Source organism: Lachnotalea sp. AF33-28 (assembly GCF_003477885.1).
Lineage (GTDB): Bacteria > Bacillota > Clostridia > Lachnospirales > Lachnospiraceae > AF33-28.
The window spans coordinates 173,015-288,357 of the sequence record NZ_QUEE01000003.1 but is presented as its reverse complement, the minus strand read 5'-3'; the positions used below and the strand labels follow the sequence as shown (position 1 = coordinate 288,357).

Annotated in this window: 101 protein-coding genes and 2 pseudogenes (2 of these 103 running past the window's edge); 97 read left to right on the top strand and 6 right to left on the bottom strand. The window is 44.8% G+C overall.

From position 1 onward, the window contains the following. From DWZ56_RS05905 to greA, 18 genes are all read left to right on the top strand, one after another. A protein-coding gene (locus DWZ56_RS05905; RefSeq protein WP_118555463.1) for a DUF1015 domain-containing protein crosses the window boundary here: on the top strand, window positions 1–570 show its final stretch. 666 nt of this gene lie to the left of the window's left edge; 570 of the gene's 1,236 nt are visible here — the last part of the coding sequence; its start codon lies off the left edge, out of view; it ends in the stop codon at window positions 568–570. 525 nt (window positions 571–1,095) lie between these two features. Next, window positions 1,096–2,838 (top strand): single-stranded-DNA-specific exonuclease RecJ, encoded by a 1,743-nt coding sequence (recJ, locus tag DWZ56_RS05895; protein WP_118555461.1) that lies wholly within the window; start codon window positions 1,096–1,098, stop codon window positions 2,836–2,838. Window positions 2,839–2,915: 77 nt separating this feature from the next. Continuing rightward, window positions 2,916–4,478 (top strand): glycoside hydrolase family 28 protein, encoded by a 1,563-nt coding sequence (locus tag DWZ56_RS05890; RefSeq protein WP_118555460.1) that lies wholly within the window; start codon window positions 2,916–2,918, stop codon window positions 4,476–4,478. 70 nt (window positions 4,479–4,548) lie between these two features. After that, a complete protein-coding gene (locus tag DWZ56_RS05885; protein WP_118555459.1) occupies window positions 4,549–5,385 on the top strand; it encodes a sugar phosphate isomerase/epimerase family protein in 837 nt (278 codons plus the stop codon). A 106-nt stretch (window positions 5,386–5,491) separates the two neighbouring features. After that, window positions 5,492–6,016, top strand: coding sequence for an adenine phosphoribosyltransferase (locus DWZ56_RS05880; RefSeq protein ID WP_118555458.1), 525 nt, complete (start codon window positions 5,492–5,494; stop codon window positions 6,014–6,016). A 1-nt stretch (window position 6,017) separates the two neighbouring features. Continuing rightward, entirely contained in the window at window positions 6,018–7,406 is a 1,389-nt protein-coding gene (locus tag DWZ56_RS05875) for a TrkH family potassium uptake protein (RefSeq protein WP_118555457.1), read from the top strand. Between the two features lie 41 nt (window positions 7,407–7,447). Then, the gene (locus DWZ56_RS05870) at window positions 7,448–8,092 is read left to right on the top strand and encodes a potassium channel family protein (protein WP_118555456.1); all 645 of its coding nucleotides are present in this window, start codon (window positions 7,448–7,450) and stop codon (window positions 8,090–8,092) included. 19 nt (window positions 8,093–8,111) lie between these two features. Continuing rightward, on the top strand, window positions 8,112–8,885 hold the full coding sequence (locus tag DWZ56_RS05865) for a TrmH family RNA methyltransferase (RefSeq protein ID WP_118555455.1): 774 nt from the start codon (window positions 8,112–8,114) through the stop codon (window positions 8,883–8,885). Window positions 8,886–9,047: 162 nt separating this feature from the next. Continuing rightward, a complete protein-coding gene (locus DWZ56_RS05860) occupies window positions 9,048–10,388 on the top strand; it encodes a cell wall hydrolase (RefSeq protein WP_118555454.1) in 1,341 nt (446 codons plus the stop codon). A 169-nt stretch (window positions 10,389–10,557) separates the two neighbouring features. Continuing rightward, window positions 10,558–11,001, top strand: coding sequence for an NfeD family protein (locus DWZ56_RS05855; RefSeq protein ID WP_118555453.1), 444 nt, complete (start codon window positions 10,558–10,560; stop codon window positions 10,999–11,001). Beyond that, entirely contained in the window at window positions 10,998–11,957 is a 960-nt protein-coding gene (locus tag DWZ56_RS05850) for an SPFH domain-containing protein (RefSeq protein WP_176926901.1), read from the top strand. Before DWZ56_RS05855 ends, DWZ56_RS05850 begins: the two co-directional genes overlap by 4 nt. A 125-nt stretch (window positions 11,958–12,082) precedes the next feature. After that, on the top strand, window positions 12,083–13,021 hold the full coding sequence (gene argF / locus DWZ56_RS05845) for an ornithine carbamoyltransferase (RefSeq protein ID WP_118555452.1): 939 nt from the start codon (window positions 12,083–12,085) through the stop codon (window positions 13,019–13,021). A gap of 17 nt (window positions 13,022–13,038) precedes the next feature. After that, window positions 13,039–13,341: a DUF6637 family protein gene (locus DWZ56_RS05840; protein WP_147369389.1), complete on the top strand. Its 303-nt coding sequence runs from the start codon at window positions 13,039–13,041 to the stop codon at window positions 13,339–13,341. 4 nt (window positions 13,342–13,345) lie between these two features. Continuing rightward, the gene (locus tag DWZ56_RS05835) at window positions 13,346–14,326 is read left to right on the top strand and encodes a biotin--[acetyl-CoA-carboxylase] ligase (RefSeq protein WP_118555450.1); all 981 of its coding nucleotides are present in this window, start codon (window positions 13,346–13,348) and stop codon (window positions 14,324–14,326) included. Window positions 14,327–14,346: 20 nt separating this feature from the next. Continuing rightward, window positions 14,347–14,679: a DUF6145 family protein gene (locus DWZ56_RS05830; RefSeq protein ID WP_118555449.1), complete on the top strand. Its 333-nt coding sequence runs from the start codon at window positions 14,347–14,349 to the stop codon at window positions 14,677–14,679. Further along, window positions 14,669–15,664 (top strand): tRNA dihydrouridine synthase DusB, encoded by a 996-nt coding sequence (dusB, locus tag DWZ56_RS05825; protein WP_118555448.1) that lies wholly within the window; start codon window positions 14,669–14,671, stop codon window positions 15,662–15,664. Before DWZ56_RS05830 ends, dusB begins: the two co-directional genes overlap by 11 nt. Window positions 15,665–15,667: 3 nt before the next feature. Continuing rightward, window positions 15,668–15,829: a DUF6783 domain-containing protein gene (locus DWZ56_RS23735; RefSeq protein ID WP_442911437.1), complete on the top strand. Its 162-nt coding sequence runs from the start codon at window positions 15,668–15,670 to the stop codon at window positions 15,827–15,829. A gap of 152 nt (window positions 15,830–15,981) precedes the next feature. Beyond that, the gene (greA, locus tag DWZ56_RS05820; RefSeq protein WP_118555447.1) at window positions 15,982–16,467 is read left to right on the top strand and encodes a transcription elongation factor GreA; all 486 of its coding nucleotides are present in this window, start codon (window positions 15,982–15,984) and stop codon (window positions 16,465–16,467) included. Window positions 16,468–16,647: 180 nt separating this feature from the next. Here greA and DWZ56_RS05815 read toward each other — a convergent pair whose 3' ends face one another. Then, window positions 16,648–17,007 carry a molecular chaperone Hsp90 gene (locus DWZ56_RS05815; RefSeq protein WP_118555446.1) on the bottom strand — a complete coding sequence of 120 codons (360 nt, stop codon included), beginning with the start codon at window positions 17,005–17,007 and terminating at the stop codon, window positions 16,648–16,650. Between the two features lie 589 nt (window positions 17,008–17,596). Between DWZ56_RS05815 and DWZ56_RS05810 the strand changes: the two genes are divergently transcribed. The 69 genes and pseudogenes from DWZ56_RS05810 to DWZ56_RS05470 form a co-directional block, all read left to right on the top strand. After that, window positions 17,597–18,220 carry a CatA-like O-acetyltransferase gene (locus DWZ56_RS05810; protein WP_118555445.1) on the top strand — a complete coding sequence of 208 codons (624 nt, stop codon included), beginning with the start codon at window positions 17,597–17,599 and terminating at the stop codon, window positions 18,218–18,220. 82 nt (window positions 18,221–18,302) lie between these two features. Next, window positions 18,303–19,142: an MBL fold metallo-hydrolase gene (locus DWZ56_RS05805; RefSeq protein ID WP_158584465.1), complete on the top strand. Its 840-nt coding sequence runs from the start codon at window positions 18,303–18,305 to the stop codon at window positions 19,140–19,142. A gap of 424 nt (window positions 19,143–19,566) precedes the next feature. Further along, a complete protein-coding gene (locus DWZ56_RS05800) occupies window positions 19,567–19,974 on the top strand; it encodes a hypothetical protein (protein WP_118555443.1) in 408 nt (135 codons plus the stop codon). After that, window positions 19,971–20,930: an ABC transporter permease gene (locus DWZ56_RS05795; protein WP_118555442.1), complete on the top strand. Its 960-nt coding sequence runs from the start codon at window positions 19,971–19,973 to the stop codon at window positions 20,928–20,930. The genes DWZ56_RS05800 and DWZ56_RS05795 overlap by 4 nt, the downstream gene beginning before the upstream one ends. Before the next feature lie 52 nt (window positions 20,931–20,982). Then, a complete protein-coding gene (cdaA, locus tag DWZ56_RS05790; RefSeq protein ID WP_118555441.1) occupies window positions 20,983–21,867 on the top strand; it encodes a diadenylate cyclase CdaA in 885 nt (294 codons plus the stop codon). After that, a complete protein-coding gene (locus tag DWZ56_RS05785) occupies window positions 21,845–23,266 on the top strand; it encodes a CdaR family protein (RefSeq protein ID WP_118555440.1) in 1,422 nt (473 codons plus the stop codon). The genes cdaA and DWZ56_RS05785 overlap by 23 nt, the downstream gene beginning before the upstream one ends. Window positions 23,267–23,351: 85 nt before the next feature. Continuing rightward, window positions 23,352–23,615: an HPr family phosphocarrier protein gene (locus DWZ56_RS05780; RefSeq protein ID WP_118555439.1), complete on the top strand. Its 264-nt coding sequence runs from the start codon at window positions 23,352–23,354 to the stop codon at window positions 23,613–23,615. A gap of 18 nt (window positions 23,616–23,633) precedes the next feature. Beyond that, window positions 23,634–25,352: a phosphoenolpyruvate--protein phosphotransferase gene (gene ptsP, locus DWZ56_RS05775; RefSeq protein ID WP_118555438.1), complete on the top strand. Its 1,719-nt coding sequence runs from the start codon at window positions 23,634–23,636 to the stop codon at window positions 25,350–25,352. A 52-nt stretch (window positions 25,353–25,404) separates the two neighbouring features. Continuing rightward, window positions 25,405–26,703, top strand: coding sequence for an O-antigen polymerase (locus DWZ56_RS05770; RefSeq protein WP_118555437.1), 1,299 nt, complete (start codon window positions 25,405–25,407; stop codon window positions 26,701–26,703). A gap of 342 nt (window positions 26,704–27,045) precedes the next feature. After that, window positions 27,046–28,107 carry a ribosome small subunit-dependent GTPase A gene (gene rsgA, locus DWZ56_RS05765; protein ID WP_243095091.1) on the top strand — a complete coding sequence of 354 codons (1,062 nt, stop codon included), beginning with the start codon at window positions 27,046–27,048 and terminating at the stop codon, window positions 28,105–28,107. 328 nt (window positions 28,108–28,435) lie between these two features. Next, entirely contained in the window at window positions 28,436–29,536 is a 1,101-nt protein-coding gene (gene glf, locus DWZ56_RS05760; protein WP_118555436.1) for a UDP-galactopyranose mutase, read from the top strand. Between the two features lie 102 nt (window positions 29,537–29,638). After that, on the top strand, window positions 29,639–31,486 hold the full coding sequence (locus DWZ56_RS05755; protein ID WP_118555435.1) for an aminotransferase class I/II-fold pyridoxal phosphate-dependent enzyme: 1,848 nt from the start codon (window positions 29,639–29,641) through the stop codon (window positions 31,484–31,486). Window positions 31,487–31,488: 2 nt separating this feature from the next. Beyond that, complete coding sequence (locus DWZ56_RS05750; protein WP_118555434.1) at window positions 31,489–32,349, top strand: LicD family protein; 861 nt, start codon at window positions 31,489–31,491, stop codon at window positions 32,347–32,349. Then, window positions 32,333–33,607, top strand: a complete 1,275-nt coding sequence (locus DWZ56_RS05745) for a lipopolysaccharide biosynthesis protein (RefSeq protein ID WP_118555433.1) — start codon at window positions 32,333–32,335, stop codon at window positions 33,605–33,607. The genes DWZ56_RS05750 and DWZ56_RS05745 overlap by 17 nt, the downstream gene beginning before the upstream one ends. A gap of 42 nt (window positions 33,608–33,649) precedes the next feature. Next, window positions 33,650–34,624, top strand: a complete 975-nt coding sequence (locus DWZ56_RS05740) for a glycosyltransferase family 2 protein (protein WP_118555432.1) — start codon at window positions 33,650–33,652, stop codon at window positions 34,622–34,624. Further along, window positions 34,584–35,414 (top strand): glycosyltransferase family 2 protein, encoded by an 831-nt coding sequence (locus DWZ56_RS05735; protein ID WP_118555431.1) that lies wholly within the window; start codon window positions 34,584–34,586, stop codon window positions 35,412–35,414. The genes DWZ56_RS05740 and DWZ56_RS05735 overlap by 41 nt, the downstream gene beginning before the upstream one ends. Before the next feature lie 18 nt (window positions 35,415–35,432). Then, the gene (locus tag DWZ56_RS05730; protein WP_118555430.1) at window positions 35,433–36,131 is read left to right on the top strand and encodes a glycosyltransferase family 2 protein; all 699 of its coding nucleotides are present in this window, start codon (window positions 35,433–35,435) and stop codon (window positions 36,129–36,131) included. 100 nt (window positions 36,132–36,231) lie between these two features. Beyond that, the gene (locus DWZ56_RS05725) at window positions 36,232–36,633 is read left to right on the top strand and encodes a DUF2304 domain-containing protein (RefSeq protein ID WP_118555589.1); all 402 of its coding nucleotides are present in this window, start codon (window positions 36,232–36,234) and stop codon (window positions 36,631–36,633) included. Beyond that, complete coding sequence (locus DWZ56_RS05720) at window positions 36,630–38,567, top strand: DUF7657 domain-containing protein (protein WP_118555429.1); 1,938 nt, start codon at window positions 36,630–36,632, stop codon at window positions 38,565–38,567. Before DWZ56_RS05725 ends, DWZ56_RS05720 begins: the two co-directional genes overlap by 4 nt. Before the next feature lie 28 nt (window positions 38,568–38,595). Next, the gene (locus DWZ56_RS05715) at window positions 38,596–40,068 is read left to right on the top strand and encodes a glycosyltransferase family 39 protein (RefSeq protein WP_158584464.1); all 1,473 of its coding nucleotides are present in this window, start codon (window positions 38,596–38,598) and stop codon (window positions 40,066–40,068) included. 95 nt (window positions 40,069–40,163) lie between these two features. Next, entirely contained in the window at window positions 40,164–40,529 is a 366-nt protein-coding gene (locus tag DWZ56_RS05710; RefSeq protein ID WP_118555427.1) for an MGMT family protein, read from the top strand. A 199-nt stretch (window positions 40,530–40,728) separates the two neighbouring features. Then, window positions 40,729–43,038 carry a discoidin domain-containing protein gene (locus DWZ56_RS05705; protein ID WP_118555426.1) on the top strand — a complete coding sequence of 770 codons (2,310 nt, stop codon included), beginning with the start codon at window positions 40,729–40,731 and terminating at the stop codon, window positions 43,036–43,038. 122 nt (window positions 43,039–43,160) lie between these two features. Next, on the top strand, window positions 43,161–43,721 hold the full coding sequence (rfbC, locus tag DWZ56_RS05700) for a dTDP-4-dehydrorhamnose 3,5-epimerase (protein ID WP_118555425.1): 561 nt from the start codon (window positions 43,161–43,163) through the stop codon (window positions 43,719–43,721). A 25-nt stretch (window positions 43,722–43,746) separates the two neighbouring features. Further along, the gene (locus DWZ56_RS05695; RefSeq protein WP_118555424.1) at window positions 43,747–44,550 is read left to right on the top strand and encodes an ABC transporter permease; all 804 of its coding nucleotides are present in this window, start codon (window positions 43,747–43,749) and stop codon (window positions 44,548–44,550) included. 13 nt (window positions 44,551–44,563) lie between these two features. Continuing rightward, window positions 44,564–45,835, top strand: a complete 1,272-nt coding sequence (locus DWZ56_RS05690; RefSeq protein ID WP_118555423.1) for an ABC transporter ATP-binding protein — start codon at window positions 44,564–44,566, stop codon at window positions 45,833–45,835. Between the two features lie 15 nt (window positions 45,836–45,850). After that, window positions 45,851–46,750, top strand: a complete 900-nt coding sequence (locus tag DWZ56_RS05685; protein ID WP_118555422.1) for a class I SAM-dependent methyltransferase — start codon at window positions 45,851–45,853, stop codon at window positions 46,748–46,750. Window positions 46,751–46,810: 60 nt separating this feature from the next. Beyond that, a complete protein-coding gene (locus DWZ56_RS05680) occupies window positions 46,811–49,864 on the top strand; it encodes a glycosyltransferase (RefSeq protein ID WP_118555421.1) in 3,054 nt (1,017 codons plus the stop codon). Between the two features lie 18 nt (window positions 49,865–49,882). After that, complete coding sequence (locus DWZ56_RS05675; protein ID WP_118555420.1) at window positions 49,883–50,938, top strand: DUF6077 domain-containing protein; 1,056 nt, start codon at window positions 49,883–49,885, stop codon at window positions 50,936–50,938. A gap of 11 nt (window positions 50,939–50,949) precedes the next feature. After that, window positions 50,950–51,867 (top strand): hypothetical protein, encoded by a 918-nt coding sequence (locus DWZ56_RS05670; protein WP_118555419.1) that lies wholly within the window; start codon window positions 50,950–50,952, stop codon window positions 51,865–51,867. Between the two features lie 49 nt (window positions 51,868–51,916). Next, entirely contained in the window at window positions 51,917–53,008 is a 1,092-nt protein-coding gene (locus DWZ56_RS05665; RefSeq protein ID WP_118555418.1) for a hypothetical protein, read from the top strand. Window positions 53,009–53,021: 13 nt separating this feature from the next. Then, on the top strand, window positions 53,022–54,410 hold the full coding sequence (locus tag DWZ56_RS05660; protein WP_118555417.1) for an exopolysaccharide biosynthesis polyprenyl glycosylphosphotransferase: 1,389 nt from the start codon (window positions 53,022–53,024) through the stop codon (window positions 54,408–54,410). Between the two features lie 6 nt (window positions 54,411–54,416). Continuing rightward, window positions 54,417–55,163: a glycosyltransferase family 2 protein gene (locus DWZ56_RS05655; RefSeq protein WP_118555416.1), complete on the top strand. Its 747-nt coding sequence runs from the start codon at window positions 54,417–54,419 to the stop codon at window positions 55,161–55,163. A gap of 18 nt (window positions 55,164–55,181) precedes the next feature. Beyond that, window positions 55,182–55,772 carry an acyltransferase gene (locus DWZ56_RS05650; protein WP_243095088.1) on the top strand — a complete coding sequence of 197 codons (591 nt, stop codon included), beginning with the start codon at window positions 55,182–55,184 and terminating at the stop codon, window positions 55,770–55,772. Next, window positions 55,769–56,650, top strand: a complete 882-nt coding sequence (locus DWZ56_RS05645; RefSeq protein WP_118555415.1) for a glycosyltransferase family 2 protein — start codon at window positions 55,769–55,771, stop codon at window positions 56,648–56,650. The genes DWZ56_RS05650 and DWZ56_RS05645 overlap by 4 nt, the downstream gene beginning before the upstream one ends. A 13-nt stretch (window positions 56,651–56,663) precedes the next feature. After that, window positions 56,664–57,317 (top strand): CatB-related O-acetyltransferase, encoded by a 654-nt coding sequence (locus DWZ56_RS05640; RefSeq protein ID WP_118555414.1) that lies wholly within the window; start codon window positions 56,664–56,666, stop codon window positions 57,315–57,317. After that, a complete protein-coding gene (locus DWZ56_RS05635) occupies window positions 57,314–58,411 on the top strand; it encodes a glycosyltransferase family 4 protein (protein ID WP_118555413.1) in 1,098 nt (365 codons plus the stop codon). Before DWZ56_RS05640 ends, DWZ56_RS05635 begins: the two co-directional genes overlap by 4 nt. Next, window positions 58,408–59,235: a glycosyltransferase family 2 protein gene (locus DWZ56_RS05630; protein ID WP_118555412.1), complete on the top strand. Its 828-nt coding sequence runs from the start codon at window positions 58,408–58,410 to the stop codon at window positions 59,233–59,235. Before DWZ56_RS05635 ends, DWZ56_RS05630 begins: the two co-directional genes overlap by 4 nt. Before the next feature lie 12 nt (window positions 59,236–59,247). Next, a complete protein-coding gene (locus tag DWZ56_RS05625; protein ID WP_118555411.1) occupies window positions 59,248–60,375 on the top strand; it encodes an EpsG family protein in 1,128 nt (375 codons plus the stop codon). 70 nt (window positions 60,376–60,445) lie between these two features. After that, complete coding sequence (locus tag DWZ56_RS05620) at window positions 60,446–61,372, top strand: alpha-1,2-fucosyltransferase (protein ID WP_118555410.1); 927 nt, start codon at window positions 60,446–60,448, stop codon at window positions 61,370–61,372. A gap of 21 nt (window positions 61,373–61,393) precedes the next feature. Continuing rightward, entirely contained in the window at window positions 61,394–62,002 is a 609-nt protein-coding gene (locus DWZ56_RS05615) for an acyltransferase (protein WP_118555409.1), read from the top strand. After that, window positions 61,999–63,264 (top strand): glycosyltransferase family 4 protein, encoded by a 1,266-nt coding sequence (locus tag DWZ56_RS05610; protein ID WP_118555408.1) that lies wholly within the window; start codon window positions 61,999–62,001, stop codon window positions 63,262–63,264. The genes DWZ56_RS05615 and DWZ56_RS05610 overlap by 4 nt, the downstream gene beginning before the upstream one ends. A 20-nt stretch (window positions 63,265–63,284) precedes the next feature. Next, window positions 63,285–64,307, top strand: coding sequence for a hemolysin activation protein (locus DWZ56_RS05605; protein WP_147369388.1), 1,023 nt, complete (start codon window positions 63,285–63,287; stop codon window positions 64,305–64,307). A 24-nt stretch (window positions 64,308–64,331) separates the two neighbouring features. Continuing rightward, the gene (locus DWZ56_RS05600; protein WP_118555406.1) at window positions 64,332–65,267 is read left to right on the top strand and encodes a hypothetical protein; all 936 of its coding nucleotides are present in this window, start codon (window positions 64,332–64,334) and stop codon (window positions 65,265–65,267) included. 20 nt (window positions 65,268–65,287) lie between these two features. Next, complete coding sequence (locus tag DWZ56_RS05595; RefSeq protein ID WP_118555405.1) at window positions 65,288–66,592, top strand: flippase; 1,305 nt, start codon at window positions 65,288–65,290, stop codon at window positions 66,590–66,592. After that, window positions 66,582–67,535 (top strand): SGNH/GDSL hydrolase family protein, encoded by a 954-nt coding sequence (locus DWZ56_RS05590; protein ID WP_118555404.1) that lies wholly within the window; start codon window positions 66,582–66,584, stop codon window positions 67,533–67,535. The genes DWZ56_RS05595 and DWZ56_RS05590 overlap by 11 nt, the downstream gene beginning before the upstream one ends. 4 nt (window positions 67,536–67,539) lie before the next feature. Further along, window positions 67,540–69,930: a discoidin domain-containing protein gene (locus DWZ56_RS05585; protein WP_118555403.1), complete on the top strand. Its 2,391-nt coding sequence runs from the start codon at window positions 67,540–67,542 to the stop codon at window positions 69,928–69,930. Window positions 69,931–69,964: 34 nt separating this feature from the next. After that, window positions 69,965–72,325 (top strand): discoidin domain-containing protein, encoded by a 2,361-nt coding sequence (locus DWZ56_RS05580; RefSeq protein ID WP_118555402.1) that lies wholly within the window; start codon window positions 69,965–69,967, stop codon window positions 72,323–72,325. 22 nt (window positions 72,326–72,347) lie between these two features. Next, window positions 72,348–73,277: a glycosyltransferase family 2 protein gene (locus tag DWZ56_RS05575; RefSeq protein WP_118555587.1), complete on the top strand. Its 930-nt coding sequence runs from the start codon at window positions 72,348–72,350 to the stop codon at window positions 73,275–73,277. A 6-nt stretch (window positions 73,278–73,283) separates the two neighbouring features. Continuing rightward, entirely contained in the window at window positions 73,284–74,297 is a 1,014-nt protein-coding gene (locus tag DWZ56_RS05570; protein WP_118555401.1) for a glycosyltransferase, read from the top strand. Further along, entirely contained in the window at window positions 74,284–74,772 is a 489-nt protein-coding gene (locus DWZ56_RS05565; protein WP_118555400.1) for a hypothetical protein, read from the top strand. Before DWZ56_RS05570 ends, DWZ56_RS05565 begins: the two co-directional genes overlap by 14 nt. Beyond that, entirely contained in the window at window positions 74,772–76,145 is a 1,374-nt protein-coding gene (locus tag DWZ56_RS05560; protein WP_118555399.1) for a DUF6056 family protein, read from the top strand. The genes DWZ56_RS05565 and DWZ56_RS05560 overlap by 1 nt, the downstream gene beginning before the upstream one ends. A gap of 13 nt (window positions 76,146–76,158) precedes the next feature. After that, window positions 76,159–76,980: a glycosyltransferase family 2 protein gene (locus DWZ56_RS05555; RefSeq protein WP_118555398.1), complete on the top strand. Its 822-nt coding sequence runs from the start codon at window positions 76,159–76,161 to the stop codon at window positions 76,978–76,980. Window positions 76,981–77,000: 20 nt separating this feature from the next. Continuing rightward, window positions 77,001–79,028: a glycosyltransferase gene (locus tag DWZ56_RS05550; protein WP_118555397.1), complete on the top strand. Its 2,028-nt coding sequence runs from the start codon at window positions 77,001–77,003 to the stop codon at window positions 79,026–79,028. Further along, on the top strand, window positions 79,025–79,930 hold the full coding sequence (locus DWZ56_RS05545; RefSeq protein WP_118555396.1) for a glycosyltransferase: 906 nt from the start codon (window positions 79,025–79,027) through the stop codon (window positions 79,928–79,930). The genes DWZ56_RS05550 and DWZ56_RS05545 overlap by 4 nt, the downstream gene beginning before the upstream one ends. Before the next feature lie 14 nt (window positions 79,931–79,944). After that, window positions 79,945–81,066: a hypothetical protein gene (locus DWZ56_RS05540; protein ID WP_118555395.1), complete on the top strand. Its 1,122-nt coding sequence runs from the start codon at window positions 79,945–79,947 to the stop codon at window positions 81,064–81,066. A 259-nt stretch (window positions 81,067–81,325) separates the two neighbouring features. After that, window positions 81,326–82,753, top strand: coding sequence for an oligosaccharide flippase family protein (locus DWZ56_RS05535; protein WP_118555394.1), 1,428 nt, complete (start codon window positions 81,326–81,328; stop codon window positions 82,751–82,753). 212 nt (window positions 82,754–82,965) lie between these two features. After that, window positions 82,966–84,387, top strand: coding sequence for a sugar transferase (locus tag DWZ56_RS05530; protein WP_158584463.1), 1,422 nt, complete (start codon window positions 82,966–82,968; stop codon window positions 84,385–84,387). A 221-nt stretch (window positions 84,388–84,608) separates the two neighbouring features. Continuing rightward, complete coding sequence (locus DWZ56_RS05525) at window positions 84,609–85,376, top strand: WecB/TagA/CpsF family glycosyltransferase (RefSeq protein ID WP_118555392.1); 768 nt, start codon at window positions 84,609–84,611, stop codon at window positions 85,374–85,376. Then, complete coding sequence (locus DWZ56_RS23295; protein ID WP_118555391.1) at window positions 85,366–86,568, top strand: glycosyltransferase family 4 protein; 1,203 nt, start codon at window positions 85,366–85,368, stop codon at window positions 86,566–86,568. The genes DWZ56_RS05525 and DWZ56_RS23295 overlap by 11 nt, the downstream gene beginning before the upstream one ends. Window positions 86,569–87,063: 495 nt before the next feature. Continuing rightward, window positions 87,064–87,852, top strand: a complete 789-nt coding sequence (locus DWZ56_RS22605; RefSeq protein ID WP_147369387.1) for an O-antigen ligase family protein — start codon at window positions 87,064–87,066, stop codon at window positions 87,850–87,852. Window positions 87,853–87,861: 9 nt separating this feature from the next. After that, window positions 87,862–89,001 (top strand): glycosyltransferase family 4 protein, encoded by a 1,140-nt coding sequence (locus DWZ56_RS05510; protein WP_118555389.1) that lies wholly within the window; start codon window positions 87,862–87,864, stop codon window positions 88,999–89,001. Continuing rightward, window positions 88,994–89,983: a glycosyltransferase family 2 protein gene (locus tag DWZ56_RS05505; protein ID WP_118555388.1), complete on the top strand. Its 990-nt coding sequence runs from the start codon at window positions 88,994–88,996 to the stop codon at window positions 89,981–89,983. Before DWZ56_RS05510 ends, DWZ56_RS05505 begins: the two co-directional genes overlap by 8 nt. A gap of 33 nt (window positions 89,984–90,016) precedes the next feature. Beyond that, window positions 90,017–90,826 (top strand): 6-hydroxymethylpterin diphosphokinase MptE-like protein, encoded by an 810-nt coding sequence (locus tag DWZ56_RS05500; protein ID WP_118555387.1) that lies wholly within the window; start codon window positions 90,017–90,019, stop codon window positions 90,824–90,826. An 84-nt stretch (window positions 90,827–90,910) separates the two neighbouring features. Continuing rightward, the gene (locus DWZ56_RS05495; RefSeq protein ID WP_118555386.1) at window positions 90,911–91,588 is read left to right on the top strand and encodes an acylneuraminate cytidylyltransferase family protein; all 678 of its coding nucleotides are present in this window, start codon (window positions 90,911–90,913) and stop codon (window positions 91,586–91,588) included. Between the two features lie 13 nt (window positions 91,589–91,601). After that, window positions 91,602–93,224, top strand: coding sequence for an aldolase catalytic domain-containing protein (locus tag DWZ56_RS05490; protein WP_118555385.1), 1,623 nt, complete (start codon window positions 91,602–91,604; stop codon window positions 93,222–93,224). Between the two features lie 144 nt (window positions 93,225–93,368). After that, complete coding sequence (locus tag DWZ56_RS05485; RefSeq protein WP_118555384.1) at window positions 93,369–93,884, top strand: KdsC family phosphatase; 516 nt, start codon at window positions 93,369–93,371, stop codon at window positions 93,882–93,884. Between the two features lie 39 nt (window positions 93,885–93,923). Next, entirely contained in the window at window positions 93,924–95,450 is a 1,527-nt protein-coding gene (locus tag DWZ56_RS05480; protein ID WP_118555383.1) for a lipopolysaccharide biosynthesis protein, read from the top strand. A 54-nt stretch (window positions 95,451–95,504) separates the two neighbouring features. Then, on the top strand, window positions 95,505–96,524 hold the full coding sequence (locus DWZ56_RS05475; protein WP_147369386.1) for a WcbI family polysaccharide biosynthesis putative acetyltransferase: 1,020 nt from the start codon (window positions 95,505–95,507) through the stop codon (window positions 96,522–96,524). Between the two features lie 282 nt (window positions 96,525–96,806). Then, a pseudogene (locus tag DWZ56_RS05470) lies at window positions 96,807–97,220 on the top strand (IS66 family transposase); the annotation flags it as partial. On the opposite strand, the gene DWZ56_RS22685 reads toward DWZ56_RS05470, so the two are convergent. The 5 genes and pseudogenes from DWZ56_RS22685 to DWZ56_RS05450 form a co-directional block, all read right to left on the bottom strand. Then, complete coding sequence (locus tag DWZ56_RS22685) at window positions 97,203–97,373, bottom strand: hypothetical protein (RefSeq protein WP_158584461.1); 171 nt, start codon at window positions 97,371–97,373, stop codon at window positions 97,203–97,205. The pseudogene DWZ56_RS05470 and the gene DWZ56_RS22685 overlap by 18 nt on opposite strands. 289 nt (window positions 97,374–97,662) lie before the next feature. After that, window positions 97,663–97,845, bottom strand: a complete 183-nt coding sequence (gene tnpB / locus DWZ56_RS23730; RefSeq protein ID WP_118555381.1) for an IS66 family insertion sequence element accessory protein TnpB — start codon at window positions 97,843–97,845, stop codon at window positions 97,663–97,665. A 27-nt stretch (window positions 97,846–97,872) separates the two neighbouring features. Beyond that, window positions 97,873–98,238, bottom strand: a complete 366-nt coding sequence (gene tnpA / locus DWZ56_RS05460; protein ID WP_243095084.1) for an IS66 family insertion sequence element accessory protein TnpA — start codon at window positions 98,236–98,238, stop codon at window positions 97,873–97,875. Between the two features lie 352 nt (window positions 98,239–98,590). Beyond that, window positions 98,591–98,713, bottom strand: a pseudogene (locus tag DWZ56_RS23585) (IS30 family transposase); the annotation flags it as partial. Between the two features lie 151 nt (window positions 98,714–98,864). Next, entirely contained in the window at window positions 98,865–99,779 is a 915-nt protein-coding gene (locus tag DWZ56_RS05450) for a beta-1,6-N-acetylglucosaminyltransferase (RefSeq protein ID WP_118555380.1), read from the bottom strand. Between the two features lie 226 nt (window positions 99,780–100,005). On the opposite strand from DWZ56_RS05450, the gene DWZ56_RS05445 reads away from it, so the two are divergent. From DWZ56_RS05445 to DWZ56_RS05400, 10 genes are all read left to right on the top strand, one after another. Then, window positions 100,006–102,057, top strand: a complete 2,052-nt coding sequence (locus tag DWZ56_RS05445; RefSeq protein ID WP_118555379.1) for a hypothetical protein — start codon at window positions 100,006–100,008, stop codon at window positions 102,055–102,057. Window positions 102,058–102,068: 11 nt separating this feature from the next. Continuing rightward, window positions 102,069–104,417: a discoidin domain-containing protein gene (locus DWZ56_RS05440; RefSeq protein ID WP_118555378.1), complete on the top strand. Its 2,349-nt coding sequence runs from the start codon at window positions 102,069–102,071 to the stop codon at window positions 104,415–104,417. Beyond that, entirely contained in the window at window positions 104,389–106,770 is a 2,382-nt protein-coding gene (locus DWZ56_RS05435; protein WP_118555377.1) for a discoidin domain-containing protein, read from the top strand. Before DWZ56_RS05440 ends, DWZ56_RS05435 begins: the two co-directional genes overlap by 29 nt. Window positions 106,771–106,772: 2 nt before the next feature. Next, complete coding sequence (locus DWZ56_RS05430; protein WP_158584460.1) at window positions 106,773–107,480, top strand: glycosyltransferase; 708 nt, start codon at window positions 106,773–106,775, stop codon at window positions 107,478–107,480. A 15-nt stretch (window positions 107,481–107,495) separates the two neighbouring features. Next, entirely contained in the window at window positions 107,496–108,614 is a 1,119-nt protein-coding gene (locus DWZ56_RS05425; RefSeq protein ID WP_118555375.1) for an FAD-dependent oxidoreductase, read from the top strand. A gap of 13 nt (window positions 108,615–108,627) precedes the next feature. After that, window positions 108,628–109,539 (top strand): glycosyltransferase, encoded by a 912-nt coding sequence (locus DWZ56_RS05420; protein WP_118555374.1) that lies wholly within the window; start codon window positions 108,628–108,630, stop codon window positions 109,537–109,539. A gap of 13 nt (window positions 109,540–109,552) precedes the next feature. Beyond that, complete coding sequence (locus DWZ56_RS05415) at window positions 109,553–110,659, top strand: DegT/DnrJ/EryC1/StrS family aminotransferase (protein WP_118555373.1); 1,107 nt, start codon at window positions 109,553–109,555, stop codon at window positions 110,657–110,659. Between the two features lie 32 nt (window positions 110,660–110,691). Continuing rightward, window positions 110,692–111,705, top strand: a complete 1,014-nt coding sequence (locus DWZ56_RS05410; RefSeq protein WP_118555372.1) for a glycosyltransferase family 2 protein — start codon at window positions 110,692–110,694, stop codon at window positions 111,703–111,705. A gap of 121 nt (window positions 111,706–111,826) precedes the next feature. After that, entirely contained in the window at window positions 111,827–114,178 is a 2,352-nt protein-coding gene (locus DWZ56_RS05405; RefSeq protein WP_118555371.1) for a discoidin domain-containing protein, read from the top strand. A 16-nt stretch (window positions 114,179–114,194) separates the two neighbouring features. Further along, window positions 114,195–115,343: the 5' portion of a hypothetical protein gene (locus DWZ56_RS05400; RefSeq protein ID WP_118555370.1), read on the top strand. It continues 51 nt past the right edge of the window; the window shows 1,149 of its 1,200 coding nt (coding positions 1–1,149); its start codon is at window positions 114,195–114,197; its stop codon lies off the right edge, out of view.

Here is a 115,343-nt window from a genome sequence, read left to right as displayed (position 1 = left end):
ATGAGGCGTGAGCAGCATCCCGGATATGACGGCAGTGAACCGTTTAATTATTTTCTGTCTGTGCTGTTTCCGGATGACCAGCTGATGATCATGCCCTATAACCGCGTGGTAAAAGATTTGAACGGATTGACAGAAGAAGAGTTTTTAGCTGCGGTCGGAGAGAAATTTACGGTGGAAAAGCTGGGAGCGGTTCCGTACCAGCCCGCAAATAAGGCGGAGTTCGGGCTTTATCTGTCCAATAACTGGTACCGCCTGACCGCCGGAGACGGGATATTAAGCCGTGACCCGGTGGAGGGGCTGGACGTTTCCATCCTGCAGAACCATCTGCTGGGCCCGATTCTGGGCATAGAGGATCCGAGGGTAGATAAGCGCATCGACTTTATAGGCGGCATACGCGGCCTCGGTGAGCTGGAGCGCAGGGTAGGAGAGGATATGAAAGCGGCGTTCTCCATGTACCCCACTTCCATCGCGGAGCTCTTTTCCGTGGCGGATGCGGGCCTGCTGATGCCGCCTAAATCCACTTGGTTTGAACCCAAGCTTCGAAGCGGGCTGTTTATACATACATTGTAACAGACAGTTCTGACGGCGCATCTTTTTGACCGCAAAGCCGGCCAAGAAGCATCGGATGCCGGTTCGATGCGAAAAATGCTGCAAAAACAGGCTTATAGACAAGCTGAACGCCTGTCTTTGCGGCAGCTATCCCGCCGCCTGAATGGTTACCGTGCATATAGCAGCTGAAAAAAATGGTTTCGACAGACTCCATACAGTGGTATACTATACCGCGGGGAGTCTGTTTTTTATTACATAGGAAAGTTCTCTGAACTCTCCTATGTAATAAAAAAGCCCTCCGGGCAGGAACGCACTGCGGCGGAATGGAATGATGTCACAGAAGCGACCCGCCGCAGGCGGAGAATCCCGCGAGCGGGATTCTTATTTATTTCACTAGGAAAGTACATCCTATGAAATATAAAACGTTCCGCTTAGGATCGCACTGTGGCGGGAAGGTATTATGCCGCTGAAGCGGCCCACTGCCAGCGGGACTTTCTATCATTCAATAGTGTTAGGATAAACATAAAGTACAGAATGGAGAAATATATGGATCAATGGATGATCTATGCAAAAAAAGCGGATTTTAACGGGATCGCTGCGAAATATCACATCAGCCCCATCACCGCGCGCATCATACGCAACCGGGATGTGACGGGCGATGAGGAGATCCGGCAGTATTTGTACGGAAGCAAAGAGGATCTTAATCCTCCGCTTTTGATGAAGGATATGGAGAAGGCGAGGGATCTGATCCTTTCCAAGATAGAACAGAACAGGAAGATACGGGTGGTGGGCGATTATGATGCCGACGGAGTGAACTCCACCTACATACTGGTCATGGGTCTGTCCGCGCTGGGAGCATCGGTGGACTTCGCGATTCCGGACCGGATCAGGGACGGATACGGCATCAATATCGATATCATCAGCCGCGCCCTGGAGGATGGAACGGACACGATCATCACCTGCGACAACGGCATATCCGCCGCCGAGCAGGTCGCGTTTGCCAGAGCAAACGGTATGGCCGTCATCATCACGGATCACCATGATATCCCCCCGGCAGGGCCGCCGGAGGCGGACGCGGTGGTGAATCCCAAGCAGGCGGACTGCGGCTATCCTTTTAAAGGCCTCTGCGGCGCGGCGGTGGCCTATAAACTGATCCAGGCCATCTATGAAAAAGCGGGAAAGCCCCGGGAACAATATGAGAAATTTCTGGAATTTGCCGCTCTTGCCACGGTGGCGGATGTGATGGAGCTGAAAGGTGAGAACCGCATCATTGTCAGGGAAGGGCTAAAGCTGTTAAGAAACACCGCCAATCCGGGTCTGAACCATCTCATGGAAGAGACGCAGATACATAAGGAAAATCTGAAATCCTACCATCTGGGGTTCATCATAGGCCCCTGTCTGAACGCGGGAGGACGGCTGGATACGGCCAGGCTGGCGCTAAGCCTGCTGATGAGCGGCAGTGAGGAAGAAGCGGCTTCCATAGCCGCCGAGCTGAAAGCCCTCAATGATACCAGAAAGGACATGACGCTTTCCGGTGTGAAGCAGGCCTGCGCCATGATAGAAGAGACAGAGCTTAAGGACGATAAGGTGCTGGTGGTCTATCTGCCGGACTGCCATGAGAGCATTGCGGGGATCATCGCCGGCAGGATCAAGGAAATCTACCATAAACCGTCCATCGTGCTGACGAGGGCATTGGAAGGAGCGAAAGGATCGGCTCGGTCCATCGAGGCCTACCACATGTATGAGGGGCTGGTTGGCTGCTCGGATTTACTCTCCAAATTCGGAGGCCATCCCATGGCCGCCGGCCTCTCTCTGCCCATTCAGAACATCGGCGCTTTCCGCACCAGAATCAATGAACAGGCAGAGCTTACGGAAAAGGATTTTATCAAAAAGGTATGGATCGATACGGAGCTGCCCTTTGCCTATGTCAACGAGAAGCTGATTGGGGAACTGGCGGAACTGGAACCTTTTGGGAACGGAAATGAAAAACCGCTGTTCGCGGCCCGCGGCCTGCATGTCCGCCGTTTGAGCGTGTTGGGAAAGAACCGGAATGTGGTGAAGATGACGCTGTCTGACACATCCCAGACAAGCATGAGCGCGGTGTGGTTCGGAGACGGGGATGAATTTGTGGAGAACATTAAGAATAAATATGGGGAGAGCGCGGCGGATATGGCGCTGCACGGTCTTGAAAATCCCATTGTCATGTCCGCCACTTATTATCCGGGCATCAATGACTATATGGGAAACCGTACGGTTCAGATCACGATCCAGGACTGCCGGTTTCATTAGATTAGAAAATAGGAAGCACACTGAAGTGTGCGTAGGTCATCAGCCTTCGGCTGGTGACAGGAAAGGGGGGCAGCGGCATGAATTTAAAAATACTCACATGCACTTCACGGTCCGTCACCTTTGAGATAGAGGACGGAAATATATATGAGTCTCAGGAGCATTATGAGGTTAGCCTGAACGGCGTATCTGAGGATTGCGGCACGCGCACCGTGCAGTCTCTCTACGGGCTTATGCCCGATTCCGACTATACCGTCAGCGTATCCGGCGGCGGTGTCAGTGCGTCTGTCGGATTTCATACGGAAAAAGAGACGGCTACGGTGAACGTGCTGGATTTCGGGGCGTCCGGCAGCGGCACTTCCGAGGATACGGCATTTCTGCAGGCGGCCATCCTGTGCTGTCCGGAGTACGGACGTGTGCTGGTTCCCGCGGGGACCTATCTGACAGGGCCTCTGTTTTTAAAGAGCGGGATACGGCTGGAGCTGGCCCGTGGAGCCGTGCTGGCCGCGTTGACCGGCCGTGAGCAATTTCCGGTCCTTAAGGGGAGCATTCCCTGCACGGATTCAAAAGAGGAATACAATCTGGGGACCTGGGAAGGGGATCCGAAGGACATGTATGCGGCAATCATCACTGGCGTTGGGATAGAAAATGTTGTAATATATGGGGAGGGGACCATAGACGGCAGGGCGGATCATGGGAACTGGTGGAAGAACCCCAAAGCCAAACAGGGGGCTGCAAGGCCCAGAACCGTATTTTTAAACCGCTGCAGCAATGTCATAATGGAAGGAATTACGGTGAAAAACAGCCCCAGCTGGACGATACACCCGTATTTTTCGGAAAACCTGAAATTCCTGAACCTGAAGATCAAGAATCCGAAGGTATCCCCCAACACGGACGGATTGGACCCTGAGTCCTGCAGGAATGTGGAGATCGCTGGCGTTTATTTCAGCGTGGGAGATGACTGTATCGCCGTCAAATCCGGCAAGCTCTATATGGGAACGCGTTACAAAACACCTTCTGAAAATATAGAAATCCGGCAGTGCTGCATGAGGGACGGGCACGGAAGCGTCACCCTGGGCAGCGAGATGGCCGGCGGCATTTGCGGACTGCATGTACACCGCTGCCTGTTTACCGACACGGACCGGGGGCTGCGTATCAAGACCCGCCGGGGCCGCGGAAAAGATGCCATGATCCGGGAAATCCTGTTTGAGAACATCCGCATGGAAGGCGTTGTGACCCCGCTGGTGCTGAACGCTTTTTATTACTGCGATCCGGATGGGCATACGCCCTACGTGAGCACAAAGGAGTGCCTGCCCGTGGATGAACGCACGCCTTATGTGGGAGAACTCTGCTTCAGAAATATCCGATGTGAGGGCTGCCACGCGGCGGCCGGCTTTTTCTACGGCCTGCCGGAGCAGAAGATTGAGAGCATCCGCATGGAACATGTGCGGATTTCCTTTGCGGACAACGCGGTTCCCGCTCTTCCCGCCATGATGGACGGCATAGAAGAGTGCAGCAGAAAGGGCCTGTTTATCCGCAACGCGAAGCGGGCGGTGCTAAAGGATGTGCGGATCAGCGGACAGGAAGGCAAAGCCTTTGATATTGAAGATGTGGAAGACATAGTGCTCACGGACGGAGACTGACGTTTGCGCACATAGTAACAAATTATTCAGATCGGGCAGAACGATGCCTGGCGGAAAGAGAGGACAGTATATGAAAGCAGGAATCAGATTTCACGACATGGAGGCAAGATCACTGGAAGAGAGGCTGGCACTGGCGGAGAGAAAGGGATACCGCTGTATCCATCTGGCCAATTTTGTGCTGTACCGCGAGTACGGCATCACGGCGGCAGGACTAACGCCGGGACTGGCCATGTATCTAAAGGAGCTGCTTGCAAAATATCATCTGGATGTGGCGGTGTTCGGCTGCTACTTAAATCTGGCCAATCCGGACCCCGTTCAGCTTCAGGCGATCCAGCAGGAATATTTGGACTGCATCCGCTTTGCAGCATGGCTTGGCGCAGGTGTGGTGGGAACCGAGACAGGAGCCCCCAATACCGAGTACCGCTATGAAGAAGCCTGCCACAGCGAGGAGGCCCTGCAGACCTTTATCACGAATTTCAGACCGGTGGCGGAGTACGCCGAGAAGATGGGAGTGGTCATCGCCATAGAGCCGGTGTGGAGACATATCGTGTACGACGAGAACCGTGCGAGGACCGTGCTGGACGCGTTAAAATCCCCCAACGTCCAGATCATCTTCGACCCTGTAAACATGCTGGCTCCCGAAAATGAGCAGCGTCAGAACGAGCTGATTTCCCATACCTTCGAAACCATCGGCAAGGAGATCATGGTGGTCCACGCCAAGGATTTTTGCATGGAAAACGGGCAGCTTCTTTCCGGCCCCGCCGGCACAGGCTGCCTCAACTACAGCCTGATCATGAAGTACCTGAAGGCCAATAAGCCTTACATTCACGTTACCATGGAGGACACTACCCCCGATACCGCAGGCGCTGCTTTCGAATACCTGCATAAAATGTGGATGGAAGCGTAAGGCGTTAAAAACCCGCTAAAAACAGGAAACCCGCTTGCATACGGTCTCAAAGCGGTATATAATTAGAATCTATTGTGGGAATACCACTTACTAATGGAGGTTTGTTATGAAGAGGTTAGAAGAATATGTGAGAAGTATACCGGATTTTCCGGAGCCTGGAATTATCTTCAGAGATGTCACCAGCGTGCTGCAGGATGCGGACGGCCTTAGGCTGGCTGTGGACGGCATCCAGGAGCTGCTTCATGGAGTGGAGTTTGACGTGGTGGTTGGCCCGGAATCCCGCGGCTTCATTTTCGGTGTTCCGATCGCATATAATCTGCATAAAGCGTTCATTCCCGTCAGGAAAAAGGGAAAGCTGCCCTGTGAAACCGTGGAGATGGAATATGACCTGGAATATGGCAGCGCAGTGATTGAGATGCATAAAGATTCTATAAAACCGGGGCAGAAGGTTGTGATCATCGATGATCTGATCGCTACCGGCGGCACGATCGAGGCGATTACCAAGCTGGTGGAGAGCCTTGGCGGCGAGGTGGTTAAGATCTGTTTCCTGATGGAACTGGCCGGTCTTAGGGGCCGTGACAAACTTCAAAAATATGATGTTGGGAGCGTAATTGTATACGAAGGTAAGTGACATGAAAAAGCTGCTGGCATTGCTTGAAAAACTAAAATTCACCAAAACCCAGATGATCGCTCTGGGTTTTTTGTGCCCGATCCTCGTGGGGGCGCTGCTGCTGATGCTGCCGATTTCATCGGCGGACGGTACGGTGACGCCGTTCATTGATTCGCTGTTTATGTCGGCCACCAGCGTGTGTGTGACCGGCCTCGTGACGGTGCCGGTATATCTGCACTGGAGCCTGTTCGGAAAGGTTGTGATCCTGATCCTGATCCAGCTGGGGGGACTCGGCGTGGTAGCGATCATGACCATGCTGCTGATCGCCATCGGCAAAAGAATCACGCTGAAAGAGCGGATGCTCATTCAGGAGGCATATAACCTGGATACCCTGGCGGGCATGGTAAAGATGATCATAAGGATCGTGAAGGGCACTTTTATTGTGGAAACGGCAGGGGCCGTCTGCTTCGCTTTTGTTTTTGTGCCTCAATACGGCTTTTTGAGAGGGGTATTCTATTCCGTATTCCATTCGGTTTCCGCCTTCTGCAACGCGGGCATCGATCTGATCGGAACGGACAGCTTCGTGCCGTATGTGAGCAACCCCATCGTGAACCTGACCACGATGTTTCTGATCGTATCGGGCGGCATCGGATTCACAGTATGGTGGGATCTGATCCGCGTGGGAAAGGATGCTAAAACAGGGGAGATTGCGCCCCGGCAGATGTGGAGCAGGCTGATGCTTCACTCCAAACTGGCCGTTTCGGTAACACTGCTGCTGATCTTTGTGCCGGCAGTGCTGTATTTTATTTTTGAATATCACAATCCGGAGACGCTGGGGGAGCTGGGGACAGGGAGCAAACTTATGGCTTCCCTGTTTCAGTCGGTCACCACCAGGACGGCAGGATTCTGTACGATACCGCAGGGTGAGCTGAAAGATTCTTCCACCCTGCTGACCCTGGTCCTGATGTTTGTCGGAGGCTCCCCGGCAGGCACCGCGGGCGGCGTGAAGACCACGACGGTCGCAATGATCCTGATGTCGGTGATGTGCTTTGTCAAGGGAAAACGGGATACGGAAATGTTTGGCCGGCGTGTGCCCGCGGACAATGTGCGGACCGGACTGGCGGTGCTTACCATCAGCCTTTTGGTAGTGTTTACCAATATCATGCTGCTGCTTTTGACTGACGGTGCCGAATTCAGGGATACTATTTTTGAAGTTGTAACGGCTATAGGCACGGTGGGGCTTTCCCGCGGCCTGACTCCGGATTTGACCTTCTGGGGTAAGCTGATCATTATCGTGACGATGTATATAGGCAGAATCGGACCGATCACAATGGTGCTCGCGTTTGGAGTGCGCCGGCAGACAAAGGGAGACAACCGTGAACTGCCGGAGAAGAGGATACTGGTCGGGTAGCAGCGTTGTGTTACAGAATATTTTTGGAGGACAGACAAAAAATGGCGAGAAAAGAATTTGCAGTGTTTGGTTTGGGGGAATTTGGGCGCAGTGTGGCGCTCACTCTGGCGAAGAACGGCTGTGAGGTGATGGCGATTGACAGCAGCTCTGAAAAGGTGCAGGAAATTGCGGACAGCGTGACCCACGCAGTGAAAGCGGATGCCACCGATATGGATGTGGTGCGCTCGCTCGGTCTGAACAATCTGGACGCAGTGGTGATCGCCATAGGCAACAATCTGGAGGCGAGCATTATGGCGACGATTATCTCCAAGGAATGCGGCGTTCCCTATGTGCTTGCCAAGGCCAGCAATGACATCCATGCGGCGGTGCTGCGCAAGGTGGGCGCGGATGAGATCATCTATCCGGAGAAAGCCATGGGCGTGCGCACGGCGAGAAACCTGATGTCCGGCAATTTCCTGGATTTTATTGAACTTTCCAAAAGCTTCAGCATGGTGGAAATCACCCCTCCGCCCAGCTGGGTGGGCAAGAGCTTACGGGAGCTGGATCTGCGTAAAAAGGGACTCAATGTGATTGCCTGCAAGCAGGGGGACAACGTGATTACCCAGCTGGATCCGGATACCGTGCTGCGGGAAGGTGACGATTTCATCATCGTGGGCCAGAACGAGGCTTTAAACAGAATAAAATAGTACGATCAGAGGTAAGACTATGATTACAAGCACATCTAATCCCCAGGTAAAAGAAATCATGCAGCTGCAGAAGAAGTCCAAACTGCGCAGGGAGCTCGGCGTCTTTGTGGCAGAGGGGATGAAGATGGTGAGCGAAGCGCCTGCCGGCAGGATAGAGCGGTGCTGGATATCCGAGACCTTTTCCAGGAAACATCCGGATTTCCCGTTCCCTGCGGGAGTGCCCGTCCAGGAAGCCGCGGACCATGTGTTTGCCGCCATGTCGGACACACAGACGCCCCAGGGCATCCTGGCGGTGATCCGCTGCGGCGAAACATCCCTTGAGGATCTGCTTAAGGCGCCCGCACCGCTTCTTATGGTGCTGGAAAATATACAGGATCCCGGCAATCTGGGAACCGTCATGCGCACCGGGGAAGGGGCCGGGGTCACCGGTCTCATCATGAGCTCGGACTGCGCGGATATCTATAATCCGAAGGTGATCCGTTCCACTATGGGTTCCATCTACCGCGTCCCTTTCTGCCACACTGCGGACTTATGCGGTGCCCTGGATCTCATAAAGAAAGCGGGCATCACAGTCTATGCGGCCCATCTGAAAGGCAGTCAGTACTATACAGAAGCCGATTATACAAAACCTTCCGCGTTCCTGATCGGAAACGAGGGAAACGGCCTGAAGCAGGAAACCGCAGACCGGGCAGGTACATATATAAAGATACCGATGGAAGGACATGTGGAGTCATTAAACGCCGCGGTATCCGCTGCAATACTGATGTACGAGGCACACCGCCAGAGATCGTGAACATTTCTGTTGTTACTGTTCAGAGGTTCTCTGGCGGTATTATTTTCCGGGCTTGACATTCTTTGTTAACTCTGCTAGAATAATTTTGTAATAAATCTGTAATAAATAGCATATAATATTAATAAATAAGCAAACAAGAATGTTTGGGACCCAGGAGGATGAATGATGACAATCAAGAGAAAAGGCGCGTACTTAAGCCTATTGCTCTGTGCACTGTTGCTCATCACAGTAATCATAAATCAGGATACCGCCATGGCCGGTACGGCAGCGGATGAAAGCAGGAAAGAGGAAAACAGGGAAGAAAACCTGGTGCAGGTGCCCGGCGGCGCCATCGCCGGTATCGGCCTGATTCTTCAGGACAGCGCATCTAAGGAGAGCATTGACGCAGGAATTCGCATGGCTGCGATTCAGGAAAATGCGGACGCAGCAGCGGATGGCGAAGAGGCTTCACAGCCGGAGAACAGTGAAGAAGCGGCAGATGTAACCGGTGACGGGACAGCCGTATCGGGCAATGAGATTTCGGAAACGGAAAACGAATCAGAGACGGATACACAGGCGGCTGTGGAGGCACTGGCAGCGCCCGTGGCAGCATCCCTTTACGACGGCAAGGCGGTAGCGAACGTGGAGACCGCATTAAATATCAGAGAATCCGCTTCAGAAGACGCGGCCAAGGTCGGCAAGCTGTACCGCGGCTGTGCAGGCGATATCGTTGAGACAGCCGAGGGCTGGGTGAAGATCAGTTCCGGCAATGTATCCGGATGGGTCAGCAGTGAATACATTCTGACCGGTGCGGACGCTGAAAACTTTGTTAACGGGCTGAATCTTAGGATGGCCACCGTGAATGCCGATTCTCTGAATGTCAGAAGCAAGGCCAACACTAAATGCGATGTCATCGCAGAGGTGGAGAACGGCCAGACCTTCATGGTGATCGGGGAAGAGGACGGATGGTATCAGGTGTTATTCACGCCGGATCTGCCCGCTTATGTGCATGCCGACTATGTTTCGGTAAGCGATGGAAGCATGACGGCAGTTTCCAGCGAGGAACTGGCGAAATTAAATAATCTGGCCGCTGAAAAGGAAAAAGAGCGCCAGAGAGAAGCAAAGAAAAAGAGTGTGGGCAAGACGAGCGGCGCGGCAACGGCCGCATCGACGGATGATGCCACACTGTTGGCGGCCCTGTGCCAGTACGAATCGGCAGGGGATTATGAAGGCATGCTGGCGGTGGCAAATGTTGTGCTGAACCGCGTGCACAGCAGCAGATACCCCAACAGCATCTCAGGTGTTATATTCGCCAAGGGGCAGTTCTCAGGTGTAAACGGCGGCGCGCTGGACAAATACCTGTCCAAAGGCCCCAGCTCCACAGCAGTTCAGGCAGCGAATGATGCGCTGGCCGGAGTCAACAATATCGGGGATTATACCTCCTTCTGCTCCGCTAGGATAGCCAATGTGGACAGCTATAGCAGCTACACCATTGTGGGCGGAAACTGCTTCTATAAAAGATAAGATCCGGGCGGTTTGCCGGGATGGATCATAAAACAGGATGACGATGATGCGCCATCCTGTTTTATATTGGCAAATCCCCGTTTTTTCAAATAATTTAGTTGATATAATTGTCAAAATCGGTTAATATATTATCAAACATCAATTTTGCACCAGGAAAGGGAGGCGTAGTATGGAGTCGATCTATTGGCTGGCGTTTTTCATCATATTGTTGGTAATTGAAATACTGACATTGGGGCTGACGACCATCTGGTTTGCCGGCGGTGCTCTGGTAGCTTTTATTGCCTGTCTGCTGGGCGCAGGTCTGGGACTTCAGATCGCACTGTTCGCGGTGGTATCGGTTGTCCTTTTGTTCTTTACAAGGCCGCTGGCGCTGAAGTACCTGAACAAAAGGACGACGAAGACAAACGTGGACAGCCTCATAGGGAAGACGGCAAAAGTGACTGTGCCGATTGATAATTTCCAGGGAGTGGGAGCCGCCATGTTAAATGGCCTGGAGTGGACCGCGAGAAGCGCAAAGGATGAGGAAACCATCGCTGCGGGTACGCTGGTAACCGTTGTGGAAATATCCGGTGTCAAACTAATTGTGAAGAAGAAAGAGGAGGAACTGGTATGAGTACATCATTTATTAGCGCAGCAGGATTTCCGATAGGATTTATCGTAATCGTTGTGCTGGTTGCTGTGGTGCTGTTAGTCATCGCATCCTGCATAAAGATTGTGCCGCAGGCACAGGCGCTGGTTGTGGAACGGCTGGGGGGCTATCTGGGAACCTGGTCCGTGGGGCTCCATGTTAAGATGCCTTTTATCGACCGCATTGCAAGACGTGTGAATTTAAAGGAGCAGGTAATCGATTTCAAACCGCAGCCGGTGATCACGAAGGATAACGTAACGATGCAGATCGATACCGTGGTATTCTTCCAGATCACAGATCCCAAGCTGTATGCCTACGGTGTGGAGAATCCGCTGATGGCTATCGAAAACCTGACGGCCACTACCCTTAGAAATATCATCGGTGATCTGGAACTGGATGAAACCCTGACTTCCAGAGAGCTGATCAATACAAAGATGCGCACCCATCTGGATGAAGCTACGGACCCCTGGGGTATTAAGGTTAACCGCGTGGAATTAAAGAACATCATTCCTCCGGCAGAGATTCAGGATTCCATGGAGAAGCAGATGAAGGCCGAGCGTGAACGCCGTGAGTCCATCTTAAGGGCCGAAGGTGAAAAGAAATCCACGATCCTGGTTGCCGAAGGTAAGAAGGAATCTGTAATCCTCGATGCGGAAGCGGAGAAGCAGTCTGCGATCCTTAGGGCGGAAGCGAAGAAGGAAGCCATGATCCGCGAGGCCGAAGGTGAAGCGCAGGCCATCCTGAAGGTACAGGAAGCTACTGCGGAAGGTATCCGCCTGATCCGTGAAGCCGGCGCTGACGATGCGGTGCTTCAGATCAAGAGCCTGGAAGCTTTCGAAAAGGCCGCAGACGGCAAGGCTACCAAGATTATCATCCCTTCCAACATCCAGAGCGTTGCCGGTATGGTGAAATCTTTGGTGGAAGTAGGAAAAGACGAATAATCGGTTAACGATTGAATTTTAGCGCTGTATTTGGCATAAAATCACAGGAGCTTTAGAGCACCTGTGATTTTAGTCATTTGTGATCCTGATTGTTGCACCAGGATCTGCTGATGGGAGGAAAACAGATGAATTTAAAGGGAAGGAATTTTATAACGCTTAAAGATTTTACGCCGGACGAGATCATGTACCTGGTAGATCTGGCCGATGACTTAAAGAAGAAAAAGAAACAGGGCATCACGGGCAGCAGCCTTAAAGGAAAAAATGTCGCTCTGATTTTTGAAAAGCCCTCCACGAGGACACGCTGTGCGTTCACCATCGGCTGTGTGGACGAGGGAGGCCATCCGGAGTATCTGGGTCGTGAGGATATTCAGCTGGGCCACAAGGAGAGTGTGGAGGATACGGCGAAGGTTCTGGGCCGCATGTTTGACGGCATTGAGTTTCGCGGTTTCAAGCACGAAACTGTGGAAAAACTGGCCAAATATTCAGGGGTTCCGGTATGGAACGGGCTGACCGATGATTATCATCCCACGCAGATCCTTGCAGATTTTCTGACAATTAAGGAGCATTTCGGATACCTGAAGGGGCTGAACTTTGTCTTTGTAGGGGACGGCAGAAACAATATGGCCAACAGCCTGATGATCGGCTGCGGCAAGATGGGAATTAACTTCACCATTCTGGCTCCGAAATCTCTGTGGCCGAAGGAGGAGCTGATCACACTCTGCAGGACCTATGCACAGGATGCGGGCAGCACGGTCACGATTTCCGATGATACGGAATGTGTGAAGGATGCGGACATCATTTATACCGATGTATGGTGTTCCATGGGAGAAGAGGACAAGGCTGCGGAGCGTGTGGCGCTTTTAAGGCCTTATCAGGTCAACAACCGGCTGATGGAGAAGACCGGCAAGGATACGACGATCTTCCTGCACTGCCTGCCGGCGGTGAAGGGCAATGAGGTGACGGAAGAGGTATTCGATTCCCCGGCTTCCCTGGTGTTTGATGAGGCGGAAAACCGTATGCATACTATTAAGGCTGTTATGGTGGCGACCCTTGGCAATGAGTAGGAGGAAACGCAGTGCGCGTGCAGAGCAGTAGAAGCAAAAATCCCAGAGCGTTCCAGAATTTTGTGGATATGGTTCATGTGATCTCCTGTCTGGTGATCGTGGCACTGACCGTATTCCTTTATATCAATCCGGAACGGTATATCCTGTTTTTCCCGCTCGTATTTCTGATTTCGGCGGGTTTGAATTTCATAACAGCCATATATAAATGGAGAACGGCAGGCCACAGGAAGTCACAGAAGGCCAAGGCAGTATTTTTTGTACTGCTGGGAGCGGCGCTGTGTATCCTGACCGTGGTCAGCCTTGTATCGGTATGGGGATGAACGCATGAAGGCAGAAATATTGAACCTTTTGAAGGAAACGAAGGATTTTGTGTCAGGGCAGGAACTGTGTGAGCGCTTTCAGGTGTCCCGCACGGCTATATGGAAGACGGTCCGCCAGCTGGAAGAAGAGGGCTATAGAATAGAAGCGGTCAGAAACAGAGGCTACCGGTTGGTAGGAAAGCCGAATGCGGTAACCGAGGCGGAGATTTCGGAGGGGCTGCATACGAAGTGGCTGGGCAGGGAGATCCGTTATTACGACAGTGTGGATTCCACCAATCAGCAGGTGAAGCGCTTGGCTGATCAGGGAGCGGCCCATGGCACCCTGGTCACAGCCGAATCGCAGACCAGCGGCAAAGGCAGGCGCGGGCGCGGATGGAGTTCACCCGCCGGGACCGGAGCCTGGATGAGCTTTCTCTTAAGACCTTCTATCGATCCGAACCATGCATCCATGCTCACGCTGGTGGCCGCGCTGGCCGTCTGCAATGCGGTGCGCGATATGACCGGGCTGGCGGCCAAAATCAAGTGGCCCAACGATATTGTGATCAATGGGAAAAAACTGTGCGGTATACTTACGGAGATGAGTACCGAAGAGCTTTCCATCCATTATGTGGTGGTGGGAATTGGGGTGAATGTGAACCAGAGCAGTTTTCCGGATGAAATCAAACAGCGGGCGACCTCTCTTAAGCTGGAGGGCGGCCGGGATTACAGCCGGGCGGAGCTGATTTGCCGGATATTGGAGCATTTTGAGCATTACTATGAAATCTTTCTGGAAACGGAGGACCTGGAGGGCATGGCAGAGGAGTACAACGGAAAATGTGTCAATGCCGGCCGCGAGGTTTGCGTCCTGAATCCCGGAGGGGAATATACCGGCGTTTCTCTGGGCATAGACAGTCAGGGAGATCTTCTGGTGAAAAGGGGTGGCGGCCATGTGGAGAAAATCTCCTCCGGAGAGGTTTCCGTCAGAGGGATCTATGGATATGTATAGGGCATCAAAGGAGTAACGGTATGCAGGAGAACGAAGAGAGAACTGTGCTCTGCGGCGCCAGTTCCTATGAACAGAAATACTACTTTAATGAAGAATTCTCCGCGCTTCCGCAGCGCGTGAAGGATGAATTGAAGGTGTTGTGCGTGATGTATGTGGAGGAGGTAGGCGGGGTACTGACGCTGGAATACGAACCGGACGGCGAACTGGAATTTAAGGTGACGTCGGATGAGGCGGATTACCTGTTTGATGATATTGGAAGCGCATTAAAGATAAAAGAGATCCGGAGGGATAAAAGCGATCTGCTGGAATCCCTGGAAATGTATTATAAGGTGTTTTGGCTGAATGAAGAATGAAATCTATAACAGAAAAGTGAAGATTAAAGATCTGACACTGGATCTACCGGTGGCATTGGCACCCATGGCAGGAGTAACCGACCTGCCATTTCGTATGCTTTGCAAAGAGCAGGGCTGCGGCCTGCTGTGCACGGAGATGGTGAGCGCAAAAGCAATTTATTATAATAACAGAAACACCTGGCAGCTGATGGATATCGATTCAGGTGAGCACCCTGTCGCGGTGCAGCTCTTCGGATCAGACCCGCAGATTATGGCGGATATGGCAGCCAGGGTGGCAGAGGAGAGCGACTGCGATATCATCGATGTGAACATGGGATGCCCCGTGCCCAAAGTGGTGAATAACGGTGAAGGAAGCGCGCTCATGCGCCGTCCGAAGCTCGTGGGAGAGATTCTGTCAGCCATGGTAAAAGCGGTGAATAAGCCGGTAACCGTAAAAATCCGTAAGGGATTTACGGAAGAATCAGCGAACGCTGCCGAGATAGCCAGGATCGCGGAAGCATCCGGCGCAGCCGCAATCGCGGTCCATGGCAGGACCAGGGAGCAGTATTATTCCGGCAGGGCGGACTGGGGCGTGATCCGCCAGGTGAAAGAAGCGGTGAGCATCCCTGTGTTCGGAAACGGGGATATCTTTACGGCGGAGGACGCGGTTAGGATGCTGGAAGAGACCGGCTGTGACGGTGTGATGGCGGGCAGGGGAGCCAGAGGAAATCCCTGGCTCTTCCGGGAGATCAAAGCGCTGCTGACTGAAGGGGAGGTTTTGCCGCGCCCTGACCGTCAGGAAGTCTATGAGACCATGCTGCGCCATGGCAGGATGCTTACAGAGCTGAAGGGCGAGTATATCGGCGTGCGCGAAATGCGCAAGCATGTGGCCTGGTACACCGCCGGTTTTCCTGGATCGGCCGTTCTGCGCGGCAGGGTGAACGAAGCGCAGACTTTTGATGAACTGAAGAATTTACTGGAAGAAGCCTTTTTGGGGAATAGATAAATTTTGCTGTCATATACTAGAGCGTGTCTGAAAATTCATTTCCGCAATCTGCGCGCCCCACGTTGCGGGTTATTACCTCCAAATTTGGTCAACGCAGCCCACTGCGCCTCCCTCATTTGGAGGCAATCTCCCACAATGTGTGACGCACATCTTACGGAAAGCTAATTTTCAGACACGCTCTAAGGCAGGAACAAAAAAGAAGGTGCAAATGTTGACAATAGCGGGGCTTTGGGATATAATACTCTGAATGAATTTGGGGCCATCAGTCCCGGTGGCTGATGATATTATTTATGGAAACAGGAGAGGTGCGTAAAGTAATGGCGGATACGAAAAAAAACATACTGACATATGCGGGCTTGAAAAAATATGAAGAAGAACTGGCGGACTTAAAGTTAAACAGAAGAAAAGAAGTGGCTCAGAAGATCAAGGAAGCCAGGGAACAGGGTGATCTGTCTGAAAATGCGGAATATGATGCCGCAAAGGATGAACAGAGGGACATTGAGCTTCGGATTGAAGAACTGGAAAAGCTGCTCAAGAACGCGGAAGTTGTTGTTGAGGATGAGATAGAGCTGGATAAGATCAATGTGGGATGCCAGGTGAAGGTGTACGACGTGGAATATGATGAGGAAATCGAATTTAAGATTGTCGGTTCCACAGAAGCCAACAGCCTGCAGAACAAAATTTCCAACGAATCCCCGGTGGGCAGAGCGCTGCTGGGCAGAAAGGCCGGAGAAACCGTCGAGGTTGAGACCCAGGCCGGAGTGATCGAATATAAGATACTGGAGATCCAGAGAGTATCCTGAATCGGCATATAAAGAGTTAAATAAGGGAAGGGCGTGTCATCGAACGGATGGACGGCCTTCCCTTATTTCATTCTGTTTGGTCATTAGAGTGCATCCGGCAGAAGCCTTCCTATTGAACAAAGCAGTTCCGCTTAGGACTGCATGCGGCGGACCGCTTCAGAGTGTTATGCGATTGCCCGGTTATTTGAGAAGAGCATCCTTCTTTTCGAGAATCGCTGCTACAGCTGCGCAGGCAGGGCAGTCACAGAATTTGGCCCCAGCGGCTTTGATTTCCCTGGCGTGGGCCGCGATGTTTTTAGCAGTATCCTCACCGAAACATTTGATGCCGCCGTCGGATTCTGCAAAACCGATTAAAAGGTCGATCGGCATGATATCAGCTTCCAGTTCCTCAATGTACTTAACGGTTTCTGCGGTTTCTTCCTCGGTGCCGACAGCTTTAAGCCATGCCTCTGCTGCCGCTTTTGTTTCACTGCTGCAGGACGGTGCACTCATGAGTTCATGAGTTTTGTCAATGACATAATTCAGCACATCCTTATCCATTGATATCCCTTCTTTCTGATGAAATTTATAACATCGGGTTAATGCCTATCCCTATTATATCATGCTTATCCGGGCGCTGCCAGCCGATTTTTGACTTTATTTCGGATGTGACTTATAATTATGTAACAGTTCAGACGGCGGGAAAAAAAGTGCAAAAGCAGGCGTTGAGCTTGCTCATAAGACTGTTTTTGTACTTTTTTTTCACATCGGATGGACATCCGATGCTTCTTGACCGGTTTCTTCGGTCAAGAAGATGAGCCGTCTGAACTGTTACATAATTGTTACCATTGACAGTTAACGTAAAATTCCCGCGCAAGGCAGGGCAGGGTATATTCCTCATTGGGACCCGCTCTCGCTCCGTGAAGCGCGCAGATCGTCACCAACCGCCAGGTTGATGACCTGCGCGCACATCAGTGCGCTTCTTTGTGCGGGCTTTGCGGGATCCCTATGAGGAATATACCCTGCCCTGTCTTGCGCTGCTTTATCGGCACCGTGAACAGTAATATAGTGGCTTTAGCGCCGCTGAAATGACAGCATGCTGCTGTTCACTTGAGCGGCGGTACAATGGAATGAAAGAAGGGAATCCGTTATGAATCATTATGAAATAATCGACATGGGCAGCTGGAAGCGGGCTGTGCACTGCGCGGTATTCAGAGACAGCGTGGAGCCGGCGTTCTGCGTGACGTTTGAACTGGATATCACCCGGTTTTTAAAAAGGGTGAAGGAGCTTCATTATTCCTTTACCATGTCCATGATCTATGCCGTGACGGAATGTGCCAATGAAATTGAAGAATTCCGCTGCCGTTTTGTGGATGGACAGGCCGTGCTATTCGACCGGATCGATACCGCTTTCACCTATCTGGATCCGGAGACAGAGCTCTTTAAAGTGGTGAATGTACCGATGGCTGATACGATGGAGGAATATGTGACAGAGGCTTTAAAGGCGGCCAGAGAGCAGAAAGAGTACTTTACAGGGCCTCTCGGTACGGACGTGTTTCAGTTTTCACCGATGCCTTGGGTTACCTATACCCATATCTCCCATACTAACTCCGGTAAAAAGGACAACGCAACCCCGCTTTTTGACTGGGGCAGATATTATGAAAGAGACGGCAAGGTACTTCTTCCCTTCTCTGTTCAGGCGCATCATTCCTTTGTGGACGGGCTGCATATCGGTAAACTTGCAAAAGCTCTGCAGGAGTATCTGGATGCCTGATGGCAGAACGGGAAACATAGAGGAAGCACACTGAAGTGTGCGCAGGCCATCAACTTTCGTACAGTAAAAGAGGGAAATAATCTTGAAAGTAACAGTATTGATTGAAAATAGTTCCAATTCGGATCTCATATGTGAACATGGGCTGAGCTTGTTTATTGAGTATAACGGTTTGAGATATCTTCTGGATGCCGGATCTACGGATGCTTTTCGGGAGAATGCATATCGCCTGCAGGTTTCGGTTAAGGATGCGGATATATGCATTTTATCCCACGGGCATTACGACCACTCAGGCGGTTTTGCCAGGTTTCTTGACGGCGGCAGGACAGCAGACATCTATGCGATGCGCCAGGTGGGGGAACCGCATTATTCCGGCTCCGGAGGCCGGCTTCATGAAATCGGTATACCCGAGGAGGTATGGCCGGTCTATAAGGAGCGTTTCAGGCTGATTGACGGCCGCACCCGCATCGCCGACGGCGTATATCTGCTGCCGCATGCTTCTAAAAATCTGGAAGAGATTGGTGCAAGGGCCGGGCTGTACAAGATGTGTGGCGAGAAACTGCTTCCGGATGACTTTTCCCATGAGTTAAGCCTTGTATTTGACACGGCGAAGGGCCTGGTGATTTTTAACAGCTGTTCGCATGCGGGAATCGTCAATATAATAGAAGAAACAAAATCCGCGTTCCCGCATAGAAAACTCTATGCATATCTGGGCGGCCTCCATATGAAAGGAAAGGAAAACGGCCGTGAGACATGCCTGTACACGGAAACAGAGATTCGGAAAATTGCGGATGCGCTTGACGCGGCGGGTCTTGAGCTGCTTTATACTGGCCATTGCACGGGCAGGCCGGCATATGAACAGCTTAAAATCCACCTGGGAAACCGGGTGCAGGAACTGACTACGGGAAGAATAATAATATTGTAGCTTGCTCACTGGCCGGGCAAAAATGCCGGTATTTCCGGCATTTTTGCACCCTCGACAGGCCTAGCCACATGCGCTGTCAATAAAATTTAATAATTAAGACCTCGAATTTTTTTTTATAACATGGTATAATGTCGAGAGACATTATACCTGCGCTGATTTTCGTCTGCGTAGCAGACTAATTCCATAGAAAATCATGCGCAACGCCCCAGAGGGGCTATGTCGGCTTGCCGACATAGTATAATGTCGAGAGACATTATACCTGCGCTGATTTTCGTCTGCGCAGCAGACAATTTCCATAGAAAATCATGCGCAACGCCCCAGAGGGGCCATGTCGGCTTGCCGACATGGCATAATGTCGAGAGACATTATACCTGCGCTGATTTTCGTCTGCGCAGTGCAGTCCGGTTTGAAAAGAGGATTGAATATGCTCAATGAGGCAAAAATAAAAATAATGACCAAAGCAGCCGTCTTTGAAGAAAAGCAGAAAAAGAAGGCGCTGCATATAAATCAGTATTACAAATTTGACTATGTAACTTATCATATCATTAAATGTGTGTTAGGTGCTACCGTATGCTATGGGCTGTTTGTGCTGATGTGGGTGCTGTATGATGCGGAGCGGCTGCTGACCGAATTCAGTGTGGACCGTCTGTTTCAGTTGGGAGAGATGGTCCTTTTAGGATATGTAGCATTTGCCCTGCTGTACGGTATAATTGCGGGTCTCATCTACAGCGCGCGCTATGATCAGGCCATGAAGAAGATGCGCCCCTATATGACTAACCTGAAGCGTCTTCAGAAATATTACTCGAAAGAAGGAAAGGATCAGACTTTATGATACAATTGTTGGAATTAAAAGAGCGGATTAAGCAGTTCTATACCAAATATGAACGCTTTATCACTCCTGCGGTAAAATTTTTATTGGCATTTGTCGCCCTGATGACGATCAATGCGAATGTGGGATTTATGAGCAGGCTGAACAGCATTTTTATCGTATTGGTATTGTCGCTGATCTGTGCGTTTTTGCCTTACGGCGGCATCACCTTTGTGATGATGGCTGTGGTTCTGGCTCATTTTACGGCGCTTTCCCTGGAAGTTGCGGTAACGGCTCTGGCGCTGTTTATAGTTGCAGCACTGCTTTACTACATGTTTCTGCCCGGTGACAGCATCCTTCTGATTCTGACGCCGCTGCTGTTTTTCCTGAAAGTGCCCTATATAGTCCCGGTTGCTGCGGGGCTTTTGTGCGGCATCACCTCAGCCATACCGCTTGCTTTCGGCGTTGTTATTTATTATATCATGCATTTTGTGAAGGACAGCGCGGGAATCCTCGCGGATACCGGATCGCTTACCATGCTTCAGAGATACACCCAGCTGATCAATTTCATCAAAGATAATGATCAGATGCTGCTTATGATCATAGCATTTGTGGCTACTATGCTGGTCGTATACTGCATCCGAAGGCTGTCCGTGGATCATTCCTGGGAGATCGCGATCATAACCGGGCTGGTTGTGAATATAATGTTGTTGCTGGCGGGCGTTTTTGTGCTTGATATCGATACGGCGACATTTTCCATCGCCGCTATCCTGGCACAGTCCTTTTTATCGGGGCTGCTGGCCTTTGTGCTCCAGTTCTTTTTCTTTTCAGTGGATTATTCCAGGACAGAGTACACCCAGTTTGAAGATGATGAATATTATTACTATGTTAAGGCTGTGCCCAAGAACACCGTGACAGCGCAGGATGTCCAGGTAAAACAGATCAATCCTAAAAATGCCAGGGGACAGAAAGAAGAGTAGAAGCCGCTTTTAGGGCAGGACGGTGAGGCGGGAACAACTTTGGGAGTGGATTATGGAGGAATTAAAAGCGTTTTGGAGCGATGCACTGGATAAGATTCCCAGAAGCATAGGCATCACCGATATTGTAGAGATTATTATCCTTGCGGTAGTGGTGTACCAGGTTATACTGTGGTTCAGAGACCGGCAGGCCTGGACCCTTCTGAAAGGAATTGCCATACTGATGGCATTTTATCTGCTGGCGGTTTTTTTCAAGTTGAACACGATAGTGTGGCTGGTAAATGCAGCCATCAATTATATCATCATAGCATTTGTGGTTATATTCCAGCCGGAGATCAGAAAGGCTGTGGAGCAGCTGGGAAGAAAACGGCTGTTTTCCCATATCCTGACCTTTGATAACGGCCGTATTGAAGAAAATTATATAACGGACAGAACGATCAATGAGATCGCCAGAGCGGCATATGAACTTGGAAAGACCAAGACAGGCGCTCTTATTGTGATACAGAAAGATATGTCACTGGCAGAATATGAAAGGACCGGAATAGAAGTTGATGCTATTGTAACAAGCCAGCTTCTGATCAATATATTTGAACATAATACGCCTTTGCATGACGGCGCGGTTATTGTCAGGGGAAACAGGGTGACGGCGGCTACCTGTTACCTGCCTCTGTCCGATAATACGTCCATCAGCAAGGAACTGGGCACCCGCCATAGGGCAGGTATCGGCATCAGTGAAGTGACGGATTCGTATACTGTGATTGTGTCGGAGGAGACCGGCGCGACATCCCTGGCAGCAGAGGGAGTGCTCAAGCGTAACTTAGACAGCGATACGCTGAAAGCGGAACTGGCCAGGATCCGTCCGGAGGAAGGGAATTCCCGCAAAAAAGGCATTAAACTGTGGAAGGGAAGGCTGAAGAGTGAAAAAAATAGTGACAAATAATTGGGCCCTGAAGTTGTTTGCCGTACTTTTCGCGTTTCTTTTGTGGATGGTAGTTGTGAATATTGATAATCCCTTCAGAAATAAGCCGATTACAAAAACGGTTGCCATACGCAATGAGCAGGTGCTGACTGACAATAATCTGACCTATACGGTGAATCAGAGCAGAACTGTGGAGCTGACCATACCGGTTCGCACGCTTTCATATAATAGTGTGAAAGCTGAAGATTTTAATGTATGGGTGGATTTATCCGAGTGGAACTCGGTGCTGGGCAATGTCCCGATCCATTGGGAATACCGCGGAGACAAGAGGCTGTTTGATTCTGACTCCGTTCGCTTAAGTACCCAGGTATTAAAGATCAGCGTGGAAGAGATGCAGACTTTAAACCGTAACATAGAAGTAGAACTGGTGGGCGAACCGGCAGAGGGCTATGCCATAGGCAGCACGGAAGTGATTCCGAGCAAGGTGGAGATACGGGCGCCGGAGTCCATTGCGAAGAAGATCGCCAAAGTCGTCGCAGTGCTGGACGTTACGGATGCGAGCAGCGATGTTTCATCGGAGGTCAAGCTCACCGTCTATGACGGCAATAATGAGGAGATATCGCTGGATAATGAGAAAATAACGATTTCAGCAGAGGCAGCCCTGGTCAAAGCGTCGGTGCTGACTATCAATTCTGTTCCTGTGGTGGTCGGAGAGGTAGGCGGTGTGCCGATGGAGGGATACCGGTATACTACATGGTCCTGTTCTGTGGAAAGGGCAAAGATTGCGGGCTCCAGGGCAGCAGCCGGAGCGATCACCAGCATTACGCTGGACTCAGAGCTGCTGGATGTGTCGGGAGCCAATGAGGATGTGGCTGTGGAGCTGGATCTGAATGATTATCTGCCCGAAGGGCTTCGGCTTGTGGGTATGGAGACCAGTAAAGTGACGGTTACACTGCACATTGAGCCTCTGACAAACAGAACGTTTGACATTACAAATGATAATGTGGATTTCCTGCACCGCAGGGATAACCAGGAGTACCGCCTGGCGGACGGTCAGACGCTGCAGCTCACTGTAATCGGACTGAAGGATGATCTGGATGCATTAACTCTGTCTGACCTTACGATTTCCATCAATGTAGAAGGGATGGATCCAGGATTATATACGCTGCCTGTTACAGTAGTACTTGATGACGCGTTCAGCCTGCAAAATGAAATTAACGCGATGGTTGAGATTACACTTGCCGATGAGGAAAGCGGCGGATCGACTTCCTCTGCTTCCGGAAGCACGGCAGCGCCGGAGTCCAGGCCTGCTGAGAGCACGGCAGCCAGCACAGCAGCAAAGCCTACTGCCGGAGAAAGCACCGCAGGTTCAGCATCAACCGCTGTGCAGACGGATGAAGCGGAGAGTACAACGGAATAATCTGTCAATGTGAATACCGTCCTGGACGGTAACACAGAGTCGATAAAGATACTGTATCAGAATAACGCAATGGAGGGATAATACTATGGTGAGCCAGAAAATTAAGATCAAAAATCCTACAGGCCTCCACTTGAGACCGGCGGGGATTTTATGTACGGAAGCGATGAAATTCCGTTCTACAGTAAAATTCCAGTTTAAGAACACCTATGCAAATGCGAAGAGTGTTCTAAGCGTGCTGGGAGCCTGCATCAAATGCGGAGATGAGATTGAATTTGTATGTGAGGGGGAGGACGAGGAGGACGCGCTGCGTGCGATGATCAGGATCGTTGAAGACGGTCTGGGAGAATAATGCGAGGGAGGTATTCACATGATGAGAGGGACGAATGCGTCTGCCGGCATTGGATTGGGCAAAGCCGTGATCCTAAAAGAGGCGGAAATAGTTATTAAGAGGGTTACAGTGGACGACAGGGAGGCTGAACAGAAACGGTTTCAGGATGCACTGGCCGTATTCATTGAGAATACGGAAAGGCTGGCAGAAGACATGGCGACGCGGATAGGGGAGAAAGAAGCGGAGATCCTGATCGGCCAGTCCTTTATGATGCAGGACCCGGAACTGACAGGAGCCATTGAGAGCGCCATCGCCAATGAAGGGACGAATACCGAGGCGGCGGTGGAGGATGTCTGCAATATGTATGCGGATATTTTCGCGTCTATGGATGACGAGCTGATGCAGCAGAGAGCCACGGATTTAAGGGATATTAAGACCAGAATTCAGAAAATCCTGCTGGGAGTTGAAGAGGTAAATATAAGCGATGTGCCGGAGGGCACCGTTATTATTGCCAGGGATCTGACACCGTCTGTGACGGCGGGCATCCGCCCGGAGCGCGTATCCGGTATTGTGACCGAGCTGGGCGGCAGGACTTCTCATTCCGCAATCCTGGCGCGTGCGTTGGAAATTCCGGCGGTAGTTGCCGTGGAAGGACTGACTGCGGCGGTGAAGGACGGGGATCAGATTGTTCTGGATGGCAGTGAGGGCATTGTATATGTTAACCCGGAAGATTGTGTTGTGGCGGAATATGAGGCGAAGCGGGAAACATATCTGAAAGAAAAGAAAGAGCTGGAAAAATATATAGGACAGCCTTCTGTAACGAAGGACGGCGTCAAGGTGGAGCTGGTGGGCAACATCGGAAAGCCGGAGGATGTGGAGAAGGTGCTGCAATATGACGGGGAAGGCGTTGGACTGTTCCGCACCGAGTTCTTATTTATGGACAGAACAGCGATGCCCACAGAGGACGAGCAGTTTGAAGCTTACCAGAAAGCGGCGATCATGCTGAAGGGAAAGCCGGTGATCATCCGAACGCTGGATATCGGCGGTGATAAGGAAATCCCTTACATGGGACTCACCAAGGAGGATAACCCCTTCCTGGGATATCGCGCAATCCGTTTCTGTCTGGACCGCACCGATATTTACAGGATACAGTTGCGCGCTCTGCTGCGCGCCAGCGCCTTTGGAAATATCAGGATTATGATCCCTCTAGTAACCTCCATAGAGGAATACCGGGGAGCGAAGGCCCTGATTGAAGAGCTTAAAGGTGAGCTTGACCGTGAGGGAATCGCATATAATAAGGACATTCAGGTGGGCATCATGGTGGAAACGCCGGCGGCTTCTCTGATTGCCGATCTGTTTGCGAAAGAAGCCGACTTTTTCAGCATCGGTACGAATGACCTGACACAGTATACGATGGCGGTGGACCGCGGCAACGGCAAGGTTTCCTATCTGTATTCGACCTTCCATCCCGCAGTGCTTAGAAGCATCCGCCATATCATAAGCTGCGGCCGCGAAGCCGGCATTATGGTGGGTATGTGCGGCGAGGCTGCCAGCGACCCGAACATGATTCCGCTGCTTCTGGCATTCGGACTGAATGAATTCAGCATGAGCGCGTCTGCCATCTTGAGTTCCAGAAAGCTGATCACAAATTACAGCGTCAAAGAACTGCAGGCGGTTGCGGAGAAAGCCTTGAGCCTTTCTACAGCGCAGGAGGTTGAGGATTACATGAAGGCGTTTACCGCTTCTGTGAAGGGCTGACTTAGGTAACCTGCTGACGAAAGACAAACTGCATAAGAAGGGAAGAAAGCGCATGCTTATCCTCTACCTGATATTCTATGTCATAAGCTATTTGTTCAGCCAAACCGGACATTATCTTTTGTCCGGTTTTGTTTTGATCGTCTCTGCTCTCGGTATGTACGGACATTTTTATATAAAAAGCCGCAGGCTCCTGGATTTAAGGGGCCTGCTTTGCCTGTCCTGGATCGGCGGGCAGGGCATTGCCTGTCTTAAGCTGTCCCATCTGGCTGCGGACTGGCAGCTCATGACATGGATCTGCTTTCTCGCATTTCCTCTCTGCTTCATAGGAGGATATAACCTGATCGCTAAAGTCAGATCACAGCCAGACGGTACAGTGCATGGGGACAGCAAAGAAACGCAGACGGATTCCCGGAGACTGCTTCTCTCTTCCGCGGTGATCCTCTGTTTTTCCGTTGCCGGCTTCATACTGGAAGCGGCGGTGCTCGGTTTTATACCGCTGTTTTCCAGCGAACCCCATGCATATTCCTATTTTCATCTCTCGGGAGTACACTATTTTACGGTCAGCGCGGTGCTGGTGCCGGCCCTGTCCGTGGCGTATCTGTGTAAAAAGCCGTCTTTTAGCAGGCGGGAGCTCTTTTTATGGCTGGGGATGGACCTGCTGGCGTTTCTGATCCCGGTGCTGTGCGTTTCACGGTTTCAGCTGATTGTGGCGGTGGTGCTGGCGCTGTTTGTATATATGATGCTGGCGAAGCACTGGAAGGCCTGGTATATCCTGGTGGCGCTTGCGGCGCTTGCGGCACTGTATGTGGGACTTACTTTTGCAAGGCGCCATGATGTGGAATACCTAAACGGCATATTTGAGATGAAAAATGAGCATATGCCCATCTTTGTCACCCAGCCGTACATCTATATCGCCAACAACTATGACAATTTCAACTGTCTGGTGGAACAGCTGCCGGAACATACCTGGGGACTAAGGATGTGTTTTCCTCTGTTCGCCCTTACCGGACTGAAGTTTTTAAGGCCGGAACTGGTGAGCTTTCCGATCTACATCACAAAGACAGAATTAACCACGGTGGGAATCATTTATGACGCCTATTATGACTTCGGGATTGCCGGAGTAATCGGTTTTGGGCTGCTGCTAGGCGCCGGCTGCGCCCTTCTGACCCGTTTTACCCATCGGCACAAAAATCCGGCTTCCTACCTGTTTTATGCCCAGATTACACTGTATCTGCTGCTTTCTTTCTTCACCACCTGGTTCAGCAATCCCACCACATGGTTCTGGCTGGCCCTCACGGCGGCGGTGTGGTTTGCCTGCGGAAAAAGAGGCGTGGCCAGGAGGAAAGTTTAGGAGCATTTGACACGGCGGTCCGCCTGTGTTATACTTCAGTTGCAGCTGCGCAAAAAGCAAACACGCTGAAGTGTGTGCAGGTCTTCAGCCTCTGGCTGGTGACATGAGAAAGGAGTGGTGTTTATGAAAAATTCAAAGGTGGTATTTTTTCATTGAAACTAAATAGCGGGCATGGCTTGCTGTGCCATACTACAGCTCCTTTTGTGTATACTGCGCGAACAGACAGATAAATCAGACTATTTTGCAGCACACCGTTAAGGTGTGCTTTTTGTATGCCTTTTTCGCGGAAATCACAGCAGCCATACACCGCTGACGATCAGAAAATGTTCAGGAGGAAACGGATTGAATATCAGCGAGTATGGATGGACGGCTGAAAGGGAAGCCGCATTTTTGCGGGGCAGAGGAACTGTCCCCGCCAGGATAATTTCTGTACAGAGAGGCCTTTACGGCATTGTATCAGAATATGGAGAAGGAACCGCCAGGCTGAAGGGCGGGATATACTATAACGGTATGACGGATAAATTTCCTACAATCGGAGATTTTGTGGAAGTGACCATTTTGGAAGGAGGGGACGGTCAGATCGTAAAAACCCTGGAGCGCAGCTCCTGTTTCTCCCGCAAGGACCCCTATGCAGGGGTGGGAGAACAGCTTGTGGCGGCAAATATTGACTATGTGTTTCTGATGATGTCCATGAATCAGAATTTTAACCTGCAGCGCCTGCAGCGTTACCTAACCGTCGCGTGGCAGAGCGGAGGAACACCCGTGGCGGTGCTGACAAAAGCGGATCTTGTACAGGATGTGCAGGCATGGACGGACCGGGTCAGCCGGGCCGCTCCCGGAGTGGATGTGCTGGCAGTCAGCGCTGTGACCGGCTTCGGCCTGGAAAGCCTGGACAGATACCTTATACCAGGAAAAACAGTGGTGTTCCTGGGCTCTTCCGGCATAGGGAAATCCAGCCTGCTCAATGTTCTGGCAGGCGGAGAGCTTATGAAGACCGGAGAAATCCGCGAACCGGATGCCAGAGGGCGCCACACAACCACAAACCGTCAGATGTTTCTGCTGAAAAGCGGCGCGCTGGTGATCGACACGCCCGGCATGCGGGAGCTGGGCGCATGGGAGGTGACCGAAGGAATGACCGAAACTTTCGGCGATCTAAAGCTGCTGTCCGAACAGTGCAGATTTTCCGACTGCACCCACACAACGGAACCCGGCTGCGCCGTGCGCGCAGCCATTGAGAGCGGAGAACTGTCTGCGGACAAGCTGAAGCTATACCGACAGCTGGAGCGTGAAAACGCCTATGCGATACGAAGGGAAAGACGCAGACAAATCCTCGGCAGTCGCGCGGGCCGAAAGCCGGAGAAGCGGCAGAAACACAAAAACGCTGCGCGGCAGCAGGACTGGTAAAAGTAACAGGTAACATGTGTTTTGTTATTGTTCACGGCTGCCGATAAAGCAGCGCATGTCGGTACAGAGTATGCTCCTCATTGGGATCCCTTGAAGCCCGCCGGTTCTTTTGCTGCGTAGTTTGCAGCATTAGAACCGCTGCGCGCTTCACGGAGCAAGAGCGTGTCCCAATGAGGAGCATACTCTGTACCGACATGCGCGGGACGTTTACGACAGCTGTGAATAGTAACTGTGTTTTACGTGCTCCGCCTGCGTTCGTCCTTTACTTTTATTGGGCGGTAGTGTAAAATGGTACTCAAGTAAAATACAGGCAGAAAAGAGAATGTCTATGAAAAAATATGATTATGTGCTGGTGGGAGCGGGCCTGTTTTCAGGGGTATTTGCCTATCAGGCCGTACAGAAGGGAAGGACCTGTCTGGTGGTGGAAAAGAGGGACCATCTGGGCGGAAATATATACTGTGAGAATATAGAAGGGATTAATGTGCACAAATACGGCGCTCATATCTTCCATACCTCGGATCAACGCGTATGGGACTTTGTGAACAGCCTGGCTCCGTGCAACCGCTATACTAACAGCCCGATCGCCAACTATAAAGGCGAGATCTATAATATGCCTTTTAACATGAATACCTTTAATAAACTCTGGGGTGTGAGGACTCCTGCAGAGGCCGAAGAGATGCTTACGCAGCAGAGAAAAGATGCGCCGGAGACACCTTCCAATCTGGAAGAACAGGCTATCCGTCTTGTGGGCAGGGATATCTATGAAAAGCTGATCAAAGGTTATACGGAGAAACAGTGGGGGCGTGACTGCAGAGACCTGCCCAGTTTTATCATTAAACGTCTTCCCGTGCGTTTCACCTATGACAATAACTACTTTAACGACCGTTATCAGGGAATTCCAGAGGGCGGTTATAATGTGCTGATTGACAAGCTGTTTGCCGGCTGCGATGTGGAATTGGGCGTGGATTATCTGAAGAACCGCTCGTATTATGACAGCCTGGGAGATACAGTGATATATACCGGCATGATTGACGCATTTTATGAATACTGCTTTGGCCGGCTGGAATACCGCAGCCTGCGCTTCGAAACGGAAGTGCTGGAGGAGAAGAATTACCAGGGTGTTGCTGTGGTGAACTATACCGACAGAGAGACTCCTTATACCAGGATCATCGAGCATAAACATTTTGAGTACGGCACTCAGGAGAAGACTGTCATAACAAAAGAGTACCCGGCAGACTGGACCTACGGCATGGAGCCGTATTATCCGGTGAACGACGAGAAAAACCAGGCGCTCTATCGGCAATATGCCGAGAAAGCCGGGCAGGAGGATAGGGTGATTTTCGGCGGACGTCTGGGCGAATACAAATATTACGATATGGATAAGGTGATCGCTTCGGCGCTGGCCCTGTCAGACCGTGTCCTGTCCTGACATATGTCGGGTATTTGAGGAATTATGAAAGGGAAGCACATGGAAGTGTGCGTAGGTCATCAACCTGCGGTTGGTGACAATTACAGTATGGAGGTACTAAGGATGCAGGCAGTGATACTGGCCGCCGGAATGGGTAAGAGGCTGAAGGAACTTACGCAAAACGCAACCAAATGCATGGTGAAGGTGAACGGAGAGACGCTGATTGAACGCGCCCTAACACAGCTGGACCGTCTGAATCTGTCCAGGATTGTGCTGGTGATTGGGTATCAGGGGGAGAAGCTTAAGGATTACGTGGCGAAGCTGCCCATTCAGACGCCGGTGGAATATGTGGAGAACAGCATTTATGACAGGACCAACAACATTTATTCTCTGTATCTGGCCCGCGGTTATCTGCTGGCGGAGGACACGCTGCTGCTGGAATCCGATATTATATTTGAAGAGAATGTTTTAAAAAGGCTGGTGGATCATCCGTACCCCAGCCTTGCTTTGGTTGCAAGATATGAGAGCTGGATGGACGGCACCGTGGTCACACTGGATGAAGAGGACTGCATCCTGGATTTCATCGGCAAGAAGAATTTCCGTTTTGAGGATACGAAACGCTATTATAAGACGGTGAATATCTATAAATTCAGCAAGGAATTTTCTGCAAGCCACTATGTGCCCTTTCTGGAGGCTTACTGCAAGGCGCTGGGCAATAACGAATACTATGAGCAGGTGCTGAAGGTGATCACGCTGCTGGACCGCCCGGAGATCAAGGCGGTGCGCCTGGAGGATGAGATCTGGTACGAGATTGACGATGAACAGGACCTGGATATCGCGGAGTCTCTGTTTGCAAAGGGCCCGGATAAACTTAAAAAATATCAGAAACGGTACGGCGGCTATTGGCGGTATCCGGGCATGCTGGATTTCTGTTATCTGGTGAACCCGTTCTACCCATGCCCGAAGCTTCTGGATGAAATGAAAGCTAGCTTTGATCTGCTGGTGGGGAGCTATCCTTCCGGCATGGAGGTAAACAGCCTGCTGGCCGCCAAGTACTTCGGGCTGAAAAAGGAACAGGTCTTAGTGGGCAACGGCGCGGCGGAATTAATCAAGGCGCTGATGGAGGAGCTCACCGGCAGGATCGGCGTGGTCATGCCCACCTTTGAAGAATACCCCAACCGCGTGGACCCGGACCGGCTGGTGTGTTATGTGCCGTCGAATCCGGATTTTGCCTACACATCGTCGGATCTTATGGAATTTTTTGCAGATAAGGGGATCTCCGCGCTGGTACTGATTAATCCGGACAACCCTTCCGGCAATTTTATAGAGAAAACGGATCTGCTGGATCTTGTGGATTTTGCGGTGGATCTGGGGATTACCGTTGTGGTTGACGAGTCCTTTGTGGATTTCGCCGACTGCTGTGAGAGCGCCACCCTGCTGGAGCCCTGGATATTGAAACGCTATCCGGAACTCATTGTGGTGAAAAGCATCTCCAAGTCTTACGGAGTGCCGGGCCTGCGCTTAGGGATCCTCGCCAGCGGCAATGAGTTCCTGATCCGTCAGCTCAAAAAGGAAGTGGCGATCTGGAATATCAATTCCTTCGGTGAATTTTATCTGCAGATCTGCGAAAAGTATAAAGGCAGCTATCAGGATGCCATACGGCAGTTTCAGCAGGTGCGCGCGGCATTTGTGAAAGAGCTGTCCGCCGTTCCCGGACTTAGGACAGTCCCCACACAGGCTAACTACGTGATGTGTGAGCTCATAAACGGCGGCAGTGCTGCGGACCTGGCTTCCCGTCTGCTGAATGATTATAAGATACTGATTAAGGACCTGTCCTCGAAAAAAGGGTTTGAAAACCGCCAGTATATCCGCCTTGCCGTGCGCAGACGGGAGGAAAATGAGCGGCTGACGGCGGCTCTTAGGGAATGCCTGAATGAGCCGGAACGCACGGAAGGTGCAGAGAAGAGGTAAATATGCGGGAGTATGATGAAGCGACGCTGAAGCGGCTGCAGTCGGTTGAATTGAATATACTGAAGGATTTTATATATCTGTGCCGCAAATACAATCTCACCTGGTTTTCTTTTGCGGGGACTGCTATAGGCGCTCTGCGCCACAAGGGCTTTATCCCCTGGGATGACGACATCGATGTATGCCTGCCGAGAAAGGATTATGAGACCTTTCTCCGGGTTGCGGATGAGGAATTTGGGGAAAAATATTATATAATGAATGCTGAGGTCAATGAACATTATCCTCTGACCACCACCAGATGGATGGTGAAAGGAACGAAATTCAGGGAAGAGGCCTTAAAGGACATTGACTGCCCCTTGGGGATTTTTCTGGACATTTATCCTTTCGACTATGTATCGGATGATGAGAAGGAGTATCGCAGGCAGGCGTTTACAGCCTGGTTCTGGAGCAAAATACTGATTTTAAGGTGCGTGCCCCAGCCTGTGATCGCCGGCAGCGGCTGGAAGGTATCGCTCGCTAAGGCGGTCTGCCGTTTTGGACATGGCGCGCTGCGCCTGTTTGGAGTTTCCAGGCGCAGGCTGTATGAAAGATGCAAAAAGGCCATGATGCGCTATGACGGAGAGAAAACAGGCAGGCTGAGTTATCTCTGTGACACCAACCGTTTCTGGAATACGATCCGTGTGGAGGATTTGTATCCATTAAGACAGGAGCCCTTTGAGGATGTTATGGTGAATTTCCCCTGTCATATAGAAAAAATGCTGGAGCAGATGTGGCCGGATTTCATGACACTGCCTCCGGTGGAAAAGCGGAAGAACCATTATCCGTATGAATTGGAGTTTGGAGATAGCCTTGGACAGAATCCGTAAGCTGGTGATCGGCAGCGAAGAGAATTTAAGAAAGAAAAATATCCTGTGGAATATGGTCGGCAGCATGGTATATTCTTTTGCAACCATGCTGCTGTCTGTGGCCGTGCTCCGTGTGCTGGGAGAAGGGCCGGGAGATATATTCGTATACGCGTTTACAGCGGGTCAGCAGCTGCTGACCATCGCCTATTTCGGCGTGCGCACCTTTCATATTACCGATATAGGGGGGGAGTATACCTTCGGGGATTATCTGGCTTTACGCTATATAACCTGCGGTATCACTGTGGCCGGAGGCCTTGTATGGGCACTGACCGGCGACCGCTCCCGGGAAGAGGCGCTGATTCTGTTTCTAATGGTATTTTATAAGATGCTGGACGGTTTCGCCGATGTGTATGAATCGGAGTTCCAGAGGAGCGGCAGGCTTCATCTGACCGGCAAATCCAGCACCTTCCGCACCCTTTTATCCGTAACCGCTTTTGTGGTATGCATGTATACCTCCAGAAGCCTTAGGTTATCCTGCGCGGCAGCGGTGGCGGCAGGCATTGCCGGCGTATGGCTGTTTGACGCGGTGATATTAAAAGCGGTGCCGGATGTGAATTACAGAGTTGATTTTTGGCACTGCCGGCGTCTGCTTGTCAGCTGCCTTTCCATCGCGCTGGCTTCCTTTTTGGAGCTCTACGTGTTTAGTGCCGCCAAATATGGCGTGTACAATTATTTGGAAGAGGGAGCGGCCTCCGCCTTTAATGCGATATTCCTACCCACCTCCATCATCAACTTGGCGGCAGGATTTGTGCTGCGTCCCATGCTGACCATGTTATCCAGACGGTGGCAGCAGCAGGCCATACGGCATTTCTGCACCGTGGTGGCCAAAACTGTACTGCTGATAGCGGCTCTGACCGTCCTGGCTCTGGGAGTGGGGTGGTTTGCAGGCATTCCGGTGCTGGAACTTGTCTATCATCTGAAGCTGTCGGAATACAGGAACGCCCTGCTGATTATCGTTGCCGGAGGCGGACTGTACGCCTGTACCACGCTGTTTTATTACGTGCTGGTGATCCTGCGGCGCCAGGCTGCTCTGCTGATCGGTTATGGGGCCGCGGCTGCGGCCGCGCTGGTGATCACGGCCCCCATGGTCCGGCGCTGGGGCATGGCCGGAGCGGCGGCTTCCTACTGTGCACTGATGGGCATGCTGGTATTGATCTTTATGCTCTGCTCTGCGGCAGGAGTGCTGCGGGCCCGCGCAGCGCTGCGCAAATCGCAGTAATAAGGCATGATTTAAGAAAATCGGAAGAAAGAGGAATACCCCATGGAAAGAAAAGTGGATGTGATCATACCGACTTATCATCCTGACGATAAATTCCGGGTGCTGATGCGCATGCTGCGCAGGCAGACCTGCCCGATCCATAAAATCATAGTGATGAATACCGGCGATGTGCTGAAGGATGAGGAACACTATATGCTGCACAGCGCGAAGCATAATGTGAAGCTGGAGGTGAACCATATACCCCCTGAGGAATTTGATCACGGCGGCACCAGAAATGCGGCCGCCATGGCCTCCACCGCGGATATCCTGGTATTTCTGACCCAGGACGCGGTGCCGGCGGACGAATATCTGATCGAACGCCTCGTGGCGCCCTTCGATCAGTATCCGAATCTGGCCATATCCTACGGGCGGCAGCTTGCGGCGCCGGACTGCGGCGTGATCGAAGCCTATACGCGCAGCTTTAACTACCCGGATAAAAGCTTCGTGAAAACAGGGGAGGATATCCCGAGGCTTGGGATCAAGACATTTTTCGCATCCAATGTCTGCGCCGCCTACCAGCGGGACATTTACGATGAACTGGGCGGATTCGTCACCAAAACCATATTTAATGAAGACATGATCTATGCGGGGAAGGCCATTCAGGCGGGGTATGGCATCGCCTACGCGGCGGATGCTAGGGTGATCCATTCCCATAACTACAGCAACCTAAAACAGTTTAAACGCAATTTTGACCTGGCGGTATCCCAGAAGGATCATCCGGAGATCTTTGGCGGCATTAAGTCGGAGAGCGAGGGGGTGCGCCTGGTAAAACAGACGGCATCCTATCTGTGGAAACAGAGGAAAGGGTATCTGATTCCGTCCCTGATCCTAAAAAGCGGCTGCAAATATATGGGATATTTCCTGGGAAAACGCTATGACAGGCTGCCCATCTGGCTGATTAATAAGTGTACGATGAATAAAAGATATTGGAGAGATTATGGAACCATTGGTGAGCGTATGCATACCGGCTTACAATAATGAGGGAACGATCGAAGAGACCGTGCGGTCCGTCCTGGCCCAGACTTATAATAACCTGGAGCTTGTGGTGGTGGATGACTGTTCTACGGACCGCACGGCAGCACTCGCGGAGGCATTTACCGATGCCAGAGTCCGGGTGGTGCGCAATGAGAAGAATCTCGGCATGGCAGGAAACTGGAATAAATGCATAGAGGAAGCGCGGGGAGAATTTGTCAAGCTGCTCTGCGCGGACGACATCCTTTATCCGGACAGCATTAAAGAGGAGGCGAAAGGCCTGGCCTCGGATCCTTCTATAGTGCTGGCCATGAGCGATACGGCTCTGATCGATATCACGGGTAAACGTGTGGGAACGTTTAAACGCTGGCCTGTAAACGGCCGGATGGACGGCCGTAAGCTGGCGAAGCGCTCTCTGCTATTCAATAATTTTTTCGGCGCGCCCTGCAACAATACCTTCCGCAGGTCTGCGGCGCTTAAGGCCGGAGGGTTTGACAGAAGGTTCCGCTATATACTGGATTTTGACTTTTGGGTCAGCCTTTCCTGCATGGGGGATGTGTATATCATCCACCGGTTTCTGAACGGGTTCCGGCTTAGGCATGACTCCAATACCGGAGAGGTCATGGGCAGCGGAGAAAAAGGGGACGCTTATATCGAAGAGCATAAAGAACTGGTATATAAGCATGCGGCTCTGCATGTGCTGAAGCTGAACCGGCTTCAGACGTCATTCAGCATCTGGTTTCGCAGGGTGAGAAGCTGCGTCATACACATCTATCTGAAACTGTTTACGAAGTAGTACAGGGGTATAAAACGCATGAAAAAACTGGCTATAATACCGGCATACAATGAAAGCATGAATATCACAAAAACGGTGGAGGATATCCTGAACAATGCCCCCGGATTTGATTATGTGATTGTCGACGACTGCTCTACGGACGCGACCAGATCGGTCTGCCGTGAGAGAGGTTTTAATCTGCTGCATCTGCCCGCCAATCTGGGGATCGGAGGCGCGGTGCAGACCGGCTATCAGTATGCCAGGGATTTCGGCTACGATATTGCGGTGCAGTTTGACGGGGATGGGCAGCACAGCGCGGCTTATTTAGAGACAATGGTGAAGGAGCTTAAGGAAAAGCAGCTGGATATGGTCATCGGTTCCCGCTTTATCCGGAAAGAGGGATTTCAGTCCACCGCATTCAGACAGCTGGGGATCCGCTATTTCAGCCTACTGATCCGCGCCGTAACAGGCCATACCATCACCGATCCGACTTCGGGCATGCGCATGGTGAACCGGGATCTGATCGAATTCTTCGCGGTGGATTATCCCAAGGACTATCCGGAGCCGGAAAGCGTCAGCGCGGTTTTAAGAAACGGCAAAAGGGTCGGCGAGGTGCCGGTCATCATGCGGCAGAGGGCCGGAGGCGTCTCCTCCATTTCTCCATCCAGATCCATATATTATATGGTGAAGGTGACGCTGGCCATACTGATGGTGCTGCTGCGCAGAAAGCAGCTATAGAGTGTGCCGGCGTTTGACTTCGGACATAGAAAGAGGAAGCGCATTTAAAATGTGCACAGATCATCAGCCTATGCTGCTGACACGGAAGGAGGAAAATGGGATGAGCATCCGGCTTCAGTTCATTATAGGAATAGGGATTGCGGTGGCGTTGGCGGCCATCGTCAATATGATCAGGCGGGGAAAGATCGATCTGCGTTACGCGCTTCCCTGGCTGGCCCTGGGCATGTGCCTGCTGATCCTGGACATTTTTCCCGGCATTCCCGGCTGGCTGGCTAGGCTGATGGGCATTGAACTGCCCATCAATATGCTGTTTTTCTTCGGTTTCTGTTTTTCACTGATCATTATTTTTCTCCTGACCATGTCTTTATCCAGAATGACGGTGAAGATCAAACAGCTCTCCCAGGAGCTGGCGCTGCTGGAAAAGAGGGTGGAGAATCAGGAAAGGTCTCCGGAAAAGGCCCCGTATCATTCGGAGGATGAGGAGGAGAGTGTACTGCCATGATACAACAGACGAAAAAAGGCGGTCAAGCCTTAGCGGATAAAATCTATCGGTACCGTTTCCTGATCGGCGCGCTGATTGTGCTGCTTGCTGTAGCGTTTCATATCAGCGGATCCTCCATCGGCATGTGGGCAGAGTATCTGCCCGGCGCAAAAGACACCGGGCTGCTGCTCGGAACGTCGCGTTCCATCCGGGCGGATGAGTGGGCGGTCAGCACGGTGGAATCCTTTGCCCAGACCTACAGTAAAAGCTTCGGGTATTATGGCAGCATACTGCGCGGCACGGTTACGGATATGGTGCTGTCAAGCAATGCCCCGATCCTGGGTCCCATCGCCGTAACACGGCTGTTCAGCATGGGGTATGCTGTCTTTGGAATTGACGGCGGACTGGCCTTTTTCTGGACAGCCCGGCTGGTGGCTCTGTTTCTGGTAAATATGGAATTTTTCATGATGATTACGGATAAAAATAAAAAATATGCGCTGACAGGGACCCTGCTGGTCACCTTTTCCGCTGCGGTGCAGTGGTGGTATCACAGCAGCGCCCTTTTAGAGAGCATGGTTTACGGCGAACTGGCGGTACTTTTGTTCGGGGCTTATTTCCGTGAGACCAGATACTGGAAACGGTGGCTCTATGCCCTGTGTTTGGGGCTTCTGGGATTTTCCTTTGCGATGGCGCTCTATCCGGCATGGCAGGTCCCCTTCGTCTATGTCTACGCAGTGCTGATCGTATGGACAGTCATCAAAAACTGGAGCAGGGGCTGCTTTGGCCTGAAAGATGCGGGGCCGGTATGCCTTGCTCTGCTGATCCTTGGCGGCGGCATGCTGTATTTTTTAAGGAATTCTGCCGAAGGCATGGCGCTGGTGGGGCAGACGGTCTATCCCGGAGCGAGGTTTGAAAACGGGGGCGGGATCTTACTGGGCCTCTTTCAGTATGCCAACTCGGTCTTCTATCCCTTTACCAGCCATGGCATTGTAGGAAATGTCTGTGAGCAGTCCACGATGTTTGACCTGTTTCCCTTAGGCATCCTGCTGTCCGCCGGTGTGTTGGCTGCCGGCAGGAACAAGGGTGGGAAGAGGGGAGATAAGAAGGACGGGCTTCTTATTGCGCTGCTTTTGCTGGATCTGTTTTTCGGCCTGTGGTGTGTTCTGGGATTCCCGGATTTTCTCGCGAAAATTACATTTCTATCCAACTGTCAGCCTTCCCGCGTGCTGGTGATTTTCGGCTATGTGAACATCATTCTCCTGATGCGCGCGATGGCGCTGTGGAAAGGGGACGGTTTAAAGCCGGTTACCGCTGCGGCAGGCGCAGGGGCCTTTGCTGTTTTTGTTGGACTGGCCGCCAACTTTGCGCAAAGCGAGTATGTGACAAAGTATATGCTGGCGGCGGAGGCGGTACTGCTGTTTGTGCTGGCCTACAGCTTCCTTAGAAAGAATGGCCGGCTGATGCTGTCTGCCGTGTTGGTTACGGTATTCTTTACCGGCATCGCCGTTAATCCGGTCAGAAGGGGTACGGACGTGCTTTATAAGAACCCGCTGGTGGAAGGGATCGCCCGGATAAATGAAGAGGAGGAAGGCCTGTGGCTGGTGGAAGGCCTGCCCTACCCCATGACCAACCTGCCTTTGGCAGTGGCTGCGCCTACCGTCAATTCCACCAATTATTATCCCGATCTTAAGCGCTGGAGACAGTTCGATCCGGACGGCACACAGGAGTATTACTATAACCGCTTTGCCCATATCGAAGTGAATCTGCAGGACGAGCGGGAGACCTGGTTTGCAGAAGGCATCACCGGGGATCGGTTTGTGGTGAATTTAAACCCGGAGGATCTTAAGACACTGGCAGTGAAATATGTGCTGACCTCCAATGACATCAGCGAACTTGCTGCAGAGGCGCAGCTGGTGTTCGAATATGAGGGCTATTGCATCTATAAATGTGAGTAGTGTGCAGATTGGAGAAGAAAAGATCAGCATGGTTGAAAAAATAATAAGAAACATAACATACTGGTCCGCGTTGCTTTTTATTCTGATTATGGCTGCCTGCAGCCTGTTTTCAACGACATATTTCCGTACGGATTACGCCGAAGTTCCGCTGTACCGGGCCGACTTATGGCCGTTGCTGCTGATTGCGGCAGCGGGGGTGTGGGCGCTGTTTCGGGTAATCTGCCGTCTGCTGGACAGATACCGCATCACCGGCCGCTCGGTTATGGCGGTGCTGGCGGTATACAGTCTGCTGTTTAGCACGGGCTGGGTTCTGATTTCCAACAGCGTGCCCACCGCGGACGCCAATACCATATCCATCATCGCGGCGGAATTCGCGCAGGGCACCTACACCGGCCTGATGCCGGGAGCATACCTGTACCGTTTCCCGCATCAGATCGGCTATACGGCTTACGTGGAGTTTATATACCGGCTGTTCGGCGCGGGTAACTATCTGGCGGTACAGCTGATCAACAGCCTTTGGATCTGCCTAATCCTGTTCTGCCTTTACGGAATCAGCGGGAAGCTTTTTGGGGAGAAGTCTGCCAGAAATACGGCGCTGCTCCTGTTCTTTTGTTTTCCATTATATTTTTATGCCACCTTTGCCTATGGAAACATCCCATCATTGGCCCTTTCCCTGGCGGCGCTGTGGTGCATGATCACATACGTTGACAGCCGTCATCCGTCATCTTTGACAGCCGCGGGCGCATTGGCGGGTCTGGCGGTTCTGTTAAAATCAAACAGCCTGATCTTTGCGGTGGCCATGCTGATTGCCGCGGTGTTTGCAGGAAACAGGATATCCTGGAAGCGCAGGCTGCTGGCAGCTGCCGCATTTCTGGTTTTGATGCAGCTGCCAGGCATCTGTGTAAAGCAGATGTACGCTCTGCGGGCGGATGCGGAGGTTGGGAACCACGGTATACCCAAGACCGCCTGGATCGCTATGGGCCTGCAGGATGGTGACCTGGCGCCCGGCTGGTACAACGATTATGTGATGATCGCTTATCAAAAATATAATAATGACAATCTGTTGGTGGCGGAAGACGCCAGACAGGAGATCGATAGGTCGGTGCGCAGCTTTGTAAGTGACCCCGTCTACGGCATGAAATTTTTCGGTGAGAAATTCATTTCACAGTGGAACGATCCCAGCTATCAGTGCTTCATGGTGGGCCATGAAGCGGATGCGCCCAGGGGATGGCTTGCGGACAGCATGTATTACAGAACGTTTCATGGGATCGTGATGGGCTTTATGAACGGCTATCAGTTTGTGATACTGGCCTTTGCGGCTGCCTTTCTGATCGCGCGGAGGAAGAAATGTGACCTGCGCGTTCTGCTGCCGGGCATGATCGTGGTGGGAGGCGTGCTGTTTCATTTGGTGTGGGAGGCGAAATGCCAGTATGCGCTGCCGTATTTTGCGGTGATGGTGCCTTATGCGGGGGCGGGGGTGGACTTACGTCTTCTGGAATAATTCCCGGTGTTAGGTTGAACTATGTTTGGTGGATATGAGTGCAGTTTCAATTCAGAGGAGTGAACAGCATCTTAATGTGGAATGAGGAGGTCAGCATGGACTTCTATAAAAGAGTGGCATGTGTCTGCAAACGGATACCTTATGGAAACGTAGCGACCTATGGACAGATCGCACTGCTCTGCGGCAGCCCCCGCAATTCAAGACAGGTGGGCTATGCCCTGAACCGGGGATTGGCAGGGGCGGAAGCACCGGCTCACAGAGTGGTCAATCATCAGGGATTCTTGAGCGGAGCACAGGCGTTTGATATGCCCGGTCAGCAAAAATTGATGCTGGAGTCGGAAGGCGTAAAGATTGAACGCCAGAAAGGCTGTGACCGTACGGATCTTAAAAAATATGGCTGGAAGCATACGCTGGAGGATGCGTTGGAGCTGAAGGCAGAATTTGAACAGGAAAACATATGATGGGTAAAGAGCTCTGCGGTGTATAAATAGATGCACTGCGGAGCCTTTTTAATTACGACAGACGCATAAGGCAATTAAAAGATCGGGGTGATGTCTTAATTAAAATCTTTCAGTTTTTTTACAGTACTGTGGATAATGTTGAAACCGATAAATGGAAATGCTATAATTAGCAAATTAATTATGGAATAAGGAGAACTATTTGAAAAGAGGAAAAGTTTTAGCAATACTGTTCTTTACGTTATTTTTGATTTATGGAATATGCGTTTACCGAGACTACGGCTTTTCGTGGGATGAAGGGATAGAGAGAAACAGCAGCCTTATCACCTATGGCTACCTGTTCCCCTCGGTGAAAGAGACAGTAACAGATACTTTAAACTTTGAAGGCCTCGCGGAATTTCACGAGTACAAGGACCGATATTATGGTATGGCCATGCAGCTGCCACTGGTGGCGGCAGAACACCTGACGGGATTTACCATGGACTATCAGCAGATTTATTATATGCGGCATCTGTATGTTTTTCTCTGGTTCTGGGCAGCGTCTGTCTGCTTTTATTTCCTTTGCCGAAGATTTGTGAAGAAAGACGGGCTTGCGCTGGTCGGTGTGGCCTTACTCATACTGTCCCCGAGGATACTGGCGGATTCCTTTTACAATATTAAGGACAGTCTGGAGCTTTCATTGTATATCATCAGTGCCTGGCTGGGGATACGTTTCCTGGATCGGCCCAATTGGAAGCGCATGATGACTTTTGCATTTATGGGAGCGTTGTGTACAAATGCCCGTATAGTGGGGGCAATTGTGATCGCAGCCTGTCTGGCTGTCGGGATATTTCGGGCAGGCTGTCAAGAGGGTCACAGGCATGATATCAAGCTTTTTCTAGGAGCGGGTATCTGCAGTATCGTTTTTTATATCGCCCTGTCGCCTATAACATGGGAAAATCCGGTTCAGGGAATTATCGGCACACTGGAAAGATTTTCTAGCTACGACTCCTATACGAATGGGGTATGGTTTATGGGAAAAAGCTACTCTCCCAGCGATTTACCATGGTATTATCTGCCCGTGTGGATACTGGCGACTACACCGGTCATCACGCTGATATTGCTGGCTGCAGGCATCGGTACGCAGCTATTCGCAGCTGCAGGCAGATATAAAAACCGGATGGGGTTATCCGATTCTTCTTATAATAAGGTTTTTATGGGCCTTTTAACTGCTGTTCCCCTATTGTATGCGATAATAAGAAAACCGGTGCTGTATAATGGATGGCGGCATATGTATTTTCTTTACCCGTTTCTGGCTTTTTTCGCGTTCTTAGGCTTTTGTTTTCTTTGGTCCAGATTCAAAAAGACGGCAGGAATAGTCACGGCATTGGGACTGTTGCTGGTAATCAGCTGGATTATACGTTACCATCCGTATGAGTATGTTTATTTTAATGCAATAGGAAGAGTGAATACGGAGTATAACTTTGAGCAGGATTACTGGGGAGTGACTCAAACGGATGCACTGCGGTATATCTGTGATCAGGACAGCCGCGACAGTCTTAAGGTCTGGATGTACGCACCGGATCTGTGCCGTTATCTTTTGGATGAGGAAGATCAAAAACGGGTGATTCCGACCACCCCTACGGAAAGTGCGGATTATCTCATTGTCCCGCAGTCCAGTCCAGGCGTTGAAAATTCCATAGGAAGTATGGAGATGTTTGAGGTATATCACGAAATTAAAATAGAGGGCAGGATATTGTGTACGATATACCGCAAAAAATATGAGATTGCCTTTCGAACCCGCTTGAACGAGGATTTAGAAAATGATAGTTGTCTCTTTACAGTTGGAAATATTCAGTTTACCTGCAGCAGAGAGGACGGAAAAACAAGATGGATTGGAAAACTTGACACGCCTATGAGTTATCACAAAATTGCTGTGGACAGCAATGCGGATCTTAGTGAAATGAAAGTCTTTATATCCGAAGACGGTGAAAACTGGATCTGGCTGCAGGGAGACGATGAGAAGCAGTCTGCAATACAGATGCAGTATATTTGTTTTGAACATAAGGAGATCAAAGATCAGCCACAGCTGCAGGTGGATATCACAGTATACAGGGATTTAGAAAATATACAGGGTATTGTGGAGCAACAGCCCATTCTGACCGTGACAGCTTCCGCCAATGCTGATCAGGCGCCTTTTGCTACGGATAAGGACAGTTCCACCCGCTGGGAGAGCGTCGAAGAGCAGAGGGCAGGGATGTATTATGAGATTGAACTGCGTCAGCCGCTTATTCTGTCCGCGGTTCTTCTGGATACCGGCGGCAGTTCATGGGATTATCCGAGAGCGCTGGAATTATGGGGATCCGAAGACGGTGAGAACTGGAACCGTATATCCTATATGACCGGTGATAACGAACTGTATACGTTTTCACCGGTGTCGGTAAAATACATGCGCTTTATGTTGGGAACGCCAAAAGAGAGTGTGGAGTCCAGCTGGAGCATCTATGAAATTGAGCTGTACCAGTCGGAGTAAATCACCATACGACGCCTATCTGGCAAGTTTCTGTTGAAACCAATGTATAAAAATGATATAATTACCAAAATAATGCGGTAGTATGCGTATTTGACACTGTGCAGGAAAGGAAACCGAAATAAATGGGAAAAATAAAAGTAACCGGATGTGAGATTGATGGCTTATGTGTGATCGAGCCCACTGTTTTCAAGGATGAAAGAGGGTATTTTGTAGAAACCTATAATTATAATGATTTTAAGGCGGAAGGGCTGGACATGCAATTTGTGCAGGACAACCAGTCCATGTCCGTGCGCGGTGTGCTCCGCGGCCTGCATTACCAGAAGCAGTATCCCCAGGGCAAGCTGGTGCGGGTGATCCGCGGGGAAGTATTCGATGTGGCGGTGGATTTAAGAGAACACTCCAAAACCTTCGGAAAATGGTTTGGCGTGGTGCTGTCTGCGGAGAATAAGAAGCAGTTTTATATTCCGGAGGGATTTGCCCACGGATTCTTAGTGCTCTCCGATGAGGCGGAGTTCGCGTATAAATGCACGGATTTTTATCATCCGGGCGATGAGGGCGGACTGCTGTGGTGCGATCCGCAGATCGGTGTGGAATGGCCTCTGCAGGAAGGCGTGGAGCTGCTGCTTTCAGAGAAGGATAAAAACTGGAAAGGACTGAAAGAAACCGGGTTTACTTTTGCCTGACCGGCGCCGGGTTCCAGGGATAAAGATGATAGGTGTTGTTTCGGAAGTAAAGGATATCTGGAAGAAAAGAGGGCTCGCCTTTACACTGGCCAAAGCGGATTTTAAGAAACGTTTTGTGGGCAATTCTTTCGGTATCCTGTGGATGTTCGTGCAGCCGTTGGTGACGGTTGCGATCTATTATATGGTATTTACCCTCCTAAGGGGAGACCGGGGACAGGCAGGCGGACCGCCGTTTATCCTGTGGATGATCGCCGGAATGATTCCGTGGTTTTTCTTTAATGAAGCCTGGAATGTGGCCACCACCAGCCTGCAGGAGTACAGCTATCTGGTAAAAAAGGTGGTGTTTCAGATCAGCGTGCTGCCGGTGGTGAAGATCATATCCGCTCTCTTTGTACATCTGATATTTATGCTGATTCTGTTCGCCATGTATATTGCCATGGGCTATTACCCCACAATATACTGGTTGCAGATTCCGTATTATTTTATCTGCATGCTGCTTCTGATCGTGGGACTCGCATTTCTCACCTCGGCGGTATATGTATTTTTTAAGGATATGGGGCAGATTGTGAACATCGGCCTCCAGTTTGGCATGTGGCTGACGCCGATCATGTGGGAGCCGCAGATGATCCCGGCCAGATTCCAGTGGCTGATCAAGCTCAATCCCATGTATTATATTGTGGAAGGATACCGTGACTGCCTGCTGGAGCATCAGTGGTTCTGGCAGTTCCCTAAACAGACGGCATACTTCTGGCTGCTGACGCTGGGGTTCTTCTTTTTAGGAATTACAGTGTTTCGGAGACTGCGCCCTCATTTTGCGGACGTACTTTAGGAGGAAGCATTAAGTGACTGCGATAAAAGTGGACAAGGTGACGAAGGTCTATAAGCTGTTTCATAAGCCTATCGACCGTCTCAAGGAGTCTTTAAATCCTTTTCATAAGGAATACCATAAAAAGTTTTATGCGCTTAACGAACTGTCCTTCGACGTGGAGGAGGGGCAGTTTGTGGGGATTATCGGGACCAACGGTTCCGGGAAATCCACGATATTAAAGATCATTACAGGGGTGCTCACACCGACCACCGGTTCCGTTACGGTGAACGGACGCGTGTCAGCCCTTTTGGAGCTGGGCGCCGGTTTTAATATGGAATACACCGGAATTGAAAATGTGTATATGAACGGAACTATGATGGGCTATACGAAGGCGGAGATGGACGCAAAGCTGCCGGAGATCCTGGAATTTGCGGATATCGGTGATTTCGTGTACCAGCCGGTAAAGACTTATTCCAGCGGTATGTTTGTACGGCTGGCTTTTGCGCTGGCCATCAATATCGATCCGGAGATACTGATTGTGGATGAGGCTCTGGCAGTGGGCGACGTGTTTTTCCAGGCGAAATGCTATAAGAAGATCAACGAGATCTGCAAGAGCGGCACCACGGTCATTTTGGTTACGCACGATATGAGCACCGTGATCAAGTACTGTGACAAGGTGGTCCTTTTGAACAGAGGGCAGTTCGTGGCTGAGGGCGAGGCAGGTAAGATGGTGGATCTGTATAAAAAGATCCTGGCTCACCAGTTCGATGACGACGATGAGGATGAAAATAGCCAAAGAAAGCCGCAGCCTGATGCGCTCACGGCAGGAGAGATATGGAAAAACAAACTGACGCTGAATAAGCAGCAGCTGAAATACGGCGATAATAAAGCGGAGATCATAGATGTGGGCCTGTTTGACCATAACGGAGAGCTGACCAGCATGCTCCTTAAGAACAAACGGTTCATGCTCAAGATGCGCGTGCGTTTTACGGAGGATGTACGCGAACCCATCTTCGCATTTACCATAAAGGATTCCAAGGGCACGGAGCTGACCGGCACCAACACGCTGATTGAACAGGCGGATGTGGGCACTGCCAGAGCAGGCGAGGTTTACACGGTCTCCTTTGAACAGCGCATGATGCTGCAGGGCGGAGAGTACCTGTTATCCCTTGGCTGCACCGGCTTTGAAGGGGGCGAGCTGGTGGTGCATGACCGCCTGTACGATGTGGTGAATATCACGGTTATTTCCAATAAGACTACAGTGGGATATTTTGATATGAACTCAAAGGTAACTGTGGAAAAATGATAAGGAGCTCGTTTCATGGTCGAACTAAATGAGATACTGAATCTGAAATTTTATAAAGGCGAGGACCTCTACAGCGACGGCGACGTGGAAGACGAGATCCTTAAGATCTGTAAAAGCGGTCAGGATATACAGGAGCTGCTTCGCAGCACGGACCGCTGGCCTCTGCTGTACCATCTTTCGGATGTGCGTGAAAATGTGCTGGACTGGTACGGTTTTGACCCGGAAGCAAATCTGCTGGAGATCGGCGCAGGCTGCGGAGCCATATCCGGGCTGTTCTGCCGGAAAGTGAAGCGGGTGGTGGCGATTGATTTATCCAAACGCCGTTCAACTATAAACGCGGTCAGAAACGGCGGAATGGGCAATCTGGAAATACTCGTGGGTAATTTTGAAGACATCGAAATAGAGGAGAAATTCGATTACGTGACGCTGATCGGCGTCCTGGAGTACTCCGGCTACTATATCAGCAAAGGGGCCGATCCCTATGAGGCCATGCTGAAAAAGGTTAAGAAGTTTTTAAAGCCCGGAGGCAGGCTGATCATCGCGATTGAAAATAAATTCGGACTGAAATACTGGGGAGGCGCTGCGGAGGACCATACGGGCGGATTTTTCGACGGCATCGAGGATTACCGGAAGGTGGACGGCGTCCGCACTTTTTCCAGGCCGGAAATCACGCAGCTTCTTAAGAGTGCAGGATTTTCAGAGAATACATTTTACTATCCCATGCCGGATTATAAACTGCCGGATACTGTGTACTCCGATGAATTTCTGCCCAAGCCCGGCATGCTGGAGCATGTGACGGATGTGTATGACAGGGAGCGCTTTGTGCTGTTTAACGAGAGCTCGGCATACGATGCGCTGATACGGGACGGACAGTTTCCGTATTTTGCAAATTCATTTTTGATTATCAGCCGTTGAGGCAGCCGTATTGCGCGGTGACTCATTAAGCAGTGCGGATTGAAATGTGGAGGTTTTTATATGCAGCAGGTTCTATATGCAAAATATAACAAAATGAGAAAGGACGAATTTCAGATCCGTACCGCCATACTGCGCGGTGAGGACGGCGTTTGGGTGGAAAAAAGTGCGGTCAGAGAATCTGGCACGGCCCATATCGCAAAGTTTGTCCCTCATTATGAAGCGGTTAAGGCATGTTTTGCCAATGTAGAGCCGTTAAAGCCGGAAATGTCGGACAAAGTTATGCGATATCCCTATCTGACCGGACGCACGATGGATGAACTGCTGTCTGAGCGTTTAAGAGACAGCACAGATTTGATTGAGACCGTGCGCCAGGCCTGCGATCTGGTATTCGCCGTTAAAGAGGGCGGTCTGGTGCCGTTTGTGAAGACGCCGGAATTTGTCCGGGTGTTCGGTGACAGGTTTTGCGGGGAGGATATGTCCTTTACCGCGTCCAACATCGATATGATATTCGAGAATATTATGGAGTCTTCAGGGAAATACATCTGCATTGATTATGAATGGGTGATGGATTTCCCTGTTCCGGCTTCTTATATTAAATACAGGAACCTGTACTATTTCTACCGCAAATACCGCCGCCAGTTCGCGGATCATTTTAATATCGATGAGTTTATGGAGCGGTTCGGCATCAATGAAGAACAGCAGGATATATTTGCGGACATGGAGGCAGAATTCCAGCAGTATGTGCATGGGGAGGATAACTGCTGTGCATATCTGAACCGGTATGTGCAGAAGCAGATTACCTTTGATCAGCTGAAATCCGGGCAGCAGGCTCACAAGGTAGTGGAGCTGGAAAATGCTATGCAGCTGAAGGACAACCACATCCATAACCTGGAGTATATGATCGCCGAACAGCAGAAAATCATTGATAAATACACCCACATTAAGAAGATCGCGAAGAAATTCGGCGCTGCGCCGGTCTATAAAGGGCTGAAGGCGGCAGCGAAAACCGGAGGTAAGGTAAGGCGGGCGGTTCTTCCGGACGGCAGCCGCAGGCTGTATGTTACGAAGGGAATCGGGCGTATCGTCTGTCATCCTGCAAAATCCTTCCGGCTGTGGACATCGGTGAAAAAGGGAAACTATTTCGGTGGCAGCAGCGAGCTGGATGAGCTGTATTACCAGCATGGCATCCTGAAGTTTCCGGCGGCCGACACGCCTAAAGTATCTATCGTCATACCGGCTTATAATCAGGTGGGATATACGTACCGCTGTCTGGTATCCATACTGCAGAACACGGCGGATGTGCCCTATGAGGTGCTGATCGGCGATGACGTTTCGACGGACGGAACCAGGCATCTGGCCATGTATGCGAAGGGGATCCGGGTGATTCGAAACGGGACCAATCTGGGATTTGTAAAGAACTGCAATCATGCGGCGGAGTCCGCCAGGGGAGAGTATATACTGTTCCTCAATAACGATACACAGGTAAAGCCAGGATGGCTGTCAAGCCTGATCGCGCTGATCGAATCGGATCCTTCCATCGGCATGGTGGGGTCCAAGCTGGTCTATCCGGACGGCCGGCTGCAGGAGGCCGGCGGTATTATCTGGCGGGACGGTACCGGCTGGAATTACGGCCGGCTGGATGATCCGTCCAAGCCGGAGTATAACTATGTCCGTGAGGTGGACTATATATCCGGAGCGGCACTGATGCTTCCGCTCGAGCTGTGGAAAGAGATCGGCGGCTTTGATGAGCGGTACGCCCCGGCCTACTGTGAGGATGTGGATCTGGCATTTGCGGTCAGGGATAAGGGGTATAAGGTGATGTATCAGCCCCTTTCAGAGGTGGTTCACTACGAGGGGATATCCAATGGAACCGACCTTGACAGCGGCATTAAAAAATATCAGAAAATCAACAGTCAGAAATTGAAGGAAAAATGGGAGTCTGTCTTCGGCCTCCAGTATGAGCACCACCCCGAGGCGCCGGAGCTGTTTCCCGCCAGAGAGCGCTTAAACGGCAGAAAAGTGATTCTGGTCATGGACCATTATGTGCCGGAATTTGATAAGGACGCCGGTTCCAAGAGCACCTTCAGCTATATGCGCATGTTTCTGGAGAAAGGCTATGTGGTCAAATTTTTCGGAGATGACTGCCTCCATGCAGAGCCCTACACCGGCACGCTGGAGCAGATGGGTGTGGAGATCCTGTACGGCGACTGGTACCGGGCCAATATCCTGGAATGGATACGACAGAACAGAACCTATATCGATTTTATCTATATCAACCGCCCGCATATCGCGGTGAAATACATCGATTTCATCCGTGAATATACCAGAATTAAGGTGATTTTTTACGGCCATGACCTGCATTTCCTCCGTGAGATGCGCGAATATGAGGTGACCGGAGATCCTGCGCATAAGAAGGAATCTGAGTTCATGAAAGGCCAGGAGCTGGAGCTGATGCGCAAAGCAGACATGACGTATTATCCGTCCTGCGTGGAGCGCGATGTGATACGCAAAATCGACCGGAAGATACCGGTAAAGGCGATCGGCCTGTATATGTACGAGAGCTTTAAGGAAAGCCTGAATCTGGACTTTAAAAACCGCAGGGGCATGCTGTTTGTGGGCGGGTTTGCCCACAGGCCGAACGCGGATGCCGTCCTGTGGTTTGTAAAGGAGATCTACCCGGCGGTCAGAACGCAGCTGGGGGATGTCCCCTTCTATGTCGTGGGTTCCAAAGTGCCTGATGAAATCAGGGCGCTGGAAGGCGGCGGCGTGGTGATCAAAGGGTTTGTCAGCGAGGAAGAACTGGAAGCGCTGTATGCGGCCTGCCGCATAACTGTGGTGCCGCTGCGTTTTGGCGCCGGAGTCAAGGGAAAGGTGCTGGAATCCCTCTATAACGGTATGCCGACTGTCACCACAGCAATCGGCGCGGAAGGCATCGAAGATGTGGAAGAGGTGCTTGAGATCGCGGATACGGCGGAAGAGTTCGCACGCGTTACAGCAGAGCTGTACCGGGATGAGGAGCGCCTTCGGAAGATGGCAATGGGTACCCAGGAGTATATGAAGGCGCATTTCAGTATGGATGCGGTGTGGGCGAATATTGCGGAGGATTTTCAGTAAACAAAAAGGAGTGGATGAATGCTGGATATATTGGTTTGTATAGGAATGGTGATTGTATATTTGATCTTGTACTATGCCTTCGGCACGTTAATCACCCGGCATATGAAGAAGGAGGCTGCTTCTGTCACATTTACGGTACTGGCCGGATTTTTCCTGTACTATGCTGTGTTCCAGGTGATCGCCATACCGATGGCACTGTTAAAGCGGCCGCTGTCCAATCTGTCACTATCCTGGGCTATAATTCTGGCGGCGGTGCTGGTGTACAGCGTATGGAATCACAGGCAGTGGGCCGTAGCGGGAAAAGGAGCGGTCCGGCTTTTAAAAGCTTCGCCGCTGTTCTGGGCCATGATAGGGCTGGTGCTGCTTCAGATCTGCGTGACCACTGTGTGGCAGACTGATTTCTGGGATGCGGCTTATTATGTGGGCGACGTATCTCTGTCAGTGCATACCAATACGATCAGCCACTATGATCCGTTAAGCCGTGAGCTCCGGGATGTCATCGATATACGGCATTTTTTTGCCATGTACCATATGCAGGATGCGGTGATATGCCAGCTTACGGGCATACATCCTCTGGTGGAAACCAAGACAATCATGGCGGCGGTGGTGCTGCTTATTACCAACATGATTTATTACCGAATGGCAAGGCTGTTTTTTAAAGAGAACAGCAAGGCGGTGCTGCTGATGCTCGCGTTTGCATTTATTGTAAACCTATTCAGCTATACGATGTATACGGCCTCCGGATTTCTGTTCCTTAGGACCTATGAGGGGAAGGCGGTTCTTGGCAATGTAATTCTTCCGGCACTGGTATATTATTTTGCCAGACTGTATCAGGATGCAGATTACAGGATGAATTGGGTGCTCCTGTTTCTGATTGGGTATGCCGGATGCGCGATTTCATCTTCGGCTATGATACTTGTTTTGGTTGGAATCGGTGCTTTTGCCCTGCCTCTTTGTTTTCTGAAGAAGGACGTAAAAATCCTCTTCAAATGTGGGCTGTGCGCGTTGCCCTGCCTGCTTGTCACTTTTTGTTATCTGTTAAGCCGGATCGGAATTTTGGTCATACACATATAAGGAGGCATTGCATGAATCTGGATCTGAATGAGCTGGGATACCGTTTTGTGGAAGCCTGCCTTAGAAATTACCAGGGAACCTGTATGTTCATCGGTTTTTTCATAATCGCGCTTCTGTATATATTTATAGACGGAGAAAAGCAGTGGAAACGTTTCTTTCTGCCATATATTCTGATTTTACTGGTCACTGTGTTTAACCCTTTACTGATGAAAACCGTTGTCAGCCGACTTAAGCTGACGAACGAATATTACCGTTTTTTTTGGCTGCTGCCTGTAGTGACCGTGTTAAGCTATGTGGGGACAAAGGTGGTGATGGGACTTCGACGTTTTTGGAGAAGGGCGGTGGCGGCGCTTGTGCTGGTGTCCATGCTGGTTTTGACAGGAACTACGCTGAAGTCTAAAAGTTTTCCGATGGCAACCAATATTTACAAAGTGCCTGAGGATTTGATCGAGATCTGTGAGATGATCCATGAGAACAACGATATGTGGACCGTCCCCAACGTAGCGTTTGACTTCAATTTAAATATTCTGGCCACACAGTATGATCCGTCCATTAACGCAGTGATACCTTATGAGCTGATGATGAGTACGGTGAATACACAGGCCACAGAGAATGAGAACGATGCGGACTGGATCCGCATGCGGGTGCGTTTAATTGAAGCTCTTATGCTGGACCGCCAGATTGAGATGTACGGATTTATGCAGGCTTTGAACCTGACCAAGACTCAGTATGTGGTTTACCGTCAGGATGGCCCCATGCATGATTATCTTAGCGGCGCAGGCTTTGACTATGTGGGTGAGACAGAGAATTATGTGGTATACCGCTATAGTTATGCCAAGCCGGAGGACTATGTGGAGCCTTGGGAGCAGGAAGCAATAGAAACCGGTATAAACGATACCGATGCCTCACAGCCGCCGGCAGATAATTGAGCCGAACTTGAGCTGTTAAAAAAACATATGAATATCGGAGGTATAAAGCGTGGAAAAACAACCGACACACAGAGAATCCGGAGAGATGCTGTTAAGCATCCGTAAGATCAGGTACAATCTGCTGAAATACTGGTGGATCTGTATTCTGGTGATGGGGCTCGCAGTAGGGTATGTAGTGCTGACAACATGGAAAGAATACAGGATGGATGTATACAGCGCCAGTCTGGACACCTATCAGACCCTGGCAACCGTCTATATTGACAGCAAGGATGAGGACTATACGGATGCTTATAAATGGCTGCTGTACAGTGAGATGGTTCGCGATCAGGTAGACGAAGAGCTGCAGAAGAACGGATTTGAACCGTTTGATAAGAACCAGGATATCATATTCGTGGCCACGAAGGGCGATTCTATGTACTATGAGCTTACGACCATGAGCGTTGGGCTGGATCGGACCATGCTAATAGCTACTAAGTTTGAGGAGCTGCTGGTTTCCGAAGCGAAGCGGGTCATGGGATTGGAAGGACAGATTATAGATTATCCGGAAGCAAAGGCTTATATGACCAATCATAAAGGGGCTGTGATCACCTTTGATCTGGACGAGCCAAAGACTGTTAGTCTGTCGCTGGGGTCCCTGCTGTCCTGGAATAAGCTGATGGTGCTCTTAGCCGGCGTGTTTGTCTGGCTGGGTTCCGTACTGATTCTGGTTTTGGCGGATAAGGTGTTCCGAACAAAAGAAGAAATCGGCGCGGTGATTAACCTGCCCTGCATCTGCGAGTTGGGCAGGGATCAGAAGGAAGGCTGTGACCTGATGGCGGTCATGCTCCGCAATATCGGCGAAAAGGACGGCAACGGCAATTTCCTGCTGGCATCCTCTTCCAAAGACCTGGGGTTATGTGAACTGGCGGATAATATCAGCAAATGTCTGGAGGAAAGAACCGGTTCTTCCGGCATGGATGCGGCCGTAAAGACCGGACAGGATATGGCCGTGTCTGCAGAAACGCTGGAGGAAGGCAAGAATGCCGGGCACGTCATACTGACAATTCGGATCGATAAGGATAAAATACCGGATGTGGAAAAGGCGGTCAGAAATCTGGAGATCGTGGATGCCAATCTGATCGGTTACGTACTGGTGAAATAGGATAGGGATGAATATGACAGGGAACGAAAAAAACAAGTATGAGAAATACAAAAGAATATACCGCATGTTCTCCGCGATTTTGGTAGTGGCTGCGGAGTCACTGCTGTACTGGAAAGTATGGTTTGACTATTATAACGAACGGACCATGAATCCCTTTGCTCAAAAGGGTAACTTCGTAATGCTGCTGCTGTATGTGTTCCTGTTGGTGGTATTCATCAACTTTTATGGAGGGGTAAAGATCGGCTATGAGAAGACTACAAGCATGGTGTTCTCGCAGGGGCTGGCGGTGATCTGTGCCAATATTTTTGTTTATCTGATCATCGTGCTGCTGACGAGGGGATTTCCCGATTTCCTGCCGTTTGCAGTGCTGACGCTGACGGATATTGTGGGGATCGGTATATTCATGTTTATTCTCAACCGCATCTACCGAACGCTTTTTCCCGCCAGAACGCTTTTGATGATTTATGAGGACTATGAAAGTAATGCGAGACTGTTGGCGCGCAAGATGGAGACCCGGGACGATAAATATAAGATTGGGGAATTCATTCGCGGAGATGAGCCAATGGAGGTATTGCAGGAAAAAATACGAAATTCGGAAGGTGTAGTGCTCTGTGAAGTTCACTCCAAACGGCGCAATAAGATTATCAAATATTGTTATGGGGCCTGTATCCGTGTATATGTGACGCCAAATATTTCCGATATTATCTTAAGAGGGTCGGAGAATCTGCATTTCTTTGATACACCGTTGCTGCTGGCAAGAAACAGCGGATTATCCATAGAGCAGAAGCTGATCAAGCGATGCATGGATCTTGTAATATCTTCATTGGGGATTATACTCGCGTCTCCGTTTATGCTTTTCACTGCTATTGCCATCAAACTGTATGATCGGGGACCTGTATTTTTCCGGCAGGCAAGGGTAACGAACGGCGGAAAAATTTTTTACATCACGAAATTCCGAAGCATGATTGTGGATGCGGAAAAGGATGGGCGTGTGATTCCCGCTACGGAAAGAGATCCGAGAATCACTCCGGTAGGCAGGGTGATCCGCGCTACACGGCTGGATGAACTGCCTCAGCTGTTTGATATTTTTGTGGGAAATATGAGCATTGTGGGCCCCAGACCAGAGCGTGTGGAACACGTAGAGAAATATACGCAGGAGATTCCGGAGTTCGCCTATCGCCTGAAGGTAAAAGGCGGGCTGACTGGTTATGCACAGATATACGGTAAATATAATACTACCGCTTATGATAAACTGAAGCTTGACCTTATGTATATCGAAAATTATTCGATCCTTCTGGATATCAGGCTGATCCTTCTTACTATAAAGATCATGTTTACCAGGGAGAGCACAGAAGGGTTTACAGAAGAAAAATCAGCAGAGATGCGGAATGCAGGGAAGTAATAAAAGATGGAAGAAAAGCTATTAATCAGCATTGTGACGGCAGCCTATAACAGTGAGAAGACCATCGCCCAGACCATTGAGTCCGTGCTGAATCAAACATATACGAACATAGAGTATATCATTATAGACGGTTTATCATCGGATGGCACAGTGAGCATAGCCGATAGCTACCGGGATAAGTTTACCGAAAAAGGCATATCTTACCGGGTTGTTTCAGAAAAGGACCGTGGCATCTACGATGCAATGAACAAAGGCATACGTATGGCTGGCGGACAGCTGATCGGTCTGTTAAACAGCGATGACTGGTATGAGCCGGTCTGCGCTGAAGTGGTGGCGGAGACGTATCTGAAAGAACCCTTCGATATGATGTATGCGGATCTTCGCATGATAAAGAGAGACGGATCCACCGGCATTAAGCGGGCCAGGCTCAGGGACTATGTAACCACCAGGGACTGGAATCACCCCACCACCTTTCTGACAAAGCAGATCTATGAGGCATATCAGTATCCCAATGAGTCGGTATACGATGATCTGGACATGCTTCTGTACATGCGCAGCCGCCACAAAAAGGTAGTAACCGTCAACAGAACTCTGGCAAATTACCGTCTGGGCGGTGCCAGCAACCGAAAATCGTTAAAGGACGCGAAGGAACGCATGGTGGTGAAGTACAGGATTTACCGGAAGTACGGTTACAGCAGGCTGTATTTGCTGGAAGCGGTACTGATGGAAACTGCGAAATTCATACTTGCGTAATGCGGTAAGGTGATTCTTATGTCTAAGTTTAACAGTCAGCTGCCTAAGATCATGCTGAAGATGAATAAGGTGAAGTACGGGAAGGGCCTGAAGCTCGTAGGCTGGCCGTTTATATTCCGGTTTTCACAGGCATCTCTTGAGATCGGGGAGGACTGCGCGATTAACAGTAATTTCCTGTCTAATCTGATTGGCTTGTATCAAAGGACAATCATCATTGCGAGAGATAAGGGCACGGTCCGGATCGGGAGTCATGTTGGAATATCCGGCAGCACGCTGTATGCCAGAGAACTGATTGAAGTGGGCGACTATTCGGTGATCGGGGCCAACTGCAAGATATTCGACAACGATTTTCACTCTTTGAATCCGGAGGAACGGAAAGCGGATATATATGACCATCTGGTCACCAGGCCGGTAAAGATCGGAAAAAATGTATTTATTGGATGCAACTGTATTATTCTTAAAGGAACTGTGATCGGAGATAACTGTATTATAGGAGCGGGCAGCGTTGTTCACGGCACCTTTGAATCGGGTTCTGTCATTGCCGGTAATCCGGCCAAGGTAATAAAAAAGACCGGCGGTCAGATACAGGAAGGAAATGTAGAGTTATGATGGATTTAACTGTTTTGATCATAACAAAAAATGAAGAGGACAATATACCCAAATGCATTGCTTCTCTGAAGGGGCTGGCGAAGCGGATTGTTGTGGTAGACAGCTTCAGCACGGACAATACTGTTTCAGTGGCCCGGAAACTGGGAGCCGATGTTTATCAGAACCCGTTTATAGACCATGCCACCCAGATCAACTGGGGACTGGATAATACCGAGATGGATACGGAATGGATTATGCGCATCGATGCGGACGAAGAACTGACGCCGGAATTGGCTGAGGAAATCGGAAGCAGGCTGGATGGCATTGACCCGCAGGTAAATGGCATTGAGTTGAAACGGCGTGTCTATTTTCTGGGACGCTGGATAAGGCATGGCGGCGTTTATCCTACCATTTTGCTGCGTATTTTCCGGCGTGGCACCGCATGGTGTGAGCAGACGCTGATGGATGAGCATTTTCTGCTAAAAAGCGGAAAGAGTATCTGTTTCCAGCACGATTTGATCGATAACAATACCAAGAGCCTGGAATGGTGGATTAATAAACATAACTGGTATTCCAATAAGGAAGTGCAGGACCATCTGGAGAAAAAACGTCAGATGGAGACCGGAGTTACGATGAAGCCGCAGTTCTTTGGAGGCGGTCAGGCGGAGCGGAAGCGGTGGATGAAGAATGTGGTTTATTATAAGACGCCGTTAATGCGCAGAGCGCACTGGTATTTTCTTTACCGGTACTTTCTGCGCCTGGGCTTTCTGGACGGTAAAGAAGGACTGGCATTTCACTTTCTTCAAGGTTATTGGTACCGTTTCCTGGTGGATGCCAAGATCTATGAGCATGAACATATGGGTACCGCAACCGAAGGGCGCGGAGACTTAAAGAGCTGATACGGAGGTTTCTATGAGACAGATCATGAGAAGGGCCGGGATTTTGTTACGTAATGTGATAGGGCTGCCAAAGCGGTTTTTCAGCAAGGTATCGGTTCTGGCATTGCTTTCAGACAGCCAGGTGGATGTAACATCGGCGGTCTGCAGCGGAACAAGACTTTATCGCAGCAGCGTGGGGCGGTATTCTTATATTGGCCGCAATTCATTTGTTACCAACTGTGTGATCGGAAATTTTTGTTCTATCGCCGGTAACTGTAATATCGGAGGCACCGGCCATCCTCTGAACTGGGTATCCACCTCATCTGTATTTCATAAGTGGGACAATATACTTAAAAAGAATTTTTCGAGGCACGAATATGATATATTCCAGCAGACCGTGATTGGAAATGATGTCTGGATCGCTACGAATGCCATGTTGAAAGCGGGAATTACAGTGGCGGACGGAGCGGTGATCGGCATGGGAGCCGTGGTTACAAAAAACGTGGGCCCTTATGAGATTTGGGCCGGTAATCCGGCCAGATGCATCCGGAAACGCTTTGATGATGAAACAGTAGAGCGGCTGCTTGCCACAGAATGGTGGAAACTGTCTGATGAGGATATAGAGAGGCTGGCTCCGAGCATGACCGATGTGAAGGAATTTCTGAAGGAGGCGGAAAAGGTACGATGAAGAGACTGCTGATTTTATCCATTTTTCCGGCGCCGTACCGGGTGTCGGTATTTCGGGGTCTGGCTGAAAGATACCAAATCGATCTGTATTTCGAGTTTGTTCAAAATCAGAACAGGAATGCTAAATGGTTTGTGGAAAGTGATGAGTTTACGGTGCTGACCACGCCGGAAGCGGTACAGAAATATGAGCAGGCTTTGAAAAATCTCACACAGTACGATCTGGTGCTGGCTTATGATTACTTCAGCAAAAGGGCGATGAAATTGATGATGCAGTGCATCCGCCGGAAGGTGCCGTACTGTATCAACTGTGACGGTGCCTTTATAAATCGGAATTTTATTAAAGACAGGGTGAAACACTTTTTCGTATCAAGAGCTGCGGCATGTTTTGCCAGCGGGGTGTCGGCATCCGATTATTTCCGCCATTACGGTGCTGACCGTAAGCGAATCCATATCCACAATTTTACCTCACTTACAAGAGAAGATATCCGGCAGGCTCCTGTGACTGCGGATGAAGTGCGGGATGTCCGCAGAGAACTGGGGATAAAAGACTGCAGGACGGTTCTGACGATTGGGCAGTTCATACACAGAAAAGGTAACGATATACTGCTGCAGAGCTGGGAGGGAATGCCAGAGGATTATCAGCTGCTGATTATAGGCGGCGGGGACTTGGCGCCGGAGTATGAGAAGTTTATCCGTGAGCATCATTTAAAGAATGTGCACATCCTGGGTTTTATGGACAAGGAACGTGTGATGAAATATTATATGGCCAGTGATCTCTTCGTGCTGCCCACCAGAGAGGATATATGGGGCCTGGTAATTAATGAGGCGATGGCGAACGGACTGCCGGTGGTGACGACAGACCGCTGTATAGCCGGACGCGAGCTGGTGGCAAACGGTGAAAACGGCTATCTAGTGCCTGCAGAGGATCCTGATGAGCTAAGGAAACGCATGAGGGAGATACTTGGGGATGATGGGCTTCGGCAGCGTATGCAGAAGGCCAATATTGGAAAGATGCAGGACAATACCATGGAGAACATTGTAAAGAGCCATATCCCGGTGATTGACAGTCTGTTGGGGATAGGAGGCAGTATATGATATATGTGGTTACCGCTGTACATGACAGATACCGAATTACGGAAAAATTTATCGACAGTCTTCTGACACAGACCTATAAGGATATACACCTTCTATTAGTGGATGACGGTTCTACGGATGGGACAGCGGATATGGTGCGCAGCAAATTTCCGGCATCCACAATTTTGACGGGGGACGGAAATCTTTGGTGGGGCGGTGCGCTGCATATGGTTTATAAATGGCTCTGTAAGAACGCGAAAAATGACAGAGACTGCGTGCTGATCAGCAACGATGATACAAATTTTGGCGCGGACTATGTGGAGAAGGGGATACGTCTGCTTGAGGAGCATGCAAACACGCTGGTAGCTGGCTGCGGGTATGGCATGCACAGCAAAGAGCTGCTGGACGGTATTTTCACCCATTCATTTGTGGACGGCACAGGAAGACTCATGCCGCCGGACACGGAAAGCAACTGTGCTTCCACCAGAAGCCTGTTTCTCCGGGTGGGAGACTGGAAGAAAATTGGCGGTCTTCATCCCATACTGCTGCCGCACTATCTGTCCGATTTTGAATTTACCATCCGCGCTTACCGAAAGGGAATGCATATACGTTCTTTTTCCGCTCTGACATACACCTTCGACGAGGGCGCTACCGGAGTGAATGAGTACAGTAAGCTGACAGTGAAAAAGCTGTTCAGCAAACGGTCCGGCTGCAATCCTCTATACCGCATTTCCTTTATCATTCTATCCACACCGCCGCGCTATCTGCCGGCCCATATCTGGCATCAGGTCAGACGTTATCTGGAAAAGGCGGGTCTGGTGAAGAAAATGATAAAAAGCAAATAGAACGGAGTATTTATGGCAATCTATTTAGTAGTATTGAGCATAATTATGATACTGGGGTTTTGTATAGAGATAGGGAAAGCCAACCGCTGGGAAGCGGTGTTTGCTGCCGGAAGGCGGGAGATCAGGATCTCACTCACGGGAGTTTTCTGGGCGCTTATATTTCTGACACTGGCATTATTCGGAGGACTGCGTTATAATGTGGGGACAGACTATGAGTCCTATTGCACAATATTTACGGATATTGCGGAGAACTGGTATGCGGCACGTTATACCGGCACAGAAAGAGGCTATGTCTGGCTGAACCGGATCGTTTCCATCTTTACCGATGAGCCGCAGGTCATTATATTTATCACCAATGCCATCATAACCTTTGTCGGTCTGCACTGTTTGAGAAAATACTGCAGGTTTGTACCTTTCGGCCTGTTTATCTTTTATACTACACTGTATTATTATTCGTTTAACCTGATCCGTCAGGGTATGGCGGCCACGATCATTTTTCTGGCCATGGGCTATGCATCGGATGGAAAATGGAAGAAATGCATCGCAGCCGTGGTGATTGCGGGCTTTTTTCACCGCACGGCCTGGCAGTTCATGCTGCCGATTGTGGTGCTTCTGATGTTCCGTTATAAGCCCTCCGTATATTTCATCTGTTTTGCGCTGGCAGCGCTTGCCACACTGTTCAGGGATACGGTGACGCTTCAGCTGATTGCCAGGTTTTATCCGTCCATGTTGAACTTTGAGGATGCGTATCAGTTTGAATTTTCATTTACACAGGTAGGGCTGTGCCTGATCTACATGATCCTGTGCCTGATGTATTACAAGCCGATGCTTCAGGCAAAAAAGGGAAACATCGTTTATATCAACGCGGCCATCTTCACCTTCGCGATGTATGCGCTGCTGTTCTGGTTCCCGATGTGGAGCAGGCTGAACCTGTATTTTATCGGCCTGTTTGCTTTGATTGTGCCGGAAGCAGTGTCCTGTGAGAAGGACCGCAAGATGCGCATATTCTATTATGCAGGGATTCTGGCGATTCTGCTCTTTTTCTATATTGTACCTACCCTTGCCGGAGGCGGGGACTGGTATTATGCCACCTATTTTGATAAGCTCAAGGAGCTGGCTGCTGAGAAAATGATACCGTGATAATTGGCAGCACACTGTTGTGTGCACAGGTCATCAGCCTTCGGCTGGTGACAGTAGAGGAGGAACTGTCTTGAACTATGTATACCCGAAACTGTCAGAAAAGGATCTCGGATTTGTCAGACTGGGCGGCGCGGGCCTTGGCAACATACTCTTTACCTATGCCCGGGCGGCAGTGTGCGCCAGGGATTACGGATACCGTCTGATCTGGCCGACCTGGTTTTCTTTTAAGCTTGGGCCTCTCCTTCGCAGAGAAATGGACAAGCGGTTTTACAATGATTTATTTCAGAATAATTGCGGTGCCATTTCAGGTATCCGGAAGCTCTGGTATCTCATGTCAAAAAAGCGGGTACCGGAGTGTGAAAAGGGACATGGGGACCGTTTTGACAATAAAATAATCGAATTTACCGGATTTGAGGGATGTTTTGAAGAGATTTTATATGACAGCGCCTATGTGCGTGAGATGTTAGAGAAAAATCTTAAGAAGAAAAACCGGGCAGCACTTACGTATGATTTCAGCGGCACCATCGGCGTGCACATCAGGCTCGGGGATTTTGGCCGCGTTTCGGCGGATGAGGTGAAAAACGGCAGACATGACAGCGCACTTCCCATTGACTGGTATGCAGGGGTGATTCGCCAGATACGTGAGTATGCAGGAAGGGAGGTCAAAGCCTGCATCTTTTCTGACGGTACGGACGAAGAGCTCGCACCGGTGTTGGCTTTGCCTGCGGTGGAACGGATCAGCTTTGGAACCAGCATAGCGGATATCATGGCGCTGTCGAGAGTGCCGCTGTTTGTGGCATCGGGTTCCTCATTTTCCATGTGGGCCAGATATCTGGGACGGATGAGCTGTATCTGCTATACCAATCAGATAAAGCAGAAGATATTGACGGAAAAGGACAGCAGTTTTGAATATGAGACTGACGGTGTGATCGCGCCAGAGATCGGAGAGCGAATCAGAGATATCCTGGCCCGGCAAAAGAAAGCCGGAGACATATAGAAAAAAGGAGTGGATGGGGCTATGGCAGGTATAAAAGCGATGATCAGTACGGTGCTGGGAATTCCCAACCGACTTTATAATCTGGCTGTACTTAAATACCGGGGTGTGGAGTATGATAAAAGCCTGGTAATCAACGGCCGGATCAAGATCGCCGGCCATGGCCGGATACGCATCGGAAAAAATGTTGTGATCAATTCTTCACTGTCCTCCAATCCTATCGGCGGGGATACCAGAACTGTATTTTCCCTGCTAAACGGTGCGGAGCTGATTATAGGGGACGGTGTGGGCATATCCAATGCGGCGGTTGTATGCCATCACAGAGTGGTGATCGGAGAAGGGGCGCAGATCGGCGGGAGCGTCCGCATCTATGATACGGATTTTCATACGCTGGATGCGGGCAGGCGCAGCGGAGCGGACATGCTGGAGGCGGTGAAAAAGCCGGTGGAGATCGGTGCCAGGGCATTCATCGGCGCCCACAGCATCGTGCTGAAAGGCGCTGCTATTGGGGAAGAAAGCATCGTAGGAGCGGGTTCGGTGGTAACAAAGCGGATACCGGATCATGAAATCTGGGCAGGAAATCCGGCGCGGTGTATACGGAAAGCGCAGGAGGGAAGCGAGGGTTCGGTATGAGAGTTCTGTGGGTATGCAATATAATGCTTCCGTTTATCGCAAAGCATATGGGCCGTACGGATGCTCCGGCGGTGGGAGGATGGCTGACCGGTCTGATGGAAGGTCTGATGGAGATACAGGATATCGATCTGTCTGTCTGTTTTCCGATGCCCGGTTCCGATGGACTGACGGAAGGGGAAACAAAGCGGATTCATTACTACGGATTTGCGAACGATTTGAAAAAGATGAATGAGTATGAACCCGGCGTGGAAGAACAGCTGCGTGAGATTATGAAAAAGGCTGATCCGGATGTGGTTCATATATTCGGTACGGAATACAGCCATACTCTGGCGGCGGTTAAGGCTTACGGAAAGCCGGATAAAACGGTTATCAGCATACAGGGAATGGTATCCGTCTATGCAAAGCACTTTATGGCGGATCTTCCGGAACGGGTCCAGAAAAGATATACCTTCCGCGACCTGATCCGCCGGGATAATCTAATTGCCCAGCGGCAGAAATTCCTGAAAAGAGCTGTTTTTGAGAAAGAAGCGCTGGCCCAAACAGGCCATGTGATCGGCAGGACGGACTGGGACCGTGCCTGCACGCAGCAGCTGGCACCCCAGGCTGCGTATCATTTCTGCAATGAATCGCTGCGGAGCGTATTTTATGAGAAGCGGTGGGAGCTTAAAGATTGCAGTCCCCATACCATCTTTGTCAGTCAGGGAAGCTATCCCATCAAGGGCCTGCATTATGTGCTGGAGGCGATGCCGGAAATACGCAGACGGTATCCGGATGTACAGCTTCGGGTGGCGGGCGGCGATCCGACCGGAGAAAAGACCCTGAAGGACAAGCTGCGGATATCTTCCTATGGAAAATATATCGGGAGCCTGATCAGAAAATACGGGCTGGAGAAACAGGTAGTATTTACCGGTTTTCTCGATGAAAAGACCATGTGTGAGGAGTTTTTAAGAGCAAATGTGTTTGTCAGTCCGTCATCCATTGAAAATTCGCCGAATTCAGTAGGAGAGGCCATGCTTCTGGGGATGCCCTGTGTTTCCTCCGATGTGGGCGGCGTAAAAAACCTGATGGAGCATGGGAAAGAAGGATTTGTATATCAGGCGGATGCGCCTTATATGCTGGCGTATTATGTCTGCAGGATTTTTGAAGATGGGCAGCTGGCGTCCTTGTTGGGAGAAAGCGCGGCAAAAAAGGCTGCTGCAACCTATGACAGGGCAGCCAACACCGCCAGGCTGGCGGAAATATATCAGGAGATTTGCGGATAATGAGTAAAAAGGAGAGTTTCATGAAGCCGAGCGGAATAGATCTGGCGGTACTGTGCGTTTTTTTTGTCAGGCCGGATACATTTGAAAAAGTATTTGAGCAGGTAAGGCTGGCCAGGCCCAGCAGGCTGTTCTTATATCAGGACGGGCCCCGTCCCGGGCGCAGTGATGATGTGGAAAACATTGCGAAATGCCGTGCGATCGCGGAAAACGGGATTGACTGGGACTGTGAGGTGCACCGCAATTATCAGGAGTCCAATGTGGGGTGCGACCCTTCCATGTACAATGCCATCACCTGGATGTTTTCCCATGTGGATAAGGGCATGATACTGGAGGATGATATTGTGGCTAGCCAGAGCTTTTTCCCTTTTGCTAAGGAAATGCTGGACCGTTATGAAAATGATAACCGGATTTTTACCATTGCCGGAATGAACCATCTGGATGTGTATAATGAGGATTATGCGGACTACTTTTTTTCCAGAAGGTCGGCCATCTGGGGTTGGGCTACCTGGAAACGCTGTATAGATCTGTTTGATACGCAGTACCGTTTTCTGGACAGCCCTTATGCTTTGAGGGAAATGAAGTATCAGACAGAGGCTCTGGATGAAAAGATCAAGACCTGCAAATGGCATAAAAGCACCGGGAAGGCTTATTTTGAAACAATTATCTGGAATACCAAGTCTACAAATCATATGCTGGATATCGTGCCCAGCCGGAATTTAACTTCTAATATAGGGGTGGGAGCCAACGGCACCCATGGCGCTGCCTCTTTTAAGACTGTGCCAAACGGCATCAAGCAGGTTTTCTATAAGAAGACCTATGAACTGGATTTTCCGCTGCGCCATCCACCGTTTGTGATCGAAGATGTAACCTATACCAAAAGATTCTGCAGAATCTTAAGCGAAGGCCATCCGATGGTGAAAGCGTGGAGGGGCATAGAAGGCGGGTTTAAGAGCTTTATCTATTCGGACCGGAAAGAGAAGGCTGCGAAGCTGAAGCGTCTTCCCGGCACGGTGAAAAACGTGCTGCATATATTCAGAAAATAAAACGGGCGGAGAGGACGGAAACGGATGATACGACAGCTGAAATACGGAGCATACTTTTTTGCCGCGGGCTGCAGACATGTGTTGAAGCTGCAGCCAAAAGTAAAATATGACAATGTAAAGCATCTGGATGCCAATGCGGCTAACCGGCTGATCGGAAGCCGCATCCGATTAGGGGAACCTTTTATGGCCTGCCGTTTTGGCAGCGGAGAGATGCGCACCTTCTTAAAAACGCTGGAGGTGGATATGGGAATCCGCAGGAGCATTCCGGAAGCCAATATGGATTCTATGTGCATCAATGCCGGATTTTTTCCCAGACAGCAGGACGCCGTTATGCGGTTTGGCCGTCTGATGGGGGATGCATGCAGAGATGTGGATCTGCTGGCCACATGGGATACGCTTCCTATGGAGAATTATGTGCTGAATACCTGGGTGAACCAGGCTCTGTACTGTTATTTGTCGGGGCTGGAGCCCTTTTTTGCGGATATCCCCTGGACCCTGGCATTGGAAGGAAAGCGGGTGGTCGTAATTCATCCCTTTGAAGATTCGATCAGGCAGCAGTATCAGAGGAAAGATCTTCTGTTTCCGGATAAAAAGATATTGCCTGAATTCAGCCTGCGCACCGTGAAGGCCGTGCAGACCATCGCAGGTCAGAAAGACGAACGGTTCAGCGACTGGTTCGAGGCTTTGGAGTATATGTATGAAGAGGCCATGAAGGAGCCCTTTGATGTGGCGGTTATCGGCTGCGGCGCATACGGATTTCCTCTCGCGTCAAAGTTAAAGAGGGCGGGCAGGCAGGCGATCCATCTGGGCGGCGCGACGCAACTGCTGTTCGGAATCCGCGGGCAGCGCTGGGAGGCAAAAGAGGAGTATAAGGATATCATCAATGAGAACTGGCGCCGGCCGCTTAAGAGCGAGAGGCCGGAAGGGGCGGGGAAGATTGAAGGAAGCTGTTACTGGTGATCTGATAAGGGAATAGTAAAATGAAAAAAATCAGAACGAATAATCGAGTCGTTAATAATTCCATGTGGATATTGGCGGAACGCATCATGCAGATGGGCGTTTCGTTCTTTATCAATATCGCAACAGTAAACTATTTACAACCCGAAGGGTTTGGTGCGATCAATTACTGTGCTTCATTTGTTTCTGTATTTACCTCTATTGCGGCACTGGGACTGGAATATGTAATTATTAAGGAATTCGTCGCCAATCCCGACGAAGAAGGAACAATACTTGGCACCGCACTGATCATGCGGATTCTGGCCGGGATATTTTCTATCATTAGTATCCAGCTGCTGGTGGGAGTAACAAAGGGCTTTCAGCCATTTTACCAGGTCATATGTATAATGGTATCGCTGCAGCTCCTTTTTAAGATATCGGAATTGCTGGATTTCTGGTTTCAATCGAAGCTGCAATCGAAACATGTATCCATTGCAAAAGGACTCACCTATGTGATTTTGGCAGCATGGAAAATTTATATAATCATTGCTGCTAAGACCGAGGCATGGTTTGCATTTTCCTATACACTTGATGCGCTGGTGATGTGTATAATTTTGTTTTATATTTACATGAAAGAGAGAAAGCAGAGATTTGGCTTCTCTTTTGTATGGTGTAAGCGTCTGCTGCATCAGAGTAAGCATTTTATTCTGGCTTCAATGATCACCGTAATATATTCGGAAATGGACAGGATCATGATCGGAAATATGCGGGATGATGCGGAGGTGGCGATCTATTCCACCGCATACGGACTTGCAATGATGTGGGTGTTTATTCCCAACGCGATTATGAGCTCTTACCGTCCTGTTATCATGGAGGGATATGCGCAGAATACAAATTATAAAGAGCGGATGAAGACTTTGTATTCTATCATCATATGGATAGGAATTGCTGCGGGACTGGGTATTACTATATTCGGCCGGTTTATTTTGATGATATATAAACCGATCTATATGGCATCTCTTCCGAGTCTGATTCTGTTGATTTGGAGCACGTTGTTTTCACATCTGGCGGTTGCCAGGGGGACCTGGCTTGTTTGCGAGGGCCTGAATAAGTATTCAGAGATATTCCCAATATGGGGCGTGGCCGTAAACCTGGTATTGAACTTCACACTGATTCCTAAGCTGGGGGCTACTGGAGCATCCATTGCCACATTGACAACACAGTTTGTAATAACATTTATAGCACCGTTGTTTTATAAAGAAACCAGGCCCTCTGTGCAGCAAATGACAGAGGCGATCATGGCCAAAGATCTGATAGACCGTCTGCGGGGGATACGAAATGGAAAATAAAAAACTGCTGAAATGGAAGATTGTTTCAATTGTATTGGCTGCTGCTATTCTGATTGTTGGGATAGGTTCAGGTTATTCTATAGTAAAACTTAAAGAAAAAACAGATATTCTGGCTGAGATAACCGCGGTACAGAAGGATGATATAGTAAAACTGGGCGAAGCGCTGGACGTTGCATTGGAGGAGAGCGGCAGTGTAAATGTGTCCTGGAGAGGGAAAAAATGGTGCAGCTATGGCGACAGCATCACACAGCTAAAAAGCTGGCAGGACTATATTACAGAATATTTCGGATTTGCAAGGCACTATGAAAGAGGAATCGGCAGTGCCACGATCACGAAAAGTGAGCAGACCTGGTGGGCAAACCCTGATGGCAGCTATAACAGCCGCTATGGATTTGAAAGCACCGAACAGCCGGCAGGCACAACCGAACATGAGGGGTACTTCTGCAGTACGGATAGAATCAATACGATGATACCGGAGGACACAGATCTGGTGGTCGTCATGGGGGGAACCAATGACGCGGACTTAAGCCTTAATATACCGTTGGGAGATTTGAGCTATCCTTATGACGAAACTACCTTCAAGGGAGCGGTTGCATCAATGATTGTTAAAATACAGCAGCGTGTCCCAAACGCGGTGATTGTTTTATGTTCGCCGTTAAGCGGCAGAGGCCCGGAAGATGAGACTCTGATGCATGGAAATACCACGGAGCCGCAGTATAATGGTATAGGACTGACGACCCAGGACTACGCAGAGGCCATGGAAGAGGTCTGCGAGTATTTAAGCATACCATATATTGATGTCTTCGGGGAGACAGGAATCAACTGTTTTAACAGAGCACAGTATATCAGTGATACGGTACATCCGAACGATGAAGGTGGAAAGGCCATTGCCCGTGTGATCATCGGCAGGCTGGAGACTTTAAAACCGGTGGAGAGGAAATAGAGATATGCAGGATAGAGTTGATAAAGTATGGCGGACAGTGAAAAAGAATATACTGGTCATTTTGTTTTTTGCCATGTTCCTTTGTTACGGACTGTATTGTTTTAAGGACTACGGCATATCTACGGATGAGCTGATAGAACGGGACAGCGCGCTTATAAATTACAAACGTATATTTCCTTCCGTTACCGAGATTAAAACGGATTCAGTGGATTTTGCGCAGCTTAAGGACCTTTCAGAATGGAAGGACCGCTATTACGGGGTGGCGCTTCAGCTTGTGCCGGTCATGATTGAGCATATGTTTGACTTCCAGTTATCGCTGCGCCAGGTTTACCTGGTGAAGCACTGCTATACTTTCCTGCTGTTTTTTGTCAGCTGTATCTTCTTTTATAAGATCGCGTATATGCTGTCCAGAAACCGATATATGGCATTGCTGGCGACTGCTATGCTAGTGCTGTCTCCAAGGATATTTTCTGATTCCTTTTATAACATGAAGGATATGTTTTTTCTCCCGGTATTTGTGGTGAATCTATATTTTGCAATTAAATTTCTGCAGAAAAGTAGTATAAAAACGATGATACCGCTGGCTATCATTTCTGCGCTGTGTACAAATACCAGAATTGTAGGCGGCATATTGATCTTCTTCTGTCTCCTTTTTTCATTTATAAAAAGTATAATGGAAAAAAGGTGGAAGAAGCAGTTCTTTTACTGTCTTGGTACAGGAGTTCTGTGTCTGGGCTGTTATATTCTTGTGACCCCTATTACATGGACAAATACTGTGCAGGAAATACTCAATCTGGCCGGAACGTTTTCAAATTACACAAAGTGGTCCTTTGATGTATTTTATTTAGGCAGTCATGTCCCGTCTACAGATCTGCCATGGCATTATCTTTTCGTATGGATCGGTATTTCCATACCTGTTTTATATCTGATACTGGCGGTGCTGGGGTTAGTGGATCAGGCAGTGGTAGGTCTGCGGGCTGTTGTCCGTAAGGACGTGGATACGGATGAGATGTGGGTCAGGCTGCTTCTGTTTATGATGCTGATTGTTCCAATCGCATATGTGCTCATTAAGCGACCCGTACTTTATACCGGATGGAGACATTTTTTCTTTATTTATCCGGTAATGATACTGTTTGCAATGTTTGCAGTGATGCGTATATGCGCGCTTTTAAAGAGATGGAAGGTGCTGCAGTGGTCCGCGGTAGGGGCCATAGGCATTTATATGCTATTTGTCGGAAGGTGGATGCTTCGCAGCCATCCATATGAATTTATGTATTTCAATCACATAGGCCGGAATCTGGCGGCGGAGAATTTTGACAGAGACTATTGGGATCTGGCAGGGCTGGAGATCCTTCAGTATCTGGCGGATCTGGATCAGAGAGATGAGATTAAGGTATATATGACGATGAACTACTGTGCGCCCATGCTGCCGGAGGAGGATTATAAGCGGATAAAGGAAGTCTATACGGTCGAAGAGGCCGAATATGTTCTGGAACCTTACAGGGATATGGCAGAAAGTGATGCATATTTCCAGTGGGTGTTGTATAATGAGATATACCGGGTTGAGGTGGACGGAATAAAACTCCAGTCCATATTCCAGCGCGGTCAGCAGTGGCTGCAGAGCACAATGGTCAGAGAGGAACGGGATGGGATATCCTATAGCCTGGATGGCATTACCTGGATAGATGAGAGCACGAACGATCAGACTGTGCTGACAGGAGAACTGCCGGAGGCACGGGATATTGACAAAGTTACTGCCAGAACAACTGCGGACAGACTGCCCGAGAATTTTGTTGTATTCGTTGGAAATGAAGAGGGCGTTTTTGAAAGACTGGATCAGATCGCAGGCTATACAACGGTGGCAGATGGAATTTCAGCGGTATTTGATATGCGCAGCGTCAAGTATATCCGTATATTATATGATAAAGATACAGCGATGCTGGATGAAAACTGGAATATCGATCTGTATGTGCCGCTGGGATATGAGCTGAATCCGCTGGAATCAGGAATACAGGAAGTAAACAGTGACAATAATCCAAAGGAACTGCCGAATGTGAAGGATGGAGACAGCAATACCTACTGGACCACCGGAGTGGAGCAGAGTGAAGGGATATGCTTTGATATTACGCTGAAGGATGAGCAGAAAATTAACGGAATCACCCTTGAAATGGGCAAAAATGAGACGGATTATCCCAGGAACCTGGAAATATACACTTCATTGGACGGTGAGGACTGGCGGCCGGTTTCATATAAATTAGAGGGAGAAACGTATCTCTTTGAGCCGATAGACAGCCATTATATCCGACTTCGTTTGGGAGAGACAGAGGCTGGGATTGGATGGAACTGGGGGATTGGGGAATTGACAGTGATAACATCTGGAGTTATCATGCAATGAGTGCAGGTTGTAATAAAAACAGGAGTATACATGTATGTCAAGATTGAAAAAAATAAAAGAGCTAATAAAGAAAAAGGAAAAATGGGTTATAGTATTGTTTTTTTCGCTTTTTTTTCTTTACGGGTGTGTAACTTTTAGAGATTTCGGTTTGTCAGGTGACGAGGGGATTCAAAGATATCATAGTCTCGTTATGTATAAATATTTAGTACCTTCTGTTGGTAATATAGTAACCGATACTGTGAATTTTCCAACGGTACCCGATCCTAAGTCATATGGTGTTTATTATGGAGTTACTGTACAATTGCCGACAGTGGTAATTGAGCATTTGTTTGGTTTTCAATTAGATTTGCACACCGTTTTTCTTATCCGACATTTTTACAACTTCCTGATATTCTTTATTGCAACTATCTTTTTTTATAGAATATGTTATGTATTTACTAAAAGAAGATATTGGGCTTTACTAGGAACTTTTTTGTTGATAGTATCTCCCAGGATTCTGGGAGATGCATTTTATAATGTTAAGGATTTAATGGGGCTGTCAGCATTTGTAGTTAATTTATACTTTGCTATATTGTTCATTAAAAAGATAAGTATTAAATCTTTTATAGGGCTTATTTTATCCTCTGCATTATGTATAAATGTTAGAATTGTGGGTGGGGTAATCATAGCATCCTGCCTATTTTTGGCATTTATACGCTGTATTGCTGATAAGACTCTTAAACATTATTGGTTATATTTTGTTGGTACAGGTGCAGGGTGTTTTGGATTATATTTACTAATGACTCCTGTTACATGGGGGAATGTGTTTGAGGTATTATTAAAGACAATAAAAACTTTTTCTAATTATAGTGTATGGATCAATACTAACTTCTATTTTGGTAAAAACGTTGAGGCGATGCATCTGCCCTGGCACTATTTACCGGTCTGGATATTTATAAGTACACCCATAGTATATAGTTTGTTCTGTATAGTGGGTATTTTATCGGAAGGGTTTAGGCTGTTCTTTAGAAGGAATAAAACAGGCGATCTAGATGATCGGGATTACTCATGGAATTTGGTATTGATTTTTATGTGTATGGTGATCCCATTTCTGTATGTCATCCTATTAAAACCAGTACTATATACTGGTTGGAGGCATTTTTACTTTATTTATCCATTGATTATTCTATTTGCGCTAGTAGGATTTAAAACATGTGTTGTTTATTTTGCGAAAAAGAAAGCTGCTGCTATATCTCTTTGGGGAATTTTGGGCTTCAGTGTCATTACTACTATTTTATGGATCGGATGTAATCACCCATACGAATATGTTTATTTCAATCCATTAGTACGTCCATATGTAGATGAAAATTTTGAGAAGGATTATTGGGGGACAAGCGGATATGCTGCTATTCTGTATATTCTTAATACAGATATTAGTGATTCTATTAAAATATATGCAAAAAATACGAGTGGATATGATTTTTTAGAGAAAGATCAACGTGCTCGGATATCAATTGTCAATAGCGTAGAAGAAGCGGATTATGTGGTCGAAACATATTCAGCTGTATCACAGAGTAAAAAGTACAATGAATTTCAGGAGTTTGATGAAATTCATAGTTTAATAGTGGATGGCTTTTATGTTAATACCATTTTTAAACGTTCATATGAACATTATTCCACGAGTATTTTAACTTTATCAAATGGCATATGGAATTCTTCTATTGATAATATAACCTGGGAATGCAATAATGATACAGCGATAGCAATATGGAAGGAGCCTGTAAGAGTCGACAAAGTCACGATTGAATTTGAGAATAAAAAAGTAGCAGAAAAAAGTGAAGTTTATGCTACGGTTGATGGGGATAATTGGGTATGTATTTCTGATAAGAATGATTATAAAATTTCCGGGAATCAGATTTGGGGGCATATTAGTACAGAACATTTAGTAGGGATTAAAGTAGTCGGTGTTGGTGAAAGAATAACTCTAAACATTTATCAGAATAGAGCAGAGGAAGATGCTATAACACATCCCCAGTCAATAGTTCGTGTGCTAGGACATGAAAATAGCCCTGATTCTGAATATGCTATTGATAATAATCCAAAAACAAATTGGCATTCTAATACGCAGCATCCCGACATTGTATTTGATATCGAATTAGATAGTATATATCATGTGAGTGGATTGCGTTTGGATCCGGGGCAGTGGAAGACTGATTATCCAAGAAAATTACGAATTTTTATATCAGAAGATGGACAGAGTTATGGGGAAGTAAATGCTGACAGCACAGAAAATATTGAGTATTTTTTTGAGGCAGTCAAATGTCAGTATATTCGCTTGATAACAGGTGATACACAGGAAGTTTTAGAAAATGACTGGACAATTAGTGAAGTGGCTGTGTTTCAAACTGTCGAATAATTTAGAAAACGAGGGATGGATTATGGAACAGATGATAACATTTGTTATACCTATGTACAATGAAGAAGAGTCTATACAGCTCCTTTATGAAAAAATACTAGATAACGTATTGGATGTTTATAACTATGAAATGATATTTGTTGATGACGGTTCGAGTGACCGTTCTTCTGAAGAGGTTAAGAAAATTATTGTCAAAGATGCTAATGTCCATCTTATTGTGTTCCGCAGAAATTTTGGTAAGGCAGCAGCGCTTCAGGCTGGCTTTCGGAATTCTAAGGGAGACATTATTATAACAATGGATGCTGATCTGCAGGATGATCCTTGTGAGATCCATAATTTTATCAATAAGATTAATGAAGGCTATGATCTGGTTTCCGGCTGGAAAAAAGAACGCCATGATCCTCTGGAAAAAAGAATTCCGTCTAAATTATTTAATAAAGTAACTTCTCATCTTTCAGGTGTACAGCTTCATGATTTTAATTGTGGATTTAAGGCTTATCGTAGGGAGGTGGTTGAAAGCTTAGATGTATACGGAGAATTACATCGCTATATTCCTGTTTTAGCATATCGAAAGGGATTTAAAATAACGGAGATTGCTGTACATCATAATAAAAGAGAATTTGGTAAGTCAAAGTATGGGTTTGAACGGTATCTTCGAGGCCTGTTTGATTCTATAACGGTAGCTTTTCTTGGCAAGTTTTATGATCGGCCCATGTATTTTTTTGGTAAAATAGGATTATTACTTAGCGCTTTGGGCGGTATAATATGTGCCTACCTTACAGTATTGTGGTTTTTAGGTCAAGGAATTGGTGGTAGGCCATTATTGATGTTAGGTGTGTTATGTATAATTTTGGGTGTGCAGATGTTTTCAATTGGGTTCTTAGGAGATATGCTAGTTGATGCTACATATCATGATAGATATAATGAAAGCCATATTAAGGAGAAAATATAGTTAAAAATGGATGATTATATTAAGGGGAAAAGGATCCTTTTCATAACAACCAAAAATATAGATTATATTCGTAATCAGCAGGAAATAAAAATATTAAGAGCGATGGCAGGAAATGTCCAGATAGTTTATTCGAAATGTAAAAGTTATCCCTTGCGTTTATTTGTTATATACATTCGCTTGCTTTTTATGTCTTTGAAAGCAGTAGATACAATATTTATAGGATTTTCACCACAACTTATATTGCCGGTTTTCTTTTGGAAAATGTCTAATAAGACAATAATTATTGATTTTTTTATATCGGTATTTGATACACTGGTAAATGACAGAAAAACATTTAAAGATAATAGTATAATGGCAAGATTTTGTCATTGGCTTGATGACAGAACATTAAGCAAATCTAAACTTGTAATTGCAGATACAGAAGCCCATGGAAAATACTTTATTGATGAGTTTGGACTAGCCCGGAGTATTATAAAGGTTTTATACCTTGAAGCGGATACTGGATTATACTATCCAAGAAAAATAAAAAAGCCGCAGGAACTGGAGGGGAAATTTGTCGTAATGTATTTTGGAAGTGTACTTCCATTACAGGGATTAGAGGTGGTTTTGCAATCAGCAGATATATTGAAAGAGATATCAAATATACAATTTATAATTGTTGGACCGTTAAAAAAGTGTTCCTATAAGCCTGTTAGTAACAATATGTTATGTATTCCATGGCTTTCGCAGGATAAATTGGCTGAAACCATTGCTATGGCTGATCTGTGTCTGGCAGGTCATTTTAATGGGAGCATACAGAAGGCCAAAAGAACAATACCAGGTAAGGCTTATATCTATGAAGCGATGCATAAACCTATGATATTGGGGGATAACAAAGCAAATCATGAACGATATTCTGAAAAACAGGAGGGTATTTATTTTGTTGAAATGGGTAGCGCAGAAAAGCTTGCCGATTTGATTAAAAAAATATTTGAAACTTATACACATAAGAAGGTTGGAGATCTAAATGGTAGAAAATAGATTGTATGAGCGTACTTCCTTCGATATAGCAATAGTATTTATAGTAATAATATCTGTGTGTATCCTTGTTTACTGGAATGAAGGCAGATGCAGGTATTACACTCCCTCGGAGCTTGTTTATTCTACGGAGGAATATACTTGCGTTATAGAGGAGATTACAGTCCATAATTATATCTCTATAAAAGGTTATGCATATAAAAATGGAGAAAGTATAAAGACAGCTAATAGCTTTTTTGTTCTTAAGGATACAGTAAGTGGTACATATATACAGATACCCACCCAGATAATCGAGGATATAAGATATAACGAAATCGCGGGGAATGAATATGAGAATAAATATGCCGGATTGCTTGGTTTGGTAAATACCTCCAAGCTTCAGAAGGGTAGAGATTATGTTATAGGGGTTGGGTATGGAAATAATAATGATGCAACATTAATTATGACGGAAGAACGGTTCCAAGTAGGAGATAAATAATGAAATCCTTTACCGGAAAGTATAGAAAATATGTAGCAGAAAATAAGATTTTTATATTTTTATTTTGTTTTATGCTATTATTACACTTTTTTTTGAATACAGATCGCAGTGATGATGTACGTTATTGGGAGGCTTTACAAACCCAGACAGTAAGGGATTTAGTGAGCAACAGATATTTTACATGGTCATCAAGAAGTGTGTTAGAATTTGTATGGTTTCACTTAATTCTATTAGGTGTATGGAGCTGGAGGATTGCGGACAGCATTGTATGGACAATGTTGGCCTATGTTATATACCGTTTTAGCGATGTTGCCGATTCATCTAATAATCGTAAACATTTAAAGATCATGGCCGTAGAGTTGGTGCTTTTATATCCGTTTATTCAATTGGGCAGTGCTGGATGGGAAGCTACTACGTTAAACTATCTATGGCCTGTAAGTTTTGGATTGCTGGCGTGTCTGCCAATTAAAAAAATTATATATTGTGAAAAAATACAATGGTGGGAATATGGCATATATGTCATTTGCACAGCTTTTAGCGCCAGTCATGAACAGGCTTGTGTGGCGCTTTTTATTCTAACATTAATTTTTAGCATTTATTTTATTATGAAGAGAACTAAAAATGTATTTGTTTATATACAGTTTTTAATCTGCCTATGCTCGCTTATTTATATAATGAGGAGCCCAGGCAATTCTGTGCGTTATGATAGAGAGGTTTGGTATTGGTTTCCTCAATATGAAACGTTGTCATTGATAGATAAGATAGAATTGGGGTTTTCAAATGGAGCCTCGTATTTGCTCTTTAAGCCCAATTTGATATTTCTGATTTTTTCTATTTTTCTTCTTTTGAGAGCGTTTAAGGAACCGCAGACTGGTAGAGGTATGAATATATGGAGCGGTATTCCGCTTGTAAGTGTCGGCGTATTGGTATTAACCAGGCCTTTGCTGCAACTATATTTTCCTGAAATGACAAGGATTATTGAAAGTGTTACCCCTACAGGAATAATCACTGCGGGTAATTATAATATGCTATCAGCATATATTCCTTTAGCATTATTAATTTTGGCGCTTGTTTCTGTAATAATGGCCTTTCTATTTTGGTGTAGGGATAAAAAAACATGTAAATATACATGGATAAACATACTGATAATTTTGACTGGAGGAGTGACTGCAGTAATCATGGGATTTTCACCTACAATATTCGCGTCAGGTGAACGAACAATGGTTTTCTTAGAAACTGCTGTACTGTTATCAACTCAATTATTGTTTGCAAGAATTATAATACTTAGTGAACATGGAATATTATTTATCAAATATGGAGTTGGCGTATTGGCAGCGTGCAATGTTATATACTTTCTACTGCTAATCGATTGATAGGGGGGGCATCATGAAAGATTATAAAGTTTCTATTATAACTGTATGTTACCATGCTGAAACGTCGATAGAAGTAACTTTAAAGTCAGTGTTGGAACAAACTTATAATAACATCGAGTATATAGTAAAGGATGGAGGTTCCAGTGACAAAACGGAAGTAATTGTGGAAAATTACAGAATGCTGTTTATACAGAAAGGTATTGATTTTAAATATTATTCTGAAAAAGATGATGGAATTTATGCAGCAATGAATGAGGCAGTACTTTATGCAAATGGTGCTTGGGTGGGATTTTTAAATGCAGGAGATACCTATTATTCAAATAAGACATTAGATGATGTGTTCAAAAATAAATATTATGATGGGTACTCCGTAATATATGGAGATACTATTGAAAAGGAAGGTGACTTTTTATCTTTGCGTTATGCTGACATGGAAAGAATCGTCAAAAGAATGCCTTTTGGTCACCAATCCTGCTTTATAAGAACTGACGTTATGCGAGCTTATCCATATGACTCAAGTTTCCGCATAAGTGCTGATTATCATATGATTTTACGTCTATATAATGATAAGCATAAATTTATATATTGTGGCAATATTATCTCGGTCTTTAGTATGGATGGAATATCATCTACGAATTTTACTCTTTTAGTACACGAAAGGGAAAGGGCTAGACTGGCATGTGGATATGGTGATGGCTTTTTTTCATATCATTATCTGCTGCAGTACACAGAAGCATGGTTCAAGAATGTAATTCAGTTACTTTTACCTTCTGGTGCAGTGAGTTATTTACGAAGATATTATATAATCCATATTAAAAAAAATAAAAGTTTATGATGTACAGGGGGTAGAGCCGTATGGCAATTTATCCGAAATTATCAGTGGTCACCGTCTGCTTTAACTCGGAAAAAACTATAAAGGATACAATTGAATCCGTTCTGGAGCAGGATTATGATAATCTGGAATATGTAATCAAAGACGGCGGATCTACAGACGGTACATGTAAAATCATTGAGAGCTATAGATCCCTATTATCTGCTAAGGGAGTTATATTAAAGTATATTTCTAAACCAGACAGTGGTATTTATGATGCTATGAACCATGCCATAGATGTGTGTTCGGGGCAATGGATTAATTTCCTTAATGCAGATGATAAATATTTTAGTAACGATACGTTGAAAACAGTATTTGGTAATAGTGATTACAATGGATACGATGTAATCTGTGGAGATGCGGTTGAAGAAGATTTTGGCCGGTTATTTATTTTTAAGGCGAATCCGGATGATATTACAAAGCGTCATTGCTTTTGTCATCAGGCGTGTTTTATACGTGCGGAGTGGATGAAACGTTATCTGTATAACAGTAGTTTGCATATAGCAGGTGATTATGATTTTTTTCTTCATGCTTATCACGACGGTGCTAAGTTCTTTAAATTAGATTTAATGGTCGCCTGGTTTAAAAAGGGAGGGGTGTCCACCAACAACATTTATTGGATAAAAAAGGAAACCTTGTTTATTAAGAAGAAATATGGTTATAAAACTGCATTTGGTATAGAAAAGTATTGTATTTTAGCTGCGGCAGCTGTTAAACAGTGGCTATTAAAACATGTATCCAGCAAAACCGGTTTTTGGCTACGAAGCTTAACTCGGAAAAATGAGGTTTATAAATGTAATAGGTTACTATTTATAAATACATTATATGAAGCAGGAGGGGCGGAGCGAGTCACCAGGCAACTTTTTGAAGGTGCGAAGAGATACGGTTATGAAGCTCATATGATACTGGGTAGGGGACGTATGCCGGATGCGCCTGGCCTGGTTCTTTACCGTTCTCTGCCCTTGAGACTGATGAATGTTGTTTATAAAAAGTTTACTAATAATGCTAGGGTTTATGATCCATACTCCAGATACCGAATCATTAAATATGTAAAAAAGCATCATATTGATCTTGTACATTTAAATAATATGCATGGTAACTATGTTGGATTAGAAACAATTAGGGAACTGACAAAGCTTTGTAAGGTTGTATGGACTTTACACGATATGTGGGCTTTTACGGGACATTGTACACAGTCTTCAGAATGTGATAAATGGAGAATGGGGGAGTGCTATAATTGTGGACATCGAGATTATCAGCCTCCTATTTACAGGAATATATCCCATACAATATTGTTAGCTAAAAAGAATATGTACACAGGCATAGGAATTGTGTTTGTAGCTCCATCTAAATGGATGGCTGATAGAGCTGCAAGCTCAATATTAAAGTCAGAAGATATACGCGTAATTGCTAATAGCGTTGACACTGCACAGTTCAAAGAGCTTGATAAACAACTTGTGCGTGCAAAGTATGGAATATCCGGAGATATGAGGATATTAGTTTTTATCAGTAATATCATACAAAACGAGGCGAAGGGATTTCAGTATTTAATAAAGGCGCTTGAGTTAATTAAACGGAAAGATCTATATTGCCTGATAATTGTTGGAAATGATAGCAACATGGAAAGTATACCCAAGGGATTTGAGACACATACATTCGGTTATGTGAAAGATAATGATTTATTAAACGAGATTTATTCTATGGGCGATTTATTTGTAATTCCAAGTATGGCAGAGACATTTTCATTAGTTGCCGTGGAAGCTATGGCCAGCGGAACACCTGTCGTCGCATTTGCTACAGGCGGATTGACTGAAATTATTACTGAAGAAACCGGATGGATGGTTAAGAGCAGAGATGTAGAGCAACTTGCATTTAAAATAGAAGAGGCATTTGAAAATAAAAGAATACTGTATAAGATGGGACATGCTTGCCGTTTGAGAGTGGAGACTAATTATGATGTACAGATAATGCAGAAACGTTATCATCAACTGTATGAGGAGGTGCTTGGGTGAATGCGCCAATTGTGATATTTGTATATAATCGCTTAAAACATACCAAAGCCTTAATTAATTCATTAGAGAAAAATCCGGAGGCAAAGGAAAGCGTGCTATACATTTTTGCGGATGGAGCCAAGAATGATAGAGATCTTTTTGAAGTTAATGAAGTGCAGAAGTATATCAGAACTGTTGAAAAAGATGCTTGTTTTCGCCATGTTAACGTTCATATTAGGCAGCGTAATATGGGATTAGCGTCATCTGTTATTGAAGGCGTAAGTTATGTATTTTCCCAATATGACCGAGTAGTTGTTTTGGAAGACGATCTGGTAGTGGCAGAAAATTTTTTGTCTTATATGAATGCTGCACTTACATTCTATAAAACAGATCCTTCTATATGGTCTATCTCTGGTTATACGCCAGAGCTAAAGACATTAAATGCATATAACAAAGATGTATATGCATACTACAGAGGATGTAGCTGGGGGTGGGGAACCTGGAAAGATCGGTGGAACACTGTTGATTGGAATGTAAGTGATTTTAATAGGTTAAAGAGGGATAAGACCGCTAGGAATCATTTTAATAAAGGGGGCGATGATATGTTTGACATGCTCTGGCTTCAGCAGCGTGGAGTCATTAATTCATGGGCAATACGTTGGTGTTATCAACAAAGTAAAAATAATCAGTACACGGTATATCCTGTACAGACATACGTAGAGAATAATGGGATGGATGGAAGTGGTAGTAACTATCGGAAAAAGTCAAGAGGGGACTTCTGCACTGAAATAAAGAGAAGCGATTGTCCCGTTAAGCTTGAAAAGGTAAGCCCCGATAAAGCTGTCGCAGACGAATATCGTAATAAATTTCATCTGTCGTTATGGACAAGAATAAAAAGAGAATTGAAATTAGCGTTAAAGTAAAGGGGAATCTTTGAATGATAAAAAGATTGTCGAATGTGAATTTGCTGAACAGTATAGCTTGTATAGGTTATTTATTATTAGTGTTTGCTTATTATGGAGCGAATGAACTGCTCGGGCATACTTTAGGAGGTTACACATGGGTTATAACATTTTTTGTGTACCCGCTGCTTCTGTACAAAGTAACTTTTACAAAATATAATAAGAGAGAATTATGTATTGGTTCTATATTAGTGGTGCTTTGTCTCATAACAACTGTTTATACAGAACAGACATCATTATTTACAAATTTATTGGTGCTGCTCTCTTTAAAAAATATTGATATAAAATTATTATTGAAACGGTGTTTTTGGTTTGCATTAACGGCCTATATTATGGTGATTGTACTGTCTTTGTTTGGAATTGGAGGCCCTCTTTCGCTAACTAAAAATTTCGGAAGGGGGCGTGTAGAAACACGTTATTGTTTGGGGTATGGACATCCCAATGGACTTCATTGCTATCTGTTCTTGATTTTATGCCTTTATATTTATGCTTATTTTGATAAGATAAAAATATGGCAGATAGTGATTGCTGCAGTTATTAATATAAGTATGTTTTGGTTGACTGCATCAAGAACTGGTGTAGCTGCAATAAGTTTGTTGCTTGTACTTTATTTATTTGTGCGTTATTGTTCCTCTATAGCAACTTCAAAGATATGGATGATAGGTACAATCGCTGGATACCTTGGTATTGTCGTTATATCCGTTTGTGCCGTTATATGGAATTTTAATCCTGTGTTTGCCTGGCTAAATAAGCTATTGACAGGGCGTATTGACTTGGCCCATAATTATTTGTTTGAATATTCCGTAGGACTGTTTGGCAGCAAGATACCCGATGGATTTTATTTAGATCATGGATGGATCGGGGTCCTTATGTTTTGGGGTATCGTATGGTTTATTATATATCAGGTAGCGATGCTGGTTCTGTTATATACTTCCAATAAACATGGAGAATTGGCTGTTGTTATTATAATATTAATTTCGGCGCTCTATGGCATAGCAGAATTTAGTGTTTTGGAAAAAGTGTTCCGAAATCTTATGTTTATTTTTATGTCTGGAGTGCTGTACAGTAAAACAGTAGCAGGTCAAAGGATTGATTAAAAATAATAACGCGAATGGAGAAAAGCTTATGGCTGCAGAAACCATGTTTTCCCATAAAAGTCGGCTAGCAGAACATGTAGCAAATATTGGATATCTGTGATAAAGCTGATCGAAGAATTTCGATAGTTATTATTTTGATAGAACCTTTATACAGTCTTTGAATTTAGCGCGGTAGAAAAAGTATTCCGCTATATAGTTGTTCTCTTTTTGGCAGAGTTAATTTTTAACTCTAGAGCTATTTGTGATAAGGAGCGTTAAGGTGCAGAAGCGAAAAAGCAGCGGAGTGATTGATAAAAAGTTAAAGACAAATATGATGTATAATATGGCGTATCAGGTTCTGACAATTTTGCTTCCTATAGTTTTATCTCCATATTTGGCCAGAGTTTTAGGCGCGGATGGTATAGGAGAATATAATTATACTTTTACGATAGCATCCTATTTTTCATTATTTTGTATATTAGGTATTCGTACTTATGGTAATCGTGAATGCGCAATTAAAAGGGAAAATAGAAATGCGCTTAGTACGACTTTCTGGAGTATCTATATAGTGCAATTAGTATCATCGGTTATCACTGTAGTTGTTTACATTATATATATATATGCTATAGCACATGAGTATCAGAAACTGCTGATCATTCAAGGTATATATATACTCTCTGTCGTATTAGATATAACATGGTTATTCTATGGACTTGAACAGTTTAAAAAAATTGTAATTAGAAATATTATTGTTAAATTAGGCATACTGTTAACCGTTTTGACATTTGTTAAGACATCGGATGATGTATGGATTTATTGTCTATGTATGGCACTTTCGGCCTTGTTTTCGCAGATCGCAATATGGCCATTCGCTTTAAAATATGTGGATAAGGTAACCATACATAAGCAGGATATTCGATTGCATTTGTGTCCTGTTCTGTCCTTGTTTATTCCTGTGATTGGGGTTAGCATTTATAGCGGTATAGACAAACTTATGATAGGACAGATGATAGATATGCAAAGCGTTGGGTTCTATTCAAACGCGGAGGGCCTTGTCAAACTGCCGTATGGAATTGTCACAGCAATAACTGCGGTAATGCTGCCACGTTTAAGTTTATTAATATCCAGAAAGGAATTTAAAAAAAATCGTGAATATGTCCATTCAACAATGAAACTCAATATGGCGATAGCATTACCAATTTGTTTTGGTTTGGCTGCGATAGCTCCGGAGCTAGTCCCTTGGTACTATACTGAGGAGTTCATAAAATGTATTTCGCTTATTCAGATGTTAGTGGTAATAATCTTATTCTTAGCTTGGACTGAAGTATTACAGTCTCATTACCTTATACCGATGCGTATGGATAAGGTACTTATGAAAGCGGCAATAATTGCAGCAGTATTTAATGTAGCAGCCAATTTTGTCATGATTCCTCGGCTCGGAGTAGAAGGTGCTGTTTGGGGTACGATTTTAACGGAGGGAATTGTTATGATTTACAAAACATTTCATGCGAGAAAATCGATTTGTTTATTTCAAGCTTTCAAAGAATTAGTGCCGTATTTTATATTGTCAGTTTTTATGTTTTTGCTGGTCCGTTTGATTGGATTTAATATGGGTGTTACGGGAATGTTAACCACGTTTATACAAGTAGCAGCAGGAGCAGTAATGTATGGAGCAGGGGTATTAATTCTTCACTTAATTGGACGATAGAATTATAGATTATATATGACATGCTATTGCTAACCGAGATCCTTTAAGCAAGGGGTTACTATATATCAGTATAGAAAACAGATTGAAGTGATCAATATACTTATTAGATGTGGTGTGTGAGTATCAGTTTTGAAGTGGCTTGCTTTTATGTATGCAACGAATTCAGAGGTTGCAAGAATTTAGAGCTATAAATATGCTTGGAGAGGATGCCGATGTATCAAAGAAAAAACCAAATACAGGAATTGGTAATCTGTTTATTAGATGCGCTGTGTGTAATAATCAGCTTTATATTGGCAGGGGTATGGCGTTTCGAGAGCTGGGAGTATTTTAAGAAGGCTACAGATTTTATCCCATCTGTAGCAGGTATGTTTATGCTGCATATAGCCGTTTATTATATCCTGAAAGTCTACGAAGGCATGTACATCAGAGGTTATCTGGCCGAGTTCAACAAAGTATTAAAATATAATATAATACTTTTAATGGGAATCACCGCATATACATTTGCTGTTAAAAATCGCATGGAGCTGTCGAGGCTGACTCTGGGCTTCTTCTTTATCCTGAATGGAATCACAATCTATGTTACTCATCAGCTTGTGAAATACTATATGGCGAATATATACCGCAATCGTATTAATGCCAGTAAAGTGGTAGTTATTACAACCAGTGAGCGCGTAGAGAAGATATTAAAGCAAATGATGGAACCGACGGACTGGAATTGCAAGGTGGTTGGGATTGTCCTGCTGGATGAAGACAGGAGGGGGCAGACAATACTGGGAGTTCCTGTTATTGCAAATAAGGATAATTATCTTGATTCGATTACCCATCTTGTGGCCGATGAGGTTCTGCTTCATGCGCCTCGAATCCAGGAAGGAGAGTTATTCTATAAAGAGATGATTCTTGAGCTGGAGAAGATGGGTATTGTGGTTAATATGAATATTGATGTAATTAACCTGGGCGTGAACGACAGCAAAACAGTATACCGTCTGGGCAATTATTATGTAATGGCTTTTACAAGCAGATTGTTTGATTACAGGCTCCTGCTGATTAAGCGAATGATGGATATTGTAGGAGCTATAATAGGTCTTGTTCTTACGGCTGTTGTAACAGTCTTTATCGCGCCTGCGATCTGGCTGGAGTCCCCTGGACCTCTGATATTTAAGCAGCAAAGAGTGGGGCGGAATGGCCGCATATTTAAGTTCTATAAGTTCCGTTCCATGTATCAAGATGCCGAGGAACAAAAGAAGGAACTCATGGCGCAGAATGAGATGCAGGGGCAGATGTTTAAGCTTGAGAATGATCCCCGGATTACCAAGGTTGGACGTTTTATACGCAAAACCAGCATAGATGAGTTTCCGCAGTTTTGGAATGTCTTGAAGGGAGATATGAGTTTGGTGGGAACAAGGCCGCCCACGCTGGATGAATATGAAAATTATGAAAGCTACCAGAAAAGACGCATCAGCTTTCGGCCGGGTATCACCGGATTATGGCAGATAAGCGGCAGAAGTAATATAAAGAGTTTTGATGAAGTGGTGAAATTGGATTTAGAGTATATTGATAAGTGGTCGTTGGAATTGGATATTAAGATTTTACTGAAGACAGTTGGCGCGGTGTTTCATGGCGTTGGAGCCAGATGATGATTTAACAATATTAGTAAAATTTGAAAATGAGGTATACAGATAATAGTATTTGTATTATAATAAGTAGAAATAATGTATTATTATTTATGTGAATAGTATCAGCCACGATTTAGACCATTGAGTATATATGCTTTGGGCCCACAGTTGATTTTATCCACGGACGGGACATGGTCTCATTTGATTTGTCATATTTACTATAGTGCTTAAAGGAGTTGTGAATGAATAAAACGCTGCCGTCAGTGCCTGTCTGTAATATCATCGGCGTTAACATAGCTGCAATCAATATTAGCAGGGCGGTTCTCTATGTAAATGATTATTTGGAGAAGCTTTCCGGTGAGTATATCTGTATATCTAATGTCCATACAACTGTTATGAGCTATGATAATCCCAATTACCGGGTCATACAGAATAAAGCGGTCCTGGCGCTGCCGGATGGCAATCCGCTGTCTGTCATTTGCAGGTCCAGAGGCTTTAAGGAAACAGAACGTATCGCCGGACCTGATTTTATGCATAAGCTTTTTATCCTATCAATCAAAAGAGGGTACAGTCATTTTTTTTACGGCAGCAGTCCTGAAACATTAGAGAAATTAAGAAGCCGACTGTCCGAGCGGTACCCGGGGCTAAAAATTGCAGGTATGTTTTCCCCACCTTTCTGTGAGATGAGCCCGGAGGAAGACAAGATCATCACGGATAACATAAACAGCTTTCGGGCGGATATCATATGGGTTGGTCTGGGCGCTCCCAAACAGGAAATATGGATGTCGCATCACAGAGGAAAGCTTCACGGGTTGATGATCGGGGTCGGCGCGGGATTTGATTACTTTGCAGGCAATATCAAAAGAGCTCCAGCATGGATGCAGGCCTGCAGTTTAGAATGGCTTTATCGCTTATGTCAGGAGCCTAAAAGACTTTTTAAGCGATATTTATATACCAATACAAAATTTTTATGGCTTCTGGTAAAGGATAAGTTCGGGCATGGAGATTAATACAAATATACTGATCATTCACAATCACTATAAGCTGGCCGGTGGAGAAGACACTGTCGTTGAAAATGAGGCGCAGCTGTTACGCAGACATGGATACAATGTCTTATTGTATACTAGAAGTAATTGTGATATTGACTCGTTTACAGTTATGGACAAGTTGTTATTGCCCTTTTCCTCAATATTTTCATGGAGAACCTACAGAGAAGTGTCGAGTATATTGAAGCAGCAGAACATTTCTCTTATACATGTGCACAATACCTTGAGTCTGATCAGCCCATCCGTTTACTGGGCGGCATTCAAATACCATGTGCCGGTGGTACAAACGCTTCATAATTTCCGGCTGCTTTGTCCAAATGCAACATTTATGCGTGCGGGGAAATGCTGTGAGGAGTGTCTTGAGAAAGGACTGCATACTGCCGTTATCCATAAGTGTTACAGAAACTCCAGGTTGCAGACATTGCTTGGCGCTGTAATTCTAAAGGTCCACCGGCTGCTTGGGACATACCGGAAACTTTATTATATTTGCTTATCTGAGTTCAATAAAGAAAAGCTCCTGAAGGTAAACCGTGGAAAGAAACATATCGTGGATATAAGCCGCGTCTTTGTAAAACCGAATTTCTGCTTGGCGCACGCCGATATTGTACCCTTTGAGAATAGGAAAAATTACTTTGTGTATATAGGCCGACTGGAAATATTGAAGGGAATCTATCTGCTGCTGCAGGCATGGAGAAATGTGGAGGGCAGCGAACTTCATCTGTACGGGACTGGTCCCGAAGAGGAGGGAGTGAAGGAATTTATTCATATATACGGATTAAAAAAAGTTCGGTTATTTGGGCATACAGAGCATAATACGCTTATGCATGACTTGTCATATGCAAAGGCGTTGATCCTGCCTACACAATGCTATGAAGGTATGCCTATGTCAATCATTGAAAGTTATGCCTGCGGCACGCCTGTGATCGGAAGCAATATCGGCAATACGAATCAGATGATACTGGAAGGTTACACCGGGATCTCCTTTCAATATGATTCACCTGAGGCGCTGTCCAGGGCGGTCCAAACGCTTCCGGCCTTCAATTCGTTTGATATTTTCAGGCATTATGAGGAACATTATGGGGCTGAAAGCAATTATAAGCTTTTAAAGCGGATATATGATCATGTTATAGCAGATTCCAGCCAAGTCAGACATTAACCTACGCCGATAAGCTTACCCGGCAAAGTTACTTGAGGAGACAGTATGCAAAAGAATGTAAGGCATTGCACACAATCGGTTTTGTTATGGATACAGGACAAACACATCTTTAATATTTCTCTGCTGTTGTTTTTGAAACCTATAACAGATATGTTTTATCAATTCAGGTTTCTTGATGCATTATTATTGGCTTATGCTGCTGGCGTACTGGTATTTTCCGCCGGAAAGATTGCGCGGCAGAAAATTGACCTGATTGCATTGCTTATAATACTTATGTTCACACAGTCTTTTTTGAAAAATGTATCCTTTGGCAGCCTTTTGATCTATATAAAAATCATCTCACAGTATTTGCTGTTTTTTATTGCGAGGAAGTCTTATGAAGATACAGAAAGATATGTGTCTGTACTGCAAAAATCCTACCTCATTGTTTTGATAACAAATTTGCTGGCGATCGGATTGGGATATGGAACCGTCTTATGGGGAGAAGCCCATACTTTGCGGGGGATGTATTATTACAAGACCGATCTTTCCATTGCCATGCTTCAGCTGATTATTTTATTTATTATGAAGAGCAGGTGGAGCTGGTATGATTTTCTGGTGATGTTGGCTGGATTTTCTATGATTGTGCTTTCAAATTCACGGCTATTTTTTATCTTAAGCGTTGAAATACTATTTGCCGCATTTTTATATAGGTATGAATCCCGAATGAAACTGCCGCTGAGAATAGGGTTCAAATTATTCATCGGCTTTGCGTTGGTGGGGGTACTGGCCATTTTCCTGCAGAAGCAGTTAAATTCGATAACTTATTTCCAGGATGCTAATTTTATAACCTTTGATTTTACTGATGCTGCCTATAACACACAGGGCCGGGCCACGATTTGGAAGGTGACATTCGCACGGTATATGCAGGCGGGGCCGCTTGACAGGATCTTTGGCATAGATTTAACCTCTGACATGCTATATAATGGCTTCTTTTCTGCCAATGCCCATAATATGTACCTGAAGAACCTGTTCTGCATAGGATTAGCGGGACTCATTGTTTCCCTGATTTTTTATCTATTGACAATTCCCTGTTTTAACCGGCTAAAGGATAGGAATCTGTTTTATACCGCCGGATGCTTCCTGCTCACGGTTTTGATTGGAGGAATTGCCAATAACGTGCAGGAATTTACGCAGTTTACGTGGCTGCCAATGTTCTTTCTTGGCGGTTGTGTGAAAAGATCGCTGCCGATAGAGGCGGACGAGCAGAGAGGGGGACAAAAATGTGTGGATATCAGAACATGAGGTCGCAATATGAATAAACTTAATGTGGTTATTATAACGAATATCCCCTCACCGTATCGGGTGGATTTTTTCAACTATCTGCATAGCCATGAGGAAATGCTTGATTTAAGAATTATATACTCCTCTAAAAACGAGGAAAACAGACAATGGCTCATAGAAACTGATAAATTAAGAAAGTCATACTTTCTCGACTCCGTAACAGTAAAGGTGCCGAAAAAGAATGATACAAAATATATCCATATCACGACGGGGCTTGGGCCTTTGCTGAATCGGATACAGCCGGATGTTGTGGTGATATCAGAGTATAATCCGACAGCGCTGCTGGCTGTTAGGTGGTGCAGACACCGCAGAATCCCTTATATAAGCTGGACAGATGGCACATTAAACTCAGAGAAAGGTATTAATTCAATCCAGAGACATATACGGAAGTATATCGTAAAGCATGCCAGCCGCTTTATTGCAAGCAGCAGTAAAGCCAAAGAAGCGCAGATAGCGTATGGCGCAGATCCGGATAAGATTTATCTGAGTTTACTGACTGTTGATGTGGATAGTTACTGTAGCGCGTATCCACGAGAGTATAGTAATAAGATACTGTTTGTGGGCAGATTAGTTTATGGAAAAGGGTTAGACCTTTTAGTTGACGCTTTGTCCGGCGTTCGAAATAATTATATTCTTACAGTCGTTGGAGATGGGCCTGAACGGGATTCCGTACATGAGTATTGTTACCAGCAGCTTCCAAGAGATCGTGTGATTTTTAAAGGTAACCTGCAAAAAGAGGAGGTGATACGGGAATATGGTAAAAATTCTATATTTGTACTTCCAACCAGAAATGACTGTTTTGGCCTGGTAGTATTAGAGGCAATGTGCCAGGGACTCTGTGTTATTTGCTCCCGATATGCGGATGGTGTTTACGATCTAATACGGAACAATGATAACGGGTATATCATAGACCCTTACAATAAGAAAGAATTCACAGGCATTCTTGATGAACTGCTGTCGGACTGCTCACTGCAAAAGAAAATGGGGGGACATGCGATTTCCAGTATTAATAAATTTCATTTTTCCAGTACGTCGGAAGGGTTTGTAAATGCAGTGAAAGAAGCGACGGTATATCATAGCAAAACTATAACGGAGCGGAAATATGATTAGTGAAGATCTTATAACAATCATTATACCCGTGTACAACGTGGAACAATATCTGGAACGCTGTCTGGAGTCTGTAATTCGGCAGAGCTATAAAAACCTGGAAATCATTATTGTCAATGACGGATCAACCGATAGCAGTCTTAAAATTACTGACGAATTTAAAGAAAGAGATCATCGAATCACTGTTATTAACCAAAGCAACGCCGGGTTATCCGCCGCCAGAAATACGGGGATAGCCGCTTCGAATGGAAAATATTTGTCATTTGTTGATTCGGATGATTATATACACAGGCAGTTTATAGAATTATTATATCTCAACGCTGAAAAATATAAGGCTGATATTGCAGTCTGCGAAGGAATTGAAGTAGATGATGTGATGCATGGCAACCGCTTTGAAATAATTCATAACGAATATCAGATCATGGCAGCCGAACCAATAGACGCCATGAAAGTGTGGTATCGTTCTGACTTTAAAAATCCAACGGTGGCTTGCAATAAGCTTTATAAACGAGAGCTTTTTAATGAATGTAAATTTCCTGAAGGAAAGATTCATGAGGATGAGTTTATTATGCATCACCTCTATTTGAAATCAAAAAAAGTATTGTATTTGTGGTTGGAACTGTACTTTTATTATCAAAGAGATAATAGTATCACCGGAAAGAATGCGTATACATTAAAACGGCTGGATGCTTTGGAAGCCTATGAGGATCGCTTAAAGGTAATAGAGGAATGTGGCAATTCCGGTTTAATCAGGTTACATATCCAGCAGTATATTGATGTAATACTGGGTTGTGCTACTGATCTTGAAAAGAACTATAAATCAGAAAATAAAGGCGATATTGTTCATCAGTTAAAGAAAAAGATAATTGAGATTCGAGGAAAATATGAAATTTCAATAAAGCATAAAATCAAAATCCTTATATTTACAATAAGTCCAAGATTTTATTGTAAACTATACGATTTTCTTAAACAGAAGCTTAACTAATCAATTGTCAGTGTGTTATAAAGAGGTGTTAAAGTGAATATAGAACATTTAAAAGAATATAAATTGATAAATTACGCTTATATTCAATATAAGACTTGTAAGAAAAAGTATTATGCGTCGATTCAAAAAAAACAGGCGGATCGCTCGCGATTGCAGAAATTTTATAATACGAAAGTTGGAAAACGGTGCTTTATAATTGGAAATGGCCCAAGTTTAAGGATTGAGGATCTAGAACGTATAAAGGATGATACCTTTGCAGTAAACAGAATCTATAAAATATTTGATAAGACATTTTGGCGTCCTGCATATTATTTCTCACAAGATATAAATGTATTGGATGAAATAAAGGATGATATTCCAATTATAACAGATAATTGTACGGGAGTATTTTTAAATAGCTATGTAGCCAGGAAGATATCACCGAAATTCAAAGCTAAAAAAAATTTGTTTTTATTTTTTTTAGATCCGACAGAGAAATTTCCGGCGTTACCCGATTTTGCGTATGACATTTCACAGGGTTTTTATGAGGGATATACCGTAACCTATACTTGTATTCAAATGGCGGTATATATGGGTTATTCGGAAATATACATTATGGGAGTAGATCATAATTATGACATAGACAGGCTTTTGGATGGATCGATTGTTCAAGACGCATCTGTTCAAAACTATATGCAGGGTTTAGGGGGAAATCTTGGCTTTCCTCCACAATTACAGAAATCTACATTAGCTTACAGAAAAGCACGTCAAGTGTGCGATGAAAAGGGAATAAAAATATGTAATGCGACACGTGGTGGAAAATTGGAAGAATTTATCAGAGTTAATTTTGATGAAATTGTATGAGATGTAATTAACGATAAAAACTAAAAATATAGAACAAATAGATCATAAGTATTATCTATAGATAAAGATTATGGGAGAATTTATATGAAAGTAGTAGCAATGATACCTATAAAACTTAATAATGAAAGAGTTCCTGGAAAAAATATAAAAAAGTTTTCTGATGGAACGCCGTTAATGTCTTTAATACAAAAAGCATGTATTCACGCAAAGTTAATAGATGAAATATATGTTTACTGTAGTAATTCGGAAGTTCAGGACTATATACTAGATGGTGTTCAATATTTAGAGCGTCCGGACTATCTGGATACAAGTGAAGTAAATTGTAATGATATCATTCGCGAATTTATGAAAATGGTAGATGCGGATATATATGTTGTTTCTCATGCGACTGGTCCGTTTACAAGAAGTGAAAGCATTGATGCCTGTATACGGGCTGTTATAAGTAATGAATACGATTCCGCATTTCTTGCAAAGAGAATACAGGAGTTTTTATGGCAAAATGGATCTGCTATGAATTTTGATATACAGCATTTTCCACGAACACAAGATTTGATACCTATATATTCAGAAGCTCCCGGAGCATACGTGTTTTTAAAAGAAACGTTCTTAAAATATGATAGACGTGTAGGAGTGAAACCTTATATTCATGAGGTATCCGAAATTGAAAGCAGAGATATCGACTTCCCGGACGATTTTGAAATTGCTGATGCTATCTATAGCCATATGAAAAAAATGATAGCAATTAATCATAAAATAAAATAGAGGATAATCAAATATGAGGCATGCGAGATTATTAGATTGTACGTTACGTGATGGAGCTTATTTAATTGATAAACAATTTGGAAATGAGACAATAATCGGCATCATAGAGAATTTAGTAAAAGCTAAAATTGATTTTATTGAAATTGGTTTTTTTCAAGATGAGGGGGCAGGTGACGGAAAAACTGTTTATAAAAACTCGGCTGATGCAAAAAGATTTATACCAGAAGATAAACAGGGCTGTTTATTTACTGTTTTAGCTGATTATAGTCGATATTCTATTTGTAATTTGGATAATTGCAGAGCAGATTCTGTTGATGCTGTTCGAGAATGCTTTTTTAAAAAAGAACGTTATCAGGCTCTGGAAGTTTGCAAAGATATTAAACACAAAGGATATAAACTTTTTGTTCAACCCGTTGATATAATGGGTTATACAGATAAAGAATTAATTGAGTTTTTGGAATTAGTCAATGAACTTGAACCTTATTGTATATCGATTGTGGATACATTCGGTTCAATGTATCAAGAAGACTTGCATAGAGTTTTTGAGATTATCAATCACAATTTAATTGATACATGTAAGATAGGTTTCCATTCACATAATAATATGCAGCTTTCAAATGCGCTTTCACAGGAATTCATCCGAATGACTGTAGGCAAAAGAGAAGTCATTATAGATGGAACAATTTCTGGTATGGGGCGTGGTGCAGGGAATACACCAACTGAGTTAATTGCGCAGTATATGGGATCCAAATTGGGATATCCATATGATATGGACGTTTTGCTGGATCTTATTGACACATATATGGATGGCATTAGAAATCGTTGTACTTGGGGATATACGACGCAATATTTTGTTGCAGGATGTTACAGTGCACATGTAAATAATATTTCATATCTTTCGAAAAAAAATAGTATTCGTTCAAAAGATATACGATATATTTTGAATCGAATAGGTACGGATGCAAGAAAACGATACGATTATGATTTACTCGACAAAACATATCTGGAACTACTATCATCAGATGTGGACGATTTGGATACAATGGAAGAATTACGATGTGAGATGAAAAACCGTTCTATTTTGATACTTGCGCCGGGAAGTACAATCACTACACATGCAACAGCTATCCAGACATATATTGATAGATATAAACCAATTGTTATCTCCGTTAACTTTGTTTCAGATGATTTTCAGGCTGACTATATATATATGAGCAATACCAAAAGATATCGTTATTGGAAAACAAATAATAAATTTGCTTCTGCTGATAAAATCATTACTTCCAATTTATTAGAACACAGTCTGGATGAACACACTAAAATTGTTTCATTTATTAAACTTATTAAGTGCGGATGGGAGTGTATGGATAATTCTTGTATTATGCTTCTGCGATTGTTGGATAATCTAGGAGTGGATGATGTCTCCTTTGCCGGATTTGATGGCTATGATCCCAATGGGCATCAAGAACTTAATTATGTATCACAAGATATGGAATTATCATCAGTAAAAGTAGATTCTCAAAAGATAAATAAAGAGATTACAGAAATGTTGATTGATTTTGTAAATTCACGAAGAAATCAGAATATGCGGATCCATTTTGTAACTCCTTCGCGTTTTGAACAAATAGTTAACTAAAATTGAAAATATAAAAAAACTTTGTTACTGCATTGCAATATTATAAGAAGGCATATTAAACTATGTTATTGATTAAATTATATTGATTTAGTGAAAAAACATATACATTAGAATTACGTATGTGTTTTAAGGAGTAGTTAAGCGATGAAATACAGTATAAAAATATTAGTTATGGACGTTGACGGAACACTCACCGATGGGAAAATATATATGGGGGAAAGTGGGGAGTTATTTAAGAGATTTGATGTAAAAGATGGGTGTGGCATAAAAGATATTTTACCTAAAATGGATATCTGGCCCGTAATTATTACTGCACGTAAAAGTATATATTTAAAAAATCGCTGTGATGAGTTGAACATTAAATACTATTTCCAAGGAGTGCGGGATAAATATCAGCAACTGATGGAAATATTACATTTCTTTTCCCAAAAGACTGGTAAAATATACACCTTAAAACATGTTGCTTATATTGGTGATGATATATTGGATTTGGAATGTATGAATCCAATAAAAGAAGCAAATGGGTTGATAGGTTGCCCATTTGATGCAGTCAGAAGTGTGAAAAATATTTCTGACTATATATCACCTTTTACTGGTGGCAATGGAGCTGTACGTGATTTTATTGAATATATAGCAAGCAACAGGTATGGAAATTTGTGATAGGATAAATTTCACTTAAGTGGAGAAAACAATTGAGACATGACCAAAAACAGAACCTTTAATGCTAAAAGAAATATGCTGAGCGGAATGCTTAACAAAATTATAGTATTAACATTACCATTTATTATTAGGACGATCATTATTCGAGAGCTTGGCGTAGAGTATGCCGGATTGAGTACCCTGTTTGCATCTATTCTGCAAGTATTAAATATGACGGAATTGGGATTTTCCAGTGCGGTTATTTTTAGCCTTTATAAACCAATGGCGGATGGTGATAATGACGCAATCTGTGCGTTGATGGCATTTTACCGGAAGATATACAGGATTGTTGGCGTTGTTATTTTAATGGCCGGAATTATAATTATGCCATTCCTTAAATATTTAATAAAGGGCTCATATCCGGATACTATTAATCTGTATTTCCTGTTTGTAATATATCTTGTAAATACGGTGTTTAGCTACCTGGCATTTGCTTACAAAAATGTTCTTTTATCGGCATCGCAAAGGCAGGATATTATCAACAATGTTAGTTCGATTCTGGATACATTAAAGTGTATTATTCAGATTATAGTACTGATAATTTGGAAGAATTATTATGCTTATATCATATGGAATGTTATTTTTACAATTGCTAATAATCTAGTTGTTGCATATATTACAAAACATAGATTCCCGGAATTAAGGTGTAAAGGCATAATAGGGGAAGAAAAGAAGCAGAAGATTGTAAAACAGATGAAAGGACTGGCTATTAGCCAAGTTTCTAAGACAACTCGTAATTCATTGGACAGTATTGTTCTTTCTGCTTGCTGCGGTCTGCTTGCTGTGACGATTTATGGAAATTATTATTATGTATTTTCGGCTGTCTTGGGATTTCTTGGTGTGATCGTTCAGTCCATATCTGCTGGTGTAGGAAACAGCGTTGCCATTGAAACAGTTGAAAAGAATTATGAGGATTTTAAAAGATTTAACTATTACATGAGTTGGATAGGAGGCTGGTGTACAATTGCAATGTTATGTTTGTATCAGCCGTTTATGGATTTATGGGTAGGAAAAGAACTGATAGCATCGTTTGAAATTATGCTCTTATTTTGTATTTATTTTTATATTGTTCAAATGGGACAAATCAGATCGGTATATTCAAATGCCGCAGGCTTATGGTGGGAATTTCGTTGGTTAGAGATTTTTGAGATAATAATAAATTTGACATTAAATATATCTTTAGGGTTAAAATTTGGTTTGGCGGGTATAATCTTCGCTTCTATTATTGCAGTGTTTATCTTTTCTATCATTGGCACTACAATTATTACGATCAGATTGTATTTTAAACGGTCATCTGCCGAATATTTTTTTTATTGCGGTGTTTATTGTGCTGTAATATTGATTGTAGCTTATTTTACATATTTAATCTGTGAGATGGTTGTAATGGGTGGAATTTTAGGATTAAGCTTGAAATTATGCATTGTTGTGTTATTGCCTAATAGCATGTTATTCCTTATTTCAATGCTTCAGAAGAAACATCGAAATTATTTATTGGCATTAATAAGAAAAAACCATTATTTGGTATAAGAGGAATAAAAGGATATCTATGAAATCTGTTATTCAAATTAAAGGCTATGAAATATGATAAAACAAGAAAATGAACGTTTTCAAGAATTTCGTGATAAACATGGTGGAAAGAAAATATGTATTCTTTATGGAAACTGTCACATGACTGCCATAAGGGATATACTGCAGTCGGTTCCAGAGTTTACTAAGCTGTATGCGATTTTTCCCATAAAAGCAATACAGGACATTAAAAGTACAAGATATTTTCAGTGTGAAGTATTCTATAAATGTGATATTTTCATCCATCAAAGCATTCAGTTTAATAATCGGTATGGCAGTGAGTACGCATCTGAAAACATTATTAAACAGCTTAAACCTGGATGTCAGGTTATATCGGTACCTAACTTATATCATCTTCCTATGTGCTTTTTTCCACAGTACACAGAAGAAAAGGAATTTGTATGGGGGGGAGGGACTGTGTTTTTTCGCGATATGCTCCTGGATTTCGCATATAGTAGAGGTTATACCTTGCAGCAAACATTGGATCTCTATACTGGAAATATCAGACCGAATGAAGTCTGGGGTTTAATAAATTTAGATGCAATGTTTAATTCTTTCATTCAAAAAATTAAAATAAGAGAAGAGGCGTGGAATATAAAGATTGCTGATTACATTTTAAAAAACTATCGGAGTCAGCAATTGTTTTTTGATCCTAACCATCCAACACCCACGTTGATTAAGCAAATATCAAAAGGAATCTTGAATCATATGAACGTTCGATTTAATCAGGAACATGTGGACACTTTTAATGATTTAAGGATTGACACTTATGAAATGCCAATTTGCTCTGTGGTAAGAGAACATTTTCATATGATATTTCCACAGGTCACAATACGTCTAACTGGAAGTAAAGTAATACAGGTTCCGATGGATTTGAAGTGGTATATAAAGCAATACTGGTCGATGGAATGGCAAAATGAGGATCTTTCTTTTGTAAAGAGAGCATCAAGCTATCTTCATTTTATAATGTATAAAGTTTATAACCAATATTTGAAATTAAAAAAGCAATTAGAAAAAAATCGAAAGCTAAGATAGTCAAGAACAGACATTTGCAACTTGAAAGTAAGCGCCAAATGGGTTCTTTCCAGACTTAGTTGATTTGATGATAAAGTTCATTGATAATTCCTTATGAAACGCCTGGACCGTGATGCCTTTCCCTGGACCAGAAAGATGCCTTTGAAGAACACCATCCGAAAGTCGTGGTATAAGGCCGGATGTCAATTCGCAGAAAGTACGAAAATACAGAAGTTTCCGGGGACTATTTCTATATGGCACAGATACGTTTTTTCTCGAAAAGAAGGTAAACGCCAAATGTTGTACCTCAAACTGCATGATGCGGAAGTTCCATCAACAGGCAAGCTCCGGGAGGCATTTACGTATGCCTTAAATCAGGAGAAGTATCTCATGGTATCCCTTACGGATGGTGATGTGCCGATCGATAATAATGCCAGCGAACGAGCTATCCGTGGCTTCTGCGTTGGAAAGAAAAACTGGCAGATGATTGATACCATCAATGGAGCAGCCAGTTCTGCGATTATTTACAGCATTGCCGAGACTGCGAAAGCAAACAATCTGAAGCCGTATGACTATTTTGAATATCTTCTGACAGAGATACCAAAGCATGCGGATGACAGAGACCGATCATTCCTGCAGGATCTGCTTCCATGGTCAGATAAGCTGCCAGATCACATCAGGAAACCCAAAATACAGGAATCACAGGGGCGCAAATAACAGCGACCTTGTGATTAGCAAGGTACCGGCTATTGAGCGGTTACTCTTCTGCAGGGATAGGATCAGATCATTCTGGGTACGGATGGTTGTATTCAGTTGTGAGATCGTATCCTTCAGTTCCTTGAACTGGATGTCCTTTGCACTGGATGCCATGGTCCTTCGCTCCTCTGTTTCGTTACTGGTATTTTACCAGAAATTGAAGAAAAAAGCGAATTCGTCACGGCCAGGTGTTCGTCATAATGACGGTGGATAACCGACGCGGAGAGCAGCCATAAGATGGATAAACTGAGACGTTTTCTGTTATGGCAGTTTCAGAATAAGATGAAAAGCGATGAAATGGAAATCACGCAGGAGTTATCCCGTCCTGGATGAAAAGAGAAAGAGTTATCCACGTTTTCATCAGAAATGTCACTGGAAAATTTCGTCGATTTCACGATAATTTTCAACTGGTCTGGATCGCCTTTGGCTGTTCAACATCCAGTCCGTTTAGCAGCCAGTCCAGCTGCCGCCAGGTAATTGCCTGAGCTTCTGAACGTTTCCGTGGCCAACGATATCGTCCCTGTGCAACATTCAGTCTCTTGTAAAGGAGCACATATCCATCCGGTTCACGCAGCAGGACCTTGATAGATGTTGTCCGCCACGGAGATATCGCCTAACACACAGTGCCTTTCACAAGGAACAGAACCCGTTCAAGTATAGCCGGCCCGGTTCCATTGGCGATACGGATTGTCACATTGCCCAGATAAATTTCTATCTTGGCAAAAATATCTGCAATACAGGTTGGATTCGCAGACGCTGGTTGGCATAGGAGCATCGCCTGCGGATTCTCTGCTTTTGAATTTAAATTTAAGCGAACCACGTCCTGATCCGGTGAAGGCTCCGCTTTGGAAATTGACTCAGGGATTTCGCAGCAGGCCTTCTTCCTAAGTCTGCTGACCCAGTTATAGAAGGTTCCCGGATGGATCCCGTGCTCCTTGCACCACTGATAATCGGAGAGTCCACTGTTCCTGCATTCCATAATTAGTTGGAACTGCTGATCAGCCGGGACTATGGCATTGTAACTGGATATTTTCAATATCTCCATAAATGTGTAGTGAAATGCTCGCACCTATCAATGAGATGTATCGTATTCCAGAGCGAAGTGCTTGCATCTAGCTATCTACCATTATGAGGTATTTGGTGGCGGAGCGCCAGCCACCCTAACATTTGACGCTTACTTTGTTTTGGGACATGGCAAACGGACTACTGCGAATCAGTGTGCAGGGCCTGAATTCTACCGATCATATTAAAAAAATGTGAAAAGTTTACTTCCAGTCCGACAACAGATTTTTGAGATAGTTGATTAGTAGTTAAAGCGGATCCGCTTTTAATGTTTCTTCACCAAGGCTTTCCCTTGGGGTTGAATTGATATGGTTCGCAATCGTATTTATATCCGATTGGGTAAGGAATTCAAAGCTGGTGCCTTTGGGAAGTATCAACTGGAGTATGGTGTGGTGTTTATGATACACTAGTGGAATAACGTCCATTAGTAGCGATAGTTTTGGTTCTAAAAACTAGTTGTGCGAAACTTTCAAGGTATTATTAGGCTGATGTGGTATCCGCGATAACTTTTGACCCTAACATCATAAGATATCCCTATTAATGTTATTCTAATAAATCTAACTGCTTAATTAAGCCCATTGAGTTTTGCACATCCATTTTTCTGGCATATAATTCGGGTCTGCTCTTTAGTAATTCGTAATCTTCCATCGTAAAAATTTTAATTTTTCCTGGAAGGTAAACAAAATAATCCAAATTCATCCAATTAACCAATCCTTCTTTTTCTTTTTCAGGACCTGAATGTGATGTATAATTTCTAAATGGAGAATTCATTACAACAGTAGTAAAATAAAGTTCATCTGCCGGAAAGGCATGTTTAAACCATTTATTAAATTTTTTATGCTTATCAAAAAAATCTATTATATAATTTGCACACTTTCCTGTTAAAGCCCATTGAGCACTTCCCCAGTATATATTATAGCGTTTTCCTAAATCATTAATGTATCCTTTCCGTAACGTTATTTTCGATTTAAAAGTAAATGAATTGATAGCTCGCTTTATAAAATTAGGGTTATTATAATACATATAATACCTGCATTTGCCATAAAAATAAGAATTAGAGGAGTTCGTGCAGCAACAGCCTCTAATGAACTCTATGTCGCGATTATTTTTGAAATAATTAATAATGAAGTGATCAGATTTAATCGGATAATCAGCACCCTGTAAAAAAATTAAACGATCGTAGGCAGTATTAGATTGTGCATTTTTTATTAACTCAATTTCAGCATTAATTGCTCCAGAGCCTCCCCAGTCACATCTAAAACGTTTTTTAGTAAAAAAACAATGCCTATTATTTTTCAAGCGTTTTTTGAATTCAGATTCATCCTTACGTTTATCAATATGAATATATACATCAGAAAAAGCTGATAAACGTTCAGCCAAATAGTGTATGAATTCAGGATCTTTATGTGCTAAAATGAGATGTGCGATTCGTATGTCATTCAGTGTATGATTATTCATGGTTTTTCAATTTGATAAATAAAGTATTTTGCTAGTATCATAAATGGGAAACACTTATAGTATAGTATATATTATTATAAAAAACAATCTAAATTGTGTGAAGCCAAGAACAGCCCATCAATCGCTCAATTTTGTGTTTCCTCTGGTAAACTATTAAATTTATGGTATAATTTATCAGAGAGGTATTAAATTTAGACATCAAAATTAGATAAAAATAGAGGCAATCATGAATAATATTTTAAATCAGAGTTGGAAATTAAATATTTATTTAAAACGTTACTTGAAAATATTATTATTTAGTATAGCTATAAGCGTTTTATTAGAGGTAACAGTATTTAATATTTCTCATTATTGCTCACTGAATTTAGATGATGTAAAAGATATCGAAATGAACGTAACTGGTATGGAACAAATAAAAGAAAATACATTTGCCGTCCTTAATGAAGAGGCATATATAGAAATATCTTTTCCATATCAGAAGATTGAAAATGTTCACATCGATATTCAACCCGAAAAGCGTAATGGTAAATATAATAACGGAGCAGGCGTGAGCTTGTTTATAGCTGATGAAGGTAATAAATTTTATTATGCTCTTCCTGAAAGAGTTGTTACGCATGAGATAAAGCAAAGCCAATATATGAATCTAAATGGTGCAGGTAAAATCTGCCAGGTTAAAATAGTTATTGATCCGAGTTTCGCTGGGGCTAATATAATAATTCATGATATATCATTAAACGCATCTGTTCCATTTGTTTTTTCAGTAATGCGTGTCTTAATATGCTGTTTTCTAATTTGCGTAGTATATATATTAATCCCTAAAAATGGATTTTATAAATGTATGTATGATAATAAAAGTGGTAAGCAAAAAATAGTAACATTTATAGTGATATTTATATTAGTTGGAATGTTTTCTTTTTTAGTTACACAGTTGGATAATACTACACCAGAGCCTTCACCGTATGAATTACTGGCAAAATCATTGGCTAAGGGACAAGCCTATCTGGATCTACAGCCCTCACAGGAATTACTTGCATTAGATAATCCATATGATAGGGATTTACGTTGGGCATCAAATGCCTCTTTTTACTGGGATTATGCATTCTATAATGGAAGATATTATGTTTATTTTGGTATAGTGCCAGTATTATTGTTCCATTTGCCCTATTATTTGCTAACAGGAAATAGCTTACCAGCACGAGTGGATTTTTATTTCTGCAGTGCATTGCTCGTGACAGGTATATTTATATTAATTCGGGAAGTGATCAATAAGCGTTTTAAAAAGATACCCTTTATATTATATTTACTTATATCTACGACAGTTACAAATGGAATAGGGGTTTTGTATCTGCTCTTGCATGCTGATTTTTATTCTGAACCTATATTGTTTGCGGTAACTTTTGCAGTATGGGGACTTTATTTCTGGTTTTCATCTATTAAACAAACTGGAGAATTAATTTCCTGGAGACTCATGTTGGGGTCACTATGCATCGCCTGTATTGCTGGATGCCGACCCCAAATTCTTATGATAGGACTGCTTGCGTTTCCGCTTTTTACAAGCTACTTCATTGTAAGGCCAATTAGAAAAGAAATTACTGGGAAATATTTTATCAATATAGCATGTTTTGCGGCACCAATTATATTGGTGGCAGCGGGAATTATGTATTATAATTATATTAGATTCGGATCGATTGTTGATTTTGGAGCGAACTATAATTTGACCACTAATGATATGACTAAAAGGGGGTTCGTTTTTGGACGCACAGGGTTTGGGCTGTTTACATATCTGTTACAGCCTCCTAACATTGTTGCCCAATTTCCTTTTATAACGAAATCTGTCTTAACAACAGAATATATGGGACGAACCATATCAGAGGATATGTATGGTGGATTGTTTGCGAATAATGTGTTACTTTTTAGTGGTCCGCTATTTTTTATTGTTAATCAAGAACTAAAGTCTAAGAAGTTATATGGCATTACAATTATATCGATCATTTCAGGTTTAGTTATTTCCATCGCAGATTGCCAACTGGCGGGAATACTTACAAGATACTATGCAGATTTTGCATTGTTTTTCTTTCTGGCAGCTGTGCTTGTAATTTTAACTCTGCTTGAAAAAGCATATGACCGGCAAAGTAATATAGTATATGGCTTTACTGCAAGTGTATGTTTGATAAGCCTTTTATATAATGTACTTTTTATATTTAATGACTCAAATATTCATGAAGGCTATATGCTTCATCAAAAGGTTTTAAACTTACTTCAATTCTGGAGAAACTGAGGTACGCGGCGATGTTAAAGAGGATCGATAAAAAGAAAGCTTTTACTATACTATTTTTTGGGGCATTTTTTATTTATGGGTGTTTGGTATGGAAAGATTATGGGATCTCTGTTGATGAAATATATGAGAGACGAAGTAGCCTTGTAACCTATAAATATATATTTCCGAGTGTATCATCTATTGCTACACGCTCTGTGAATTTTGCAGATTTCCCTCCATTCCTCGAGTGGAGGGACAGGTATTATGGAGTGGCATTGCAACTTCCTACAGTATTTATTGAGCATTTATTTGGCTTTAATATGTCTGTCGGTCAAGCATTAATGATGAGGCATGCATATGTATTTCTCATGTTTTTTATAGCATCAATATTTTTCTTTAAAATAACAAGGCATTTGACTGGCAATATCTATATGGCACTGTTGGGCACGGCTATATATATTCTTGGACCAAGAACGTTAGCGGATTCTTTTTACAATATAAAAGATTCATTATTTTTATCAATTTTTACTATAAACCTATATACGGCCTTCAAATTTCTTGAAAAGCAAAATGCTAAAAGGATGATTGCGTTTGCGGTTGCTACTGCATTATGTGTAAATACAAGAATTGTCGGTGCGATATTAATTGCTGTCTGTCTTGCTGTTATATTAGTAAGGGCGTTATATAGACATGAGTGGAAATGTTGTCTGCCATATATGATCGGTGCGGCGGTTTTAAGTATTTTAATATATATCCTTATTACTCCGGTTACGTGGCATAGTCCAATCACTGAAATGTTTAATATCTATAAGACATTTTCCGATTATACGGCTTGGGTTGGAAATAACTTTTACTTAGGTGCACATTATGATGCGACACAGCTTCCATGGCATTACCTTATTGTCTGGATCCTGATAACAGTGCCATATTTATATATAGTCTTAGGCGTTATCGGTGGGATTACCTGTTTTATTCCTAAGAAAATAAGTGCGGAAAAAATTATGGCTGCCCTTTGCCTGCTGATCCCTGTTTTATATGTAGTGTTGACAAGGCCGGTGCTTTATAATGGATGGAGACATTTTTATTTTATCTATTCTATAATAGCTCTTTTTTCAGTATGGGGATTGGATGCAATAAAGAGCATATTAAAAGACAGAAAAAGGATACAAATCCTATATATCGTATTTTGCGGAGCGCTTATGTGTATAGGTATAAGAATATGGAAATACCATCCCCATGAATATTCTTATTTTAATCCTATAGCAGAAAAATATGCGGATAAAAATTTTGAAAAGGATTATTGGGGGGTAACCTCTTATGAGTTGCTTCAGTATATGCTGGAACATGATGAACGGGAAGAGGGGATTAACCTCCATATTCATTTGGATTGGGCATTGAATCGGCTGACAGATAAAGAACGTCAGCGTTTTGAATTGGCAGAAGCTCATGATGCGGATTACATTATATGGCAGCCAACGGAGTCTATGACAGAACCGGATGGATATTACTATTTTTATAATAAAGAACATGTCATTGAGGTAGATGACATAAAATTAGGTGCCTTATATGATGGGAACTGGGATTTATATTCAACCTGCATTTTAGAAGAAAAAAAGGACGGATTAAGAGTTAATCTTAATGGAATTGAGTGGGGAAGACGTTTGGATGGGGGTAAGACGGAATTAACAGGCATGTTGTCCATTCCTATTATAACTGGTAAGATATCCATTGAAGTTGATAGAAATGATATGTGGAATAATACGGAAATAATGGTACTTACAGAAGATGATACCTGGATAGCAGCGACAGATCATGGGAACGTTGAATACGATGGAAGATTAGTTCATATTTATTTTGATAGTGCTGAGACAATTAAAGGAGTTCGTATATGCCATGGAAAGATAGATGAAAATATAAACTGGAGAATAAATCTTTACCGTATGTCATATGAGGAGTTAAATACAGAGGATTTCTCGCAGAATTCACCATTTGAGGTTGTTGCAACGACACATCAGGGCTTTGAACATAGGGTGGAAGAAGCAGTTGATAATGATAATGGGACATATTGGACCGCCGGATATCAGGAGGAAGGCATGGTTTTTGCATTTACTATGAAAACGCCGCATCGATTGAGTCAAATCGCTCTTGATATAGAAGATGAGTGGTATAATGTTCCGAAGGACTTAAGAATATTTGTTTCCAGTGATGAACAGGAATGGTCAGAGATTAAATATAGTTCCAATAAGGACGTAATATTTAGTTTTGAACCAATTGATTGTCAGTATGTGAGGCTTGTACTTGGACCGGGAGCAGGCGTACAGAATCACTGGAGTATATGGGAGGTATTATTGTTTGAAGAAAGAGAGAATCTTATTGACTAAGGATACTATAAGCCATAGTTTCGCAATAGTAATACCGATACTGTTTTTTGCCGCGTTTTTAATTTATGGATTGTGTGTCTATAAGCATTATGGAATCTCCTGGGATGAACCCATAGAAAGAGACAGCAGCCTTATAACCTATGAATATACACATCCCGTGATCAAGGATTGGGTAACCGAAACTGTTAACTTCAAAGAACTGCCAGATTTTGAGGATTACCATTACCGTTATTATGGTACCGCTATCCAACAGCCATTAGTCTGGGCGGAAAGCCATAATGGGTTCCAAATGAGTTATCATGATATTTATGAGATGCGTCATTTATATGTTTTTTTGCTGTTCTGGCTCGCGTCAATAATATTTTATTTACTGTGTAAATATTTTTTTAATAGCTGGAGATGGGCATTGCTGGGAGTGGTATTCCTGATTATTTCACCCAGAATTTTAGCGGATTCTTTTTATAATATTAAAGATCTGGTTGGACTGTCATTATACCTGATTACAGCATATTTTGGCGTTAAAATGATTGAACACCCGATGTGGTGGAACATGATTCTTTTTGCGTTTATTGGCGCATTATGTACAAATGCAAGAATCGTTGGTGCAATAGTGATTGCATCATGTCTTATAGTTCTTATATTGCGAGGATTTGCGGATAAAACCTGGAGAAAGTATTTGGTATACGCGTTTCTTGAAGGTGTTCTTTCATTAGGATTTTATGTGATGATCACTCCAATCACATGGGTAAATCCTGTTAAGGGGATAATAGATACTATAAAGACCTTTTCTGATTATGGCGGTTATGAAGGCCCGATCTTGTTTATGGGTCAATATTACAGACCTTCGGATATACCGTTTTATTATCTCCCTTTGTGGATAATAATGACTACACCTCTGTTTTTGCAGTTGTTATTAGGAACCGGTCTTGTTTTTCAAGTAAAAAATATGTATATACGTGTTATACGGAAGATTAAATTTGAAGGTGTAACCTGGAATAAACTGTTCCTTCTGCTTTGCATGATAATTCCGATAATCTATGTTGTATTGTTTTCACCGACATTGTACAATGGATGGCGTCATTTTTATTTTATTTATCCGTTTATGGCATTTTTTGCATTGCTTGGATGTAGAGAATTGCTGGGAAAATTTTTAAACTTAAAATGGTGGAAGTGGATAAGTGCAGGAAGCATAGGCGGTGCTATATTAATAACTATGTTCTGGATTATAAAAAATCATCCTTTTGAATATATCTATTTTAATCCTATAGCACGTAATTTTGTTGAAGGCAGTTTTGAAAAAGACTATTGGGGAGTTTCAGAATATGCAGCACTGAAAAATATTGCTATGTATGACACAAGAGATCATATAAAAGTCTGGTGCAGTGAGGAAACCAGTATGTGTGTATGGCGGCTTAACGAATCTGATCAGAGACGGGTGGAAATTGTAGAGGACCCTTCTGAAGCTGATTATTTAATACATCTGTATGTGGGTGATACTAATGAGCGATTTGAGAGACAGCATATGTTTCAGCGATTGCGGGATATTACTGTGGATGATATTGTTCTATGCAGTATTTTTGAGCGGGAACAACAAAGAGTTATATCTAGTCAATTTGTAAATGGCGGTAAGTACGGCTCCAAAGCATATTTAAGTGGTTCGATACAATGGATATATCATAAGGATGAAGAAAAGGATATCTGGACAGGCTTGTTAAAACAACCGGTAACAGCAGATATGGTTTGGACTAAATTGGAAAGTGAATCATCCTTTGCATATGATGAAATCATGGTTGAAGTTGCCGATAATGCTGAAAACTGGTATAAAGTAAATAATGAAACCTACTATCCCCAGTTATTTGATGAGAGAAAGATCGAGATGTTGCGAATTAGTTTGCCATCTACTGCACAATATGATATAACAATTGAGCTGTACAGCAGGCGACTAGAGGATGAGGAGATAAGTGAATCTGATGTTATCACAGCTCAAGCGTCGGATAATACAGCGGCAGCGTATTTTGCAATTGATAATGACGAAGATACATATTGGACAACGGATAGAATTCAAAAAAGAGGTATGTTTTTTGAAAGCGTCTTAAGACGGGAACAGATACTTACAGCAGTGGAGTTAACTTTAGGGAATAGTACTTGGGACTATCCAAGAAATTTGCAGTTGGAAGTGTCATGCGATGGAAAAAATTGGACGAAAGTGCATGCGGTAACGCAGGATAATCAATTGTATATTTTAGAACCGGTAAAAGCACAGTTTATTCGCTTGGTATTGGGTAATACAGAAGAAACAATGTCTTTTTGGCGTATACACGAAATGAAATTATATATTAGCGGGGATGAATGACAATGAATGTAAATATAGTATTTCCTGTGCTTAATGAAGAAAAAAGAATGCCCATAGGTATAAGACGGACACTGCAATTTCTGGATTCCAACCATCTGGACAATTTCAGGATAACTATTGTTGATAATGGTTCAACCGATCGTACGTTGGAGTTGATAAAAGAGTTACAAAAGGAGGACGCAAGAATCGACTATATTTCTTTGAAAGAGAGGGGTTTTGGAGTTGCTTTTAAAACGGCTGTTATAGAGAATAAAAGCGATATTATAGGATATATGGATATTGATTTGTCTACTAATATCAGGCATATGTTGACGGTATTGAAGATTTTTGATTCAAGATCAGATGTGGATATAGTTAAGGGAAATCGTCTTAGCCCCAGTTCTAAAGTTATTGGAAGAAAGCTGACAAGAGAAATAACATCACGTGGTCTGGATTTGCTGATTCATTTCGCATTTAAAGCAAAGGTACATGATACCATGTGTGGTTTTCAATTTTTTCGAAAAGAGGCAATTGAGAATCTGGTGAATATATCCAGCAATGATAAGGGGTGGTTTTATTGCGCTGAGTTATTGCTGCGCGCTGAAAGGCTGTGTATGAAGATTGAAGAAATTCCTGTGGTATGGAAGGATGACTATGATACAAAGGTGAATGTTTGTAAGACAGTGAGCAACTACTTAGAACGAATTATTAGTCTGCGCAGAGAAATATAGAATACAAGGGGAAAAATGGTGAAATGTTTTGATAATGTGATTATTGGGGCCGGTATGTATGGATTGTATGCGGCCCGAAAGCTTGCAATTAGCGGCAAAAAGGTAGCGTTAATTGAAATTGAAAAAGCACCTTTTATGCGAGGATCTTATATAAATCAGGCTCGGCTGCACAATGGCTACCATTACCCGAGATCATATGCAACTGCAGCTAAATCTTCAATGTATTTTGAACGCTTTATGAAAGATTTTGGGGATTGTGTATACACGGAATTTGACCAAATCTATGCAATTGCCCGTGATTATAGCTGGACCAATAGTAAACAGTTCGAAAAATTTTGCTTCAACCTCAATTTGAAATGTGACAAGATAAATAAAGAAAAATTTTTTAGTCCTCTTACAATTGAAGAAGCATATCTGACACATGAGTATAGCTTTGATGCTGAATTACTTATGCGAAAAATGTATGAGGAAGCTTTAAAAGCCGATGTAAAATTTTATTTTCAACACTATATCGAAAAGGCAGATATCAGCGGTGAGAATTATATCATTTATCTCGATACTGGTATAGCAATTAAAACCCCATATATATTAAACGCATCTTATGCCGCTACAAATCAGATTCATGCGGTATTTGGGTTTGAGATGCTGCCTATTAAGTATGAATTATGTGAAGTGATTTTGTGTAGAGTATCTGAGAATATGAGGAGAACTGGTCTCACGGTTATGGATGGCCCGTTTTTTTCCGTTATGCCTTTTGGAAAAAGCGGCTACCATTCTATAACTACCGTTTCCAGGACTCCGCATATGACATCCTACAATATGTTTCCTGTGTTTCCCTGCCAGAACAAAAATATAGGGTGTACCAGCATGAAAATCGAGAATTGCAATTCGTGCCCTGCAAGGCCCCAGACACTGTTTTATGAAATGCTTCAGATTGCTAAGAAATATATATGCAATGATATTGATATTAATTACGTGAAATCACTTTTTACTATAAAACCCATACTTAAGATGTCAGAGATAGATGACAGCAGACCAACTATTATAAGGCAGTACAATAAAAATCCCTGTTTTTATACTGTATTTTCTGGTAAAATAAATACAATGTACGATTTGGATACGATTTTAGATTAGAGGTCAGGTGTATATGGAATATATGCAGGATAATTATTTGTCTGTTGTAATACTGCTACAACACGGCATGAATCAAATTCAGTTGTTATCAAAAGTGCGATTAATGGATGAATTTTTACGGAATCACTTTAAACATTATGAATTTATATTAGTTGACAATAATTCATTGGATAATATGGATGAGTTAATAGAAAAAGTTGATTTAAAGTGCTCGATTGTTAGACTTTCTAGAACACATAAACCCGCACAGGGAATGGAAGCCGGAATAGATTGCGCAATTGGTGATTATATTTTAGAAATTGAAAATATAAATTGCGAATTTTCTGTTAATGAAATATGGGAAATGTACATAAAGTGCCAGGGCGGATCTGATTTTGTTTGTTTAACTCCACGCCGTCAGCGTAAAACTTCGAAGATTTTCTATAGTATACTTAACCATTTTATTAAGTATGAAACAGTAGAAAGAATACGGTCTGCGATAGCAATTATGTCTAGCCGCCGAGGTCAGAATAAAGTGTCTGCAATGGGAAATAAAATTGTAAATAGAAATGTTACATATGCGATGTCAGGGCTGCGCTGTACTCATGTGTATACGGATGTGGTTTATCATAACAGAAGAGGTTTTTTTATTAATATTTCTTTAATGGCGGATACTTTGATATACTATACTGATTTTATGGTGAAATTTATGGTTATGATCTCAATGGTATTTTTAACAATATCCATTGGCATGGGTATCTATAGCATCATATCATATTTTTCTGAAAATATAGCAGATGGCTGGACTTCAATTATAGTGTTTATCAGTTTTGGATTTTCTGGTATTTTTGCTATGCTGGCTATAATATCGAAGTATCTGGATCATATATTAAAAAACACTTCAGACTCAAAAAATTATGTTTTCAGCGAGATAATTAAAAAATAGTATAGGAGATAAGATGATAGAACCTATAAAAAGAATTGATTTAAATCGCCTTTTTGAGAGCCATAGAGAGGAATATCTGGATGCAATTGCCAAGGCATGTGATGCAGGATCTTTTTCAGGCGGCATCTATGCAGACAAGTTTGATGAAGAATTTGCGACATATTGTGGAGTTGCTGCTGCCACCGGCGTGAATAATGGCACATCAGCATTGCACTGTGCTATGATGGCGTTGGGGATAGGTATAGGGGATGAAGTGATCGTGCCGGCTAATACTTTTATAGCAACGGCATGGGGACCTACATACGCGGGGGCAACACCTGTCTTTGTGGATTGTACATCGGATACATGGGAGTTGGATGCCAATAAAATCGAAGATGCCGTTACAAAAAAAACTAAAGCTATTATTGGAGTTCATTTATACGGTCAGCCTTTTGATGTGGATGAAGTTACAAAAATTGCAAAATGTTATGGATTACATGTCGTAGAGGATTGCGCACAGGCACATGGTGCTTTATATAAAGGCAGGAAAACCGGTGGTTTAGTTGACATTGGATGCTTTAGCTTTTATCCAGGTAAAAATTTATGCTGTTTTGGAGAGGGTGGCAGCGTAACATCTGATTATTGGCCATACATCGAACATATAATACGCCTTAAGAATCATGGCAGTGACATAAGATATCATCACGATGAAATTGGTTATAATATGAGATTAGAAGGAATACAGGGTGCTGTGTTAAGCGTATCTTTGAAGTACCTGGATGCATGGACTGCTAAAAGAAGAACGATTGGTAAAAGATATGATCGTGAAATTATAAATCCATATATAACATTACAGAGACATCCGGATAATACAGAAACAGTTTATCATCTTTATGTAGTTACCGTACCGGACAGAGATGCTTTTTTGCGGCACATGGATAGCAAGGGAATTATGTGTGATATGCATTATCCAATTCCATGTCACTTACAGAAAGCTTATTCTTTTCTGAATTATAAGAGAGGAGACTGTCCCAATGCGGAATACCTGGCAGAGCATTGCTGTTCTCTGCCAATGTTTCCTGAACTTAGAGAAGATGAAATAGAGAGAGTGATCGAAGCATGTAACAGCTTTCGTATGTGACATAGGAAGATTTTGTAGAAACGGAGCATACCATGAACATCCCTGAATTATATATTATAATACCATGCTATAACGAAGAGAAAGTTCTTCCCATAACCTGCAGCATGTTTCTGGATAAGCTTCAGAGCTTGATCAGTCGACAAGCTGTGAGCGACCAGAGCCGCATATTGTTTGTGGATGACGGTTCTAAGGACAATACATGGAAAATCATTTGCCAATTATCCAAACAAGACAAGCATTATACTGGCATTCGGCAGAGCCGCAACCGCGGGCATCAGAATTCTGTTTTGGCAGGTCTGATGGAAGCGATGGATCACTGCGATATAACAATTACAATTGATTGCGACGGGCAGGACGACGTCAATGCCATAGACAACATGATTGCAGCCTATATGGATGGCTGCGAAGTGGTATATGGTGTGCGTAGCAGCCGTGAGAGCGATACTTTCTTTAAACGCTTTACAGCAGAAGGTTTTTACCGGCTGATGAACTGGATGGGCGCAGAAGTAGTTTTTAATCATGCGGACTATCGGTTGGTCAGTAACCGGGTGCTGAAGGAGTTCTCAAACTTTAAAGAAGTGAATATTTTCCTAAGAGGGATGTTTCCACTGGTTGGTTTTAAAAGCACGAGTGTTTATTACGAACGAAAAGAAAGAATTGCAGGTGAAAGTCACTATTCACTAAAAAAAATGATTGCATTGGCTTTTGACGGTATAACCAGTCTTTCCGTTCGTCCAATACATTTGATCACTAAACTGGGAATTCTAATTGCGGTAATTAGTTTCGCGGGGATTATCTGGTCAATTGTTCAGGAAATACGAGGAAATACTGTGGCTGGCTGGGCATCGACGACCTGCATTATCTGTTTTTTAAGCGGTATTCAGATGCTTTCGATCGGTGTCATTGGCGAGTACATTGGTAAGATATATCTGGAGAGTAAAGGGCGTCCCAGATATATAATTAGTGAAAAGACAGATGGAAAAAGCATAGATAAAGATGCAGCAGAAAATGAACCATATGCTTCAGTGGATTGTGATGATAAATAAAGAGAGGCCTGCAAATGCAGGTCTTTTCTGCGTATGAAGTAGATTTAATGGCGGCTGGGCGTTGAATGTCCGGACAAATCCTGTTAAAATAGAGAAAACATAAATAAATGAGGAAAACAGTATGAGAAAAACCAATTTTAAATTTGGCAGAGAACCAATAATCGTGGTTGTATTTTTTGCTCTTTTTTTAATCTATGGTTTTATTGTGTGTTCAGATTATAGTATATCAGTAGATGAAATTATGGAGCGCAACAGCAGTCTGGTCACATATAAATATATTTTCCCCGGGGTTTCTGATATTGTAACAGATTCTGTGGATTTTACAGAGGTATCAGATTTGCTTCAGTGGAGAGATCGCTACTATGGAGTAGCGTTGCAGCTGCCGGCAGTGGCTGTAGAGCATATGTTTAAGTTTTGCCTTCCTTTAAAGGATGTGCTCCAACTCAGGCATTATTATGTATTCCTGTTGTCGTTTATAGCAGCTTGTTTTTTCTATAAGCTCGCAAAGAAAATTACGGGCAATATTTACACTGCGATTTTGGGAACAATGTTCTTTATCCTTTATCCCCGTACGTTAGCGGATTCTTTTTATAATATAAAAGACTCGGTATTCCTGTCAGTATTCACTGTAAACCTGTATTGCGCTGCCCTTTTTTTAGAGAAACAGAATTGGAAGAGAATGCTCCTGCTTGCCGGTATTACTGCATTCTGTGTAAATACACGTATTGTGGGAGCGGTTGCAATTGCTGTCTGTTTGCTGCTGGTATTTATAAAGAATATACGGCAGCATACATTGAGAAAAAAGTGGGCGCTGATATTGGGGGCCGGTTGTTTAAGCATCCTGTTTTATGTCTTAATCACTCCTGTTACATGGCATGATCCGTTAAAGGAAATAATTAATGTATATAGGACTTTTTCTGATTATACCGCCTGGGAGGGTACGAACTTCTATTTGGGAAGATATTATGATGCCTCACAGCTGCCATGGCATTACCTTCCGGTATGGATGCTCATTACATTGCCACTCATCACCGTCACATTTGCAGGAATTGGGGTTATACACTGCCTGCGAATAAAAAAGCAAAGCTATTTTGGCTGGATGCTTTTAGTCACCATAGCAGTTCCAATCCTGTATGTGATTGCAGCCAGACCGGTTTTATATAATGGCTGGAGGCATTTCTATTTTGTATATGCAGCAATAGCGCTGATGGCAGTATTTGGAGTCCAGTCGCTAAGGAGTCTATTCCATGCAAACCGTTGGAAAAGAGTGGTTGATGCCGGATTGATCGTAACAGCTATTTTAGCGGTCGCACGCGTGTGGGATTGGCATCCTTATGAATATGCCTATTTTAATCCTGTCGCGGCAAACTATGCGGATAAGTATTTTGAAAAAGATTATTGGGGAATGACTACCAATGAACTGCTTGAAGATCTGCTGAAGAATGATAAAAGTGAGAAGCTTGATGTTTATCTTCATATGGGTTGGGCGGCCAATAAATTGTCTGTCAGCCAGCGGGAGAGACTGCATTTAATGGGAAGCAGTAAGGGGGCTGTTTATACAACCTATCAGCCAACTGCCTCGCAGGAGAGCGCAGTTCATAATCCCTATTATTTTTACCCCAAAGAGTATATAGTAGAAAAGCATGGGATCGGGCTTAGTGCACTATATTATAGCCAGTGGGATGAATATTCTTATAGTATTGTGGAGGAAGCATCAGGGAGTGACGTTCTGACTTATAACTTGAACGGCATAAGCTGGGATAAAATGATTAACGGAAGCAGTGCAGTACTGCATGGTTCTCTGTCTATCCCTATATATACATCTAAACTGGCATTGGAGACAGTATCTTCTTATTTGGCTGTTAAAACTCAAGTTTATATAGATGATGGCAGCGGAAACTGGATCAGTCTGGATCAGTCCGCACGGCGGCAGTTAGATGATGGGATTATTCATTATTATATGGATGAGCTCGTAGGGATCTGTGGTATCAAAATAGTTTACCCGGAAAACGGAAAAGAAAACGTTTGGAAAATTAATCTTTACCGCCGGCTCTATGAACAGAATTCTGTTGATTACAGCGATAATTCTCCTTTTGAAGTTGTTGCAGCAAGCAGCCAGTCTCCTGAGAATCCTGCAGAATATGCAATTGATAACAATAATGAAACAAGCTGGACAGCCGGTTATCAAGAAGAAGGAATGGTGTTTGCATTCACAATGAAAACACCTCATACACTAAGCAAAATTGCCATGAACCTGGAAGAAGAGTGGTATAATTATCCGGAGCATTTAAGGATATTTGTTTCTGCAGATGAACAGGAATGGACAGAATTGGATGTCAGTACAGAAGACAATGTTATATTCAGCTTTGCACCGGTGGAGTGCCGTTATGTAAGGATGGTATTGGGACCTGTAGCAGATCAAACAGAAAATCATTGGTCTATATGGGAATTGCTGCTGTATGAAACAAAGTAAAGGTATGGAGGCACAAATGAATAAAAAAATAAAAACTGATATTTGGTATATTGTAATCTGCCTGGCAGTTGTGTTGGCATCCTTTGCGATGACACTGAAACAGATGGGGGAAATGTATGCGGATTTTGCTGTCCATGCACGTTTTGCAGGTGCTGGGCGTGTGGACCCACAGTATATTAAGTTTAATTTCTACCCTTTATGGCATTTGGGAGTACAGCTGTGGGCTAACAAATTACATGTTTCCCTCAATTATGCGGCTGCAGTAGTTTCAGCAGGATTTGCTTTTCTGACGGTATCTGTAACATACTGCCTGGTAAAGTCAGCTCTTAAAAACCAGTGCTCTAATTGGGGAATCGCTGCTTTGACATTGGGACTTTCCTTTGTGGCTGCAATAAGGATCCCATTTATGGATGCACGCAATTTCATTGATTATATTGGGCCGACTATCTGGCATAATCCAACCAATCTGGCGGTGAAACCTTTTGCTATCGCAGCTGTATTTTTGTTTTTCTGGCTTTATGAACGTTATGGCACAGATGGCTTTCATGATAGCAAAAAAGGTGAATTGCGGTGGATGATGTGTCTGTCGGTGATTTTACTCATAAGCTGTTTTACCAAGCCTTCCTTCATCCAGGGATTCCTGCCCGCAGTAATGCTGTTTTTATTGATAGAACTTATCGTTACAAAGGGGAAATGCTTTGTCTTTTGCTTAAAGTCCGCTTTGATTTTTACACCGGCAGCTCTCTATATGCTATACCAGTTTTTTAGCGTCTTTTCACCGGAACAGGAAAGAAATATGCAGATAGATGTAATGGAGATTTTATCGCGCTGGTCCCCGCACCCTTGGTTTTCCATTGTGGTCGCCATAGCATTTCCGCTGTTTGTAATTATTGTTTTAAGAAAATATATATTTAAGGATAAACTGTTATGGCTTTCAATCGTGTTCTATTTAACTGCATTACTGGAAGCGATGTTACTGATAGAAGTCAATGAACCTAACAGCGGTAATTTTTGTTGGGCCTGGCAGCTGGCTATGGGAGTTCTCTTTATAGTAACGGCTATTCGTTTTTTCCAGAAGTATTCGTGGCGGGCATGTGGGTCGGACCGTAAGATGAAGTGTATTTTCTGGACGGGGAGTATACTGCTTGTATGTCATACTTTGTCA

Bases quoted from the DNA above. Each gene is read 5' to 3' on its own strand.
- DWZ56_RS05550 (WP_118555397.1), top strand. From the start codon at position 77,001: ATGGCAATTTATCCGAAATTATCAGTGGTCACCGTCTGCTTTAACTCG.
- DWZ56_RS05695 (WP_118555424.1), top strand. From the start codon at position 43,747: ATGATAGGTGTTGTTTCGGAAGTAAAGGATATCTGGAAGAAAAGAGGG.
- glf (WP_118555436.1), top strand. From the start codon at position 28,436: ATGAAAAAATATGATTATGTGCTGGTGGGAGCGGGCCTGTTTTCAGGG.
- DWZ56_RS05485 (WP_118555384.1), top strand. From the start codon at position 93,369: ATGAAATACAGTATAAAAATATTAGTTATGGACGTTGACGGAACACTC.
- DWZ56_RS05480 (WP_118555383.1), top strand. From the start codon at position 93,924: ATGACCAAAAACAGAACCTTTAATGCTAAAAGAAATATGCTGAGCGGA.
- ptsP (WP_118555438.1), top strand. From the start codon at position 23,634: ATGATGAGAGGGACGAATGCGTCTGCCGGCATTGGATTGGGCAAAGCC.
- DWZ56_RS05575 (WP_118555587.1), top strand. From the start codon at position 72,348: ATGGAACAGATGATAACATTTGTTATACCTATGTACAATGAAGAAGAG.
- rfbC (WP_118555425.1), top strand. From the start codon at position 43,161: ATGGGAAAAATAAAAGTAACCGGATGTGAGATTGATGGCTTATGTGTG.
- DWZ56_RS05495 (WP_118555386.1), top strand. From the start codon at position 90,911: ATGAAAGTAGTAGCAATGATACCTATAAAACTTAATAATGAAAGAGTT.
- DWZ56_RS05640 (WP_118555414.1), top strand. From the start codon at position 56,664: ATGAGACAGATCATGAGAAGGGCCGGGATTTTGTTACGTAATGTGATA.
- DWZ56_RS05530 (WP_158584463.1), top strand. From the start codon at position 82,966: ATGTATCAAAGAAAAAACCAAATACAGGAATTGGTAATCTGTTTATTA.
- DWZ56_RS05570 (WP_118555401.1), top strand. From the start codon at position 73,284: ATGGATGATTATATTAAGGGGAAAAGGATCCTTTTCATAACAACCAAA.
- DWZ56_RS23295 (WP_118555391.1), top strand. From the start codon at position 85,366: ATGGAGATTAATACAAATATACTGATCATTCACAATCACTATAAGCTG.
- DWZ56_RS05450 (WP_118555380.1), bottom strand. From the start codon at position 99,779: ATGAATAATCATACACTGAATGACATACGAATCGCACATCTCATTTTA.
- DWZ56_RS05815 (WP_118555446.1), bottom strand. From the start codon at position 17,007: ATGGATAAGGATGTGCTGAATTATGTCATTGACAAAACTCATGAACTC.
- DWZ56_RS05770 (WP_118555437.1), top strand. From the start codon at position 25,405: ATGCTTATCCTCTACCTGATATTCTATGTCATAAGCTATTTGTTCAGC.
- DWZ56_RS05420 (WP_118555374.1), top strand. From the start codon at position 108,628: ATGGAATATATGCAGGATAATTATTTGTCTGTTGTAATACTGCTACAA.
- DWZ56_RS05750 (WP_118555434.1), top strand. From the start codon at position 31,489: ATGCGGGAGTATGATGAAGCGACGCTGAAGCGGCTGCAGTCGGTTGAA.
- DWZ56_RS05680 (WP_118555421.1), top strand. From the start codon at position 46,811: ATGCAGCAGGTTCTATATGCAAAATATAACAAAATGAGAAAGGACGAA.
- DWZ56_RS05835 (WP_118555450.1), top strand. From the start codon at position 13,346: ATGAAGGCAGAAATATTGAACCTTTTGAAGGAAACGAAGGATTTTGTG.
- DWZ56_RS05510 (WP_118555389.1), top strand. From the start codon at position 87,862: ATGAATAAACTTAATGTGGTTATTATAACGAATATCCCCTCACCGTAT.
- DWZ56_RS05855 (WP_118555453.1), top strand. From the start codon at position 10,558: ATGGAGTCGATCTATTGGCTGGCGTTTTTCATCATATTGTTGGTAATT.
- DWZ56_RS05710 (WP_118555427.1), top strand. From the start codon at position 40,164: ATGGACTTCTATAAAAGAGTGGCATGTGTCTGCAAACGGATACCTTAT.
- DWZ56_RS05800 (WP_118555443.1), top strand. From the start codon at position 19,567: ATGCTCAATGAGGCAAAAATAAAAATAATGACCAAAGCAGCCGTCTTT.
- DWZ56_RS05605 (WP_147369388.1), top strand. From the start codon at position 63,285: ATGAAGCCGAGCGGAATAGATCTGGCGGTACTGTGCGTTTTTTTTGTC.
- greA (WP_118555447.1), top strand. From the start codon at position 15,982: ATGGCGGATACGAAAAAAAACATACTGACATATGCGGGCTTGAAAAAA.
- DWZ56_RS05850 (WP_176926901.1), top strand. From the start codon at position 10,998: ATGAGTACATCATTTATTAGCGCAGCAGGATTTCCGATAGGATTTATC.
- tnpA (WP_243095084.1), bottom strand. From the start codon at position 98,238: ATGGAATGCAGGAACAGTGGACTCTCCGATTATCAGTGGTGCAAGGAG.
- DWZ56_RS05720 (WP_118555429.1), top strand. From the start codon at position 36,630: ATGATACAACAGACGAAAAAAGGCGGTCAAGCCTTAGCGGATAAAATC.
- DWZ56_RS05440 (WP_118555378.1), top strand. From the start codon at position 102,069: ATGTTAAAGAGGATCGATAAAAAGAAAGCTTTTACTATACTATTTTTT.
- DWZ56_RS05810 (WP_118555445.1), top strand. From the start codon at position 17,597: ATGAATCATTATGAAATAATCGACATGGGCAGCTGGAAGCGGGCTGTG.
- DWZ56_RS05565 (WP_118555400.1), top strand. From the start codon at position 74,284: ATGGTAGAAAATAGATTGTATGAGCGTACTTCCTTCGATATAGCAATA.
- DWZ56_RS05595 (WP_118555405.1), top strand. From the start codon at position 65,288: ATGAAAAAAATCAGAACGAATAATCGAGTCGTTAATAATTCCATGTGG.
- DWZ56_RS05610 (WP_118555408.1), top strand. From the start codon at position 61,999: ATGAGAGTTCTGTGGGTATGCAATATAATGCTTCCGTTTATCGCAAAG.
- DWZ56_RS05430 (WP_158584460.1), top strand. From the start codon at position 106,773: ATGAATGTAAATATAGTATTTCCTGTGCTTAATGAAGAAAAAAGAATG.
- DWZ56_RS05870 (WP_118555456.1), top strand. From the start codon at position 7,448: ATGGCGAGAAAAGAATTTGCAGTGTTTGGTTTGGGGGAATTTGGGCGC.
- DWZ56_RS05655 (WP_118555416.1), top strand. From the start codon at position 54,417: ATGGAAGAAAAGCTATTAATCAGCATTGTGACGGCAGCCTATAACAGT.
- DWZ56_RS05525 (WP_118555392.1), top strand. From the start codon at position 84,609: ATGAATAAAACGCTGCCGTCAGTGCCTGTCTGTAATATCATCGGCGTT.
- DWZ56_RS05755 (WP_118555435.1), top strand. From the start codon at position 29,639: ATGCAGGCAGTGATACTGGCCGCCGGAATGGGTAAGAGGCTGAAGGAA.
- DWZ56_RS22685 (WP_158584461.1), bottom strand. From the start codon at position 97,373: ATGGCATCCAGTGCAAAGGACATCCAGTTCAAGGAACTGAAGGATACG.
- DWZ56_RS05660 (WP_118555417.1), top strand. From the start codon at position 53,022: ATGACAGGGAACGAAAAAAACAAGTATGAGAAATACAAAAGAATATAC.
- DWZ56_RS05580 (WP_118555402.1), top strand. From the start codon at position 69,965: ATGTCAAGATTGAAAAAAATAAAAGAGCTAATAAAGAAAAAGGAAAAA.
- DWZ56_RS05875 (WP_118555457.1), top strand. From the start codon at position 6,018: ATGAAAAAGCTGCTGGCATTGCTTGAAAAACTAAAATTCACCAAAACC.
- DWZ56_RS05685 (WP_118555422.1), top strand. From the start codon at position 45,851: ATGGTCGAACTAAATGAGATACTGAATCTGAAATTTTATAAAGGCGAG.
- DWZ56_RS05445 (WP_118555379.1), top strand. From the start codon at position 100,006: ATGAATAATATTTTAAATCAGAGTTGGAAATTAAATATTTATTTAAAA.
- DWZ56_RS05780 (WP_118555439.1), top strand. From the start codon at position 23,352: ATGGTGAGCCAGAAAATTAAGATCAAAAATCCTACAGGCCTCCACTTG.
- DWZ56_RS05600 (WP_118555406.1), top strand. From the start codon at position 64,332: ATGATACGACAGCTGAAATACGGAGCATACTTTTTTGCCGCGGGCTGC.
- DWZ56_RS05475 (WP_147369386.1), top strand. From the start codon at position 95,505: ATGATAAAACAAGAAAATGAACGTTTTCAAGAATTTCGTGATAAACAT.
- DWZ56_RS05415 (WP_118555373.1), top strand. From the start codon at position 109,553: ATGATAGAACCTATAAAAAGAATTGATTTAAATCGCCTTTTTGAGAGC.
- DWZ56_RS05830 (WP_118555449.1), top strand. From the start codon at position 14,347: ATGCAGGAGAACGAAGAGAGAACTGTGCTCTGCGGCGCCAGTTCCTAT.
- DWZ56_RS05715 (WP_158584464.1), top strand. From the start codon at position 38,596: ATGGTTGAAAAAATAATAAGAAACATAACATACTGGTCCGCGTTGCTT.
- DWZ56_RS05880 (WP_118555458.1), top strand. From the start codon at position 5,492: ATGAAGAGGTTAGAAGAATATGTGAGAAGTATACCGGATTTTCCGGAG.
- dusB (WP_118555448.1), top strand. From the start codon at position 14,669: ATGAAGAATGAAATCTATAACAGAAAAGTGAAGATTAAAGATCTGACA.
- DWZ56_RS05630 (WP_118555412.1), top strand. From the start codon at position 58,408: ATGATATATGTGGTTACCGCTGTACATGACAGATACCGAATTACGGAA.
- DWZ56_RS05490 (WP_118555385.1), top strand. From the start codon at position 91,602: ATGAGGCATGCGAGATTATTAGATTGTACGTTACGTGATGGAGCTTAT.
- DWZ56_RS05405 (WP_118555371.1), top strand. From the start codon at position 111,827: ATGAGAAAAACCAATTTTAAATTTGGCAGAGAACCAATAATCGTGGTT.
- DWZ56_RS05675 (WP_118555420.1), top strand. From the start codon at position 49,883: ATGCTGGATATATTGGTTTGTATAGGAATGGTGATTGTATATTTGATC.
- DWZ56_RS05615 (WP_118555409.1), top strand. From the start codon at position 61,394: ATGGCAGGTATAAAAGCGATGATCAGTACGGTGCTGGGAATTCCCAAC.
- DWZ56_RS05410 (WP_118555372.1), top strand. From the start codon at position 110,692: ATGAACATCCCTGAATTATATATTATAATACCATGCTATAACGAAGAG.
- DWZ56_RS05555 (WP_118555398.1), top strand. From the start codon at position 76,159: ATGAAAGATTATAAAGTTTCTATTATAACTGTATGTTACCATGCTGAA.
- DWZ56_RS05540 (WP_118555395.1), top strand. From the start codon at position 79,945: ATGATAAAAAGATTGTCGAATGTGAATTTGCTGAACAGTATAGCTTGT.
- recJ (WP_118555461.1), top strand. From the start codon at position 1,096: ATGGATCAATGGATGATCTATGCAAAAAAAGCGGATTTTAACGGGATC.
- DWZ56_RS05625 (WP_118555411.1), top strand. From the start codon at position 59,248: ATGGCAATCTATTTAGTAGTATTGAGCATAATTATGATACTGGGGTTT.
- DWZ56_RS05865 (WP_118555455.1), top strand. From the start codon at position 8,112: ATGATTACAAGCACATCTAATCCCCAGGTAAAAGAAATCATGCAGCTG.
- DWZ56_RS05425 (WP_118555375.1), top strand. From the start codon at position 107,496: ATGGTGAAATGTTTTGATAATGTGATTATTGGGGCCGGTATGTATGGA.
- DWZ56_RS05725 (WP_118555589.1), top strand. From the start codon at position 36,232: ATGAGCATCCGGCTTCAGTTCATTATAGGAATAGGGATTGCGGTGGCG.
- DWZ56_RS05795 (WP_118555442.1), top strand. From the start codon at position 19,971: ATGATACAATTGTTGGAATTAAAAGAGCGGATTAAGCAGTTCTATACC.
- DWZ56_RS05890 (WP_118555460.1), top strand. From the start codon at position 2,916: ATGAATTTAAAAATACTCACATGCACTTCACGGTCCGTCACCTTTGAG.
- DWZ56_RS05505 (WP_118555388.1), top strand. From the start codon at position 88,994: ATGATTAGTGAAGATCTTATAACAATCATTATACCCGTGTACAACGTG.
- argF (WP_118555452.1), top strand. From the start codon at position 12,083: ATGAATTTAAAGGGAAGGAATTTTATAACGCTTAAAGATTTTACGCCG.
- DWZ56_RS05560 (WP_118555399.1), top strand. From the start codon at position 74,772: ATGAAATCCTTTACCGGAAAGTATAGAAAATATGTAGCAGAAAATAAG.
- cdaA (WP_118555441.1), top strand. From the start codon at position 20,983: ATGGAGGAATTAAAAGCGTTTTGGAGCGATGCACTGGATAAGATTCCC.
- DWZ56_RS05645 (WP_118555415.1), top strand. From the start codon at position 55,769: ATGATGGATTTAACTGTTTTGATCATAACAAAAAATGAAGAGGACAAT.
- DWZ56_RS05650 (WP_243095088.1), top strand. From the start codon at position 55,182: ATGTCTAAGTTTAACAGTCAGCTGCCTAAGATCATGCTGAAGATGAAT.
- DWZ56_RS05860 (WP_118555454.1), top strand. From the start codon at position 9,048: ATGATGACAATCAAGAGAAAAGGCGCGTACTTAAGCCTATTGCTCTGT.
- DWZ56_RS05590 (WP_118555404.1), top strand. From the start codon at position 66,582: ATGGAAAATAAAAAACTGCTGAAATGGAAGATTGTTTCAATTGTATTG.
- DWZ56_RS05585 (WP_118555403.1), top strand. From the start codon at position 67,540: ATGCAGGATAGAGTTGATAAAGTATGGCGGACAGTGAAAAAGAATATA.
- DWZ56_RS05735 (WP_118555431.1), top strand. From the start codon at position 34,584: ATGGAACCATTGGTGAGCGTATGCATACCGGCTTACAATAATGAGGGA.
- DWZ56_RS05740 (WP_118555432.1), top strand. From the start codon at position 33,650: ATGGAAAGAAAAGTGGATGTGATCATACCGACTTATCATCCTGACGAT.
- DWZ56_RS05885 (WP_118555459.1), top strand. From the start codon at position 4,549: ATGAAAGCAGGAATCAGATTTCACGACATGGAGGCAAGATCACTGGAA.
- DWZ56_RS05730 (WP_118555430.1), top strand. From the start codon at position 35,433: ATGAAAAAACTGGCTATAATACCGGCATACAATGAAAGCATGAATATC.
- DWZ56_RS05635 (WP_118555413.1), top strand. From the start codon at position 57,314: ATGAAGAGACTGCTGATTTTATCCATTTTTCCGGCGCCGTACCGGGTG.
- DWZ56_RS05670 (WP_118555419.1), top strand. From the start codon at position 50,950: ATGAATCTGGATCTGAATGAGCTGGGATACCGTTTTGTGGAAGCCTGC.